This is a genomic window from Acinetobacter sp. DMC2, from assembly GCF_056314305.1.
Map to the genome: position 1 here is coordinate 193944 of NZ_JBQUYP010000005.1, position 115343 is coordinate 309286.

Annotated in this window: 108 protein-coding genes, 4 tRNA genes, 1 pseudogene and 1 riboswitch (1 of these 114 only partly in view); of the genes and pseudogenes, 43 read left to right on the top strand and 70 right to left on the bottom strand. The window is 39.5% G+C overall.

Annotation, left to right across the window (positions count from 1 at the left end; translation table 11 throughout):
- Position 1 precedes the first annotated feature (1 nt).
- From ACT53H_RS12230 to ACT53H_RS12240, 3 genes are all read right to left on the bottom strand, one after another.
- A tRNA-Phe gene (locus tag ACT53H_RS12230) sits at positions 2 to 77 on the bottom strand.
- A gap of 126 nt (positions 78 to 203) precedes the next feature.
- Positions 204 to 279: transfer RNA gene (locus ACT53H_RS12235), tRNA-Phe, on the bottom strand.
- Between the two features lie 105 nt (positions 280 to 384).
- On the bottom strand, positions 385 to 768 hold the full coding sequence (locus ACT53H_RS12240; protein ID WP_004789887.1) for a GNAT family N-acetyltransferase: 384 nt from the start codon (positions 766 to 768) through the stop codon (positions 385 to 387).
- 102 nt (positions 769 to 870) lie between these two features.
- Here ACT53H_RS12240 and hisB point away from each other — a divergent pair, with 102 nt between their 5' ends.
- The 5 genes from hisB to hisA all read left to right on the top strand — a co-directional run bounded on the left by hisB (position 871) and on the right by hisA (position 4334).
- A complete protein-coding gene (hisB, locus tag ACT53H_RS12245) occupies positions 871 to 1464 on the top strand; it encodes an imidazoleglycerol-phosphate dehydratase HisB (protein WP_002116767.1) in 594 nt (197 codons plus the stop codon).
- Complete coding sequence (gene hisH / locus ACT53H_RS12250; RefSeq protein ID WP_322904916.1) at positions 1464 to 2081, top strand: imidazole glycerol phosphate synthase subunit HisH; 618 nt, start codon at positions 1464 to 1466, stop codon at positions 2079 to 2081. The genes hisB and hisH overlap by 1 nt, the downstream gene beginning before the upstream one ends.
- Positions 2082 to 2231: 150 nt before the next feature.
- Positions 2232 to 2780: a DUF805 domain-containing protein gene (locus tag ACT53H_RS12255; RefSeq protein WP_005300877.1), complete on the top strand. Its 549-nt coding sequence runs from the start codon at positions 2232 to 2234 to the stop codon at positions 2778 to 2780.
- Between the two features lie 86 nt (positions 2781 to 2866).
- Positions 2867 to 3508 carry a 3'-5' exonuclease gene (locus ACT53H_RS12260; RefSeq protein ID WP_476009294.1) on the top strand — a complete coding sequence of 214 codons (642 nt, stop codon included), beginning with the start codon at positions 2867 to 2869 and terminating at the stop codon, positions 3506 to 3508.
- A gap of 94 nt (positions 3509 to 3602) precedes the next feature.
- Complete coding sequence (gene hisA, locus ACT53H_RS12265; protein ID WP_057065500.1) at positions 3603 to 4334, top strand: 1-(5-phosphoribosyl)-5-[(5-phosphoribosylamino)methylideneamino]imidazole-4-carboxamide isomerase; 732 nt, start codon at positions 3603 to 3605, stop codon at positions 4332 to 4334.
- A 69-nt stretch (positions 4335 to 4403) separates the two neighbouring features.
- Here the strand turns inward: hisA and ACT53H_RS12270 are convergent, their stop codons facing one another.
- Positions 4404 to 4955: a helix-turn-helix domain-containing protein gene (locus tag ACT53H_RS12270; RefSeq protein WP_476009295.1), complete on the bottom strand. Its 552-nt coding sequence runs from the start codon at positions 4953 to 4955 to the stop codon at positions 4404 to 4406.
- A 98-nt stretch (positions 4956 to 5053) separates the two neighbouring features.
- Between ACT53H_RS12270 and ACT53H_RS12275 the strand changes: the two genes are divergently transcribed.
- Complete coding sequence (locus ACT53H_RS12275) at positions 5054 to 5956, top strand: DMT family transporter (protein WP_476009296.1); 903 nt, start codon at positions 5054 to 5056, stop codon at positions 5954 to 5956.
- 32 nt (positions 5957 to 5988) lie between these two features.
- On the opposite strand, the gene ACT53H_RS12280 is transcribed toward ACT53H_RS12275, so the two are convergent.
- Genes ACT53H_RS12280 through ACT53H_RS12295 form a run of 4 tightly spaced genes read right to left on the bottom strand, consistent with a single transcriptional unit; the run spans position 5989 to position 8319 of the window.
- The gene (locus tag ACT53H_RS12280) at positions 5989 to 6294 is read right to left on the bottom strand and encodes an antibiotic biosynthesis monooxygenase family protein (RefSeq protein WP_476009297.1); all 306 of its coding nucleotides are present in this window, start codon (positions 6292 to 6294) and stop codon (positions 5989 to 5991) included.
- Positions 6295 to 6297: 3 nt separating this feature from the next.
- A complete protein-coding gene (locus ACT53H_RS12285; protein ID WP_174730502.1) occupies positions 6298 to 6690 on the bottom strand; it encodes a DUF4870 family protein in 393 nt (130 codons plus the stop codon).
- Between the two features lie 36 nt (positions 6691 to 6726).
- A complete protein-coding gene (locus tag ACT53H_RS12290) occupies positions 6727 to 7356 on the bottom strand; it encodes a DUF1294 domain-containing protein (RefSeq protein WP_476009298.1) in 630 nt (209 codons plus the stop codon).
- Between the two features lie 12 nt (positions 7357 to 7368).
- The gene (locus ACT53H_RS12295) at positions 7369 to 8319 is read right to left on the bottom strand and encodes a homoserine kinase (protein ID WP_476009299.1); all 951 of its coding nucleotides are present in this window, start codon (positions 8317 to 8319) and stop codon (positions 7369 to 7371) included.
- Between the two features lie 112 nt (positions 8320 to 8431).
- On the opposite strand from ACT53H_RS12295, the gene hisF reads away from it, so the two are divergent.
- The gene (gene hisF / locus ACT53H_RS12300) at positions 8432 to 9190 is read left to right on the top strand and encodes an imidazole glycerol phosphate synthase subunit HisF (protein ID WP_000880078.1); all 759 of its coding nucleotides are present in this window, start codon (positions 8432 to 8434) and stop codon (positions 9188 to 9190) included.
- 41 nt (positions 9191 to 9231) lie between these two features.
- Here the strand turns inward: hisF and ACT53H_RS12305 are convergent, their stop codons facing one another.
- Positions 9232 to 9870, bottom strand: a complete 639-nt coding sequence (locus tag ACT53H_RS12305) for a hypothetical protein (RefSeq protein ID WP_004789908.1) — start codon at positions 9868 to 9870, stop codon at positions 9232 to 9234.
- 108 nt (positions 9871 to 9978) lie between these two features.
- Here ACT53H_RS12305 and ACT53H_RS12310 point away from each other — a divergent pair, with 108 nt between their 5' ends.
- Positions 9979 to 10983: an AraC family transcriptional regulator gene (locus tag ACT53H_RS12310; protein WP_476009300.1), complete on the top strand. Its 1005-nt coding sequence runs from the start codon at positions 9979 to 9981 to the stop codon at positions 10981 to 10983.
- Positions 10984 to 11115: 132 nt separating this feature from the next.
- Entirely contained in the window at positions 11116 to 11805 is a 690-nt protein-coding gene (gene aqpZ, locus ACT53H_RS12315) for an aquaporin Z (RefSeq protein ID WP_174730487.1), read from the top strand.
- 221 nt (positions 11806 to 12026) lie between these two features.
- Here aqpZ and ACT53H_RS12320 read toward each other — a convergent pair whose 3' ends face one another.
- The 3 genes from ACT53H_RS12320 to ACT53H_RS12330 form a co-directional block, all read right to left on the bottom strand.
- The gene (locus ACT53H_RS12320; RefSeq protein ID WP_016139941.1) at positions 12027 to 12269 is read right to left on the bottom strand and encodes a hypothetical protein; all 243 of its coding nucleotides are present in this window, start codon (positions 12267 to 12269) and stop codon (positions 12027 to 12029) included.
- Positions 12270 to 12314: 45 nt separating this feature from the next.
- Positions 12315 to 12914, bottom strand: a complete 600-nt coding sequence (locus tag ACT53H_RS12325; protein ID WP_004789913.1) for a LysE family translocator — start codon at positions 12912 to 12914, stop codon at positions 12315 to 12317.
- 97 nt (positions 12915 to 13011) lie between these two features.
- Positions 13012 to 14091 (bottom strand): DNA/RNA non-specific endonuclease, encoded by a 1080-nt coding sequence (locus tag ACT53H_RS12330; RefSeq protein WP_440203166.1) that lies wholly within the window; start codon positions 14089 to 14091, stop codon positions 13012 to 13014.
- A gap of 255 nt (positions 14092 to 14346) precedes the next feature.
- Between ACT53H_RS12330 and ACT53H_RS12335 the strand changes: the two genes are divergently transcribed.
- Positions 14347 to 14787 (top strand): hypothetical protein, encoded by a 441-nt coding sequence (locus ACT53H_RS12335; protein WP_004789916.1) that lies wholly within the window; start codon positions 14347 to 14349, stop codon positions 14785 to 14787.
- A gap of 56 nt (positions 14788 to 14843) precedes the next feature.
- On the opposite strand, the gene ACT53H_RS12340 is transcribed toward ACT53H_RS12335, so the two are convergent.
- Entirely contained in the window at positions 14844 to 16721 is a 1878-nt protein-coding gene (locus ACT53H_RS12340; RefSeq protein ID WP_004789917.1) for a potassium transporter Kup, read from the bottom strand.
- A gap of 118 nt (positions 16722 to 16839) precedes the next feature.
- Between ACT53H_RS12340 and ACT53H_RS12345 the strand changes: the two genes are divergently transcribed.
- The 3 genes from ACT53H_RS12345 to elbB all read left to right on the top strand — a co-directional run bounded on the left by ACT53H_RS12345 (position 16840) and on the right by elbB (position 18630).
- A tRNA-Ser gene (locus ACT53H_RS12345) sits at positions 16840 to 16929 on the top strand.
- A 136-nt stretch (positions 16930 to 17065) separates the two neighbouring features.
- On the top strand, positions 17066 to 17878 hold the full coding sequence (locus tag ACT53H_RS12350) for a helix-turn-helix domain-containing protein (RefSeq protein WP_476009301.1): 813 nt from the start codon (positions 17066 to 17068) through the stop codon (positions 17876 to 17878).
- An 89-nt stretch (positions 17879 to 17967) separates the two neighbouring features.
- The gene (elbB, locus tag ACT53H_RS12355; RefSeq protein ID WP_476009302.1) at positions 17968 to 18630 is read left to right on the top strand and encodes an isoprenoid biosynthesis glyoxalase ElbB; all 663 of its coding nucleotides are present in this window, start codon (positions 17968 to 17970) and stop codon (positions 18628 to 18630) included.
- 47 nt (positions 18631 to 18677) lie between these two features.
- Here elbB and ACT53H_RS12360 read toward each other — a convergent pair whose 3' ends face one another.
- Positions 18678 to 19019 carry a DHCW motif cupin fold protein gene (locus tag ACT53H_RS12360; protein WP_476009303.1) on the bottom strand — a complete coding sequence of 114 codons (342 nt, stop codon included), beginning with the start codon at positions 19017 to 19019 and terminating at the stop codon, positions 18678 to 18680.
- 151 nt (positions 19020 to 19170) lie between these two features.
- On the bottom strand, positions 19171 to 19728 hold the full coding sequence (locus tag ACT53H_RS12365) for an NAD(P)H-dependent oxidoreductase (protein ID WP_476009304.1): 558 nt from the start codon (positions 19726 to 19728) through the stop codon (positions 19171 to 19173).
- A 115-nt stretch (positions 19729 to 19843) separates the two neighbouring features.
- Here ACT53H_RS12365 and ACT53H_RS12370 point away from each other — a divergent pair, with 115 nt between their 5' ends.
- The 3 genes from ACT53H_RS12370 (at position 19844) to ACT53H_RS12380 (ending at position 21116) form a co-directional block, all read left to right on the top strand.
- Positions 19844 to 20179, top strand: a complete 336-nt coding sequence (locus tag ACT53H_RS12370) for a winged helix-turn-helix transcriptional regulator (RefSeq protein WP_016142830.1) — start codon at positions 19844 to 19846, stop codon at positions 20177 to 20179.
- Between the two features lie 27 nt (positions 20180 to 20206).
- Entirely contained in the window at positions 20207 to 20425 is a 219-nt protein-coding gene (locus ACT53H_RS12375) for a DUF6500 family protein (protein WP_005066974.1), read from the top strand.
- Positions 20426 to 20588: 163 nt separating this feature from the next.
- Positions 20589 to 21116 (top strand): hypothetical protein, encoded by a 528-nt coding sequence (locus tag ACT53H_RS12380; protein WP_476009305.1) that lies wholly within the window; start codon positions 20589 to 20591, stop codon positions 21114 to 21116.
- 69 nt (positions 21117 to 21185) lie between these two features.
- On the opposite strand, the gene ACT53H_RS12385 is transcribed toward ACT53H_RS12380, so the two are convergent.
- Positions 21186 to 21734, bottom strand: a complete 549-nt coding sequence (locus ACT53H_RS12385; RefSeq protein ID WP_476009306.1) for a TetR/AcrR family transcriptional regulator — start codon at positions 21732 to 21734, stop codon at positions 21186 to 21188.
- Between the two features lie 1128 nt (positions 21735 to 22862).
- Here ACT53H_RS12385 and ACT53H_RS12390 point away from each other — a divergent pair.
- Both ACT53H_RS12390 and ACT53H_RS12395 read left to right on the top strand, forming a co-directional pair.
- On the top strand, positions 22863 to 23765 hold the full coding sequence (locus tag ACT53H_RS12390) for a helix-turn-helix domain-containing protein (RefSeq protein ID WP_443270399.1): 903 nt from the start codon (positions 22863 to 22865) through the stop codon (positions 23763 to 23765).
- A 111-nt stretch (positions 23766 to 23876) separates the two neighbouring features.
- Positions 23877 to 24878, top strand: coding sequence for an aldo/keto reductase (locus ACT53H_RS12395; protein ID WP_476009307.1), 1002 nt, complete (start codon positions 23877 to 23879; stop codon positions 24876 to 24878).
- 45 nt (positions 24879 to 24923) lie between these two features.
- Here the strand turns inward: ACT53H_RS12395 and ACT53H_RS12400 are convergent, their stop codons facing one another.
- The 6 genes from ACT53H_RS12400 to ACT53H_RS12425 form a co-directional block, all read right to left on the bottom strand.
- The gene (locus tag ACT53H_RS12400) at positions 24924 to 25316 is read right to left on the bottom strand and encodes a hypothetical protein (RefSeq protein WP_476009308.1); all 393 of its coding nucleotides are present in this window, start codon (positions 25314 to 25316) and stop codon (positions 24924 to 24926) included.
- 19 nt (positions 25317 to 25335) lie between these two features.
- A complete protein-coding gene (locus ACT53H_RS12405; protein ID WP_476009309.1) occupies positions 25336 to 26079 on the bottom strand; it encodes a hypothetical protein in 744 nt (247 codons plus the stop codon).
- A gap of 179 nt (positions 26080 to 26258) precedes the next feature.
- Positions 26259 to 27455 (bottom strand): ATP-grasp domain-containing protein, encoded by a 1197-nt coding sequence (locus tag ACT53H_RS12410; RefSeq protein ID WP_476009310.1) that lies wholly within the window; start codon positions 27453 to 27455, stop codon positions 26259 to 26261.
- Positions 27452 to 28663: an ATP-grasp domain-containing protein gene (locus ACT53H_RS12415; RefSeq protein ID WP_476009311.1), complete on the bottom strand. Its 1212-nt coding sequence runs from the start codon at positions 28661 to 28663 to the stop codon at positions 27452 to 27454. Before ACT53H_RS12415 ends, ACT53H_RS12410 begins: the two co-directional genes overlap by 4 nt.
- Positions 28664 to 28677: 14 nt before the next feature.
- Positions 28678 to 29568: an FAD-binding oxidoreductase gene (locus ACT53H_RS12420; protein ID WP_476009312.1), complete on the bottom strand. Its 891-nt coding sequence runs from the start codon at positions 29566 to 29568 to the stop codon at positions 28678 to 28680.
- Between the two features lie 15 nt (positions 29569 to 29583).
- The gene (locus ACT53H_RS12425) at positions 29584 to 30264 is read right to left on the bottom strand and encodes a hypothetical protein (RefSeq protein ID WP_004789949.1); all 681 of its coding nucleotides are present in this window, start codon (positions 30262 to 30264) and stop codon (positions 29584 to 29586) included.
- Positions 30265 to 30615: 351 nt separating this feature from the next.
- Here ACT53H_RS12425 and ACT53H_RS12430 point away from each other — a divergent pair, with 351 nt between their 5' ends.
- Entirely contained in the window at positions 30616 to 31500 is an 885-nt protein-coding gene (locus ACT53H_RS12430; RefSeq protein ID WP_476009313.1) for a DMT family transporter, read from the top strand.
- Here ACT53H_RS12430 and sxtR read toward each other — a convergent pair.
- Positions 31474 to 32419 (bottom strand): annotated as a pseudogene (gene sxtR / locus ACT53H_RS12435) (multidrug efflux pump transcriptional activator SxtR). The gene ACT53H_RS12430 and the pseudogene sxtR overlap by 27 nt on opposite strands.
- Positions 32420 to 32560: 141 nt before the next feature.
- Between sxtR and sxtP the strand changes: the two are divergent.
- The 4 genes from sxtP (at position 32561) to ACT53H_RS12455 (ending at position 35192) form a co-directional block, all read left to right on the top strand.
- Positions 32561 to 33805 (top strand): multidrug efflux MFS transporter SxtP, encoded by a 1245-nt coding sequence (gene sxtP / locus ACT53H_RS12440; protein ID WP_476009314.1) that lies wholly within the window; start codon positions 32561 to 32563, stop codon positions 33803 to 33805.
- Between the two features lie 23 nt (positions 33806 to 33828).
- Entirely contained in the window at positions 33829 to 34155 is a 327-nt protein-coding gene (locus ACT53H_RS12445) for a gamma-glutamylcyclotransferase family protein (protein ID WP_476009315.1), read from the top strand.
- Positions 34156 to 34266: 111 nt separating this feature from the next.
- A tRNA-Thr gene (locus ACT53H_RS12450) sits at positions 34267 to 34342 on the top strand.
- Positions 34343 to 34808: 466 nt separating this feature from the next.
- Entirely contained in the window at positions 34809 to 35192 is a 384-nt protein-coding gene (locus ACT53H_RS12455; protein ID WP_004789957.1) for a hypothetical protein, read from the top strand.
- A gap of 543 nt (positions 35193 to 35735) precedes the next feature.
- On the opposite strand, the gene ACT53H_RS12460 is transcribed toward ACT53H_RS12455, so the two are convergent.
- The 4 genes from ACT53H_RS12460 to ACT53H_RS12475 form a co-directional block, all read right to left on the bottom strand.
- The gene (locus ACT53H_RS12460) at positions 35736 to 36158 is read right to left on the bottom strand and encodes a GFA family protein (protein WP_004789959.1); all 423 of its coding nucleotides are present in this window, start codon (positions 36156 to 36158) and stop codon (positions 35736 to 35738) included.
- Between the two features lie 8 nt (positions 36159 to 36166).
- Positions 36167 to 36994: an SAM-dependent methyltransferase gene (locus ACT53H_RS12465; RefSeq protein ID WP_476009316.1), complete on the bottom strand. Its 828-nt coding sequence runs from the start codon at positions 36992 to 36994 to the stop codon at positions 36167 to 36169.
- Between the two features lie 4 nt (positions 36995 to 36998).
- Complete coding sequence (locus ACT53H_RS12470; protein ID WP_004789961.1) at positions 36999 to 38297, bottom strand: FAD-dependent oxidoreductase; 1299 nt, start codon at positions 38295 to 38297, stop codon at positions 36999 to 37001.
- Between the two features lie 434 nt (positions 38298 to 38731).
- Positions 38732 to 39604 carry a pirin family protein gene (locus tag ACT53H_RS12475; protein WP_004789962.1) on the bottom strand — a complete coding sequence of 291 codons (873 nt, stop codon included), beginning with the start codon at positions 39602 to 39604 and terminating at the stop codon, positions 38732 to 38734.
- 277 nt (positions 39605 to 39881) lie between these two features.
- Here ACT53H_RS12475 and ycaC point away from each other — a divergent pair, with 277 nt between their 5' ends.
- Both ycaC and ACT53H_RS12485 read left to right on the top strand, forming a co-directional pair.
- Positions 39882 to 40508, top strand: coding sequence for an isochorismate family cysteine hydrolase YcaC (ycaC, locus tag ACT53H_RS12480; protein WP_002052204.1), 627 nt, complete (start codon positions 39882 to 39884; stop codon positions 40506 to 40508).
- Between the two features lie 20 nt (positions 40509 to 40528).
- Positions 40529 to 41503, top strand: a complete 975-nt coding sequence (locus tag ACT53H_RS12485; protein WP_174729772.1) for a LysR substrate-binding domain-containing protein — start codon at positions 40529 to 40531, stop codon at positions 41501 to 41503.
- A 103-nt stretch (positions 41504 to 41606) separates the two neighbouring features.
- Here the strand turns inward: ACT53H_RS12485 and ACT53H_RS12490 are convergent, their stop codons facing one another.
- Entirely contained in the window at positions 41607 to 43055 is a 1449-nt protein-coding gene (locus ACT53H_RS12490) for an NAD-dependent succinate-semialdehyde dehydrogenase (RefSeq protein ID WP_174729775.1), read from the bottom strand.
- Complete coding sequence (gabT, locus tag ACT53H_RS12495) at positions 43052 to 44344, bottom strand: 4-aminobutyrate--2-oxoglutarate transaminase (RefSeq protein ID WP_174729778.1); 1293 nt, start codon at positions 44342 to 44344, stop codon at positions 43052 to 43054. Before gabT ends, ACT53H_RS12490 begins: the two co-directional genes overlap by 4 nt.
- Before the next feature lie 156 nt (positions 44345 to 44500).
- Between gabT and pdxR the strand changes: the two genes are divergently transcribed.
- Positions 44501 to 46000, top strand: a complete 1500-nt coding sequence (gene pdxR / locus ACT53H_RS12500) for a MocR-like pyridoxine biosynthesis transcription factor PdxR (RefSeq protein WP_476009317.1) — start codon at positions 44501 to 44503, stop codon at positions 45998 to 46000.
- A gap of 62 nt (positions 46001 to 46062) precedes the next feature.
- On the opposite strand, the gene ACT53H_RS12505 is transcribed toward pdxR, so the two are convergent.
- Positions 46063 to 47505: an amino acid permease gene (locus ACT53H_RS12505; protein ID WP_476009318.1), complete on the bottom strand. Its 1443-nt coding sequence runs from the start codon at positions 47503 to 47505 to the stop codon at positions 46063 to 46065.
- A 327-nt stretch (positions 47506 to 47832) separates the two neighbouring features.
- Positions 47833 to 48381, bottom strand: coding sequence for a helix-turn-helix domain-containing protein (locus ACT53H_RS12510; protein ID WP_476009319.1), 549 nt, complete (start codon positions 48379 to 48381; stop codon positions 47833 to 47835).
- 68 nt (positions 48382 to 48449) lie between these two features.
- Between ACT53H_RS12510 and ACT53H_RS12515 the strand changes: the two genes are divergently transcribed.
- The gene (locus ACT53H_RS12515) at positions 48450 to 49145 is read left to right on the top strand and encodes an AzlC family ABC transporter permease (protein WP_476009320.1); all 696 of its coding nucleotides are present in this window, start codon (positions 48450 to 48452) and stop codon (positions 49143 to 49145) included.
- Positions 49142 to 49465, top strand: coding sequence for an AzlD domain-containing protein (locus ACT53H_RS12520; RefSeq protein WP_004789977.1), 324 nt, complete (start codon positions 49142 to 49144; stop codon positions 49463 to 49465). The genes ACT53H_RS12515 and ACT53H_RS12520 overlap by 4 nt, the downstream gene beginning before the upstream one ends.
- Positions 49466 to 49506: 41 nt before the next feature.
- Here the strand turns inward: ACT53H_RS12520 and ssb are convergent, their stop codons facing one another.
- The 3 genes from ssb to ACT53H_RS12535 form a co-directional block, all read right to left on the bottom strand.
- Positions 49507 to 50097 carry a single-stranded DNA-binding protein gene (gene ssb / locus ACT53H_RS12525; protein WP_005300710.1) on the bottom strand — a complete coding sequence of 197 codons (591 nt, stop codon included), beginning with the start codon at positions 50095 to 50097 and terminating at the stop codon, positions 49507 to 49509.
- A 51-nt stretch (positions 50098 to 50148) separates the two neighbouring features.
- A complete protein-coding gene (locus ACT53H_RS12530) occupies positions 50149 to 51513 on the bottom strand; it encodes an MFS transporter (protein ID WP_005300707.1) in 1365 nt (454 codons plus the stop codon).
- A 147-nt stretch (positions 51514 to 51660) separates the two neighbouring features.
- Complete coding sequence (locus tag ACT53H_RS12535; protein WP_476009321.1) at positions 51661 to 52743, bottom strand: DUF475 domain-containing protein; 1083 nt, start codon at positions 52741 to 52743, stop codon at positions 51661 to 51663.
- 262 nt (positions 52744 to 53005) lie between these two features.
- Between ACT53H_RS12535 and tenA the strand changes: the two genes are divergently transcribed.
- The 3 genes from tenA to ACT53H_RS12550 all read left to right on the top strand — a co-directional run bounded on the left by tenA (position 53006) and on the right by ACT53H_RS12550 (position 55027).
- On the top strand, positions 53006 to 53680 hold the full coding sequence (tenA, locus tag ACT53H_RS12540) for a thiaminase II (protein WP_476009322.1): 675 nt from the start codon (positions 53006 to 53008) through the stop codon (positions 53678 to 53680).
- Between the two features lie 65 nt (positions 53681 to 53745).
- Positions 53746 to 54117, top strand: coding sequence for a MerR family transcriptional regulator (locus ACT53H_RS12545; RefSeq protein ID WP_476009323.1), 372 nt, complete (start codon positions 53746 to 53748; stop codon positions 54115 to 54117).
- Between the two features lie 103 nt (positions 54118 to 54220).
- Positions 54221 to 55027, top strand: a complete 807-nt coding sequence (locus ACT53H_RS12550) for an SDR family NAD(P)-dependent oxidoreductase (RefSeq protein ID WP_004789989.1) — start codon at positions 54221 to 54223, stop codon at positions 55025 to 55027.
- Between the two features lie 42 nt (positions 55028 to 55069).
- Here ACT53H_RS12550 and ACT53H_RS12555 read toward each other — a convergent pair whose 3' ends face one another.
- From ACT53H_RS12555 to ACT53H_RS12570, 4 genes are all read right to left on the bottom strand, one after another.
- On the bottom strand, positions 55070 to 55411 hold the full coding sequence (locus tag ACT53H_RS12555) for a GlpM family protein (RefSeq protein WP_004789991.1): 342 nt from the start codon (positions 55409 to 55411) through the stop codon (positions 55070 to 55072).
- A 52-nt stretch (positions 55412 to 55463) separates the two neighbouring features.
- Positions 55464 to 55817 (bottom strand): DUF1304 domain-containing protein, encoded by a 354-nt coding sequence (locus ACT53H_RS12560; RefSeq protein WP_476009324.1) that lies wholly within the window; start codon positions 55815 to 55817, stop codon positions 55464 to 55466.
- Positions 55818 to 55883: 66 nt separating this feature from the next.
- A complete protein-coding gene (locus tag ACT53H_RS12565; protein WP_476009325.1) occupies positions 55884 to 56861 on the bottom strand; it encodes a zinc-binding dehydrogenase in 978 nt (325 codons plus the stop codon).
- A gap of 3 nt (positions 56862 to 56864) precedes the next feature.
- Positions 56865 to 57467 carry a TetR/AcrR family transcriptional regulator gene (locus tag ACT53H_RS12570; protein WP_005300697.1) on the bottom strand — a complete coding sequence of 201 codons (603 nt, stop codon included), beginning with the start codon at positions 57465 to 57467 and terminating at the stop codon, positions 56865 to 56867.
- 297 nt (positions 57468 to 57764) lie between these two features.
- Here ACT53H_RS12570 and uvrA point away from each other — a divergent pair, with 297 nt between their 5' ends.
- Positions 57765 to 60596, top strand: coding sequence for an excinuclease ABC subunit UvrA (gene uvrA, locus ACT53H_RS12575; RefSeq protein WP_107880470.1), 2832 nt, complete (start codon positions 57765 to 57767; stop codon positions 60594 to 60596).
- Between the two features lie 30 nt (positions 60597 to 60626).
- Here the strand turns inward: uvrA and ACT53H_RS12580 are convergent, their stop codons facing one another.
- Positions 60627 to 62324 (bottom strand): KAP family P-loop domain protein, encoded by a 1698-nt coding sequence (locus tag ACT53H_RS12580; RefSeq protein WP_476009326.1) that lies wholly within the window; start codon positions 62322 to 62324, stop codon positions 60627 to 60629.
- A gap of 83 nt (positions 62325 to 62407) precedes the next feature.
- Positions 62408 to 64117, bottom strand: coding sequence for a GGDEF domain-containing protein (locus tag ACT53H_RS12585; RefSeq protein ID WP_238612262.1), 1710 nt, complete (start codon positions 64115 to 64117; stop codon positions 62408 to 62410).
- Between the two features lie 1005 nt (positions 64118 to 65122).
- On the opposite strand from ACT53H_RS12585, the gene omp33-36 reads away from it, so the two are divergent.
- The gene (omp33-36, locus tag ACT53H_RS12590; protein ID WP_474771281.1) at positions 65123 to 66022 is read left to right on the top strand and encodes a porin Omp33-36; all 900 of its coding nucleotides are present in this window, start codon (positions 65123 to 65125) and stop codon (positions 66020 to 66022) included.
- A gap of 62 nt (positions 66023 to 66084) precedes the next feature.
- On the opposite strand, the gene ACT53H_RS12595 is transcribed toward omp33-36, so the two are convergent.
- From ACT53H_RS12595 to ACT53H_RS12610, 4 genes are all read right to left on the bottom strand, one after another.
- Positions 66085 to 68052 (bottom strand): BCCT family transporter, encoded by a 1968-nt coding sequence (locus tag ACT53H_RS12595; RefSeq protein WP_474771283.1) that lies wholly within the window; start codon positions 68050 to 68052, stop codon positions 66085 to 66087.
- A 167-nt stretch (positions 68053 to 68219) separates the two neighbouring features.
- Positions 68220 to 68912, bottom strand: coding sequence for an ion channel (locus ACT53H_RS12600; protein ID WP_476009327.1), 693 nt, complete (start codon positions 68910 to 68912; stop codon positions 68220 to 68222).
- A gap of 171 nt (positions 68913 to 69083) precedes the next feature.
- The gene (locus tag ACT53H_RS12605) at positions 69084 to 70799 is read right to left on the bottom strand and encodes a cation acetate symporter (protein ID WP_004790007.1); all 1716 of its coding nucleotides are present in this window, start codon (positions 70797 to 70799) and stop codon (positions 69084 to 69086) included.
- Between the two features lies 1 nt (position 70800).
- Entirely contained in the window at positions 70801 to 71133 is a 333-nt protein-coding gene (locus tag ACT53H_RS12610; protein WP_004790008.1) for a DUF485 domain-containing protein, read from the bottom strand.
- Positions 71134 to 71314: 181 nt separating this feature from the next.
- Here ACT53H_RS12610 and ACT53H_RS12615 point away from each other — a divergent pair, with 181 nt between their 5' ends.
- The gene (locus ACT53H_RS12615; RefSeq protein ID WP_447500806.1) at positions 71315 to 74812 is read left to right on the top strand and encodes a hybrid sensor histidine kinase/response regulator; all 3498 of its coding nucleotides are present in this window, start codon (positions 71315 to 71317) and stop codon (positions 74810 to 74812) included.
- A 388-nt stretch (positions 74813 to 75200) separates the two neighbouring features.
- A complete protein-coding gene (locus tag ACT53H_RS12620; protein WP_476009328.1) occupies positions 75201 to 75968 on the top strand; it encodes a hypothetical protein in 768 nt (255 codons plus the stop codon).
- A 43-nt stretch (positions 75969 to 76011) separates the two neighbouring features.
- On the opposite strand, the gene ACT53H_RS12625 is transcribed toward ACT53H_RS12620, so the two are convergent.
- Positions 76012 to 76662: a response regulator transcription factor gene (locus ACT53H_RS12625; protein ID WP_004790013.1), complete on the bottom strand. Its 651-nt coding sequence runs from the start codon at positions 76660 to 76662 to the stop codon at positions 76012 to 76014.
- Positions 76663 to 77038: 376 nt separating this feature from the next.
- On the opposite strand from ACT53H_RS12625, the gene msuE reads away from it, so the two are divergent.
- Together msuE and sfnG are read left to right on the top strand one after the other, a co-directional pair.
- Complete coding sequence (gene msuE, locus ACT53H_RS12630; protein ID WP_151963779.1) at positions 77039 to 77776, top strand: FMN reductase; 738 nt, start codon at positions 77039 to 77041, stop codon at positions 77774 to 77776.
- Positions 77777 to 77820: 44 nt separating this feature from the next.
- Positions 77821 to 78933: a dimethylsulfone monooxygenase SfnG gene (gene sfnG, locus ACT53H_RS12635; RefSeq protein WP_476009329.1), complete on the top strand. Its 1113-nt coding sequence runs from the start codon at positions 77821 to 77823 to the stop codon at positions 78931 to 78933.
- Positions 78934 to 79025: 92 nt separating this feature from the next.
- Here the strand turns inward: sfnG and ACT53H_RS12640 are convergent, their stop codons facing one another.
- Positions 79026 to 79439, bottom strand: a complete 414-nt coding sequence (locus ACT53H_RS12640) for an Lrp/AsnC family transcriptional regulator (RefSeq protein WP_238612264.1) — start codon at positions 79437 to 79439, stop codon at positions 79026 to 79028.
- Positions 79440 to 79544: 105 nt separating this feature from the next.
- Between ACT53H_RS12640 and ACT53H_RS12645 the strand changes: the two genes are divergently transcribed.
- Entirely contained in the window at positions 79545 to 80087 is a 543-nt protein-coding gene (locus tag ACT53H_RS12645; RefSeq protein ID WP_476009330.1) for a cysteine hydrolase family protein, read from the top strand.
- Positions 80088 to 80128: 41 nt separating this feature from the next.
- Here ACT53H_RS12645 and acs read toward each other — a convergent pair whose 3' ends face one another.
- Entirely contained in the window at positions 80129 to 82078 is a 1950-nt protein-coding gene (gene acs / locus ACT53H_RS12650) for an acetate--CoA ligase (RefSeq protein ID WP_151963776.1), read from the bottom strand.
- Between the two features lie 294 nt (positions 82079 to 82372).
- On the opposite strand from acs, the gene ACT53H_RS12655 reads away from it, so the two are divergent.
- Both ACT53H_RS12655 and ACT53H_RS12660 read left to right on the top strand, forming a co-directional pair.
- Positions 82373 to 82948, top strand: a complete 576-nt coding sequence (locus ACT53H_RS12655) for a DUF805 domain-containing protein (protein ID WP_151963775.1) — start codon at positions 82373 to 82375, stop codon at positions 82946 to 82948.
- A gap of 114 nt (positions 82949 to 83062) precedes the next feature.
- Positions 83063 to 84043: a mechanosensitive ion channel family protein gene (locus ACT53H_RS12660; protein ID WP_004790025.1), complete on the top strand. Its 981-nt coding sequence runs from the start codon at positions 83063 to 83065 to the stop codon at positions 84041 to 84043.
- Here ACT53H_RS12660 and ACT53H_RS12665 read toward each other — a convergent pair.
- The 5 genes from ACT53H_RS12665 to prfB all read right to left on the bottom strand — a co-directional run bounded on the left by ACT53H_RS12665 (position 84023) and on the right by prfB (position 88883).
- Positions 84023 to 84730 carry a 16S rRNA (uracil(1498)-N(3))-methyltransferase gene (locus ACT53H_RS12665; RefSeq protein WP_476009331.1) on the bottom strand — a complete coding sequence of 236 codons (708 nt, stop codon included), beginning with the start codon at positions 84728 to 84730 and terminating at the stop codon, positions 84023 to 84025. The genes ACT53H_RS12660 and ACT53H_RS12665 overlap by 21 nt on opposite strands.
- On the bottom strand, positions 84727 to 86019 hold the full coding sequence (locus ACT53H_RS12670) for a 3-deoxy-D-manno-octulosonic acid transferase (protein WP_476009332.1): 1293 nt from the start codon (positions 86017 to 86019) through the stop codon (positions 84727 to 84729). The genes ACT53H_RS12665 and ACT53H_RS12670 overlap by 4 nt, the downstream gene beginning before the upstream one ends.
- 156 nt (positions 86020 to 86175) lie before the next feature.
- On the bottom strand, positions 86176 to 87234 hold the full coding sequence (locus tag ACT53H_RS12675; RefSeq protein WP_151963772.1) for an alkene reductase: 1059 nt from the start codon (positions 87232 to 87234) through the stop codon (positions 86176 to 86178).
- 28 nt (positions 87235 to 87262) lie between these two features.
- Complete coding sequence (locus ACT53H_RS12680; protein ID WP_002121891.1) at positions 87263 to 87565, bottom strand: ArsR/SmtB family transcription factor; 303 nt, start codon at positions 87563 to 87565, stop codon at positions 87263 to 87265.
- A 222-nt stretch (positions 87566 to 87787) separates the two neighbouring features.
- Positions 87788 to 88883, bottom strand: a protein-coding gene (gene prfB, locus ACT53H_RS12685; protein WP_107880456.1) for a peptide chain release factor 2 whose coding sequence is annotated in 2 segments (ribosomal slippage) — positions 87788 to 88810 and positions 88812 to 88883 — 1095 coding nt in all. Because the reading frame shifts where the segments join, the coding sequence is not laid out codon by codon here.
- Between the two features lie 392 nt (positions 88884 to 89275).
- Between prfB and ACT53H_RS12690 the strand changes: the two genes are divergently transcribed.
- Entirely contained in the window at positions 89276 to 90043 is a 768-nt protein-coding gene (locus ACT53H_RS12690; RefSeq protein ID WP_004790036.1) for a putative porin, read from the top strand.
- Between the two features lie 49 nt (positions 90044 to 90092).
- Here the strand turns inward: ACT53H_RS12690 and recJ are convergent, their stop codons facing one another.
- From recJ to ACT53H_RS12715, 5 genes are all read right to left on the bottom strand, one after another.
- Complete coding sequence (gene recJ / locus ACT53H_RS12695; protein WP_476009333.1) at positions 90093 to 91793, bottom strand: single-stranded-DNA-specific exonuclease RecJ; 1701 nt, start codon at positions 91791 to 91793, stop codon at positions 90093 to 90095.
- Positions 91794 to 92450, bottom strand: coding sequence for a pyridoxamine 5'-phosphate oxidase (gene pdxH, locus ACT53H_RS12700; protein ID WP_004790039.1), 657 nt, complete (start codon positions 92448 to 92450; stop codon positions 91794 to 91796).
- 10 nt (positions 92451 to 92460) lie between these two features.
- Positions 92461 to 93798 (bottom strand): phosphoglucosamine mutase, encoded by a 1338-nt coding sequence (gene glmM / locus ACT53H_RS12705; RefSeq protein WP_004790041.1) that lies wholly within the window; start codon positions 93796 to 93798, stop codon positions 92461 to 92463.
- 148 nt (positions 93799 to 93946) lie between these two features.
- Positions 93947 to 95413: an IMP dehydrogenase gene (gene guaB / locus ACT53H_RS12710; protein WP_004790042.1), complete on the bottom strand. Its 1467-nt coding sequence runs from the start codon at positions 95411 to 95413 to the stop codon at positions 93947 to 93949.
- Between the two features lie 194 nt (positions 95414 to 95607).
- Positions 95608 to 96405, bottom strand: coding sequence for an oxygen-binding di-iron domain-containing protein (locus ACT53H_RS12715; protein ID WP_476009334.1), 798 nt, complete (start codon positions 96403 to 96405; stop codon positions 95608 to 95610).
- Positions 96406 to 96632: 227 nt separating this feature from the next.
- Here ACT53H_RS12715 and ACT53H_RS12720 point away from each other — a divergent pair, with 227 nt between their 5' ends.
- Positions 96633 to 98771, top strand: coding sequence for a TonB-dependent siderophore receptor (locus ACT53H_RS12720; protein ID WP_476009335.1), 2139 nt, complete (start codon positions 96633 to 96635; stop codon positions 98769 to 98771).
- A 60-nt stretch (positions 98772 to 98831) separates the two neighbouring features.
- On the opposite strand, the gene ACT53H_RS12725 is transcribed toward ACT53H_RS12720, so the two are convergent.
- From ACT53H_RS12725 to ACT53H_RS12745, 5 genes are all read right to left on the bottom strand, one after another.
- Positions 98832 to 99407 carry a TMEM165/GDT1 family protein gene (locus ACT53H_RS12725; RefSeq protein WP_003654075.1) on the bottom strand — a complete coding sequence of 192 codons (576 nt, stop codon included), beginning with the start codon at positions 99405 to 99407 and terminating at the stop codon, positions 98832 to 98834.
- 15 nt (positions 99408 to 99422) lie between these two features.
- Positions 99423 to 99608, bottom strand: a riboswitch (yybP-ykoY riboswitch).
- Positions 99609 to 99636: 28 nt separating this feature from the next.
- Positions 99637 to 99915 carry a hypothetical protein gene (locus ACT53H_RS12730; protein ID WP_174729031.1) on the bottom strand — a complete coding sequence of 93 codons (279 nt, stop codon included), beginning with the start codon at positions 99913 to 99915 and terminating at the stop codon, positions 99637 to 99639.
- Between the two features lie 146 nt (positions 99916 to 100061).
- Entirely contained in the window at positions 100062 to 102044 is a 1983-nt protein-coding gene (locus ACT53H_RS12735; RefSeq protein ID WP_476009336.1) for a 2-oxo acid dehydrogenase subunit E2, read from the bottom strand.
- A gap of 2 nt (positions 102045 to 102046) precedes the next feature.
- Positions 102047 to 104764, bottom strand: a complete 2718-nt coding sequence (gene aceE, locus ACT53H_RS12740) for a pyruvate dehydrogenase (acetyl-transferring), homodimeric type (protein WP_174759042.1) — start codon at positions 104762 to 104764, stop codon at positions 102047 to 102049.
- Positions 104765 to 105013: 249 nt separating this feature from the next.
- The gene (locus ACT53H_RS12745; protein ID WP_174729038.1) at positions 105014 to 105706 is read right to left on the bottom strand and encodes a M23 family metallopeptidase; all 693 of its coding nucleotides are present in this window, start codon (positions 105704 to 105706) and stop codon (positions 105014 to 105016) included.
- Between the two features lie 107 nt (positions 105707 to 105813).
- Between ACT53H_RS12745 and ACT53H_RS12750 the strand changes: the two genes are divergently transcribed.
- Positions 105814 to 106254 carry a DciA family protein gene (locus ACT53H_RS12750; protein WP_016142756.1) on the top strand — a complete coding sequence of 147 codons (441 nt, stop codon included), beginning with the start codon at positions 105814 to 105816 and terminating at the stop codon, positions 106252 to 106254.
- 97 nt (positions 106255 to 106351) lie between these two features.
- Here the strand turns inward: ACT53H_RS12750 and lpxC are convergent, their stop codons facing one another.
- From lpxC to gshB, 8 genes are all read right to left on the bottom strand, one after another.
- Positions 106352 to 107254 carry a UDP-3-O-acyl-N-acetylglucosamine deacetylase gene (gene lpxC / locus ACT53H_RS12755; RefSeq protein ID WP_004790060.1) on the bottom strand — a complete coding sequence of 301 codons (903 nt, stop codon included), beginning with the start codon at positions 107252 to 107254 and terminating at the stop codon, positions 106352 to 106354.
- 110 nt (positions 107255 to 107364) lie between these two features.
- On the bottom strand, positions 107365 to 108540 hold the full coding sequence (ftsZ, locus tag ACT53H_RS12760; RefSeq protein WP_016139861.1) for a cell division protein FtsZ: 1176 nt from the start codon (positions 108538 to 108540) through the stop codon (positions 107365 to 107367).
- A 164-nt stretch (positions 108541 to 108704) separates the two neighbouring features.
- Positions 108705 to 109967: a cell division protein FtsA gene (ftsA, locus tag ACT53H_RS12765; RefSeq protein ID WP_004790064.1), complete on the bottom strand. Its 1263-nt coding sequence runs from the start codon at positions 109965 to 109967 to the stop codon at positions 108705 to 108707.
- A 60-nt stretch (positions 109968 to 110027) separates the two neighbouring features.
- Entirely contained in the window at positions 110028 to 110882 is an 855-nt protein-coding gene (locus tag ACT53H_RS12770; RefSeq protein WP_005300619.1) for a cell division protein FtsQ/DivIB, read from the bottom strand.
- Positions 110883 to 110884: 2 nt separating this feature from the next.
- Positions 110885 to 111811, bottom strand: coding sequence for a D-alanine--D-alanine ligase (locus ACT53H_RS12775; RefSeq protein WP_005300616.1), 927 nt, complete (start codon positions 111809 to 111811; stop codon positions 110885 to 110887).
- Positions 111812 to 111847: 36 nt separating this feature from the next.
- Entirely contained in the window at positions 111848 to 113296 is a 1449-nt protein-coding gene (murC, locus tag ACT53H_RS12780; protein ID WP_003654096.1) for a UDP-N-acetylmuramate--L-alanine ligase, read from the bottom strand.
- 11 nt (positions 113297 to 113307) lie between these two features.
- Entirely contained in the window at positions 113308 to 114405 is a 1098-nt protein-coding gene (gene murG, locus ACT53H_RS12785; RefSeq protein WP_005300613.1) for an undecaprenyldiphospho-muramoylpentapeptide beta-N-acetylglucosaminyltransferase, read from the bottom strand.
- A 237-nt stretch (positions 114406 to 114642) separates the two neighbouring features.
- Positions 114643 to 115343, bottom strand: the 3' portion of a protein-coding gene (gene gshB / locus ACT53H_RS12790) for a glutathione synthase (RefSeq protein WP_151767064.1). 244 nt of this gene lie beyond the right edge of the window; the window shows 701 of its 945 coding nt (coding positions 245–945); its start codon lies off the right edge, out of view; it ends in the stop codon at positions 114643 to 114645.

The following is a 115343-nucleotide window of genomic DNA, read 5'->3' on the forward strand; positions in this document are numbered from 1 at the left end:
ATGGTGGCGAGACCCAGGATCGAACTGGGGACACACGGATTTTCAATCCGTTGCTCTACCTACTGAGCTATCACGCCGTTGGCCTGTATTAAGCCGTATCTCAGAACAATAGTCAACAATTATCCTGAGTTTTTGATTTAACTGAGTATTTTTTATACTTAAAAAAAATCCCTGATGGGATCAGGGATTGAAAACACAAATAATGGTGGCGAGACCCAGGATCGAACTGGGGACACACGGATTTTCAATCCGTTGCTCTACCTACTGAGCTATCACGCCGAAGTGGGCGTATTAAACAATGTTTATATGATCACGTCAAGCAACTTCCGTATTTTTTGTAACAAGTGATTATTTTTAAATCACCATCACATACGGACTAGGCTGTTAATGATGTAATTTACCAATATGAGCCAAACAACGATGAATTGCGCCGCAGCCCGGCTCAAAAATTTTAACGCCTTTTGACTCTTCTATACGACAAGCTTCTTCAACTAAACGCTCAGCTACCCCACGACCACGGTTAGCAGGGTGAACAACAATATATTCAAGGACCTTGCTTTCACCTTGTCCTGAAGACCAGATTGCACCTATAATTTTGGTGTTAAATTCAGCAGTGTATAGCGTGGTATACTGTTGTAAATCTTGTTCAAGTTGTTCAATCGCATCGTGCCCGTCACCAAACTCCGGACTTGTATCATACAAACGCTCAAGCTGATCGCGGATCTCTGAATTATCTAGAGAACTATAAGCATGTACGGTAATAGGCATTGATTAACCCTCCTGAGCAAACTATGATGCTGTCACGAATTCGTCACAGCGAAATTGTCGTTAACATCCAATCATTTTTGACGTTTTTTGAGGAACGTGTCCATGACGCAACGTATCAGTGAAGTGGTTAGAAATACCAATGAAACCAAAATTCGAGTTCGATTAAATCTCGACGGTACTGGTCAAGGCACACTAAACACTGGAGTTCCATTTTTAGACCATATGATTGATCAAATCAAGCGACATGGCTTATTTGATATCGATATTCATTGTGACGGAGACCTCGAGATTGATGATCACCACACCGTAGAAGACTGTGGGATCACGCTTGGACAAGCTTTTGCACAAGCTTTAGGCGATAAAAAAGGTTTAAAACGCTACGGTCATTTTTATGCACCATTAGACGAAGCTTTATCTCGTGTTGTTGTAGATTTATCTGGTCGTCCGGGTTTATTCATGGATATTCCATTTACCCGTGCACGCATCGGTACCTTTGATGTCGATTTATTCTCTGAGTTTTTCCAAGGTTTCGTAAACCATGCGCTTATGACCTTACACATTGATAATTTGAAAGGGAAAAATAGTCACCATCAAATTGAAAGTGTGTTCAAAGCGCTAGCTCGTGCTTTACGTATGGCATGTGAAGTTGATCCACGTGCAGAAAACACGATTGCATCGACAAAAGGTAGCCTCTAATGACACGTATCGCGTTACTTGATTATGGCATGGGCAATCTACACTCAGCAGCTAAAGCACTTGAGCATGTGGGCGCTACAGTCGATGTGACCAATGATCCAAAATTAATTGCACAAGCCGACAAAATTGTTTTTCCGGGCGTTGGGGCAATGCGTGACTGTATGCAAGGCATGCGTGAAGCAGGTATTGATGAAGTCGTACGTAAAGCTGCTTTTAATAAGCCAGTCCTTGCGATTTGTGTAGGCATGCAAGCATTACTACAAAGTTCTGAAGAAAATGGCGGTGTAGACGCACTCGGTATTTTTGACGGTGTAGTAAAGCACTTCCCTCAAATGGAAGGTTTAAAAGTACCACATATGGGTTGGAATCAGGTTCACCAACTGGACCCAAGCCATCCAATGTGGAACAACATCGAACAAGATGCTCGTTTTTACTTTGTACATAGCTACTATGTCGAACCTAAAGATGAAAGCGTTGTAGCTGCAACTTGTGAGTATGGCGTGAACTTTTGCACAGCGATTCACAAAGATAATTTATTCGCGACTCAATTCCACCCAGAGAAAAGTCATACTGCTGGTTTGCAGTTACTTAAGAACTTTGTGGAATGGAATATTTAATCTGATTTAAAACTGAAAAAGATCAGGTCTAGATAGCCTGATCTTTTTTTTATTTACAATAACAACTAATCATTTATAGAATGATATTTTATTCAACAAAATATTGAATATTTATACTTTTAAATAAAACCAAATGATCAGGAAAACAAAATGAATTCACCTTTCGAAAATCAGCCACTTCAACAAGATTCCCCCTTTAAAGCTAATGGTCGTTTTGGTCGACTCTCTTATGCTGCTTGGACATTCTTATTTTCACTCGTCATCGGCATCGTTGTTGTTGCCATCGCATTCACTTTTGGATTTACATCTAGTCAGGATCTAACTGGCCTTTCTACAGCAGGCATGATTGTCATCGCCATTCTTTATATTGTTTGCCTCTATGTAAGCTTTGTATTTACAATTCGTCGCTTACATGACCGCAATAATACAGGATGGCTTTCATTGCTAATGCTCATCCCTGTCGTAAACCTCATTTTCATGATTTATCTCTTTGCGGCAAAAGGTACAGAAGGCAATAATGATTACGGCCCACAACGCCCTACCCCTGGTTGGGAACGCGTTTTAGGCTGGATTTATATTATTCTGATTCCGCTTGCTTTTGTTTTTGCTATTGTTGCCACAATCATGGCTCCGACCTATGAAGGTTATGTTGAAAAAAGTGAAAGTGTGGTCATTGGTACACCGTCTCAGTCTCAATAATTTTTAAAGACAATCATAAAGCCTAGTTCTCTAGGCTTTATTCATATATAAAGCTAATAGCTCAATTCTTTTGTACGCTGTTAAATATGTCCGAAGCCTCTCCCCTCCTTGATAAAGCCTCTATTCAGCAGCTACCTCCTTTTGAAAATCTTAACTATCAAAATATTGTGGTCATTGAGAATATTGAGCAATGCAAAACTATTGAAGAAGAATTAAAAAACGCTGTCATTTTGGGATTTGATTCTGAATCTAAACCAACTTTTCGGGTGGGTGAAGTGTCGACAGGTCCTCATTTGATTCAGCTTGCCACAGCAAAAAAAGCCTATTTATTTCATGTCAATTCATCAAATTTAAAATTTTTACAGCCTATTTTGTCTAACCAAAAGCAAATTAAAGTTGGCTTTGGTCTTAAAAATGATAAGCACATTTTTCATAAAAAAGGCATTGAGCTAGAAAGTTGTGTCGACCTAGCCAAAGGCTTTAGTCACTTTGGTTTTACACAGCAAATGGGGCTTCAAAAAGCAATTGCTCTGCTATTTGGGCAATATCTTGCAAAGTCGAAAAAAGTTGGAACTTCAAATTGGGCACGAAAGCCACTTACATCACAACAAATAAGCTACGCTGCCGCTGATGCGTATGCTGCATTATTGGTATTTGAAGAGCTCAGAAAGCAAGAACTATTACCTGCTCACATTTCACAGACGATTCAAACCGCACTTCAAGCGTAAAGTTATAAAAGTCTTTTCTAAGGCTTAGCGATTGATCAATACTTTGCTAAGATGTGCACAATTTCATAATCATGATGAAGCAAGGAGCGGAAGCATGCTAATCATTCCAGCAATTGACCTGAAAGATGGTAAATGTGTGCGTTTAAAACAAGGGCGTATGGAAGACGATACCGTTTTCTCTAACGATCCAGTTGCAACTGCCCAGCATTGGGTAAATGAAGGCGCACGTCGTTTGCATTTGGTTGATTTGAATGGCGCTTTCGCAGGTACCCCAATTCATAAGCCTGTTGTTGAAGCAATTGCTAAAGCTCAGCCAGAATTACCAATTCAAATTGGTGGTGGTATTCGCTCACTAGAGACTATCGAACACTACTTAGAAGCTGGCGTGACTTTTGTCATTATTGGTACTAAAGCAGTTCAAGAGCCTGAATTTGTAGAAGAAGCTTGTAAGCGCTTTGCTGGCCACATCATTGTTGGTATTGATGCCATGAATGGTATGGTTGCAACTGACGGCTGGGCAAACGTTACTGACGTTAAAGCAACTGATTTAGCAAAACGTTTTGCAGATGCAGGCGTGTCTAGCATTGTTTATACAGACATTGCGCGTGACGGTATGATGCAAGGTGTAAATGTTGAGCAAACTGTAAACTTAGCTCAATACTCAGGCTTACCCGTGATTGCTTCTGGTGGCGTAACTAACCTTGATGACGTTCGCAACTTAAAAGGCCAACCGGGCATTTTAGGTGCAATCACAGGCCGTGCAATTTATGAAGGTACTTTAAACCTTCGTGAAGCTCAGCTTCTGTTAGATGAAAACCGTCTTTAATTTTTAAGATGTAAAAAAAGAGCCTGATTAGGCTCTTTTTTATTGCTGATGTGACAAATATATTCTTAATCAATACACCACATTACGAATAAACTTAAGCACTTGGTTACCACTATTGATATAGGTATAAGTCACTGAACTAGCATATATAAATGAAGAACCAGCAACGATAGTTTTTGAACGATCTGCAAATTGTATGGTCAACTCACCTTCTAATACATAAATAAGCTCTTGCCATCCTTCTGGGTCGGCTTCAGCAATATACGACTCCCCTACTGCTAAGGACCATGTCCAAAACTCAACCTGGGAACGAGACGGAACTGAAGCCAAAAAAGTCGCTCTGCTTTCTTCTTTTTCACCTTGCCAAGCCAGTGCATTAACCAAAGCTTGTTCTTTATGCTCAGGTGCACTCACAATCGTTCTAAAGTCTACACCTAACACAGCCGCAATCGCATCGAGTTTGGCCAAGCTTATATTGACCTGTCCTGTTTCCAATGCAGCAATCGTTCGTCTACTTACACCTGCCTGATCTGCCAAGTCCTGTTGGCTTAAATCTCGCTCATCTCTTAAGGAACGGATATTTGTGCCGACATGCTGTAAAACGGTACTGGACTGGCTCATAAAATAACGCAGCAAATAAAATATGAGCAATATATTGCACAAAATAGAAGAATAGCGCAATATGTGCAATATATTGCACAATTCTTTCTATTTTGAATATGTCACCAATTTCTTTGAGTTCAAGCAAAGCCCCACAGTTAGCACTCGTTTTGATTACGATCATTTGGGGTGGAACATTCCTTACCGTGCAATATGCACTAAATTTTTCATCACCTATGTTTTTTGTGGGCTGCCGCTTTGCTGTCGCGGCGCTTACCTTGCTGCTTATTTCTTTCAAGAGTATGAAAGGCGTTACTTTAAAAGATCTAGGTGCTGGCAGCACGATTGGTCTTGTAATTGCGGCAGGTTATGGCACACAGACGATTGGTCTTCAAACCATTCCTAGCAGTGAGTCGGCTTTTTTAACGGCGCTTTATGTTCCACTTGTACCTATTCTAATGTGGCTCATCTTTAGAAAAGTTCCACACATCATGACTTGGGTGGGAGCAGTTCTTGCTTTTGCTGGCCTTATTTTATTGACAGGTAATGGTTTTGAACAAATCTCTTTAAATTTTGGACAGCTTGTCACAGTACTCGGATCACTTGCGATTGCTTTAGAAATTATTTTTATTAGTTACTTTGCTGGAAAAGTAAATTTACGTCGCGTCACTGTCATTCAACTCGGCGTAGCTTCTCTGGTTTCTTTTGCCATTATGCCTGCGGTGGGTGAACATGCTATTCCTGCATTTTCATGGCCACTTATACTCCTTGCTGTTGCATTAGGTTTAGCCAGTGCGCTTATTCAATTTGTGATGAACTGGGCTCAACGTATGGTTGATCCTTCCCATGCTGCAATTATCTATGCAGGAGAACCTGTTTGGGCAGGGATTATTGGTCGAATTGCAGGTGAGCGTTTACCAGTTATTGCTCTTTTGGGTGGTGCGTTAGTGGTATTAGGTGTTTTAGTGAGTGAGTTAAAACTTAAGTTGCCAATTAAAAAAACTAAAAGAATTCGAGAATAAAAAAGAGAGCTTAATGCTCTCTTTTTTAGCTATTATTTTTTCTTCAATGAAATACAAGGCTGATAGTACTCAACCGTTGGCATTGGATCATAAAAGGGATGGAGCAATGCCTTCCATTCCTGATAAGCATCAGACTTTCTAAACCCTTCTGTATGATTTTCAATCTCATCCCAAGAGATCATTAAAATATAATGATGTGGGTCAGTTGAATGTCTAATGAGCTGGACAGCATTGAAGCCCTCCATCGGATAAACAATATGTTTCGCCTGCTCGAAAGCCTCAAGAAATGCTTCACTTTGCCCAGACTTTATACTCAAATGCACATGTTCAATAATCATGATTTATTGATACATCGGACGGTTATCATTTAGCGCAATCAAGCCGCGAATTGCACGATATACAATCCAGATCCATGCAGCACCAATTACACCCACACAAAATACGGTCGATGAGATTGCAACACCTGCAAATAGGTCAGTATTTTCACCTGTAAAGAACAGGAAAATAAACGGCAGAAAAGCAATAATATTCCAAGCCAGATACCACCAGAATGTTCGGATTTGCCATGTAAAATGGCTTTCAAAAATTGAGCCTTGCACATCGGAACGTTTTACATAATTAATAATTAAAGCAATAACCGCAAGTAAGCCGCCTGTAAAAATAGCGACAATATAAAGTACATATAAAATAAGCGTTAAAGTACGATTTGGATCTTGGTCGATAGAACTATTCATTTTTATACCTCTCAAGTTTAATAAAACGATTTACTTTTATGAGCCCCGCAACACATTTAAGGGAGAAATTAGCCACAAAATCAAAAGTAAATGAAGGAATATGGTACAAAAATAAATCTTACGAAAGGGTTGTTTTTGTGTTTTATGTCTCAGTTTTTGTTGTGCCCACCATGCAGCAGGCCAACCTCCTAAAAAGCTAACGATGTGTAATGTTTGCTCAGGCACACGGCGATTACCCAATTGTGCAGCTTCTTTGTCTTGTGAATAAAGCCAATAGCTCATTACATTCATCATTAAAACAAACAATAAGGTATAGGCGGGTAAAATATGGATAAAGCTCATAATGCCCATTAAAACGAAATAAAACACGATCCCCATTTGCATTGCAGACCATGGACTGGCTTGAAAAGAAGATTGTGTTTTTACAGGCTTTGATGCTTTACGAGTTTGAGATGCTTTTAAATAAGTGACCTGCTGAGCACGAAAGCGACCTTGCTCATCGAGAATAATCAGATATTCTAGTGCACAGCCAATAATTGGTCGAGGACCGGGGCGTGCAAAATCTTTAATATGCAAAAAGACTCGCTCTTTTTCAGCATCATCCGGCTGAATAAAGCCGTAACCTTTTTCGTCGAACCATTCGACTAATCGCCCCTGATCTCGCATCTTTATTCCCTTTTATGCTTTTACATGACTTAAACGGTCTTGCATCATTGCTCGCATTTCCTGCGGGTCTTTTTGCAAAATGTCATCGCCGGTACGTCCTTCTTCTTTATTTTTTTGAGCAACTTGCAAGCGCATTGACCAAAAACGGCATGCTGCCATTGCCAAGAATACATCTAAACACTCAAGTTCATCTGAAGTAAGTACACGAACTTTTTGGTATGCCGCTAAGTAAGCCGCCACTTTGTCTGAGTTTAAATGTGCTGCTGGATATTCAGTACAAAAATCATTAATGGTAATCGCAATGTCAAATAGCAATTCATCTTGATTTAGTTCGTAAAAATCTAAAATACCTTGTAATTGCTCACCTTCAAACAAAGTATTGTCACGGAACAAATCTGAGTGAATAAAACCTGTTGGTCGGTTTGAATACTGCGCTGTTTTAGCATTAAAAGCTTGATAGACCTGCTCAAGTAACGTTTGGTCTTCTTGAGTCATGCTTGGTTTAAGCTGTTCTGCAACGCCTGTCCAGTATTGATGATCACGTCGATACTCACGCTCAAGCGGAAAATCTTGTAAAGCCACATGTAGCTTCGCCTGTGCGTCTGCAATTGCGGCAACTTGCGCTACTGTGGTTTGCATGGGATGGTGGCCCATGAGACGTGGTGCAATCTGTGCAGGCTTTTCTGCAATCACGTGAACCGCTTGTCCGCTATGTTTTAACGGTACAGCAACAGGTACATCATGAGTCCCCAATTGTTCAAGAACAGGAATGAGTTCACCTGCCCCTTTGGCATCTAACTCTTCAAACACGGTAAGTACATACTGTTTGCGGTTTACATCAACCAAAAAATAATTGGTGTTTTGAATACCTCCCTGAATTGGGTTCAGCTCCGACACCTCTAATCCATAAGGTGCAGCAAAGGTGCGAACTTCATCTAAACTCAACGGGGTATAAACCGACATGGAAAACCTGCAAAAAACATCTGTGAAGTTTGATAGAATACCTCTTCCCTCCATGAAGGTGTAGCGCCTGTGTAGGAACTTTCACCAACGGCGATTATTTTTGGAAAAAGCTATGCTTGCTAAACGTATTATTCCTTGCCTAGACGTTGATAACGGACGCGTAGTTAAAGGCGTTCAATTCCTCGATATTCGTGATGCTGGCGACCCTGTAGAAGTGGCACGTCGCTATAACGAACAAGGTGCAGACGAAATTACTTTCTTAGACATTACCGCTACACATCATGGACGCGATACCACTTACCGTACTGTTGAACGTATGGCCGAGACTGTATTTGTGCCATTAACTGTCGGTGGTGGTGTACGTAAGGTTGAAGATATTCGTGCGTTATTAAATGCAGGTGCAGACAAAGTGAGTATTAACTCGGCTGCCGTATTTAACCCTGAATTTGTTCAAGAAGCTTCTCAGCACTTTGGCGCGCAATGTATTGTGGTTGCGATTGATGCCAAAAAAACTGGCGACAACAAATGGGAAATCTTTACTCACGGTGGCCGTAAACCAACAGGTATTGATGCGATTGAATGGGCTGTGAAAATGGCTGACTACGGTGCGGGTGAGTTACTTATTACCAGTATGGATGCCGATGGTACTAAAGCGGGTTACGACATTGCTTTAATGCGTGCTATTAATGACCGCGTTACCATTCCAACCATTGCCTCAGGCGGTGTAGGTAACTTACAACACCTTGCAGACGGAATTTTACAAGGTGGTGCCGATGCAGTATTGGCAGCAAGTATTTTCCACTTTGGCCAATATACCATTCCGGAAGCTAAACAATATTTAGCTGAACAAGGCATCGAAATGCGCTTGTAAGCTTATTGATATTTAAAGGGGCGATATGCCCCTTTATTTTTTTATGCAGCACCATCTACTGCATTCACCTCAGTAGTAAGTTCAGGCTTTTCTTTTTTCTCGACCCATTTTGCAGGGAAGATTTTCTCTACTGCTTGAGAAAGTGGTCTAGCAAATGCAGCAGGTAAACGCACACCCAAAGGATTTTGTTCTTTTAAATCTGCCGAAGACACCACACGTGTTCCCATTACATAATCAAACCAAGGTTTGGTTACACACCAATTGGCGTCTTGGTTAGAGTTCATGTGATGGTCGTAATGCCACGGAATTTTGCGCTTTGCCCATTCAGGCTCTAAATGTGCACGGCGATGAATATAATAATAATTACCAGCACTGTACCAAGCTGCAAGTGCCATACCTTTTGAAAATGGATAGAAAATAGCACTTGAAACGGTTGCTACGACTGCCAGTGAAATTAACTCATTTTTAGTTCGCCAGTTTCCAACGCCCTCAACATAACAATCATCATGAAATTGTTGTTTACGGACTTCACGATGGTGTGCCCAATGGGATTCCATGCTTTTTGGCACGGGGCTATAGCGCGGTTTTCCAGCACGGTGTACACCATGCAAAATATATTTATGCGCCACCCATTCAAATGCATTCGCAACCGCAATTCCTGCAATGAACCCTTTTAACATCGCCTAACTCCTTTTTCTTTTATTCAGAATATAAAATTCGCTATGCTAGGTATTGACCAGAATTTATGGTTTCATTGACAAATCACGACAAGAAAGAGGTGGTTAGGGATGCCACAACTAAAAAACTATACAGGTTCTGTCTATGGGGGGCTCGGACATCTATTAAAAGCTTATTGTGAAGCCAATCAGTTAGCTATTCCTGAACAATTAGAACAAGTTCAAAATCTGGAACGCTTTGACTACGTCGTTTGGCGCGATCTATTAGAAGTCATTTATAAACTAGACCCGAAGCCAGGATTAGGCCTAGAAATTGCCAAATATGTACAACCCAAACACTTAGGGATTATTGCCTACCTTGCTCTCTCTTGCGATAACTTAGGTGAAGCTTTAATTCGCTATCATGATTTTCATCGTCTGATTTATGACGGCAGCCCTTTAGTCGTCGAGCTACAAGGAAGATATGGTTCTATTCGCTGGGAAGCGACTGAGTTACACCCTACTCAGCTTACTGATGAAATCGCGATTGCACTGGTCATTCAGTTCTTACGTCTTTTTATGTCTCATGAAGATGTGCATTTACATGAAGTACATTTTTTAAATGCTGCCCCTAAAAATATCAGGGTTTATGAACAATACTTCCAATGTCCTGTTCGTTTTAGCCAGCCGCGTACAGAGTTGCTCATTCCAATTACGGAAATTCATAAGCCGCTTAGCAGCGCCGACCACACCCTACAACAACTATTGGTTCAGCAAGCACAAGCACTTTTAGAACAATTACCAAATTCGACCCAACTTGATCAGCGTTTACAGCATTCAATTTTGACTGGACTGCAAAAAAATCAATATCAAATTGAGCATATTGCTACTCAATTAGGCCTGTCAGTGCGGCAACTCCAAAGACACTTACAACAACAAAACACCACCTTTCAAGAACGCGTTCAGCAAGTACGATTTATGCTGGCAACCGAGTATCTAAAAGACCTGCACTTGAGTTTGCAAGAGATTGCTCTCTTACTCTGTTATTCAGAACAAAGTGCTTTTCAAAGAGCATTTAAACATTGGACTAATCAAACACCACAGCAATGGAGAGATCATTTTTTAGACAAAGAATAACCAACCAAAACTTACAAATCTTTTCTTGATTAAAACAACACTGAAAACAAAAATTTCATATAGTCACATGCTTCAAATTTATGTGACGTAATTCACATTAATTAAAATAGATTAAATAAATGAGTAATCAGAATGAATAAATATTTTGCTGAATTTCTAGGTACGTTTTGGCTAGTCTTTGGTGGTTGTGGTAGCGCAGTTTTAGCCGCAGCTTTCCCTGAACTTGGTATTGGCTTTGCAGGTGTAGCTCTTGCCTTTGGTTTAACCGTACTGACAGGCGCCTATGCTCTAGGGCATATCTCAGGTGGACATTTTAATCCCGCGGTAAGTGTTGGCCTTTGGGTCGGCGGCCGCTTCGATGTTAAAGATTTAATTCCCTATATTGTTGCTCAAGTGGTCGGTGCGACTGCTGCTGCATTTGTTCTCTATATTATTGCTCAAGGCCAAGCGGGCTTTAGCGGTGTTGGTGGTTTTGCTTCAAATGGTTTCGGTGATTTATCACCGAACAAGTTTGGCTTAGGTTCAGCTTTCATTATTGAAGTGGTTCTTACAGCTTTCTTCTTAATCATTATTTTAGGATCAACACATGGTCGTGCGCCTGCTGGCTTCGCTCCTATTGCGATTGGTTTGGGCTTAACACTCATTCACTTAATCAGTATTCCGGTGACGAACACTTCGGTGAACCCTGCACGTAGTACAGGCGTTGCGTTCTTTGCTGAAACTGCTGCTTTAAGTCAGTTGTGGTTGTTCTGGGTAGCACCGATTTTAGGGGCTGTGATTGGGGCGATTATTTATAAGGTAGTTGCTGGGGAGAAGGATTAATTCTTTATATATAGCCTTAATCTACTATCGCGGTGGGTGACATGGATGTCACCTGTTGAGCAGGGGTACACGGAAGTACCCTCTGTTCAACAAAAGACTTTTGCTTACTTTTGGTCTTTCAAAAGTAAGAAATGTCTATACAAACTCAATAAGACCTAACGTGGTATTAAAGACTGTATGGCAGAATGACTATGCTAAACATCACACATAGAATGCATAAATTATAAAAACGGATTATTAATTTCTTGCTCAGCTGGACGTTCAATTTTCTCAGGCAATTCTTCTTTTTCCAAAGCCGCAACCACTTCATTTAAAAAGCTCTGTAAAGCCTTCGCTTGTTCTAATCCGACTTTGTCTTTGGTGATTTGCAAGTTGCCATAAATGCTGACGCAATCGACATCATTTTCTAATGTTAAATCTTCAATTGAAGAAGACTCTGTACCCTTTTCAAATGGTTTAAACATAGGTCTTGTCTCGTTGTTATATCTTCACAGTGTAATACGACCAATTTAAAAAAAATCGATCAAAATTAAAAGAGCCGATAAAATTAAGAATGCTCCCATCAATATATTAAAATATTTCAAACGGTTGCCCTGATTGAGCACCACTGAAAATTTATCACCACAGAACCCCCAAAAGAATAAGCACGCATAACAAGTGAAGAAATAAATAATAATAAAGATCGGCAAAGACTGCGGGTTCTCAATGCTTGTAAACATGGTAATGCCCGACACACAAGCTAACCATGCTTTGGGGTTGAGCCACTGTAGCAAAAAACCATCTTTAAAATTGGGAATAATAATATGCTCTACGGGAGCAGTTGAAATAGAAATATTGGCCGCAGAAAGAATAATTTTTATGCCGATGTAACAAACAAATAGTGTTCCACAAACTGCAAGGATTTTTAAAACAATAGGAAACTGAGTTAATAAACTCTGAAGACCAAATGCCATAAAAATTAAAAGCAAGGTAAAACCAATCGTGGCACCTGAAATATAGGGAAGCGATCTTTTTAAACCATGATTTAAACTGGTCGATAAAATGACAGTATTTACTGGGCCTGGGGTAATAGACATTGCAAATGAAAAAAGAAACATCGAAGCAAACATTGTTATTGTCCTTATTAAAATAGAATCCATAGACAGATCTGTCTATGGATTCTATTTTAAACATTTACGCTTTTGCAATAACAATCAAAAAAGCTACTTATTTCATTATTTGCAAGAAATAGTTCACCAATGCTTCAACCAGTTGCTTCACAATCGCTTGGCGTGTTTCTTCGTCAATCGTTGGAACTTTTGCTTCCATTGCTTCTGATGAACCACTTTTTTGTTTTTTAAACTGGTCTTGTAACGCTTTAATTTGATCAGCGTTTAAGTCCTGCTCACATTGACTCTCGCCATCCCAATGTAAATAGTCCAACTTCTGATTTAGCTTAACCGAGGCTGCCGTTAAAGGGAGACGATAGACATTACGCTTTTGTTGCTCAGTTAACTGTGGGAACAGGTTAACGCCTAAGCGTTCTTCAAGGTAACAAACACTCACCACTTTCACTTGTAGAGAGTTATTGTTTGGTGCGTAGTAAGCCCCAATAGCGCCAGTTTTTGGCATATAAACCGCTTTATAAACGGCGGTTGGAACAATTACACCCTTTCCAATCGTTTTAAGGCGTTTACCCTCAAAAACAGGGCCAGTAACCACATAAACATCTTGTTTTTGCTTAGTGGCAAGGGCGCGTGTAGCTTCTTCAAGTTTACGCCAAACTTCCTGATTATTTTTAGGTGCTTGCGGCACCATATTACTTAACGAGAAGCTATCAGACTGTGAGCTTTTATTTGGCATATCGCCATTCGGTGCCATATGACCACGGTCATAGCCTGAACCACGATAATCACTTAATAATGCTCGATGCTTTTGATCAATACGGGTTTCTTCATGGAAGTTGTCTTCACGCTTAATTTTGACACTCAAACGTTCTGCATTTAAATGCTCAGCCGACCATAACGGCGTTTTAGAAATGCCTGAATACAAGACATTAAAGCCATTAAAACACAGCGGATAACTGTCTTTTTTTAAGCTATCTTTATTTAAAGCAGGGGGAACTTCTCGATAGAACTGATTAAGGCAAGTCGAGTTAGTACTTAAAGGTGAAAACCACTGCGAAATCTTTTCACTACCAAATGCAATCGCAAAGCTTCCCGCAGCAATACAAGCAAGAATAATCTTGCCAAAATGCTCACTTAGAGAGAATGAGTTTGTACCTTTACTGCGTTTTTTACTTGCCATGTTTTTATCAATACCACTGTCCACACGCAGCTTAACAATCCTGCTTTTTTAAGTATATCTCTTATCTTTCAAATGGTTAAAACATGGTCATCTTTTTTGTAACTCAATTTCCCATTACGTAACAATCTGTTGGAATTATGAGATGCTTTGGCTATTGAATTACGCCAATTGCGTATCTTTCGTTGAAAAACACTGATTGCTTATGACATGGTTAGCTCCACAAATTTGGATAAAAATATAATCGGAGTCCACTTAATGATCCATTCAAAGATTATTGGTATTGGCGTAATCACGGGATTATGTAGTATGGCCGCTTTGGCTGAACCAGCAGTCCAGCCAGGAGATACTTTAGAAAGTTTGTCTAAAGTGAAAGTTACGACAACGGTAAATGGCCAACCTGGTTCTATTAGCGATTTAGTCAATAGCGGACAAGTACAACAAGTTTCTGCTGCACCGACAAATGCGGCGCCTACTGGTGCTCCTATTCCAGCGGATGTTCCACCTGCTCCTCCAGCAGGCGGTGAAATGGCTCCTCCGGCTGCACCAATGGATGCAGTACCACCTGCACCGAACCAAGCTCCTCCAGCGCAACAAGATCCGAACACTCCACCGCCTCCAGCAGATCCAACTCAGTCGGCAGACCCGATGGCAAAAGATGGTGGTTTGCCAGCAGATGCACCTATGCAAGCTCAATAATCAAAGCTATAAAAAAACCAAGACATCTGTCTTGGTTTTTTTATTACATCAAATTTTTAGATTTCGATTTGACTACCTAACTCAACTACACGGTTGGTTGGAATCTGATAGAAATCACTCACCGGACTGGTATTACGCTGCATAGAGATAAATAGTTTTTCTCTCCATGGAGACATGCCATCACCCACCGAATGAACAATACGATCGCGGGAAATAAAGAAGCTGATGTGCATCAAGTCATATTCAAGACCTAATTGCTCATAAGCTTGCATAAGTGCTTTTGGTACATTCATTTCATCTTTAAAACCGTAGAAAATTTTAATACGGAAGAAATGCTCAGCTAGGGTTTCTGTTGAAATACGTTCTTCTGGTGCAACAAATGGTACATCTTCAATGATGACTGTTACCAAGATATTGCGCTGATGCAGCACTTTATTATGCTTGATATTATGTAGCATGGCATGCGGCACAACGTTTGGCGTACCCGTCATAAAGACAGCATCACCTGGCACCCAGTGCACACTATTACCAATACTTTTCACAAACAAATCTAGCGATAACGTATCGTGTTCGAGCTTGGCAAAAGTAAGCTCACGACCACGTTTCCACGTCATTAAGATGGTCACAGCAATCGCACCAATCAATAATGGCACCCAACCGCCCGACAAGATTTTAAGTGAAGTTGCTGCGACTAAAACTGACTCTAAAATAAAGAATGGAATAATCAGGAGTAGCACTTTTGGCATGCTCCATTTCCAAGCCGAATAGATGAACACAGCAACCAGAATCGTGTCACACAGCATGGTTAAAGTTACAGCCAGACCATACGCACTTGCCAAGTTTGAGCTGGTTTTGAAAATCAAAATTAAGATAATAATTGCGATTAAAAGCAACCAGTTTAAGAAAGGAACATAAATCTGACCTTCCTCAGACTCAGAGGTATGTTTAATACTTAAACGTGGTAAATAACCTAATTGAATCGCTTGGCGAGCAAGTGAAAACACCCCAGAAATTACGGCTTGAGAAGCAATCACGGTTGCCATGGTCGCCATAATAATCATTGGGTAAAGTGCCCACTGCGGAACCAATAAATAGAACGGGTTTTGAATCGCCGCTGGATCTCTTAATAGTAATGCACCCTGTCCTGCGTAGTTTAAAACCAAACACGGTAACACCACAAAGAACCATGCTAGACGAATTGGAACTGGTCCAAAATGTCCCATATCGGCATACAGTGCTTCACCACCAGTGACTGTTAAAACGACAGCACCCATAACAAAAAAGGTCATTACGGGGTGGTGATAGATAAACTGAATTGCCCAATGTGGACTAAACATGCCCAACACCACAGGAGTCTGAATGACGCTGTGAAGGCCTAATAATCCTAACGATAAGAACCACACCATCGTGATCGGGCCAAAAAACTTTCCGACAAAGGCCGTACCGTGTTTTTGTACCAAAAATAACGCGATGATAATGGTGATCGCAATTGGCATGATGAACGGGTCAAACACATTGGTTGCAATAGACAAACCTTCGACTGCCGAAAGTACCGAAATGGCAGGGGTAATAATACCGTCACCAAAAAACAGCGATGCACCAATAAAGCCAATCGCAATCATGTAGATTTTTTTGTTGTCGGCAATTTTGGCTTTACGCAAGTTCAATGCGAGTAAGGCCATGATTCCGCCTTCGCCATTGTTGTCTGCACGCATGACAATAGCGACATACTTGATGCTGATGATCAGCATTAAGCACCAAAAAATAATGGATAAAATTCCTAATACGTTTTCAGGCTGAATTCCCAACCCATGCGCTGCATGGAAGGACTCTTTTAAGGCGTAGAGTGGACTTGTACCAATATCTCCAAAGACCACCCCAAGAGCTGCCAAAGCCGTGGCAGGCAAGGTTGCTTTTTTGGCCGTATTTTGCATTGTGTAATTAAACCAATATGATTTTTATCGCAATCTTATCACCTCTATTATTTTTTTTCTGTAATGCTCATCTTAAATCTTGGCAGAACTGGTTTTTTTAGTTACTATCGCACGCCTTGGTGAGGTGTCCGAGTGGCTTAAGGAGCACGCCTGGAAAGTGTGTATACGTTTGCGCGTATCGAGGGTTCGAATCCCTCTCTCACCGCCAGAATTGAAATTTAAAGAGGCTTAAACCTAATGGGTTTAGGCTTTTTTATTAGCCAAATATTAAAAAACCTTCTCGAAAAGACCAATAATTTTCTGATCTTATTTAAACCATAGATTAAATCAAACATTTTAACTCAATGAAAAATCTCACTTCTTTATCTAAAAAAGCAATTAACTTAGATAACAATTTAAACTTACCTTTTTCAATTTATTCAGCCTATAAAGAACAAAAAATTAGAAATGTTCCAATTACGAGACCGTTACTCATCGCTATTTTAAGTGGCGTTAAAGAGTTAGGGAGAACTGAAAATATTGTATGTGAAGCGGGTTCTTTTATATTTTTATCGAATAGCGCCAGCATTGATATGCGCAACATTCCAAATCAAGAAGAATATTTTGCGCTCCTCATCGAATTCGATTTTGATGACTTTAAAGACCTCCCAAATACTTCAGGAACTTCTAAAAAATTTGTACAAGGCCAACTCAACACCTTACTAGAAAACGCACTTTCTCAATTTATAGATTTTTCTCTCATTGCCCCGTCTTCTGTTTTTAAATTTAGAAGAAGAGAACTTTTAGAACTTATTTATCATTCTGGTTACACCGACATCTCTAGTTTGAATATGACCACAAGTGTGAGTGAAAAAGTTCAGGCATTAATTTCTGATCACTTATCTACAGAACTCACAGCCGAATTTATCGCATCCCAACTTTTTATGAGTTCATCGACTTTAAGAAGAAAGCTAAAAAGTGAGGGAAATGGCATTCAAGATATTCGTAATAGAGTAAGGCTGGGGCATGGATTACACTTAATTCAAACCACCAACACTAGTATTGGCAATATTGCATTTGAATGTGGCTATCAATCTCAATCAAGATTTACAGAACAGTTTAAAAATTTATTTGGTATTACTCCACGCGCGCTACGCAAAACTAAAATGCTTACTTAAGGCGAAATTATGGCAAATCTGCGTATAAAGAATTTTCAGAAGAAAACTTAATATCTTTTACACATCAAAAAAGGTACTTAAGAAAGCAGATGAAAAAAGTAGCAGTCATTTTATCGGGTTGTGGTTATTTGGATGGTTCTGAAATTAGAGAATCTGTTTTAACACTATTAGCTTTAGATACAGCCAATATTGAATATCAAATTTTTGCACCTGATGAGCCTTTGTTTCATGTCATCGACCACGTGAGTGGCGAAATAAACATGACTGAGCGGAGAAATACTTTACAAGAAGCAGGACGAATTGCCCGAGGTGAAATTTCCTCACTCGATCAACTTAATGAAAATGAATTTGATGGTCTTCTTCTTCCGGGTGGATTCGGAGTCGCAAAAAATTTATCAACTTTTGCCTTTAAAGGAGCAGAAGCAAGAGTACATTCTACAGTTATCTCAATTCTAAAAGCGTTTCATCAAAATAAGAAGCCGATCGGGGCAATATGCATATCCCCTGCACTATTAGCACTTACTTTTGGAGATTTACGCCCAAATATCACTTTGGGTTCTGACATTAACACTGCTAAAGAAATTGAAAAAACTGGTTCAATTCACCATATTTGTCAAACCTCAAGCTGCGTAGTCGATAAACAAAACTTATTTGTTACTACGCCTGCCTATATGGATGACCGAGCTGGTTTAAAAGATGTCTTTTTAGGAATTACAAGTTTAGTTACTGCCATGACAATTTTGGCAAACTAAAATGTTTTATGAGGGATAGAGATTGCTATCCCTCTATTTTTTTGAATCTAATCAACGATAAGTAACTTCGCACCATTCAAACTAAAAGACTGATGTGGCTCTGAACTGTCCCCTACTTGATAACTCATGCCTGAAGTTAAAGTAAATATTCGACCATCCTTCAATCTACTTTCTAGCTCGCCTTCTAGGCAAAATAATATATGCCCTTTTTCGCACCAATGGTCAGCTAAATAGTTTGCTGAGTACTCGACAAGTCTTACTCTAATTTTATTTCCTTCTTCACCAAAAAATTGAGTTTTCCAATAAGCTTTTCCTGTTTCACCACTATATTCAGTGACTTCTATTTCTTCCCAGTTTGTAATTTGAAATGGAAAAGGCGCGATATTCATTTTTTATTCCATAGAATGTGTGGTTGTATTTTCAACTTATAGACAAATCTATCTTTTGCAAATGATTTATTCAGAAATCAAAAAGATATCAAAATTTTTATCCATTCTTTAAAGACCCAAACCTCACATTCAGGCCTTCCTACCTTAAAACTTACTCAGACAACGCTAATAACTTCTGAACGTACTCAATCGCATTATTTTCGATGTCTTGATGCGTCGGAACATCGTCATCTTCTGAAGGGTTGGTGTCTAAACCATAAAATGCATGAAGTGGTTGATAGACTGCCCCAACATAAAGAGCGGTTAATTCAAATGGAATAAAAATCTTGTCTAAAGAAATTTGATATTCGCCACTTTCTGAATAAACCTTTTCTTGAGCACCCGCAGACACCGCCAACATAAACTTTTTATTTTTAAGCTTATCGCCAGTTGAACCATAGGCCCAACCATACGTTAAAACTTCATCAAGCCATTGTTTCAAAAGCGGCGGGCAGTTAAACCAATACACTGGAAATTGAAATACTAAATTTTCGTGTTCTTCAACCAGTGCTTGCTCTTTGGCAATATCAATCACCCCGTCTGGGTAGGCTTCATAAATTTGGTGAACCGTAAATTGGTCTGGGTATTTTTCTAGTTCCTCAACCCATCTTTTATTTACAATAGACTGGTCTATGTGAGGGTGCGTAACGATGACTAATGTCTTTTTCATTATGAAAACACTCTATCGAAAAGTAGATAAATCGATTATAGAAGTGTGCTTTCCTAAATATAAGTACGGTAATTTGTGTTATATACTATACTAAAAGATAGTGTGGATTTTAAAAATGGACGACTGCCTTCCGTCATATACCCCATTAGAAGATACGGGTTTTGGGTACACCCTTTCTTTGATTAATGGCAAATATAAAATGATTATTATGTATTGGCTGTATGGAAAAACCGTCATGCGTTTTAACGAGATGCAACGCTGCATTGGCAATATTTCGTTTAGAACACTCAGCAATACGCTTAAAGAATTGGAAAGAGATGGACTGATTATTCGTAAGGAATATCCTCAAATTCCACCTAAAGTTGAGTATCGCCTTTCTGAAAGAGGACAGTCTTTAATTCCGTTGTTAGATATGATGTGCGAATGGGGCGAGCGCAATAAGCCGTCTTAGTTTTATAGACTTGAAGTGATACTAAATATGAGAAATGAATTAAGAGAAATTTTTATTAAGGGATGCGACGATAAAATTGAAAAAAAGGGAGACAATGTCGGTCTATCTTTTTATGCTTTTTTTAAAAATAAGAATGATAACCCTGAGTTACTGATGGAAGCAGCGCATTGGTGGATTATGGAGCATAAGCTAGATCACTTTGAGAAAGCTGTGAAGATTAAACAATTGGTTTTGAGTGAGCAGTAAAAGTTAGAGAGAAAGACTATTCAGAAAGAGGATAGTCTTTGATTTCTTATAAATCATCTTAGTTTTGATAAAAAATAGAATATCTGAATTAATAACTTAAATATAAAATAATTCAATTATCTCTGATAAACTATAAAATATTAACTTTATGATATTAATAAATATGAAATTTTCAACCTATATATTTTTAATAGTTTTACTTTGTGGGTGTGGTTTTAAGCCTCAATTTAGACCAACTAAGATGTATTCAGGAAATGAAAATAAAAATGAATCTGATTTTTCACTAATTTATATAGATTGGATGGAAACAGCACAAACATATAAAAAAGTAGGACAAACCGAGATTACTGAAATAAACAATATAAAAGTAGCTGAAAGAGTACCAACCTTTGGTAGCAAATATATGCTTCAAGTATTACCAGGAGAACAAAATATCACTACTTCTATATTAATTATTAAAGGTTATATACCAAATATAAATCTCCTTAAAATAGAAGAGATAACCTTTAAATTACCTCAGTTTAATACTGAGCCAAATAAAATTTATGTACTATGCCCTCTAAAAGGTAAGGATATAGGCTTTAACGTAAAAATATATCCATATACTCGCCAAGAAATCTTAAAGAATAAAGGGATGACTGATTTCTTAATACGTCCATGTAGAACAATGGATAAGCTTTCCATTCAATAATCATTTAATTTCAATTTTCAGATGAATCTTTTACTAAAAAAGCCCAACTCACGTCGGGCCTTCCCTCCATCAAACCCGACTTAAAAAATAGTCGAGTAATGTATCCCTTTCATCCGTGTTACTAGTTCCTAAAAGCTGAACCATCGCGCCATCAATCACAAATAAAAACATGTGTGCATCTTCAACTGTAGCAGTCGCTTTTACAGTTAAAAGCAGTTTATGAATTTCTTTAATGAACCAGTTTCGGTAGTCAATCACGATTTTATAGGCCGTTGGATAAAGCTTTTCAATTTCAAAAATCGCTTTAAATGGCAGCCGATAAAAGCCCTCTAAGTTTGCATGTAAAAAGTAAATTTTCTTGAGTTTATCGAAGGCCATAAGTTCACTGTAAGAGTGAATAATTGAAAACACCTCATGTTTTAATGCATCTGTTTGAAAAGTTAAGCTCATCTGAATGAGCCTTTCTTTGGAGTGAAAATAGTTATAAAAAGTGGCTTTGGGGATTTTGGCTTCCTCAACGATTCGATCTATCCCGACATGAAACCCATTTTGATTAAATAAATCTTTTGCTGCGTGGAGCACGCGTAATGCTCTAAATGATGCTTCTAAATTTGGCATTTTTATACCGTTTAAAATAATTTTTTGTTGTATGTAAAAGAGATAGAAATGCCGTCACTCTTAAATTGAGCGCTAAAAACAGGCATGCAAAAGCCGCACAAAAATGGTGTGCTCGCCTATCTCGGGTTTTATTGTTGCTATGATTTTTTAGTCGTAATGACCTATGGCTTAAAACCTAAAGTCGGTTAAACCGTTTTAAAGACCAGTTGGGTATAGACGTAAAGACTTTGGCAAGGACTGCCAATGAGAGAAATGAAATAGTACGCATAACGGCGGACTCCTTTTGATTTAGAAGAGTCTTACCAATTACTGTCAAATAATGGTGGCAAGACTAGAAGGGTTGACAGACTGGTACAAAAGGAAACCAGCGCACGCAAGCGTGCCCCTCCTAGCCTCACCATAAAGGCGTGACTTAAGAGAACGCACAAAAACCAAAACAGCATTGTTGTGCGCCTTTTGTTCCAGCTCTGTCAAAAGCTAACTGGCAATGTAGGCCAGCACGCAAAGGATAATCCGCACATTTTTGAGTGTCAATGTAAGGTTGAATAGAAATTGGTTAAATAATTATTGTTGTTTATTCAATTAGATATTTAAGCTAAAAAGACCTTCAACTTAAATTTAACGATGTCATGATAATAATAAAAATGGTGGCAGAACGAAAAGAGGTTAGCAGACTGGACACACACAACCAGCACACCCGAAGGTGTCCTCTTATCGCTCTACCATAGAATGGTGGCAAAACGAAAAGGGATTAGCAGACTGGTACAAAAGCAACCAGCACACCTGAAGGTGTTCCCTTATCGTTCTACCGTAGAATGGTGGCAGATCGATAAAGGGTTAGCAGACTGGGCACAGTACCAGCACACCCGAAAGTGTCCCCTTATCGCTCTACCCTAAAGTGGTTTGCAGGCAAAGAATAATTCTCAAGATTTTAAGTGTCAATAAACATATATTGTTAATTTATAAAATATTTTTATTTCTATTGGCTCATTTTCCCATTATTAATTTATCATTCATTTTCAAACCTGTTTAAATGAACCGATTGATCGCGCTATAAATAAAAGCTACAGTAAATAAAGTTTGAATTTTATAACTTTAAATAAATTGATAACGCACGCAGGCAAAGACATGGAAACCATACATGATTTTTATCGCCGCTTTTCTTTAACCAGAGATAGCGATTACTCGGTTCCATCGACTTCGTTTGGGCATTTCAACGTGTTCCAACGCGATGCCTGCTCGTTTCTAACGCCTTATAGCCGCCGCGATTATTATAAAATTTCACTGGTTTTAGGCACAGGTGACCTTCACTACGCTAACCGCTGGATAAAAGTAGACCGCCCTGCTTTACTGTTTTCAAACCCAATGGTGCCCTACGCTTGGGAAATTAATTCGCCTGAACAGGCAGGTTGGTTTTGCCTATTTACCGAAGAGTTTGTAAACCAAGAATCTAGACAAAGCTTTTTAAAAGACTCACCGCTATTTAAAGTCGACGGCGACCCGCTATATTTTTTAAACGATCAACAGGTTGAAGAAATTTCATTTATTTTCAAAAAGATGATGACTGAAATAAATTCTGACTATATTCATAAACACAACGTTTTAAGAAACTATTTGCACCTGATTGTGCACGAAGCCATGAAAATGCAACCAACCCAACAGTTTGAAAAACATAGCAATGCTGCGGTTCGGATTTGCCATTTGTTCTTTGAATTATTAGAACGCCAGTTCCCAATTGACTCGCCCCATTTTCAGCTTAAACTCAAAACTGCAAATGACTATGCATATGGTCTGTCGGTGCATGTGAACCATTTAAACCGCGCTGTAAAAGAAGCGACAGGCAAAACCACATCCGAGCATATTAGCTCACGCATTACGCAAGAAGCCAAAGCGCTGCTACAACACACCAGTTGGAATATTTCCGAAATTGCCTATAGCTTAGGCTTTGAATATTCAGCGTATTTCACCAACTTCTTTAAGAAAAATACGGGCTTTTCGCCTAAAAAATTCCGCGAAGACTGTGTAGCCTAAAAACAGATTGTTTGAATTTTATAATTATTGGTTTGAATGTTATACGCCAAATTAGGCCAAAGCATTTTATAGTTTTTCTACTCAAGTGATTTTGCAAAAAGAGTGTGAAAAATGAAATATAGAACTTTAGGACAAACAGGCGAAAAAGTATCAGCACTGGGTTTAGGTTGCATGGGAATGAGCTTTGCCTATGGTGCCTCAGACGACACACAAAGCATTGCCACTCTAGAAAAAGCCTTAGACCTCGGTATTAACTTTTGGGACACCGCCGACATGTACGGCAACGGCGCAAACGAAGTTTTGCTCTCAAAAGTTTTAGAAAAGCATCGTGACAAAGTATTCTTGGCGACTAAATTTGGCTTTCGCTATAAAGAAGATAACCTCAACCCACAAAACTCGTTAGAGTCTTATATTGACGGTTCTCCAGAGTGGATTAAGGTTGCGGTCGAAAACAGTTTAAAACGCTTAAATACAGACGTGATTGATTTGTATTATGCGCACCGCATTGACCCGAACATTCCAGTTGAAGACACTATTGGCGCAATGGCTGACTTGGTGAAACAAGGTAAAGTTCGTTATTTAGGACTCAGTGAAGCATCGGCTGAAACTATTCGTAAAGCGCATGCGATTCACCCGATTGCAGCGGTTCAACATGAATATTCATTGCTTACTCGTGAACTGGAAGATACTCACTTTCAAACCATTCGCGAGTTAGGTATTAGCCTTGTGCCGTATTCACCGCTTTCGCGTGGTTTAATCACCAATACACTTGATGTGGGCAGCCTAGACGAAAGTGATTTCCGTCGTCAGTTACCACGCTATCAAGGCGACAACTGGAAAAATAACCAAAGCTTGGCGCAAGCATTTAGTGACTTTGCCCAAAGCAAAAATGCAACAGCGGCTCAACTGGCTTTGGCTTGGATTTTGGCGCAAGGTGACGACATTATTCCAATTCCGGGTACGCGTAAAATCGAACGTCTTGTGGAAAATGCAGGTGCTGTTGACCTTCATTTAACAGCGGCAGATTTAGCAGAAATTGAAGCGATTATTGCAAGATATCCAAACATGGGCGCACGCTATAACGCTCAGCAACTTGCTGCGGTCAACCACTAAAATATAAGCCATAAAAAAGTCCGACTCAGTGTCGGACTTTTTTATTTAGTCTTTGCTATAAGTGCCTTGCTGGCGTCCACCGTCCCAAATCGCGTCTAAGGACTTGTCAGAAATCGTTAGGCTTTCAGGGAAAATACTTAAATCCTTTTTAAATTTAGCCTCTGGTTTTAAACCAATACAATCTCCATTTTTCCACCATGTACCTTCGGCATATTGGTCTAAAGCACCCACAGCAAGCATCCATTTAAACTTACCGTCTGGCTGAAGTAAAAGTTCTGAACCAACTTCCATCACGCCATTTAAATAATAATGTCCACTCCAAGCTTGGTCAGCTTGCTGAAATTTCACTTCTTTGCATGTGCTGGTTGGTTCTGCATAAACCTGAGCAGAAATCGCAATCGTAGAAATGAGTAGCAACCGTGTAATCATATTTTTCATTATTGTGTTCCTATCGTTTTTATTTTCCAGATTCAACTTTTAAATAAGTTCCATCTGCATATACGTTATGTCCAAAGCCACAACCCGAGTTACCCTCGTTTTGTTTGACCTGAATATAATTTCCTAATTTCGCATTAGATTTAAAATCGAGTTGAATACGGCAGTCTTCGTCTTTATAAACGGTTTGCTTGGCATTGGTCGGCATTTTGGTGTCAAACTCACCCATGTTCGGGCCGTAAATTAAGCTTCTAAGTCCCATATATAAACCAGCATAGCTGATTGCATATTGGCCCTGCTTACGACTTACCGTGATGTGATCCCACTCCCCAAAACCCGAGTAACGAACATATTCACCAGACAAATCATTTGATGTTTTAGGTGTAGGTAACTGTTTAAGGTTAAATTGGCTCGATTTTGATTTTTCATCAAGCATAAACCACGATCTTGCCCAAAGTGGTTGACCCAATTTAGCATAGGCTAAGCCCACGTTATTGTTGGCAACGTCAATATCTCGGTCGGTAAATTTAACTGTGGTTTCATCTTCATTTGCTTTACAAAATGCAGTCCAAGAGGCTTGGTTTTGGAAATTTTCTAGCGCTTTTTTATATTGTTTTTGGTCGTAGTTTTTCTTACCTAAACTCGCGTATTGCTTCACTTTATTACAGCTTTGTTGTAGCTCTTGTTCAAAAGAAAATTCTGCATGTGTAACCGCTAAAGCCGAAAGTGTGAGAACCGCACAACCTGAAATAATAGATTTAATCATTTTTAAAATTCTTTAATAATTAACTAATTATATAATATGAGTAAGTTTTCTAAATCACAATTCTCTGAAACAAAAGTCCATTACAATGCTGGTTAACTTAGCTTTCATCATGCCATATAAAAAGGCTTGAACATTTTAAGTCCAAGCCTTTGGATTTTTAGAATTTAGCCAAAGCTCAACTAAGAAGACTCACTTAGATTCAAGTTAGAATGATGATTTTGACAAATTGCACTTTGCAAAATTTTCATACTATTTTTAATCGCATCTTCCACCTGTATTTGGCTATCTCCCATGAAATGAACTTTTGCAGGAATATTTTCATAACTAAAATTGTTATGGCCGCCACTTTCCTGAATTAATTGATAGGTAATGGTTTCATGATCTAATTCTTTAACCCCATTAAATAAAAAGCCTGAACTATATGGGTTAGGCATCATCAGAAAACCAGTGATTTTCGTATTCACTGATTCTAATGGAAGCTTCATGGACGCCTTAATCCACATTTCATATAAGTCGACTGACTCGTTGCGTAATGTGATGAATGGAATTTCTCCGCCCCCGACTCGCCCACCTACTTCTAAAAAGACCAACTCGCCCTTAGATTCAATAAATTCAAGATGAATCGCTTGATCTTTTAATTTTAAGAATTTACATACGTCTAAAGTAAAACGTTCTACTTTTTGAATAAATTCAGAATTATCAATCGTTACAGAGCCTAATGGCGCACCATTTCTAAAGTCTAAACAGGTATTAATATATTTTGAGACTTTAAAGTAAGGCATTTGATTGTCTGAAATAATCGCATCGACATGATAGATATCCCCTTCAACAAATTCTTCTACTTCATAGCCCGCATATGAAGATAAACGAGGAATATCGGCCAACTCACTAATTTTAATTACCCCTTCAGAAGCCGCGCCTACCTGAGGTTTTAAAATAATCGCTGAGCCAATTTCCAGCAAAAAGTTTTCAATATCTTGGTATGAAGACACTTCCGAATATTTAGGGTAACGCACAGTCGAGTGAGCTAAAGCATCTTTCATTTTTTTCTTGTTACGGCACAACAAATTGTCTTCGACAGTTGCACCCACAATATTCAATTCAGTTCGAATGCGAGCAGCAGCGTCGAGGTCATATTCTGAGATGGCAATAACGTAATCTATAGGTTTTTTCTTATAGATTTTTTTAGCCTGATCGAGAACCTCTTCTTCATTTAACTGCTCTAACCCAGCTATGCAGTAACAGTTTGAAGAAGTGATATAACGCATCGTTTCTGTTAAGGAAATATAAGACACATGTACGGCATTGTGATCTATATATTTATTATAATCAGACAGTTCATCGTCATATCTATTGATGATTAATACATGTTTCATATGACTTTCACCTGCTCATGTATATGTTTGACTAAACTACGAATCTTATCTTCACTTTCAGAACGGAAAATGAAGTAGCCTAATCGTGAGGTCCAATCATGGTTACACGCCAGTTCATCGTTTGTTTCATAGTAGAAGTGATGATGTACACATTCAGGTGCTTTTAACAGTTGATCTAAACCACTAAAACCTTTGAACCGACGGTGATTACCTTGGGGCATAAAGGCAATTGCAGAAACCAGATTTTTTTCTATTGAAGGTGAATATGGTAGGTCTAAGTATTCGCTCAGTACCGCTTGAGCAAGGTCAAAATTAGTCGCCAGTTTAATTAACTCAACAATATTGTCGCCCGGTAAACGTGCTGCTAACTCAATTGCGACTGCTTTTCCTTGAGGTGTAACTCGCAGTTCTAAGTGAAAAGGCCCTATATTTAACGCTAAGGTTCGAATTACTTTTTCGGCATAGTCAAAAACATGTGCAGAAAATTGACTGTCATATTGATTACCCACAATATGTCCAATTTCGACAAAGTAAGGTTCTGGCCCTAATAGTTTTTCTGTTAGCGAAGCAAAGGTTATTTTTCCATCTGTATGGATAATTCCTTCAACACTGTATTCTTTACCTACAATGTATTCTTCAACAATTAAATCACCACTGGCATAGAAACCAATATCGTTGGGCTTAGCTTTCCAGATCGCTTCAACTGTTGTTAAAAGTTCCTCAAAATCTGCAACTTTTTTAACAGACATACTGCCCGCCATATCAACTGGCTTCACGACAGCAGGAAACTTAAAACCTAGAGGTAAGTCAATTTCTTTGCCCGGTGAAATCAAGGCATATTTAATATCGCTTAAACCCGACTTAGTTAGCTTGTCACGAAATTTAAATTTATTTCGAACTGTTTGAGCTGCCATATATTCAAGAGAGTTTTTGGCAAATGAGTTACCGAGTTGTGCTGCCATAGGAACTGCATATTCAACACCGGGTAATATGGCTTTTATGGTCTTTAACTCAACAATTTTAGAGAGTTGACTATGAAAATCACTGGTATCTATTTTTATTATTTCTTTTGCTTTTTGGCGCATTGTTCCATCAATGCTGCACTCTCCTTCATCAGTAGAAAAAACATATAAATCTATCCCTAATTCTTGAGCGGCATTTAAATAAGTGACGCCTGAAGAAATAGGTTCTATAACTACTACTGTCATTGTTACAGTCTCCGTTAGGGACCAAAACTTTCTAACTCACACAGAGGCTGATTTAAAATTTTATTAATTATTGGGGTAGAACCAACACCCACTGTTAACTCGTGAGAGTCCAAATAATTTGAAAAATCAAATCCATTATTCGTCCACGTACAAAACGGGATATTTATAATATTGACCTCAGCGTCAACTTGTTCTCGAAAAACATTGAAGCAATGTTGATGATAATCACTTAAAACTGACCGATTAATCGCATAGATATTTACTTTAGAAATAGGATTTTTTCGGATGAGATCTAATCCACGAGTAAGTGCAGCTCCCATGCCGCTTCCACCGCTTACAATATTGAGCGTAGAAATATCTTTCTCGTATTCAGGTTCTATATGATTATTTAGGTTGTATTCTAATTGATCACCAATCGCTAGCTTTTCAAATAAGTTAGAAAATATTCCATTTGGTCTTAATTTTATGTGCAAAACAAAAAAATCATAATTTTTTACACCCAGTGAAACTACAGAGTAACTTCGAATTAAAGGCTCTGATGGGTGTTTGATATTCACAATTGCTTTAGAGCTAAAGAACGTCCTTTTAATTTTAAATGTGAGCTCAACAATATTTTCAGCAAGAAAACTTCTACTGACAAGTTGAGCCACACTAAAATTATTAACCAATGGCGCGATTTCGACATCGCTCTGAGCATAGCTAATACAAGGTAAGAACTCTTGTCCTACGGCAACCTGATTTCCCGATTCGTATACGACTCCACCTTTTAGCTTACATCGACAAACCCGGCACACACCTTTTAAACAGCCTTTCATCACGGCGCTATCTGGCACCGCATCGATGAGAGGCTGTTCAGAATCAGCAATGTAAATATGCTCTTGAATGCGGATATTTACCATTGGCATATTCTAATTCCATTGCTATGAAAGTGTTTCAGCACGTACAGCCTGAAAATACTCACCCACCATTGGAACAAAGCTATTGATATGCTTGATTGCTAGATCAAAGTCTTCTTGTGTCTTAATTACAGAAGAAAGCATCTCTGTCATCATGCCGCTATGGTCTTCAGCTTCATCAAATGCAACATGCGAAGCTGCACCAGATACAGCCTGATTCCCCATATGAACACCCGCTTTTTGGGTAATAAAATTATTAAATTTGTCGCCATAATATTCGAGGAACCAGTCCCAAACGACTGCTGGTAATGCCCCAAATTTCTCTACACAAAAGTTTAAATACCCCATCAGTTTCCATGTTTCAGGAAATGCATTTTTTGAAACGATCTGATCTGAAGAATAGCCATATTTAGTCAAATCCTGACCGAACATTTCATCGTGACCAAATTCATCATATAAATAATATGAAAGCTGTTTTGCGGCAGAGATATTATTGATTGCTGCAACTCGCACTGCATTTGCATCTAACTCATTATTCATATGAATGCGAATAACACACTCTAAAATATGACGTTTATAATAATTTTCATCGAACCAGTCTTCATTATGAAATTTATGCATAATCTCATCTTTTTTAAACTCGCTATGCATAGCATGATCAACCGCACTTTCTAATTTTTTCAAACTTTCCTGTGAAAAAAACACGAATTATCTCCATTATATTTAAATTATTATCTAAGCATTAAATATTTATTTAGCTAGAATTAAGACTGTTATTAATTAAACTTAAAACAATCAAATATTATGTTTAAATATATTTTTAAAAATGTCAACAAAATATTATTTTTAAGAATTTCTAATTAAAATTAAATACAATAATTTAATTAACAATCAAACAACAAATAATTTTTAATAATTGGGTTAATTCAAATTAATATCCATCACCAACAAAATTTAAATAATTTATACTTCATGGAAAAGAAGGAGTTTGACAGGGCTATATTGCGAAAAATAATGTAGACTCCTTATGGCTAAATATATGGAAGTATTAGAAAAGTGAATAATCTGATTATTGGGACTCTATTTGCGCTCTGTGCTGCTGCACTCAATGCCTCTATTGGTGTGATCAGTAAACTGCTTATGCACAGTGGCTTAAGCCCACAAGACATTGCTTTTTTAAAAACAGTCATCGCGTTCTTCTTTTTAAGTGTGTTTTTATTTAAAGTTCCTGTTAGCCAAAAAATTGCTTTTATTAGCAATACTCCAAGCAAACTGAGTGTCTTTGTCCAAATTGCGATATGTGCTTTTTTAGGGATTTTTTCACTATTCTTTTTCGAAACCATTGCCTACAACCATGGTGCTGCGGCCAATGTAGTTGTGGTACTTATGGCTTCAGCCGCTATTTCAGCTTTATTTTTTGGTAGATTAGTTTTAAAAGAAAGTATTTATATTCATTCTATTGCGGGAACATTATTAGCTGTAGCGGGTATTAGTTTAATTTCATGGAAAGGTGAAAATAGTTTATTAATGCTGATCAATGCCTCTATTGCAGGCACTGGCTATGGTCTATTTTCAGTATTAATTAAAAAATTCAGATTAAATGGTGGTTTATTCCTAACGAAGTATTTATTACTTTTTGGTAGTGTTTATCTTGCTGTTCCCTTTTTAATTAATTTTCATAGTATTAGTTTTAATTCCAATATTATTTTGGGTTTAATTGGCTTGGCAGTTCTGCCGACCATTCTTGGATTTTATTGCACAACCAAAGCATTAACATATTTACCCGCAGCAAAAGTACAAGTGACAGAACTTTCCGAACCCATTTTTGCAGCATTAATGGCTTGGGTTTTCATTCATGAACAACCGACTTTATCGTTTTTATATGGCGCAATTTTCATTATTTCAGGTATCTTTTTAATGAATAAAGCGCCTAAAGAGTAAACCAATTTCATTGATATTCACCCGCATGGTGACAAGCCACTTGCACCACGCTGGCAAAATTAATTGCCATTTGTGAAGGGGCATATTTTTTATAAGCAAGCCCCAAACCCACCGTAGGTACAGGTGCTTTCAAACAACGATAAGCCACACCCTGTATTTGCAATTGTTTAGTCGACTCAGGAACCAAAGACACGCCTAAATTTGCAGATACTAACGATAAAATCGACACAATTTGCGGTGCATTTTGTCCAATTTTGGGTTCAAAGCCACGCTCATGGCAGGCTTGTTTAATCGCATCGAAAAGCCCTGCGCTAATTGAAGGTGGCGAGACAATAAAATCAAGCTCTCGGAGCGTAGTTAAATCAATTTCTGGTGATGAATCGTCTAGATTAAAAGACTCCGAAGGCAAAGCAGCAATGAGTGGCTCTGCTAATAATTCTTGAATAATTAAACTATCTGGAATATTGCGAGGCGAACGAATAATCGCGACATCTAAGCGGTCTTCGAGTAATAAATCGATAAGCAGCAAGGTGTTCGCTTCTTCAAGTTTTAAATTCACTTTCGGATATTGCTGCTGGAAATAACGAACGCATTTAGGAATGAGAGGGTTCAACATTGAAGTACCTGTAAAACCCAATCGTAATTGGCCTACTTCTCCATTTGCTACCTGCTTAACCAAGTTCGCTGCATCTTCTACACGTTGTTGTACAGGCTGAATCGCATTTAAAAAGGCAAGCCCAGCTTCGGTCAACTCAACTCCATGCGGAGAACGGATAAATAAATCTGCACCTAGCTCTTCCTCTAAGTCCCGTATTTGCATGCTTAAAGGCGGCTGACTCATGTTTAAACGATGCGCAGCTCTGGTAAAGTTTTTTTCTTCTGCTACTGCTAAAAAGTAGCGTATATGTCTGAGTTCCATCGCTATATATAAAACATATCATGATCTATTGTTAAATATATTAGAAAAATACCACCTAAATTGCTAATTTTAATTTATCGAATTCTCTCGATGCAGCATGCCCCTCGAAGCACTGCTATTTCTTTCTGTCATGGTCATGATATGAGCTCTTCATCTACACCCAGTACCTTAAGCACTGAGGCAAATTCTCTTCTTTCCCGCGAATGGATTCACAAAGGGACTAAAGCCTACAAACATGCAGGATTTGCTTTATTCCTCGTAGGTTTTGCCAGTTTCTCTCTGATTTATTGTGTACAGCCACTTCTGCCAGCATTCAGCCAAAGCTTCCAAATTAGCCCTGCTAGCAGCTCTTTAGCTTTGTCATTAACGACTGCTTTTTTAGCCATTTCGATTGTGCTATCGAGCGCTTTTTCTCAGGCAATTGGTCGTCGTGGTGTTATCTTCAGCTCAATGCTGTGCGCAGCTATTCTTAATATTGTGGCTATGTTTACACCTAACTGGCACAGTTTGCTCATAGCACGAGCATTAGAAGGTCTATTACTTGGTGGTGTACCCGCAGTGACGATGGCTTGGATTGCAGAAGAAATCGCACCTGAACACTTGGGTAAAACCATGGGTTTGTATATTGCAGGTACGGCTTTTGGTGGAATGATGGGCCGCGTCGGCATGGGTATTTTGATTGAATATTTTTCTTGGCGCACTGCTTTAGGCTTACTTGGTGCAATCTGTTTTATTTGCTCAATTGCTTTTTTGAATTTACTTCCTGCTTCGCGTAATTTTGTACAGAAAAAAGGTTTGAATTTAAATTTTCACATGCAAATGTGGCGTACTCACTTAAGTAATTTAAAGTTACTTCGCCTATTTGCCATTGGTTTCTTGCTCACGAGTGTCTTTGTCACTCTATTTAACTACGCCACTTTCCGTTTAAGCGGAGCGCCCTATTCACTAAGTCAAACTCAAATTAGCCTTATTTTCTTGTCGTATAGCTTTGGCATGGTGTCTTCATCGTTGGCAGGAACGCTAGCCGATCGCTTCGGTAAAAAAACCATGATGATGAGCGGCTTTGCCTTAATGATTGTGGGTAGCCTCATGACATTACTCAGCTCTCTTTTCGGCATTATTATTGGCATCGCCTTTATTACCACGGGCTTTTTTATTACCCACTCACTCACCAGTAGTTCAGTAGGTGCTGAAAGCAAACAAGCCAAAGCCCACGCCAGCTCCCTGTACTTGCTGTTTTACTACATGGGTTCGAGTATTGTTGGCTCAGCAGGTGGCTGGTTCTGGTTACGCGGTGGATGGAGTGCGATTGTAGGCTTAACCGTTGTACTGTCGTTACTTGGAATATTTTTAGTCGTTTATACATCACACGCAAAAGCTCATTAATTTTTAAGTTAAAGGAAAATCACATGTCGAGTTTATTTGTTTATGGCACTTTAGGCCCAGGCCGTCCTAATGCACATATACTTGAAAATATTGGCGGACAATGGGCAGAAGGTTGGGTAACCGGAACCCTGCATAATGAAGGTTGGGGAGCAGATTTAGGCTATCCCGGAATTGTGCTTGGTGAAACTACCAATCAAGTTCAAGGTTTTGTTTTTAGCTCAGAACATTTAGATGCAAACTGGAAATTACTGGATGACTTTGAAGGCGAAGAATACGAAAGAGTACCTGTTCAAGTCACTTTAAATAGTGGCGAACGTGGTGATTCTTTTATTTATGTGTTGAAGTCTTAAGCTATTTCTAAAGTCCAAGCACATAAAGATTTAAAAATTGATAGAAAAAATTTAAGTGGTCATTTTTTGGCTTGTATTTTTTTTAAGAAACTGTAAAATTCATTCCACGTCGCCGACATAGCTCAGTTGGTAGAGCAACTGACTTGTAATCAGTAGGTCCACAGTTCGAATCCGTGTGTCGGCACCATCATTAAACCTCATGAATATTTGATTTATGGGGTTTTTTGTTGCCTGTAGGTTTTGAAATACTTACAGATTTATAATTATTATCAAAAAATTGAGTGCAGACCTATTGATCCACACCCCTCAAATTATTTTTCATATTTCTCTAATTCAATAACTATTTCTTTTGCTGCGGGTATAGTTTTATAGCAAAACATATTAAGAATATTTTTTCGATAAAAAGCTCTTGTCTAAAACTATGTTTTTTTAATTTGATAAATACTTATTATAAATCTAAGCTTAAAAATAATTTTCTAAAACGAATTTATTCTTTTAACAAGTGAAATAGAATGCTGCTAATTTATTAAAAAATATATAATTAAAATAAGAAATATTAAAAAGATACGATTATAATGCGCCCCAAAATAAGGTCATATGAATAAGACCTATTTTATAAACTTTAATTCATTAAGATATCAATACGGAAAAATATGAAACTTCGTTTTATTTTACCTGCTTTATTTCTAACTGTGCCTTTAACAACATATGCTCAAGACACCACGTCTCAAGCTCAAATGCAAACCACTGCAAACCCACCCATTTGCTTAATTGAGGGTACTCCTTCAGCAGAGCACTATAAATCTATTAAACGTATTAAAGCCGCGAAAGGAACCTATGGTGGTTTTGAAGAAGTAAAACCTAAATTAGCGATCATTGCCCGTAAATACGGTGCAGATGTAGTAATTAATTATCATCAAAGCCAAAGATTTGGTTTCTGGCCGTGGCGTATTGTACGTCCAGTACTTACAGGAACTGCCGTGAAATGGAATACGCCAGTTGATTGCACAGCATTAGGTGGCAAACAAATTTATTAATACAAAATGAAAAAAGCCCAACATCCTGTTGGGCTTTTTTCGTATTTCGTTACTAGGTACACTTCCTGTAATACCTCACGTCCTGATGCTTAAACTTATTATTGTTGTTTTACGTTTCGGAACTTCCTGTTCCTGATGATTTCATCATAGGTAATTTATAGAGTTCTAAAAAGACGCCAATTTCCCGAATGTATGTAAGAAAAAGCGTACATAGTGCTTTTAAATTCAAAATTGATTTGCCTATATCTGAAAATAAAAAACGAAAATATGAATTTATGAAGAAGTTCAGTTCATCAATTAAATGAGAAAACGCTATAATGAACCTATTACTTTATTTCTAAAATATATTTAAAAATAACAAGGAACGAGATGTTTACTTTGCCATCAAATATTTTTCAGCCCTTAGTGATCATACTGGCATGCCTTATTTTCATTGTAAGTAAAATGCCGCAGCTAAAATATAGAAAAACTATATTATTTCTCGCTATTGGTAGCCTTACTTTAATGATTGTTTTAGGAATATTTGGCTTCTTTAATTAAGCCTTATTTCTTGCTCTTCTCTATCATTTTTTCAAAGTGTTTAAGATTTGGGTTCAACGTATCCCAAGCGTAGGCTTGGCTCACAAACACCTCTGCTCTAGGCTGATAAAGGCTTGGGTCATCAAGCGTACCTGCACGTATTGAAATCATTTCAGGGGCAATTTCAGGTAAGCCAAAAAGCTGAGAACCACAAGTCGGGCAAAATGCTCTTTTAATAGGTCGGCCAGAAGATCCTAAAGTCTCAAAATATTTAAGTTCACCATTCACTTTCAATTCAGATTGGTGAAAAAAAGCGATGGGTGCATATGCTGAACCTGTTGCCTTCTGGCAATCTCGACAATGGCAATTAAAGCTATAACGTGGTTCTGCTTCGCTTTGATAGCTCACAGCTCCACATAAACACGATCCTTGATATTTGGCTGACATGGCTCATCCTATTTTTTTATTGCTGTGATTTGAATATAACGTACATATCCATTTTGGTAGAGTTGTTGGCATAACTTTGCAGTCATTTGAATTTTAAAATTTGCCAATCCTCGGCTTTGATTTTGTCCTTGCTGATTTTGAATATACCGCGAAAAACCGAGTAATACTTGCTCAGATAAATCTTCAATTTGAATATCGACAAAACCTTGTTGTTCCAAGGTAGTTCTTAGTTTTTTTTCAGTCAGTACAGCATCCCAAGCGACATTTGCTGCTTTGAGTAAATAACGATGCTTTTGTTCTTGTAACACGGTCATGTTTTGACATGAATCGGCACGCATTAGGTAGTGAAAACCTAATCGTCCTTTTGAATTTAAAACTGGAGCGATGGAATCTAGGAATGAATTTAAATTGCTGTGATAAGCGGCATCGATACAGAGCACTACATCGAAGTGTTGTTTAAATTCAAATTGTTTTAAATTTAAAAATGAATCACAAAAAATCTGACTTATTTCAGGAATAAGCCTTTTAACTTTATTAATACACTCGGATTGTAAGTCAACTGCACTGAGGCTTTTGGGTTGGTAGTGCTGTAGCCAGTGCAACAAACTTGCACCCTGTCCGCAGCCTAAATCTAAGAGATGATCTTTTGAATTTAAATTGACAGCTTGTGCCAAATGATCTGCCAATTGGCAACAAGCTTCACGGTAGTTTTGGGTATTTTTCCAAAAACCCAAATTTGTCCAAGCAAGCTCTTCGTTATCTCCCAAACTTGATGCATCAATTGCATATTTATGAGGGATAAGCCTAGAAAGAGCTGCTCGGACTTTTATTTTCACAATTTCAGTAACCGAGCTCAGGAGCAACTTCGACCTGAGGTTTTAAACCTACAAATGGTAAAGGTGCACCTAAAATTTCAGCAATATGCATTGCAGAAGTAACTGCTGACTCTAAAATTGGCAAGCCATCACATGACCATGAACCGCAGTAAAATACTTTACGGTTTAAGTCTAAATGGCGTTGTTGCAACTCTTTATTTAGGGCAACTGTTTGTGAGTCAACGACTGCACGCGTTAAAGTCACTTTTGAAATGATTTTTTTAGGATCAATATCAGTCACTGGGCGCCAAGTCTGGAACACTGGATTTTTACCCACAAGTGATGGTTCAACCGCATTCATCCAAACTGTGAATTGCTGACGGGTAAACTTACGATCCATCATATAGCTCAGCACTGACCAGTCTTTACGACGTGGTGGCATTACTGTTGCATCTGTATGAATAACAAGATCACCTTGCTCAAAACGGAATTGCTTAAGTAAATTCATATCTTCAGCAAATTGTTCAGGGTTCAAAAACTCATCAATTTTAGACGTTGGCGTTGCCACAATCACTCGATCAAATAAGTTCTTTTCACCTTGGCTGTTTTCAACCAGTACTTTCTCACCTTGTAATTCAACGTTCTTAATCGCTGATCCGCTATGAATGTCGATACCTTTAATCAAGCTATCTACAAATGCAGGTGTACCGCCTTTCATACGCAAAAGCATGTCGCCATCGGTCAAATGACGTAAAAACTCAAGTAGGTTTTTTGCCGGCCAGTCGCCAATTGTTTTTGGATTACACGTACAAATTGTATAGAGCACTGGCATAACAACGCCATGCCAGAATACTTCTTCTATATCGTTCTGATTAATAAATTCAGCGAGAGTAATATCTTGATTTTTAGATTTAAAGAACTGATGAATTGCAGTTTTTAATTGCAACATCCCTTTTACAAGACGCCAGCCATATTGCTGAATGCCTTTACGATTATTGATAATCGGGAAATTACCAATACGGCTACGAGATGTGGTTAACCATGTTTCAGTACGATCTTCAAATAACCAGCTACATGACATATAAGTACGTACTGGAAAGGTTTTAATACCTAAATGAGCAGCGAGGCTGAGTGTGTTTTTCCATAAATGAGGATTCATCACACGTAGCGGTGCATCAATAATTCCACCATCGAACTCAATGCTATGGCTATCCATTCCCCGGCCAGGAAGTGCTTCAAATATCGTGATCGTATGCCCTGCATCTTTCAGAATTCTTGCTGCCGCAAGACCTGCCATTCCACTGCCAATAATTGCGATATTCAAAATGATGTCCCATTCTTTGAGAATTTTTTTGATTATCACTCATACCCCAAAAAAACACCGTATTAAAAACTACCAGATTTTTATTTTTTGCATCAACTTATATAGAAAATATTTAGCTTTTTGGCAAAGTCATTTTTTATATTTCCTTACAATCACATGGAAGCTCATAAAACCTTAAATTTTTTGAAAATTTAAAAAAAATCTTTTAAATAAAATAAGATAATTTAACTATATTTATATCATTCGTTTTACAACTATTATTTTTTGCGATATCATGACATCACAATAATGAGAAGCAAATCACATAAAACAATGCCGCAACAACAATGCCAACCATCATAAAAACAGAATCTTTACAGCGAAAAAGCCCGCTATTCACATTTGATAGCGGGCTTTTTATTACTTTAAATGACGAAAAATAAGACTTAAAAGATCTAACCTTCTTGCATGATTGAACCGAATTTTCCACGATTAAAATCATCAATCGCTTCCATAATCTCGGCTTTGCTATTCATCACGAATGGACCATAACCTTCGATTGGTTCGTTAAGTGGTTGGCCAGTCAACACTAGGAATTTAGTGTCTTCTTCAGCATTTAAACTAAACTCAACGCCTTCGCGAGATAAAATCGCAACGGTTTTACCTTCAAGACGGTTGGTATCATTAATGACCACTGCACCATCTAACACAACAACAAGCGTAGTATGTCCTTCAGGCACATAAAGGGTGTGTTTTTGGCCTTTGACCAATTTACCATCCCATACATTTAAAGGACTAAATGTGGTTGCAGCACCTTTTGCATCTGCATATTCACCCGCAATCACACGCAAATGACTACCATGCTCGTCTAACGCAATGTCTGGAATCTCTTTCGCTTCAATTGCTTGGTATTTTCCAGGCGTCATTTTTGAATGAGCAGGTAAATTTACCCATAATTGTACCATCTCAAAAAGACCACCATGCTCTGCAAACTCAGGAGAATGGAACTCTTCATGCAAAACGCCTGCACCCGCAGTCATCCATTGTACGTCACCTGTTTTAATGGTTCCGCCGCCGCCGCTTGAGTCTTTATGAGTCACTTCACCTTGATAAGCGATTGTCACTGTTTCAAAGCCACGGTGTGGATGCGAGCCTACACCTTGCTGTTCGGTCGTTGGTGAGAAGGTATAAGGCGCTGCATAATCGAGTAGCAAAAATGGGCTTAGGGTTTGGCCTAAACGGTCATAAGAGAATAGGTTATATACAGGGAAACCATCACCCACCCAATGCATGTGGTTATTTTGATATGCACCAAGAAATTTCTTCATCTGATCTCTCCTATATATGTAGGATTTTCTTGAACTGAGATTGATTTTACGCCTCAATAATTGCAGTTTATAGATCAGGATTAGCAACACATTATTTCATCTATGAGACAATCATAAAGTTTGAGGTACTCTTTTTAAGATCATCCTATTTTTAAAATTCTTAATCCTATTTTTTAGACTTAATCACCACAACAAACTCATCTAGCATAATTTTAGGCACTGATGACCTACTTAATAATTTTTGATTATTTATTTTGATAACACGAGGACATAAAAAATGGCTCAAGATTACGTACGTTTAGACAAGGATAATGCTGCGGTTCTTTTAGTTGACCACCAAGCAGGTTTACTTTCTTTAGTCCGAGATATCGATCCAGATAAATTTAAAAATAATGTATTAGCACTTGCAGATGCTGCTAAATATTTTAATTTACCGACTATTCTTACCACGAGTTTTGAAAACGGTCCAAACGGTCCTTTAGTTCCAGAGTTAAAAGAACTTTTTCCAGATGCGCCATTTATTCCACGTCCTGGTCAAATCAACGCTTGGGACAATGAAGATTTTGTAAAAGCGGTCAAAGCGACAGGTAAAAAACAACTGATTATTGCTGGTGTGGTCACTGAGGTTTGCGTGGCGTTCCCAGCGCTATCTGCACTCGCTGAAGGCTTTGAAGTGTTTGTGATTACAGATGCTTCTGGTACTTTCAATGAATTAACACGTGATGCTGCTTGGGACCGTATGTCAAAAGCAGGTGCTCAGCTGATGACTTGGTTCGGTATGGCTTGTGAGTTACACCGTGACTGGCGTAATGATGTGGAAGGCCTTGGAGCACTCTTCTCAAATCATATTCCTGATTACCGCAACCTGATGACAAGCTATAGCTTTAATACATCGCAAAAATAAGCTGAATTCCCAAGATTAGAGTGCTTAAGCGCTCTAATCTTAAATTTAAATGGATTGATCTGACATTGATAAGCTCTTTTGATGATTTTTATTATTTCTATTTAGTCGTAAAACACGGCGGCTTTAGTGCGGCCAGTGAAGCTGAAAATATTAGTAAATCTAAGCTCAGCCGACGCATTATTGACCTTGAAAATAAATTTAATGTCAGCCTGATTCAAAGAACAACCCGCCATTTTAAAGTGACAGATTTAGGCCAAGAGTTCTATGAAGAATGCTGCAAAGTTATAGCTCAAGTTGAATGTGCAGAAAACGTTTTGTTAAAGCAAAAAAGTGAGCCTCAAGGGTTAGTAAAAGTAAGCTGCCCACCGCTGATGATGCATTTTCAAATTAGAAAAATTTTAAATCAGTTTCTAAAAACCTACCCTAAAGTTGAAATATCTCTTGAGCTAACCAGCCGTCGAGTAGATATCTTGCATGATGACATCGACCTTGCTATTCGGACCAATTTCGAACCAAATGAAGATTCAAATTTAATTGTTCGTGATGTGATTAAAACAGACCACTGTCTGGTGGCTTCACCTGAATTGCTACAAGGTCGCAATATTGAGCATTATTCCGAATTACAGGACTTTCCAAGTATCAGCTTAGGTACTCAAAAACAAAACCCTATTTGGCATTTATGCAATATTCGTAACGGCGAATCAGTTGATGTGCCTTATCAACCACGAATCAAAAGTAATGACTTGGCAGGTGTTTACTATGCCGTGATGGATGGTTTAGGTATTGCCGATCTTCCCTTTTTAACCGTCGAATCTGAAATTCGTAAAGGTACGCTTATTCATATTCTTCCTGATTGGAAGTCAAATATTGGCATGCTACAACTGGTTTATGTGTCCAGAAAAGGCCAACGCCTTGTGGTCGAAAAACTCATTGAAACCCTGATTGAAGAACTCAGGCGTTTACCCGAAAGCCATGAAGGGTATTTGCCGACTTAAATAAAAAAACCGGTCATGAATGGGCATGACCGGTTTTTGTGAAACATCACATACAGCATAACTGCATGTTTTCGTTCAGAACAAAACGAACTCGCTTTGTTCCTTACTCAGATAAGTCTACGCATAAGTATTTCATTTCGACATATTCTTCGATGCCGAATTTTGAGCCTTCACGGCCTAGACCTGACTGTTTTACGCCACCAAACGGAGCAACTTCATTTGAAATCGCGCCCGTGTTAATGCCGACCATACCGTACTCAAGTGCTTCACCCACTCGCCATTGACGAGCTGTGCTTTGAGTAAATAAATAAGCAGCTAAACCAAACTCGGTATCGTTTGCCATCGCCACTGCTTCATCTTCAGTTTTAAAGCGGAATAGTGGTGCAAGCGGACCAAAAGTTTCTTCTTTAGACACTTTCATATCTTGAGTTACGCCAGTTAAAACTGTTGGCTCAAAGAATGTGCCGCCAAGTGCCGAGCGTTGACCACCAATACGAATTGTTGCGCCTTTCTCAGTTGCATCTGCAATATGAGACTGCACTTTTGCAATCGCATCTTCATCAATTAAAGGCCCTTGAGTTGAACCTTCTTGACGACCGTCACCTACTTTCAATTTAGACACTGCTTCAACTAGACGCTCTGCCAATGCATCGTAAATACCATCTTGAACATAAATACGGTTAGCACAAACACAAGTCTGACCACTGTTGCGATATTTACTTGCCATAATGCCCTGAACTGCTTGTTCAAGGTTGGCGTCGTCAAACACTACAACGGGTGCATTACCACCGAGTTCAAGTGAAAGCTTTTTAATGGTTGGCGCACATTGTTGCATCAAGATACGACCAACTTGCGTTGAACCTGTGAAGCTTAACTTACGAACGATATCGCTTTCGCATAGGGTTTTGCCGACTTCAACCGCATCACCACTAATGTTAATTAAAACATCGGCTGGTAAACCTGCCTGTAACGCCAATACTTCAAGTGCATAAGCGGTTAATGGCGTTTGTTCTGCTGGTTTAACCAACATTGAACAACCTGCAGCAATGGCTGGACCTGCTTTACGCGTAATCATGGCAGCTGGGAAGTTCCATGGCGTAATTGCAGCAGTAACACCAATCGCTTGTTTAATCACGAGCAAACGTTGGTTTGGTAAGGTTGGTGTCAACACTTCACCATCAACACGGCGGGCTTGCTCAGCAAACCAACGGATGAATGATGCTGCATAACCAATTTCACCACGTGCTTCTGCCAATGGCTTACCTTGCTCAGCTGTTAAAATTTGAGCCAGATTTTCTTTGTGCTCAAGCATGAGGTTGTACCATGCCAATAACACATCAGCACGAGCCAAGGCAGTTTGCTTTTTCCAAGCAGCTTGCGCTTTTGCTGAACGATTAATTGCGGCTTCAACTCCTGCACGGTCATAGGTTTTTACCCATGCCAAAGTTTCACCTGTAGCAGCATCATTTACCTCGACATAATCATTTGAAGTAGGTGCTTCTAATGAGATATCAGGATGTTTTAATAAATACTGCAAATTATTTTGAATCATGCAGATTGCTCCATTGCTTTTGCACTACCTGCTTTGAGTGTCGCAAAACCTTGTTTCAGGATATCAAGACCTTGACGGAATTGCTCAGCAGGAATGGTTAATGGATATAAGAAACGAATTACATTACCGTATTTACCACAAGTAAGAAGTAACAACCCGTTTTCCATTGCATAATTTTGTACAACTTTTGCTTGTTCAGCAGTCTCAAGCTCTACTGCAACCATTGAACCTAAAGCACGAATATCAGTTACGACGTCGCCTGTTGCTTGCTGAATATCTTTAAGTGCAACAACCAACTCTGCACCTAATTCATTTGCGCGGTCGCATAGGTTTTCTTCTTCAATCGCATCAATCACTGCGTGCGCAGCAGCAACCGCAATCGGGCTACCTGCGTAAGTACCGCCTAGTCCACCTGGATTTGGTGCATCCATCACTTCTGCACGGCCAACAACACCCGAAATTGGGAAGCCGCCACCCAAGCTTTTCGCCATGGTGATAAGATCTGCTTTAGTCTCGTAATAGTTCATTGCAAACAATTTACCAGTACGGGCAAAACCTGATTGCACTTCGTCAGCAACTAATAAAATGCCGTGCTTATCGCAAATTGAACGTAAACGTTTTAAGAACTCAGCTGGCACTACATTGAAACCGCCCTCACCTTGTACTGGCTCAAGCACAATTGCTGCAACATCATGTGGTGCAATATCTTCACTGAAAATATCTTCAACGCTTTCGATCGCTGCGTCTACTGAAATACCTTTAGCAGGTACAGGGTAACGTGCGTGGAATACACCCGCTGGCATAATACCGAAATCACGTTTGTAAGGTGCAGTTTTACCTGTCATTGCCATGGTCATAAATGAACGACCGTGGAAACCGTTACCAAAAGTGATAATGCCGTGACGACCTGTGTAACAGCGAGCAATCTTTACTGCATTTTCAACAGCTTCTGCACCTGTAGTGAAAAAAGCTGACTTTGCAGGACCAGCAATTGGCGCACGCTCATTAATACGCTCAGCTAAAGCCACATAGCTTTCATATGGCGTTACTTGATAGGCAGTGTGCGTAAATTTAGTGAGTTGTTCTGTCACTGCTGCAATGACTTTAGGGTGGCGATGGCCTGTATTTAAAACCGCGATACCACCAGCAAAGTCGATAAATTGGTTGCCTTCCTTGTCCCAAAGCGTCGCGTTTTCAGCTTTTTCTGCATACCACTGACACATCACGCCTACACCACGTGGAGTTGCTTGCTGTTTACGTGCGTTAAGTGCAGAATGTTGATTATCCATTTGATTCCCTCATATTTTCATCATCAGTTGCAGCTTTGGTTTTTTGCATCCTGTGCTTAATTTTCAGGGTGCTTTACAACGACTGCCTATGCATGTAATTTCGCTCGTCTGGCGGCAACTGACGAGAGCCATTTTTTAACTGTAGGAGAGAGCCAATTGCGTAGTTTACTTGGAGATCATTTATTACAACGGCTCCAACAGGACATCGAAGGTAAACTACATCAACGCCTTTTCCGTTGTCTGCGTGGTGCCATTATTGATGGTGTCATTCAGCCTAAAACTCGCTTGCCCGCTTCCCGTGACTTAGCCAGTGAAATTCATGTTTCGAGAAATACTGTTCTTACTGCCTATGAACAACTACAGGCTGAAGGCTATTTAGAGGCTCGTACAGGTCATGGCACATGGGTTGCCGAAAAACTACCAGAGAGTTTTTTAAATACACAAAATAAGAAAAAAGCAGTTTCAAGTCCGAAAGTTCAAAACTCTTATGCGCTCTCAAATCGTGGCTCAACCTTATTAGGCTATGCCGCAGCGTCGCCACATCAATGGGGAGCTTTCGTGCCGGGAGCACCCGATGTTACCGAGTTTCCACATCATATTTTTAGTCGTATTCAAGCTCGCTTAAGCCGCGAACCCGACATTAACCGTTTAATTTACAGCAATGCTGGTGGCTGTATTGAGCTTCGAAGTGCGTTGGCAGATTACTTACGCGTTGCACGTTCAGTCCAGTGCGATGCTGACCAGATTATTATTACCGAAGGTATTCACCAAGCGATTGACTTAGTTTCGCGTGCGCTTAGTGATATTGGTGATCGCGTCTGGATTGAAGATCCGGGCTATTGGGGAATGCGCAACACTTTACGTATTAATGGCGTAGATATTCAACCCATGCCAGTCGATGTCGAAGGCATTATTCCCGAAGAAAATCCGGTTAAACCACCTAAATTAATTTTTGTCACGCCATCACACCAATATCCACTGGGTTCACATTTAAGCCTAGATCGCCGACGCAAATTGATTGAAATTGCACGCCAACATAATAGCTGGATTGTAGAAGATGATTACGACAGTGAGTTCCGTTTCTCAGGCCAACCGTATCCGTCATTACAAGGTTTAGAAAATGATGCACCTGTGCTGTACATGGGCACGTTTAGTAAAACCATTTATCCATCTTTAAGAATTGGCTATTTGGTGGTACCAAAACCACTCTTTTCACCGCTACGTATTGTGGCAGCCGAGCTTTATCGTGGTGGACATTTGCTTGAGCAAAAAGCCCTAGCAGAATTTATTCGTGAAGGTCATTACGAAGCGCATATTCGTCGTATGCGTTTACTTTATGGAAAGAGACGCGATTATTTAGTCAGTCTGATTAAACGCTATCTTGGCCCCGAATTTATTCATGAATATGACGAAGCAGCAGGATTACACTTAGTTTTAAAACTACCAAACTCTTGCGATGATGTCGCGATTGCAGCCATGGCACTTGAACGTGGTGTCAAAGTTCGCCCCCTTTCACAGTACTACATGCAATCACACGCACACGCTGAGCGTGGACTGCTCATGGGCTTTGCCTGTGTAAATGAAAAAGACATGGTGATGGCTTTCGGTGTGTTGCTCCAGTGCTTACGTGAAGCAGGCGTACCTACGCTGAATTAAAGATTTTTCCATATTAATAAACAAAAAGAGCCTCACAGTGAGGCTCTTTTTTATTTAATAATTTAAACTAATTTTTCTTCATGGCTATGGGTTAAATGGGTTGTTCTACGGTCTTTACCCCACCCCAGTTTTTCCGACAATATTCCAAAAAACACAATAATGCCGAACAATGCTGTGGTGTAAATCACTTCTTTAAAGTATGTGCCTTCAATCAACATGGTAAGAATTGCACCAATAATTGCAAAGATCACTACATAAGTTAAGTAAGGAAACATCCACATTTTAAAGTCAATTTTTACGCCTTCAGCTTCTAACTTTTTACGCATACGAAGCTGAGAATAAGCAATGGTCAGGTACACATACAGTGTTGCCGCACCTGTAGTGAGCATGAAAAAGTCGTAAACATCCATACTCTTAGTTGCAGTTAAAACCACCGCAATCACAGAGAAGAAACATGACACAATCACACCTACCCACGGACTGCTTTTACTGTTCACAGAGCCAAAACTTTTCGGTGCGTCACCACGTTTAGCTAAAGAGAACAGCATACGTGAACACGTATAAAGTGCTGAGTTAAAGCAACTACATACCGACGTGAGAACTACAAAGTTTACGATATGACGTGCCCCCGGAATACCAAGCGCAGACAAAGTCACACTATAGGTTCCCCAAGTTGAATCTTTCAAAAGTTCATTGTTGTGAGGGATCAAACATACCGCAACGAACATTGAGCCTACATAGAATAAAATAATTCGCCAAACCACTGAGTTCGATGCTTTACGAATTTCTTTAGATGGATTTGCCGATTCTGCTGCCGCTACAGTGACAATTTCAGCGCCAATATAAGCAAACATGACCCCAAGTAAGGCGGTAATAACGGATGAACCACCATTAGGCATAAAGCCTTGAGAGGTTAAATTACTAATACCAGAAGCAGCTGGATTGCCCCAAGGCCACAAATGCATGATGGCTAAACTACCAATCACCAAGAAGATAACAATCGCGATGACTTTGATGAGTGCAAACCAGAACTCAAATTCGCCATAGTTCTTCACGTTTTGTAAATTGACTGCGACTAAGGCACCAATCACGACAACCATATAGGCCCAGATCGGTATAAATGGGAACCAATTATTTAAAATTTTACCTGCCACATAGGCTTCCCAACCCATGAGCATTGCGAGCGTACACCAGTACAACCAGCCAATTGAGAAACCTGCCCAACGGCCAATCGCACGGTCAGCATATGTTGAAAAAGAGCCACTATCAGGGTTTAAAACGGCCATCTCGCCTAACATACGCATGATGAACCAAACGAGTAGACCACCTAAAGCGTAAGTTAGAAAAACTACAGGTCCCGTATTATAAATAATACTGCCCGAGCCTACGAATAAAGAGCCACCAATTACCCCTGCAATCGAGATCATCGTTAAGTGGCGTGATTTGAGTCCATGTTTTAAACTTTGGGAGTGATTGGCTTCAGAACCATTTTGATGAGCTGCCATATCATTTTCCTTAATATATGGAGGATATCGGCTAGTCTCGGAAATCCTCCGAAGCCAAAAAATATCCCCTAAAAATTTAGCCGTTCTGCCCAATTCCTAAAACAGAAAAATCACTGAGCTTATCCGGCGCTTCCGTATGCATACTTCCAATGGCTTTAATTTGTCGTTTCGGCAGTCAAGAAACGAGAGCCATTTTTCGAATAAAAGAGAGAGCCAATTGCAAAATTTATACGCAAAATTGGCTCTTTTTGTCTGAAATGCTGGTAAATGGTTTTAAGTTTTTATTCTGAAAATAATTAAGTTTTAGTTTAATAAGATTGGAATTCTTTAGTTTTGTTCAGAGATTAATAACGCTTTTGTACCTGTTTCCAAGGCTCTAAAGATATGTTTCTGGTCGGCAGGGTAACAAATATAGTCTCCGACACCGAGCTCAACAGCTTCATCAATTAAACCCACTAAAGCTTTACCTTCGACCACAATAATGTGCTCCACAGAACCAACAGGATGAGGTTCAGAAAGACGGTCTTCACCTGGCTCAACAATCAATAAATACACATCGCGGCGCGCATGAGGCGAACAAGTCGCGAGCAAAATTGCCTTGTAATTAGCAATCTCCGAGCTCACCGTTGGACCATCGCCACAGCGAATGACTTGCACCTGATTGCTCGGTTCTTCCATCAAACGTGCAAACGGAATATTCAGTGCCACACAAAGTGCCCATAGCGTTTCAATGCTTGGGTTACCTTGGCCAGCCTCTAATTGAGAAAGTGTAGACTTTGCAACGCCTGCACGACGGGCAACCTCTGCCAAAGAAAGCCCTGCTCTTTGACGTTCACGATTTAAACCTTTGGCAATAATTTCAATTGGCTGAGACATTCACCACATCCGTTCTATAAAAAAAACGATCGTTCGTTTTGACAAAACAATCAGACTTATTCATTATAATGGAAAATCGTTCGTTATATCATGTTATGTCCACATACACTCTCATTAAGAAACTTAGTAAAGACACCACCCGCTCGATTTTCTTTGTCTGTCTAGCAACCAGTGTTGTTGGTATGTCTTTAGGTTCACTCGCTGCAAGTTATGGCTTAGCACTCTGGATTCCGCTTTGCCTATCTGTCTTTGTGCTTGCAGGAACTGCTGAATTTATTTTTATTGGATTCTTGGCTGTAGGTGGTAGCCCAATTGCTGCTGCGGTTGCAGGACTACTCGTTAATTTAAGACATTTGCCTTTTGGAATTGCAGTCAATCAATTAATCAGAGGTAATTTCTCTCGATATTTCGGTGCTCATATCATGAACGATGAAAGCGTTTTGTTTGGCATGGCACAGCCCGATTTCGAAACAAAAAAAGCCGCTTACTGGCTATGTGGTATAGGCATCATGCTAACTTGGCCACTTGGTGTCACGGCTGGTTATTTTATTGGAAGCGCTATTCCAGACCCAAAAACATTTGGTCTAGATGCTATTTTCCCTGCCATTTTAATTGCACTTACTTTTAATGCTTTAAAGAAAAAATCTACTCGAAAAGCTGCATTTGCCGGATCAACTTTGGCACTGATTACCACACCTTTTTTGGCCTCAGGACTTCCAATTCTGATTTCACTTTTTGGTTTGATATGGGGTAGAAAAAAATGAATCAACAATTACTCATTATTTTGGGCATAGGCTTGCTAGCACTTGGAACATATGGGATTCGTTTTGCTGGTTTTCACTTAGGCGCCAAGTTTACTTTTTCTGAAAAATACCAAGTTTTACTGTCAAACGGCGCAACTGTTTTACTCTGTGCGATTGCAGTCACGACGACATTTTTTGAAGGCCAAGATTTCGCAGGTTTCGCGCGTATATTCGGTGTTGGGCTAGCACTTCTCTTGGTTTGGAAAAAAGTACCGCTTTTATTGGTAATTTGCTTAGCGGCGGCTGGCACGGCCCTGATACGTTTGCTCGGAATTGAATAATAAAAAAGGCGAGATAAACTCGCCTTTTTTTAAACTTTTTATTAGAACGGTAAATCGTCGTCTAAATCAGCTGGTGCAGACGCAGGTTGTTGTGGCGCTTTAGGAGCGAAACCACCACCTTGTGGGCTGTTACCACCATTACCGAAACCACCTTGGCCACCATAACCACCGCCATTGTTTTGGCCGTAGCCGCCACCTTGGTTGTTATTATTTTGATAACCATTACCACCTTGTTGAGGTGCGTTAAAACGTGGTTGGTTAAAATCATTACCGCCAGCGAAACCTTGTTCACCTTGTTGACGACCATCTAACATTTGCATCTGTTCGCCACGAATTTCTGTTGTATAGCGCTCTTGGCCATTTTGATCAGTCCACTGACGCGTGCGTAATGAACCTTCAATATAAACCTTAGAACCTTTACGTAGGAACTGCTGAGCAATTTCACCTAAACGGTTATGCAAAACAATACGGTGCCATTCAGTTTGTTCTTTACGCTCACCTGAAGTTTTATCGGTCCAAGCTTCACTTGTCGCGATTGAAAATTGAGTCAGCGAACCCCCATTTGGAAAAGTTTTTGTTTCAGGATCACGACCCAAAGTACCAACCAAAATAACCTTATTTACACCACGCATTAGCTGTCTTCATCCTATTCATTTCTATGTTTTACTTTATAAGAGTTATGCTTAAATGGCTACCTCTTTACCGAACAACTGCGTTAAATCACGTCGCGCAGCCTCATCAAGAGTCTGTTTATCGACTTTAATATAAGCAACTTGCTGGTCAGGCATCACCACAACTTCTTCTATACCACGAATTGCCAATAGCTGTGTGGTCCACTCATTCACCTGTTGCACTTGCGGTAATGGCAACACAATCGATGACAAATACCGCGGCTGAGCTAAACCAAAACTAATTAGCAACCATATTATAGCAATCCCTGTTAAGACACTCCATCCAATCGCAGTATTATGTAACATCAATAATTGACCACCTAGCGTGCCACCAAAAAAAGCACCTAAAAACTGACTACTGGCATTTACACCCATAGCAGTTGCTTTTGATTGAATTGGCGCACATTTTGATAACCACGATGGCAATAAAGCTTCCATCACATTAAAGGCAATGAAGAAAATACCTAGGCCTGCGAGCAAGACATATTTAGATTGATAACCAAATATAAGCAGCAACAAACCTGCAATAATGCCTGTAATAGCCGTTAAGAAAATGCCTCGCATTTTGCGATATTTTTCAGCCACGATAATGCTTGGAAATGCAAAAAACAGACTAATTACTAGTAGTGGCAGATACACCAAACCATGACTGGCTAAAGGAATATGGGCAAACTCGATAAGCTGTGAAGGCACATAAATAAACATGGCTGTAAGCAATAAATGCAATGCAAAAACCGAAACGTGTAAACGGTTTAAATCACCCATTTGAATGACTTGCTTAAGCTGCGCTATGTAGCCTTGCTGATAATTACGATGATGACGAGTTACTTTAGGTACAAGTAATAACATCAAAATCGCGATTAAACCCATAATGGTCGTGACAAAGAACAAACCAGAAATGCCGACGAGACTTGTGAGCCAAGGCCCCAGACTAAACGCCACCACAAAAGACAGACCAATACTCATGCCCATAGCGGCCATGGCTTTAGTACGCTGCTCTTCGCGCGTCACATCTGCTAAAAGCGCCATCACGACTGCTGAAACTGCACCCGCACCTGCTATGGCACGGCCAATAATCACGCCATAAATCGTGTCAGATAAACCCGCAATTGCACCGCCAATTGCAAACAGCAATAAGCCAAGCACCACGAGAGGTTTACGGCTAAAACGATCAGCCAGTAAGCTAAAAGGAATTTGTAAAATAGCCTGACTTAAACCATAGACACCCACAGCCAAACCAATGAGTGCTGGAGTTGCATATTGATATGACTGCCCGACTACAGAAAAGACAGGAATAATCATGAACAAACCCAACATGCGTAGCGCAAAAATACTACTTAAGGCAAAAGTTGAGCGACGTTCCAAAGCATTCATCATATCAATACACGTTTATCAAACTAGGCAAATTATAAGCCGATTCGTTTCTAAAAATACGGTACACCTTATTTAAATTAACGATTTCAGCTTAAAAAAATAAAGAGGCATTCAGCCTCTTTATTCTATCGAACTTTACTGAAAATTAGCTTAAGGCGACTGTTGCTCGCGCTTCGAATATTGAATTGAAGCAATAACAGCCCATACAATAAACGCTACACCAATTAAACCTGTGACAACTTCAGGTACATGTACGCCCGTACCACTTGCAATCATAATGAATGCTAAAGCACCAATTGCGTAATGCGCACCATGTTCCAAGAACACGTAAGCATCTAGCGTGCCTTTTTCAACAAGATAAACAGTCATTGAACGAACAAAAATAGCACCGATTGCAAGACCGAGCATAATCACAACAACGTCGCTGGTAATTGCAAAAGCACCAATTACACCGTCAAAACTGAATGATGCATCTAATACTTCAAGATACAAGAAACCACCGATACCCGCTTTCACCACACCAGACGCAGCACCTGAGCCATCTTGTAATACAGCATTACCATTTTCATCAATTTCAGGCTCACCACCTAACAAATGACTTAATACTTCAACGCCAATGTAAACCACAATGCCCCAAATACCGGCCATGGTCACTGCTAAACGTTGGTGGTCATCTACATAACCTGCCATCACAATTAAAGCGATCAAAGCAATAAAAACAGACATTGCAGGTACGCTAGCTAAACTTGAAAGTTTAGATTCAAGCCATCTAAACCAATGCGTTTCTTTTTCATCGTCAAAGAAGAAGTTTAAGAAAACCAATAATAAGAATGTTCCACCAAAAGCTGAAATTTCAGCGTGGTGTGCCATTAAGCGCTCAGAATAAGTTTTTGGATCATTGAGTGCCAATTTTGCCACTTCAATAACACCCATATCAGCGGTTACAGCAACAATCACGACAGGGAAAATCAAACGCATACCAAAAACGGCGATTAAAATACCTACCGTTAAAAAGATCATTTTCCAGAACGGATCCCAATTGCGTAGAACCGATGCATTCACGACAGCATTGTCAAAAGATAAAGAGACCTCCATTACCGCTAAAATCGCTGTAATTGTTAAAGCTTTAAGCATGGTAGACACGCCAGCTTCAGGTCCATGGGTAAAACCCCAATACGCGGATAGTGCTAAACACACCACCGTAAAAAATATCGAAAATCGGAAATGCTTCATGGATCAGACCTATACCAAGAACTAAATTTAATCTTTCTTAAAACCGCGGCTATTATATCGATAATTAACCACAAAACGATGTTGTTTTGTGCCGTTATTCCCGTTACTTTATCTCTCTGTTTAATAAAGAAATTTATAATATTTAATTAACTTATTAATCGTATTAAATATTTTCTTGCGATATATCTATCATTATTATTTTTGTATTTTAAAATTGATTTAAAATCCGGTTCAGCTGTCTTATTTTAAATGGAATGATTTTATGCTTTTTTCTCAAGAACTCTGGCAACGTAATTTAAATTTATATCAAAAAATTCTCAACCTGCCTTTTAATCAGAAACTTGCTAACGGTACTTTAGATAAAGAAGCTTTTTGTCATTATGTGATTCAAGATGCTCAATATTTAGTGGCCTACGGTCGCGTGCTTGCTGTTGCAGCAGCAAAGGCATTTGAGGCTGACGATATTATGCAATTTTCAGATGCCGCTAAAATTGCAATTGTGGTTGAACGCAGCTTGCATGATGATTTCATGAAAAACTTTGGTGTGACTAAAGAAGAATTTCAAAATACGCCCTTAACTTTGGCAGGCCACCATTACACTTCTTTTTTAACAGCAACGGCTTGGTCTGAGAGCTACCCTGTTGTACTTGCAGCACTATTACCTTGCTTCTGGATTTATGCCGAAGTCGGTAAAGATATTGTAAGTAAATCAATTCCTAATAACCCTTACCAAGCATGGATTGATACATATGCAGGTGAAGAGTTTCATATAGCGGTTCGTAATGTGATTGCGACGGTAGACAAGGTTGCCGCACGTTGTGATGCAGACACTTTAGAGAAAATGCATGCCGCGTACACCATGGGTGCAAAACTTGAATGGTTATTTTGGGATAGCGCCTACCACCAAAGACAATGGCCAGGTTTAGACCATCTTTAAAACTTCAAGAGAATCGGTCAGATGGTTCAATACGCTGACCGTTTTTAATAAAATGCGAGATAAATATGTATATCGGCGAATTAGCATCTTTAACAGGGGCCACTCCTAAAGCCATTCGGCATTATGAAAAATTAGGCTTGCTACCAGTCGCAAAAAGAAAAGGCAATTATCGTATTTATGAAGAGATTGATGTTAAATCAGTTAAGATGATCCGCCTTGCACAAGCTGTTGGATTTAGCCTTGCCGAGCTTTATGAGTTGTCCGCTTTAAAATATAAAAATAATCGCTTTCCAGTAGAAATTGCGCAGCAGCTTATTCAAAAAAAGAATCAACAAATTATTGAGCAAAAAAAAGCGTTAAACCGTTTACAAGAAGATTTAAAAGAACTGGAAGATGAGATTATTCAGACTTATATTACCAACAAGATTTCTGCCTAAAACAGCTGGTTAAAATCTGCAAATAGCTTTCAAAATGAGTGCTTGACTCTGCCCTTAGGGACAAGGTTTATCGTAATGACTTCTTTTATTACGGACCAATAAAATGAGTGCTCATCTTTCTTTATTTAAAAATTCAACAGCATTAATTACAGGCGCATCTTCAGGAATAGGCAAAGCCTATGCTCAAGAACTTGCATCTTTAGGAATCCATTTAATTTTAACGGCACGATCTGAGCAGAAACTGCATGATTTAGCCGCTGAACTTGGAAACAAATATAACGTGAATGTTGAGGTGATCGTTTTAGATTTAGCTCAACCCAATTCAGCTCAAACCTTATTTGATGAAGTACAAGCTAGAAAATTATCGGTAGAGATTTTAATTAACAACGCAGGATTTGGAAAATGGACTAAATTTTTAGATCAATCTGTATCGATCTATCAAGAAATGATTACGCTTAATATCAGCAGCGTAACGTCTTTATGTTATCTATTTTTGCCCCACATGCTTGCCAACAAAAAAGGCATCATGATTAATATTTCATCGACAGGTGCGTTCCAGCCGTTACCTTATATTGCCGTCTATGGTGCAACTAAATCGTACGTATTGCAGTTTACTGAAGCGCTTGCAGGGGAATATGCATCTTCGGGTGTTAAATTTCTGGCAGTTTGTCCAGGCAATACCGAAACCAATTTTACTCAGGTGGCAAATGCAGATACGAGTGGCATGAAAAGCTCTACGGTAGATGATGTTGTCTCTGCTACAGTTCGAGCATTAGATAAGAATAAAGCAACGGTTGTGGTGGGATGTAGCAACTATTTGACGTCTCAATTACCTCGAATTCTTTCTCGCCAAAAGATGATTCATTTAGTTGAAGGCATGCTCAAAACCCGTGTTATTGAAACATTATAAAAATGCTTCAATCTAAAAGATTAAGGGATTTCTCTTAATCTTTTAATGCTGAAATAGCTGCCAGCCATAAATTAAACCTGCCGCAGCGACCACCCAACAAAGGGTTGCCAATCCTAGACAAGACCACATCGACATCCGTGTTGCCAGCACATAAACAGCGACTAAATAAATGGCATAGGGAATAAGTGACCATAGACCAAATAGAGCCGTCTTTTGTAAAGCCTCAGCCCCTTTTTGTTGATAGACAATCACGTGAGCAATCAAGGCAAATGTAGGAAACAGTGGAACTAAACCTGCTATATAAAATGCCTTACTTTTCGATAAAATCGAAATGATGAGGACAACCCCAGCCCCCAACATACACTTTAAAAATAGAGCCCACATGCGCTGATCCTATCTGGCCATTTCCGTAGCAAAACGCAGTATTGTGCGCTTTTCAGAGAAAATTAACAGCGACTAAAGCAATTAATGCTGGAACTGCCTGAATATAAATAATCTTTTTACTCGCAGTCAGACCACCATAGATACCTGCAATGAGTACACAGCCTAAAAAGAAATTGGCAATGGATGTCGCAAACGGTGCATCAGCCAATAAAGACCAAAACAAACCCGCTGCTAAAAAACCATTATAAAGGCCTTGGTTTTGTGCCATTACTTTGGTGAGTTTTGCTTTCTCTGCATTATTTCCGAATGCTTTCATGCCATAAGGTTTGTCCCACAAAAACATCTCTAACATTAAAATATAGACATGTAATATGGCAATAAGCGCAATGAATATTTGTCCGATCATATAATTTTCCTTTTTATTTTAAAGATATGAAAAAAAGATCAGTCTCTCGACTGATCTTTTAGTGTTTTATGGCTTTAACAATACTTTGCCTTGGCGAGCACCTTGCGTTGCTCTTTGAGCAGCTGTTTTGATCTCATCAAAACTAAATACGCCTTCTACAGGTAAGATTAATTTTTTCTGAGTTGCTAACGTTAATAGCTCAACAATCAGTTCCTTTTTACGAGCGGCTGGCATTTCTTTGTTGACCACACTTGCCCAGAAACCTTTTACCGTCGCTTGTTTGAAAATCAAATCGCCCGATGAAATTTGCATGGTTTCACCAGTCATACTGCCAAACGAAACCAATAGACTATTTTCACTGAGTAGATTTAGCATTTCACCACTTGCGCTGCCACCAATTGAGTCCACACCAGCAATCAGCGGTTGATCACCGTGAATCTGTTTAACTTGCTCTTTCCAGTTTGGCTGATCAGTCGCAACAACATGTTGAATACCTAATGCTTGCATCTCGGCAATCGCGTCAGTACGACGAACTAAATTAATTACAGGTAAACCACGTGCCTGAGCAATCATCGCAACTGTTTTACCGACTGCACCATTTGCCGTGTTTTGAATGAGCCATTGACCTGGTTGAACATTTACAAAGTCCAATAGCATAAGAGCACTAATTGGCATACCAATCAGTTGTGCTGCTGTTTCATCATCAATTTGATTATTGAGTGGAATAAGTCCTTGTGCTGGTGCAATAAAATATTCAGCCCAACTGCCATGAACAGATGCAACTGCGATACGTTGCCCTACCTGTACATGAGTAACGCCTTCGCCCAACGCATCAATAATACCAACGGCTTCACTACCACCAATCGCAGGTAAAGTTGGCTTGTAGCCATAACTTCCTCGTACTGTCCATACATCATGATTATGAATTGGAGACATGATGGTTTTAATACGCACTTCGCCTGCTTTTGGTTCTGGCTTTGGCATATCCGCCTGCTCTAAAACGTCTACAGGTTCGCCAAAATTACCATGGATAATACTTCGCATTCTTTATTCCTCTATCGGTTTTAAGAGTTGTTGGGTCGTTTCTAAAGCTAAATGTAGATGTGCTTTGTCTTGCGACAATTTTGTGAGTAAAGCGGCACCCAACCACAACTGATACATGACTTGCGCAGTTTTCAAAGGATCAATATGTTTTGGAATTGACCCTTCCTGTTGCCCTTCTTTGAGTAGCAAAGCCAACCGCTGGGTTAATTTGTATACACCGTCATTGAGAATTTGGCGCATATCTTCCGACAAATCAGAAACCTCTGCCGCCAACTTCACAATCAGGCAATTTTCAGCCCAGCTGCCATATACGGGATCATCAATCCACGCCTGCCACAACGCCATTAAACGGGCATGAGCACTTTGTTCACTGTGCTGCCAAAGTTGTTCCATACGAACCTTATAATTGGCCATGTATTGCTCTAGCAAGGCACAACCAAATGCCTCTTTCGAAGCAAAGTAGTGATAGAACGAACCTTTGGGTACGTCACAAGTCTTTAAAATTTCTTGCAAACCAACACCGACAAATCCTTTGTGTAATACCAGCTCAAAGCTCGTATCCAAAATATGTTGTCGCGTGGTTTCGCTTTTATTTAATCGTTTCATGCAAACACCATACTCCACTATTAGACCAGTCGTCTAGTAAAATTATGTTGCTCAATAAAATTTGCTAAGAAGTAGAAATCAAAAGAAAGGAATGTTAAAAATACAACCTGCTTATTTAAACAAATTTTGTCGATTGTCGTTTAACCGTCACAATTTGTCGCTTTAAATCATTTTGTACCACTTGAACAATTTTAAATCGTTATCATATATAGGGTCTGTTGTTTATAAATAGCCACATCTCCCTGTGCTAATCAAAACAACACCTAAATTTTCATTAATACATAATTGAGATGTTTTATGAGCCAAAGTCATATCCGTATTCGAGGTGCACGTACCCATAATTTAAAAAATGTGTCTCTCGATATTCCACGCGATAAGTTTGTGGTAATTACGGGGTTATCAGGTTCAGGAAAATCTTCTCTTGCCTTCGATACCCTGTACGCCGAAGGACAACGCCGTTACGTCGAATCGCTTTCGGCCTATGCTCGCCAGTTTTTATCGCAAATGGAAAAGCCAGAAGTCGACTCGATTGAAGGTTTATCTCCAGCGATTGCCATTGAGCAAAAATCTACCAGTCATAACCCACGTTCAACGGTTGGTACGATTACCGAAATTTATGACTATTTGCGTTTGCTTTATGCACGTGTCGGTACACCTTACTGCCCTGAACACGACTTGCCGATGGTTGCGCAAACTATTTCTGAAATGGTCGATGCGGTAAAAACACTTGAGGAAGGCACGGCACTCATGTTGCTTGCCCCAGTCGTTCGTGAACGTAAAGGTGAATACAGTAACCTGTTCGAACAACTACAAGGCCAAGGTTTTGTTCGTGCCCGTGTTGATGGTGAAATCATTGATATTGATACGCCACCTGAACTCGACAAAAAGAAAAAGCACACCATCGAAGTTGTCGTTGACCGCTTTAAAGTGCGTGAAGACTTAGGTAACCGTATTGCCGAATCATTTGAAACTGCACTGCGTTTAGGTGGCGATATTGCCGTTTTGTCATGGATGAATGGCGAACATCCTGATCGCGTTTTTTCTGCCAAACACTCATGCCCTGAATGTGATCGTGCAGTTGCAGAGCTTGAGCCACGTTTGTTTTCATTCAACAACCCGTTTGGTGCCTGCCCTGTTTGTGATGGCTTAGGTACACGCAGTCATTTTAGTTCTGAAAAGCTCATTCCAAATCCGGATCTTGCAATTAGTGAAGGGGCTATTCGTGGATGGGATCGTCAACGTCCATATTACTATTCGATGCTACAAAAAGTTGCCGATCATTTTGGTTTTCAACTTGATACGCCTTGGAACAAGCTAGATAAAGACACTCAAAAGAAATTCTTACAAGGCACTGGCAAAGAAAAAGTCGATTTAAGCTATATCGACGAGCGTGGCCGCAAACATACTCGTGTACAACCATTTGAAGGGATTTTGCCTCACCTTGAACGTCGTTACCGTGAAACTGAAAGTAACTATGTACGAGATGATTTAGCTCAATATCTTTCTAATGCAGCGTGTGATGCATGTGATGGTTCACGTCTAAATGAAATTTCACGCCATGTTCGCGTTAAAGATAAAACGATTGCCGACATTACCCGCATGTCGATTGGTGATGCTGAAAGTTATTATCAAGATTTAAATCTTGAAGGTGCTAAAGGTGAAATCGCCGATAAAATCTTTAAAGAGATTCGAGAGCGTTTACATTTCTTGGTGAGTGTTGGACTTAACTATTTAAGTTTAGCTCGTTCTGCCGAAACGTTATCGGGTGGTGAAGCACAGCGTATCCGTTTAGCCTCACAAATTGGTGCAGGCTTGATGGGCGTCATGTATGTCCTTGATGAACCATCAATTGGTCTACATCAACGCGATAATGATCGTCTATTACAAACGCTGATTCGCTTACGTGATTTAGGTAATACAGTATTAGTCGTTGAACACGATGAAGATGCTATTCGTGCAGCCGACCATATTATCGATATCGGTCCGGGAGCTGGGATACATGGTGGCGTGATTATTGCCGAAGGAACTTATGATGAATTGGCTAACCATGCTGACTCACTCACAGGTCAATATCTTTCAGGCAAGCTCAAAATTGAAATACCAAAACAACGGACTCAATCACCACGCCCAGATGAATTCATTAAACTTTCTGGTGCAAGTGGTCATAACCTTAAAAATGTCGATTTAAAAATTCCACTCGGCATTATGACTTGTGTGACTGGCGTTTCAGGTTCGGGTAAATCGACACTGATTAACCGTACTTTGCTTCCATTAGCTGCAACACAGCTCAATGGTGCAACTACATTAACAGCCGAGAAGTTTGACTCAATTGATGGTCTACAACATCTAGATAAAGTCGTTGATATTGACCAAAGCCCAATTGGACGCACGCCACGTTCTAACCCTGCAACGTACACAGGACTATTTACGCCAATCCGTGAGTTGTTTGCTCAAACGCCAGAGGCAAAAGCACGTGGTTATAGTGCAGGCCGTTTCTCATTTAACGTGAAAGGCGGACGCTGTGAAGCCTGTGAAGGCGACGGCATGATTAAGGTCGCGATGCACTTCTTACCAGATATGTATGTGCCTTGCGATGCATGTCATGGCAAACGTTATAACCGTGAAACGCTTGAAGTGGGCTATAAAGGCAAAAACATTTCTGATGTTTTAGAAATGACGGTTGAAGATGCTGCTGAGTTCTTTAGTGCAATTCCAGTCATCCACCGCCGCTTAGAAACTTTAACTCAGGTGGGCTTAGGTTATATTCGTTTAGGTCAAGCTGCTACGACCTTATCTGGTGGTGAAGCGCAACGTGTAAAACTAGCGCGTGAGTTAGCAAAACGAGATACGGGTAAAACCTTATATATCTTGGATGAACCGACAACAGGTCTACATTTCCATGATATTGCCAAGTTGCTCGACATTTTGCATGAACTACGCAACAAGGGTAATACCATTGTGGTGATTGAACATAACCTTGATGTGATTAAAACAGCGGACTGGGTTGTGGACTTAGGTCCTGAAGGTGGTTCAGGCGGTGGTATGATCATTGCCGAAGGCACACCTGAACAAGTGGCTGAGGTTGAGATTTCCCATACAGGTCGTTTCTTGAAACCGATGTTGAAGTAATTCTATAGGGCTCATTAAGAGCCCTTTTTTTTAATCTTCTAATCGGGAAATTAAATAATCCATATATTTTTTATAAAAAACTGATTCTTTACCTCTTTCCAGATAAATATCGATAACCATCTGCTTAATTTTAGAATTCATTTCTGGCTTCATATATTGGCTGATCATCTTTTTAATAACTTGGGTGCTATTTATATTTTGGAAGCGCTTATCATGAGGAATTTCTTTAAATAACAATTGTTCCCAGTCAGCCTTTTTGGAATTTTCTAACGCCAAAACATGTTCTGAACTCCAACTCTCGACATAAATATATCGATAAACCACTTCAATTAGTTTTGGCAAATCGTTTAATTTATTTTCTTCTTGATAATTTAATGAAAAATCTAGAAATACTGGATTTATCTCACCGAACATATTCATCTTATCAAAAGTATGTCTATTATCTTTTAACTTTAAGCTCATCCATTTTATTATTTGGTTTTCGAGTAATTTAGAATTTTTTTCATCTCCCAATTGCTCCAAAACTTGTAAAGCAAAACTTAAATTATGTAGTCCTTCTAATCCTATAACCTGCTTTGAAGCATTATATAGTTTCTCTGTGAAGCTCTCATCCACTGATAATCCCCAGAACTCATCAAATAGTTTATGGAAATTATCTTTTTTTCTATTATTCTCATCAGAAATTAATTCTGAGTTAGCTAACTTGCTCAATTCACTAAAGTTAATTTCATCTCTCTGCTCGAACCATTTTTTAAATTCGATAAACCACTCATCCTCACGATTGAATGAGTAAGATATATTTTGTAATTTTTCATAAATTTGTTTCTTTATAGGACTCCAAGCTTCTCTCTCCTTTTCGGTAACATATTTACAATCATCCCAACTATATTCAAAGTTTGGAAAATCTTGAATTAAGTATCCTTGTAAAATCCGAATTAAGATAATTTCTTTTGTTGAATAGGCAATATCTTTTGTTAGCTCAGTAAGAAAGTGGCGAAATAATTTAATCACTTTTTGAAAAAAACGAAAATTATGAATTTCTAATTTTTCAGCAAAATCAATCATTAGGTTAATTAATTTCTCATCGATACCTTTAGTATTCTCCCGAATCAAAGGTGCAACAGAGTTTAAGATTATTGTTTCATCGACTAACTTCTCTTTGTAATCACCATATTTATTCTTATTTTCAGCCTCTGTTTTATCTTCATCTAAGATCAAAATAATCTGACAATTCTTTTCTAACTTTAGATAGTTTGCCAAGCCCATAACATCTTTAACATCTAATTTATTAGACATACGCTCAAAGTCATCAAAGCAAATAATGGCATCTTTCACTTGCGCAAACATTAAACTATCAATCAGCTTAACTGGTGCATTGATTCCCAATTGTGTAATACGAGTATCTTTAAAAATTGAAGGTAGGCTTTTAATCCATTTAGGAATTTCTATTGATGAGTGATAACTTTCTATACTGCTATAAATCTGGGTTCTAAGATCGCTTAAGGATTCCAATCCAAAGAGTGATACATAAGCATATTTCCGATTGAATACATTATCTTTTTTATAGACTCGCTCATCAGATAATTGTTTATCTAAAAAACTTCTCCAGAAGAAAGTTTTACCAATACCCCAAGACCCAGTAATCGCAATGGCCGTACCAATTTTTTCATTTTTGATATTATTTTCTAATAATTCTTTTAATCTTTGTTCTTTATCTAATGTATTCATAATTCACTATATTTCAAACTAATAGATATCTAATAAACCACAGATAATTTGATTTTTCAAAATAAGGTCCATAAGGGTTTGATCTACCCCTCAACTGCATTTCGCCCTCTAGCTTTGGCTCTTAATAAAGAACGGTCAGCTTGCTCTAAAAGCTCTATCCAACTCGCCGCGCCTATGGCAAAACCAATACTCACAGACACATGCAATTTTTCATCGGAACCAGATAAACAAATCTCTTCTAAAGAAATCGCCATTCGAATTTTCTCTGCTAAAAGACGGGCATCTACAAATTGCACCTGTTCTAATAATATTAAAAACTCATCTCCGCCATAACGAACAATTAAATCTGAACTTCGAATATTTTGCTTTAACTGCTCGGCAATACTGACAATGACATGGTCGCCTACAATATGCCCATATTGGTCATTCACCTGTTTAAAACGATCAATATCTATAATCATTAAACACGTTTGCGTAAATTTTTGAGGGTAACTTTCAACAATTTTTAAATATTCAGATAAAGCTAGACGGTTGGACACACCAGTTAATGGATCTGTATTGGCAATATTCTTTAATTGGAATTCAAAAGCATCGCGCTGCTGCAACATACGCTGTAATCGATCAATCGCTTCAAACAGGGAAAGGAATTCACCTTTGGTTGTCATATTCATCTCATCTGTCCAATGATTAGAACTACGCGATAAATCTAAAATTAAAGTTCTTGCTTTTATTAAAGGAGAAAATACCCTTCTTTGTGCATAATTCAGCGTAAGTAACGCTGTGGCTAAAGAAATTAAAGATATTAATAAAGTTAAAAGAAAACCTTTTCGGGCACTTATATTTTCTTGAGTTGCAATTGCTACACTTTCATCAAGAATATAACTTTGTAAATCAACCACGGTGGTAAATTTACCTACGATTGCCTCTGTCAATTGAGTACCATTTAAATCATATGGCTCCCCTTTTTGGCTTTCATCTAATAGGTTTTGTACAATCGGAATACCCTTATCTATAAATTCTGATTTCACTCGGGCATATAACCGACGGTATTCAGGAGTTTTTGCCTGTTCAGGCTGCAAGGTATCGACCAAAATCCATAAATATCTAGATTGATGCTGAGTTTGTAGAGAGCGCGCACGATTATTACTTGGAATTTCTTCATTAAAGCTCACAGGAGCAATAATATTAGACGCCATCCGTCCCGCCTGATCACGCATATCGGTTAGAACTATAATGAGCGTAAAGTAATTAGAAATACGACTATCTTTACTTTTTAGCTGTAACATCAGTTTTTGCAGTATTTCCCTGCAATGATCCCAGACTCCAAACATCCCTAAAATAGCGTTATCCATTTGAACGGAAGTCCTGGCTCCATAAGGAGTTTCACCGTAATAATCAACGACACGTCGGGCTTGTCTAAGATTTTCTTTGAAATTGGTTTGCAGCTCATTTGCTAATGAAACATAGCCTGCTTGTTTTAAGATAAGAATGCTTGTATCAATTTGCGCATCAACAATTAAACGAAACTTTTTTAATTCTTGCTGATTCTTTAATAAATCACTAGGACTGCTCGACATCATCTTATTGGCAGGAGCACGCTCCTTAGAAATTTTATAGGCAATATCTGCTACTGCTCTTAAACTTTTTATTTCGGCTAAGGCTTGTCTAGTTTTTATATAATCCTGATAGCTTCCCACAATAAGTGGTACAGCCATGAATAATAAGGACAAAATAATAACCAGCATAAAAAAGAACAGTCGATTACTAATATGCTCTGAACGTAATCCTGACATTTCTAGCTGGTACTCCGTAAATGTCCTGCCATTTTTAATACGATATAAATTAGGCTTAAATCCATCCTAGCATTTTAATAACTAGAATTTCATCAATAAAACCTTCATTTCTCTTTTAATAATTATAGGGCTTCTAGATTTTAGTAAGCTTAAATAAATAGTATCGAAAAATTAAATGATTTTTATAAAAAAACTCTATTTTACAGATTAAAAATTTTTAGCAATGATAATAAACATATCTAGTTATCCTCTTGGATGCGCTTCTCCCAGCATCCACTACCCAGCTTTAAGCTGGGTTCTTTTTGATCTATTATTTTTCCAATAAAGTTCATATAAATTTTCTTATAATTTTAAGATTTTCTTATAGATAAAAAAAAGCTCAACCTTGGGGAAAGCTGAGCTCGTAAAATCTGATGTGATACACACATCGTATCTGGGAAAGCACTTTAAATCCTAAAAACGTTAGGTAGTGAACTTTGCAATTGAATTATGTGACTTATCTCTACTTTTGTAAAGTCGATTAAATTAATCAGAATTAAAAATTTAATCGATTTTTTAACTTAAAATAGAGATTTCTTTTATTTTATTCACTTATATAATAATTAAAAATAGTTAAATTTTTTAGTTAAACTAATCTAAATATTGTTAACTATTCCTCAAAATAGTATGAATACGATAATAAATTGGTGATTTTTTACTCTACATGTAAGCAACTTTACATTTTACTTAATGTTAAAACCGATTGTATTAATCAGTTTTTCCAATCATATTTGTAATAACTTTTAAACATTTATTTCTAAATTCATTATGAAATATAATTATTAGTCTCTTGTAAATGTTCATTTTTTTATCAGGTTGACAATTTACTTTTCATTTGATTAGTTTTTCACCAATTTTAACATAAGTGTCAAATATCTTTAACATTCCTTTTTTTCATTATTGACTTCATAAATTGTTACAATACAATGACCCCAGCTTTATCTCTTGTTATTGCTGGAAATGATTATGAAAAAACTTGGTTTAGCCACTGCTGTACTATTAGCCATGACCGGTGCTCATGCTTATCAATTTGAAGTTCAAGGTCAATCTGAATATGTTGACACAACTGCAAACGATAAGAACTTCACTGGTGACGTTGCTGGTACATATTATTTAAAAAATGTTGATACCACTAAAGGTCCTTTAGCTGAAGCAGCTTTCTTGAACCAAGCTTCTAACGTATCTGTAGGTTACAGCTACCAACAGTATGACCAAGGCAACGTAAACTACCACGTTGGTACTTACGGCGTTAAAGGTGAGGCATACGTTCCTACTCCTTACTTACCAGTTTATGCTAGCGCAACTTACAACCACACTGATGTTGATGGTAAAAACAACTTCTCTAAAGATGACAACGGTGACCGTTATGCATTAGAAGTTGGTGCTATGTTGTTACCTAACTTCTTGATGACTGTTGGTTATACAAGTGTTGCTAACCAATTCGCTTTAGACAACTTTGGCATCATCAGCAACGGTATCTACTCTGCTGTAAACCAAACTGCTGCGATTCAAGACGACCAAGATGCTGTTACAGCACGTGCTAAATATGTAGGTCCAATCGATGGAACTAACATGGCAATTGGTTTTGAAGCTGCTGGTGCTTTCGGTCAAGAAAACCAATACGGTTTGAAAACTGACCTTTACTTAACTCCTAAGTTAAGCGTTGGCGCATCTTTCGTTGGTAACGATGGTTCAGCTGACATCAAAGGTAATGACCTTGGTGAATTCCGTCAAGCTTGGGGTGGTAACGTAAACTACTTCATTACTCCAGCTGTAGCAGTTGGTGCATCGTACATGAAAGCTGACGTTAAAAAGTCTAGCTACGATACACAAACTATCGGCTTAAATGCTAAATTCCGTTTCTAATTTAATTTAGAAATCGAATTAAAAAAAAGGACTCAATTGAGTCCTTTTTTTATACCTAAATATTAGCTTCGCACAATATTTAAGAAATACAGATGACGTTCATATTGATCAATAATGTCTTGAATTAAATCTTCTTGCGTCCAATCCATCACATCATAATTTTGCCCACCCTCTCTTAAAAAGACCTCAGCTTGGAAATATTGCCCCTCTTCAGCTTCAGTACGCCCAATTAAAAAACTTGGCGGTACTGTTTCACGTGAAACAACTTTATAAATAAAATTAATTTCATTGTGATGGTCCACACGAAGTTGCATTCCATCTTCAAGTTGAGTAATTGAAACTTCTAAGTGACGGCGTCTAAATTCATGTTTGATATTTTCAAATGCACGACTTACTTGCTTTTCAATATATTCTCTTACTTCTTCTTCATTATGAGGATAGTGCATGATTAACCCTAGACGCTGTTGCCAGCTTCGAGGATTATGAATCGCACGTGGTGTAATGCGCGCTTCTTGAATAGCTGTCATTTTGGTGACATCAAGATGCAAGGCCTTTATTAATCCCCAACTCATTAAAAGCATGACCACAGTAAATGGCAATGCACTCATAATGATGGAAGCCTGAAGTGCAGCCAAGCCACCGACTAGCAATAAAATAATTGCGAGCACAGCCATCAGCACCGTCCAGAACAAACGTTGCCAAGTAGGTGAATTGTCTGTTTTTGACGTTAAATAATCCGTTACCAAGGCGCCAGAGTCGGCAGACGTCACAAAGAAAAGAATAACCAAAAGGGTGGCTAAAACATTCATAACACCTGACAACGGCAAGTGGCCTAAAAACTCAAAGAGTGCAACTGAAGAATCTTGCTGAACAGCCTGAATTAATGTTGATTGGTGTTCATGGATAATGCTAAATAAGGCGGCATTTCCTAAGAAACCCATCCAGATAATGGTAAAGCCTGTTGGAATGAGTAAAACCCCAACAATAAATTCTCGAATGGTGCGACCACGTGAAACACGTGCGATAAACATACCCACAAATGGTGACCATGAAATCCACCAAGCCCAATACAAAATTGTCCAACCACCTATCCAGCCATTCGGTTGGTAAGCATAAAGGTTGAAGGTCATTGTAAATAAATTAGCAAAATACTGACCTGTGTTTTGAATTGTCGTTTGAAGCAAATAAATGCTTGGCCCACAAATGAAAACAAACGTTAGCAAAATAACAGCTAAAATCAGATTTAATTCTGATAGGCGTTTTACCCCTTTATCTAGACCTAAAAAGACCGATAAAGAAGCCAAAATACTCACCACGACAATTAAAATAATCTGTATATGAGTGCTTTGTTCTATACCTAAAAGATAATGTAAACCAGAGTTAATCTGAGTGACACCAAACCCGAGAGAAGTCGCTACACCAAATACCGTACCAATGGTCGCGAAAATATCGATGCTATCTCCCAATGGCCCATAAATCTTTTTACCAATGAGCGGATATAGGGCTGAACGGGTCTTTAAAGGTAAATTATGTCGATATGCAAAATAGGCTAGAGATAATCCGACTACGGCATAAATTGCCCAAGCATGTAAGCCCCAATGGAAAAAAGTAACTCTTAATGCTTGCTGTGCAGCATCAATAGTCTGAGCATCCCCACTTGGTGGATTAACATAGTGCATGACAGGTTCGGCAACGCCGAAGAACATCAACCCAATCCCCATCCCTGCTGTAAACAACATGGCGAACCAAGATCCATTATTATATTCAGGCTGACTATGATCTGGTCCTAATTTAATTCGACCTATTGATGAACAGGCGATATAAATCAATAAAATGAGAAAGAAGGCAACAGATAAAACATAGAACCAGCTAAATGAATCAGTAATCCACTGTTTTAATTGCTGTGTTAAAAGTTCAAAAGAACTCGGAGCAATCACAACCACTGCTAAAAATAAAGCAATAATGATGACCGTACCAAAAAATACGTTAGGATTAACGTTTGCAAACCAACCTGGTTGTTTGGAAGGCATAACTCCTCCATGTTATTTTAATGAAAAATGACAGGCATTAAGCCCCTAGAGATATTCACGGAATGAACAAAGTTAAATCTTTCAATAGAGAAAGCCGATAACACTCTAAATAAACTTAAAGAATATTGCAGTTACAAAGGTGTAAATAAATTAAAACACCTCCTCCATTATTTATCTGAATTTTTTTTAGGGAGGTGGGTAATATATTGTAAAGCGATTAAACGTGTGACAATCAAAGCGAGATACATCACGCCACAAAACATTTGTAGCATGGCTAAAACGCGTGCTGGTGGACTAAGCGGCATTAAATCAGATAAACCTGTTGCTGACTGTAAGCTAAAGCTCAGGAACAGTAGATCTAACCAAGTCTGCAAATGATGAACATTGTTTGGATTTTGGAAGCTAGCAGGAATCAATAGCTGACAAATGTTGTAAAGGAATGCAAAGCCCCAAGCAAGCAAAGTAAAAACCGCGGCGGCTGCAAATAATTCATCTCTTGTTAAATATCGATCAGCAAACATATAACGAAATAAACCGTAAGCAGCCGAAAAGTAAGCTAGCGCTTCACAGCTATGGGCAAATAACTGAATATATAAATTGCTATATCCCAACACAATCAGTACTGATGACAGAATTGCACCACTCACAAATGTTAAGCCTAAAAAAGTAAACATCGGGGTCTGGCGAATAACTTTGGCAATCAACAATAAAGCAAGAACACCTAATGACCAGGTTAAAGTCCGGTAAGGCAAACTATCAAATGTCAGCATGGCTAAAATCAATAAAATAAACTGAACCAGTAACAGCCATGCGGAAGGCAGTAAGCGAAAACTTGCCCAAAACTCAATAATAGATCGCATTATTATTTTCCTTGTTTCATTATGCTTTTTTGAGAGTTAACAAATAATACTGTACACAAAATCAGGCAAACAAGTTGTTCTTTATTAATATCTAAACTTTAGATTGGAAATAAAATAAGTATAAAAAAAGCCCCGTAGGGCTTTTTAAAGAATGAGCTGACAATATTAGTCTTAGTGATCCGATGCACCAGATGCACCAATACCTGTCATTGAACGAACATACTGAGCATCGAAAGCAGCACGCTCTTTTTTAGCACGTGCAGAGTTGTCAGTTACCGAGAAGAACCAACAGCAAAGGAATGACAATGGCATAGCAAATAACGCTGGACCATTGAACGGGTTGATTGGTGTATCAGAGATTTTTAAAGTATCTACCCAAACTGCTTTAGAAAGAACAATGAGTACTACTGCTGTTACAAGACCAACAACACCACCAATAACCGCTCCACGAGTCGTTAAGCCTTTCCAGAACATTGAAAGAACAAGAATCGGGAAGTTTGCACAACAAGCTACAGAGAACGCCAAACCAACCATGAATGCTACGTTTTGCTTCTCAAACAAGATACCCAACACCATTGCAAAGATTGCTAAGCCCAATGTTGCAATTTTTGACATACGAAGTTCAGAAGCAGGTGTTGTTTGACCTTTTTTGAATACGTTAGCGTATAAGTCATGAGAGATTGCAGATGCACCTGAAAGTGTTAAACCAGCAACAACAGCAAGAATCGTTGCGAACGCTACTGCTGAAATGAAGCCCATGAATAAGTCACCGCCTAAAGCGTCACTTAAATGCACGGCTGCCATATTGTTACCACCAACAAGCTCAAGTTTGCCTGTTACTGCCATTTTTGCAACATCAAGGAATTGCGGGTTGTTTGATACGAAAAGAATCGCACCGAAACCAATAATGAAAGTTAAAAGATAGAAGTAACCAATAAAACCTGTTGCAACTACAACCGATTTACGTGCTTCTTTTGCATCTTTTACAGTGAAGAAACGCATAAGAATATGTGGAAGACCGGCTGTACCAAACATCAACGCCAAACCTAGAGACAAGGCATCAATTGGGTTTGCCGCAAGTTTACCCGGCCCCATAATTTTTGAAGCATCGGCCAAGCTGATGTCGTGTACTTTACTGAAAACTTCAATTGATTGGCTAAACATGTTGCTGAAGCTGAAACCAACTGCTTTCATCACCATGAATGCCATGAAGGTTGCACCACTGAGTAACATGACTGCTTTAATAATTTGTACCCATGTTGTTGCTAACATGCCACCAAAAATTACGTATGCCATCATCAATAGACCAACGATGACGACTGCAATGTTGTAGTTCAAACCAAACAGTAATTTAATGAGCTGACCCGCACCTACCATTTGGGCAATCAGATAGAATGCCACTACAACAAGTGAACTGACTGCAGCTAAAGTACGTACTGGTTTCTCTTCAAGACGAAATGAAACCACATCTGAAAGGTTATATTTACCTAGGTTACGCAAACGTTCTGCAACCAAGAATAAAACGATTGGCCAACCTACCATGAAACCAAGCGAGTAAAGCAAGCCATCAAAGCCTGAACTAAACACTAGTGCGGAAATACCAAGGAAAGATGCAGCAGACATATAGTCACCCGCAATTGCCAGACCATTCTGGAAACCGCTGATTCCACCACCTGCTGTATAGAAATCTTGTGTTGATTGGGTTTGCTTCGCAGCCCACTTCGTAATGAACAAAGTGAAACCAACAAAAATGACAAACATGATAATGGCATGCCAGTTGGTGGCTTGCTGTTCAGCTTCACCTAAGTCCGGACTTGCCATAGCCACTGTTGAATATAGCGATGCTGCTGCCAATAAAGCTTTCGCTTTTAATGAATTCCATTTCATATTAGTGTAGTCCTTTCTCATGCGTGATGGCTTCAACTTCCTTCAACGCTTCTTCACTCAACTGGTCAAGGGTACTATTCGCGATAAAGGAATACACACCACACAATAGGAAAGATAAAACGATAATTCCTAAACCTAGTGGGATTCCCCATGTCGTTACACCACCACTAAATGAACTCATCAAAAATTCTTTGTTGTAGCCAACAAGCAGCATAAAACCCACATAAAGAACTAACATGATGATTGTAAGCGTCCAACTTAATGTACTTTTTTTCTTGACCATCTTTTGAAACTTTGGATTGCGTAGAATCTGTTCTACTTGGTTCTGATCCATAACCAAACTCCTTGCCCTGTGCCCAGCCTTGGCCACTTTTTAATAATAGTTTCTCAGGATTAAAGTTAGCAAAATTACGTGTAATTCGTAACTTAGACTTTGGTCGTTAAAATTTAATCAATTTATAGCTTTGTTTCTGCTTGGGGTATGATAGACACAAGGTTTTAATCATGTGAGTCATATGAACAGCTGGCTGATTATTGGGGTACTCACCCTTTATATAGCACTCTTATTTATTTGTGCTTTTTTTGGTGAAAAGCATGCCAGCCGTCTGAGTACACGTGGCCGCATGTTCTTGTTCAGCTTAACACTGGGTGTTTACTGTTCATCATGGACATTTTATGGCGCGACTGGTGCAGCTGTTCGAGAAGGCGTCATTTTCTTACCTATTTACTTAGGCCCTCTCTTATTTGTCTGGTTTGGCTATGACATTTGGCGACGTTTAGGTCGGGTACGCCAGCACCACGCAATTTCCTCAATTGCTGACTTTGTTGCGGCGCGTTATGGGAAAAGTGGGGTGTTGGCATCACTGGTTACCATTTTGGCTGTAATCGCAATTATTCCCTATCTAGCCTTACAGTTACGTGCGATTGCTTTAAGTACTTCTGTCATTATGGAACAGAATGCTCATATCCATACAACGACCAATAGTGTTTTGCTTTTAACCAGTGTACTGGCTATTTTGGCCATGATTTTTGGTACAAGGCAAATTGCCAATACCGAGCAGCATGGTGGCCTCATGTTAGCTGTGGCATTTGAATCTTTTGTAAAATTATTCGCGCTGATTTGCGTTGCTTTATTTTTTATTTTTGAAACACCAGCGAACCTTGTCCAAGTCACATCAGATGTGAACCAAACCTTTCAAGAAGTTCAGTTGTTTGGTGTGCCTGAAACTTTCTGGATTCAGACCTTATTGGCAGGTTTAGCAATTATCTGCCTACCTCGCCAGTTTCATGTAGCAGTAGTCGAATTACGAGATGAAAAGCATATTCGCGGTGCACGTAAATGGTTTGCGGTTTATCTGATTTTAACAATTTTAGCTATTATTCCGATCGCAAGCTGGGCATTACATGCAGCACCGAAGTTCTTAACTGTGCCTGATGTTGCAGTACTCTCATTACCTCTGAGTTATAACCAAGAGTGGTTGGCTTTACTGGCCTTTTTAGGTGGGTTCTCTGCATCAACAGGCATGTTGCTGGTTTCATCTGTTGCCTTGTCTATTATGCTCAGTAACGACTTGATTATGCCGGCCTTATGGCGTTTTAAGTTGCTGTCACGTCACGATAAACATTTACCTAAAGTTCTTAAATTCAGCCGTCGTATTAGTATTGTCGCGGTGATGCTACTTGGCTTTTTATTCTTCCATTTCTTTAATGATATTAACCAGCTTTCAGTATTTGGTTTATTGGCATTTAGTGCCGTTGCCCAGTTTGCACCCGCGCTTATTGGAGGCTTGTATTGGCGAGGCGGAAGCCGACAAGGTGTCTATGCTGGCCTCATTATTGGATTTTTGATGTGGAGTTACACATTACTATTTCCAACGATTTTACGTAGCTTGCCAGAGGCCTATCAGGAAACTGCCCAAAGTATTTTGCTTTTTGGCCCTTTTGGAATTAACGCCTTACGACCAGAGTCACTTTTTGGTTTTGAATCATTTGCACCTTTAACCCACGGCGTTATTTGGTCACTCGGTTTAAATATTGTTTTATATATTTGGATTTCTAAACTTTACCGCCCAAGTGTGGCAGAACAAATTCAGGCAGAAAGCTTTTTCTATTATGAAACTAAGCCATTGCCATCACCGCATACCTCTACTGATTTAACTTATTTACCGCACGATGCGGCACGTTTAAAAGTAGGTGACCTATTCGCTCTTGCTAAAAGAATTACAGGTGAGCAACCAACAACACAAGCATTCGAGAACTTTTGCGAGCAAAATCATCTCACGCTCAACCCCAATAGCATCGCCAATGGCATGTGGTGGCGTTTTACCGAGCAATATTTAGCTGGCATTATCGGTGCAGCCTCTGCCCGTACTTTGCTCACTACAGCAATGATCAATAATGGCCTCGCATTAGGGCAAGTCGCTAATATTTTAGACCAAGCCTCACAGTGGCAACGTTTCAATCAAAACTTGCTGATGACCATGATTGACCACATGACCCAAGGGGTAAGTGTTGTTGATAAAAATATGTGTTTGGTCGCTTGGAACAACCAATATTTAAAACTGTTTGGCTACCCGAAAGATTTAGTTTATGTGGGTTGTCCAATTGCCGATTTGATTCGTTATAACGCTGAACGCGGCGAATGCGGCCCTGGTTCAGTCGAAGAACATGTTCGTAAACGTTTACACTGGATGAAAGTCGGAAGTGCACATGAATTTGAACGAATTCGTAAAGATGGACGCGTTATTCAAATGCGCGGTAATCCTATTTCAGGTGGGGGCTTTGTTACAACATTCGCCGACATTACTGCTTTCCGTGCAAATGAGGCAATACTTGAAGCCCGAGTAAAAGACCGAACTCAACAACTTGCAGATGCTTTAACCGAGCAACAGCTTGCACGCGAACAAGCCGATATGGCAAATATGTCAAAAAGCCGATTTATTGCAGCGGCAAGTCATGACTTATTACAACCCATGCATGCGGCTCGTCTCTTTAGTACCGTTCTTGAACAAAGCATTGCAACAGAAGAAGACCGACAAACTTTGCAACAGCTTGACCGTGCTCTATATGGTGCAGAAAGCATGCTCTCTGCCCTACTCGATATTGCGCGTTTGGAAGGCGGTAGCATACAGCCAAAAAGACAGCCTTACCCGTTACATGATTTACTCAGTGATCTTGAACTACAGTTTAAATCGATTGCTGCTCAGCGAAATATTTCACTCAAAGTTCACGATGTATCGTTCTGGATTGACACAGATCCACAGTGGATACGACGTATTATTCAAAACTTTGTGAGTAATGCATTACGTTATACCGCCAAAGGCCGAGTGATTGTCGGTGTATTACGTTCGGCTCAAAAACCTGATCATATTCGTATTGGTGTTTGGGATACAGGCCCCGGAATTGCCGAAGAACAACGTATTAAACTGTTTCAAGAGTTCGAACGCTGTGGGCATTTATCACCTTGGGGTGAGCAAGGCCTAGGCTTAGGTCTCGCAATTGTGCAGCGTATGACAGGTTTGTTGAATTATCCTGTTCATGTCTACTCTCAACTCAATAAAGGCTCCTGCTTTATGATTGAGGTTCCAGTCGTAGAAGCGCCAAAAGTGATAACTCCAACCGTGCAGGCAGTGCCTTTAAAAACTAAAGCCTACCGGATTTTATGTTTAGACAATGATGAAACCATTTTAGAAGGAATGAGTAGCTTATTAGGTCGATGGGGTTATGAGGTTTTTAAAGCCACTGAACCAGAACAAGCACTAGAAATTATTCAAAAAGAGAATATTCAGGTCTGGCTTATCGATCAGCATTTAAATAACAACCAACTCGGTGTCGATTTTATTTTGCAAAATCGACAGCATGACGTTCCGGTTGCTTTAATTACAGCAGACTCTCATCCAGAGTTACCTCAGCAATTGAAAGAACTGAATATCGTTTTACTCAAAAAACCGCTTAAACCGGCCTCTCTAAGAGCATGGCTATCGGGACTTAAAATTGCCAGCGCGGCAGATTAAACATTTTCCTCTCCCAAGCTTTTTATAAGTTTGGGAGGGATTTTTGGCAAAAGTTATAGGTTTAATTTAAGCCAATAGGCAGAACTGCTCAAAAAGTCTACTTTTGATGATTAAATAATTGGCTAAACTTTCCAACAGCCCTTTTTCTATGGCAAAGCCCATCTTTTTTGTAAGTGAACACTTGTATACTTAGTTACAATTTAATAAATATTTGTTTTTAGAAAATATTATCTAGCTAGAACCACCATATACGACTTTAGTCGTATTCTACTTGCATTCTTGATGACACATAACTATTCCAAACGCATTTGATAAATGTATAACCATTTTTTAACCGATTTCTATATTAAGCACCCCTGCTCACGAATTAATGCAAAGGACAATTGCCATGAATATTTCTGATAACAGCCCACAAAACCAACTCTCATCTCAACAGTTTTATCGTCAATACAGTGCCAATGCTTTACTTCCTGAACTAGATTGGCAAAGTATTTTTCCCAACAGCAAACTCAATGAAGCCCATATCAAAGCGTTAAATACGATTTATCAAAGTGCAGTCCCACTCGCACTTAATGTATTTCATGATCTAAATTTTGATGTATTTGCACCTGCGGCTTATCATCCTCAAGGATTAGGCTTATTTGATAAATTGGCACAACAAGAAGAAAACTTCTTAAAAGTGCTTAGCACTGAAAGTGAAAATCTTGATCACGATACACGTCATCAAATTTGGAGCATGCTGCTTCGCGGTGGAGCTGTACTTGTTTTCAAAGCTTGGCTTGGCCATGTCAAACTTGGCGAAAATCAGTTAGATATGACTCAGTTTGATGAGCTTTCTGACTTACTCTTTATTAAAACTCATCCAGATCAACTTGCCGAACGACTACATGTCGATGAAAAAGCAAAACTCGACCATATCTTCTTAATGTATGGCAATGATATTTTCCTTGATCGCTTCAATAGCCTAGAAACAGCTGCACTTTTTGTAGATTTAGGCGTTTATGATGCAGCGTTTTTAAGCTTACGTGATGACCGTGTAGCTGAATATTTAAAAAGTAAAGGCTATGTGACCCAAGAACAGATCGATGATTTGCAATGTGCACTCAATCCTTTGTACTGCGACAGCCTAACACCAAAGCAAGATTGCCTTGCTTAAGTGGCACACATAAAAAAGACCTCAACTGAGGTCTTTTTTATTTTTAGATTTTCTTATCTTCAATATTTAATGCACTAATTGCCAATACGGCTTGTGTACGGTTTTGCACACCTAATTTTCTAAAAATAGCGGTTACATGGGCTTTAATTGTTGCTTCCGAAACATCGAGTTCATAGGCAATCTGTTTATTTAGCAAACCTTCCGCAACCATCATCAAAACACGGAATTGCTGTGGTGTTAAAGATTGAATACGTTCAGCTAAAGCAGTTTCATCTGCCGCTCGCGGATCAAGATTAAGGTTAGGTGGCAAATTAGGCGGTAACCAGATTTCACCTTCTAAGACGTGGCGAATCGCTTCACCAATATGACTTGGATGAGCAGATTTAGGAATATATCCCATCGCGCCATGTGCAATCGCACGCTGAATAATTGAAGTTTCTTCATGTGCAGAAACCACAATAATTGGAATAGCTGGATACTGTGCTCGTACATAGACTAGAGCAGAAAAGCCTGAGGCACCCGGTAAATTTAAATCGAGTAAGACTAGATCAGGTTCTGCCCCATTTTCCAAACGCTCATAAAACTCATCAACCGAAGCTGTTTCATGAATTTGTGCCTGTGGCAGGCTATAACGTACTGCTTGAATTAAAGCATGACGAAACAAAGGATGATCATCAACGATTAAAATATTCATAAGCGATTAAAGTAATCTTGAGCATAAGTATGGCCTATTGTAACCCTACTATTTAGATGAAAGATACGTTCATCTTATCCATTTTTATGCAAAATGTTGATAAATGCAGAACTTAGCTAAAATATTCAGATGTTTTTTAACATTTAATCAAAATTAATCTGTTTTTTTTATAAGCTTACTTTTTATTATAAAAAATATATCACCTATAATTATATAAAATAAAATCAATAACTTAATATAAAAACGAAGTATAAAAATCCTCTATTTATCTTTTATATTTAAAACTGATAAGGTTGACCAATTTCGTTATTTTACAGTTTACCGTCGTTATTGATTAATAAGTCTAATCTCTTGTTTTAGACTTAGGAACCAAATTATGACTGGTATCACATCACCAAAACCTTTAAATATTGTTGCTGTTTCTGGTGGCTTAAATACCCCCTCTAAAACGGAAAGTTTGGTTCAAGCCATTCTTGATGAGTTATCCGAAGCAACCGACATTAAAGTTCACTTTATTAAATTAAGCGAAATTGGGCCCTTATTAGGCGGTGCATTTTATCGCAACCAACTTCCACAGCGCGTACAAGATGATCTTGCAGCGGTTGAAGCAGCTGATGCTTTAATTGTCGGTACACCAGTTTACCGCGCATCTTTTACGGGTCTTTTCAAACATTTCTTCGATTTTGTTGAACAAACTGCATTGGTCGATGTACCTGTGCTTTTAGCAGCATCGGGTGGTAGCGATCGTCATGCACTGGTACTTGAACATCAACTTCGTCCATTGTTCAGTTTCTTCCAAGCACAAACTTTACCAATTGGCGTATATGCAACTGATCGTGACTTTACCCCTGAATATACGGTGAAAAGCGAGCAATTATCAGATCGTATTACGTTAGCAGTAGCGCGCGCATTGCCAATTTTAGAATGGGCACCAGCGAAAGGTAAACGTGCTGAAGTAGTGAAATCTAAGACTCAGCAAGCAAATCAAGAGCTTGGTATTAACAAGCAAATTGAGCAAGAAGAAGTATTACCTTCAGCGGCTGTGCCTGATCTTAATGCAGCAGAGTCTCGCTTGCATCATAAGTCTGGCAAATCATTAACGCATGTTGCCTAAGTGCAATATCGCTAAATAAAAATAACGAATTGGGAGAGCAAACCATGACGCAATTACAACAACCAATTAAATTTGCTTATTGGGTACCAAACGTAAGTGGTGGCCTTGTAGTAAGTAACATCGAACAGCGTACAGACTGGAGTTATGACTACAATGTTCGACTTGCACAGGCTGCCGAAAAAAATGGTTTTGAATATGCGCTCACCCAAATTCGTTTTACGGCGGGCTATGGGGCAGAAAACCAGCATGAATCAGTAAGTTTCAGTCATGCATTATTGGCAAAAACTGAAAAACTTAAAGTCATTGCAGCTATTCTGCCCGGCCCCTGGAAACCGGCACTCGCAGCTAAGCAACTTGCAACAATCGATTATCTAACCGAAGGCCGTATTGCCATTAATGTGGTGAGTGGTTGGTTTAGAGGAGAGTTTGATGCGATTGGTGAAGAGTGGCCAGAACATGATCAGCGCTATGTCCGCTCTGAAGAATTTATTCGTACGTTAAAAGGAATCTGGACCACCGATAACTATAGTTTCGATGGTAAATACTATCAATTCCAAAACTACACACTTAAACCGAAACCTCTGCAAAAGCCTCATATTGAAGTGTTTCAAGGCGGCAGCTCACGGGCTGCACGTGACATGGCTTCACGCGTATCTGACTGGTATTTCACCAACGGTAATACCGTAGAAGAAATTCAAAAACAAGTCGAAGACATTCGCACTAAAGCTAAAGCCAATAATCATCATGTCAAAATTGGGGTAAATGCTTTCATTATTGCCAGAGATACCGAAGAAGAAGCAAAAGTGGTACTTCAAGAAATTATTGATAAAGCCAACACTGAAGCGGTAAATGCATTCGGCGATGCAACACGTGAAGCAGGTGCAGCCTCTCCTGAGCAACAAGGTAACTGGGCAAAATCAAGTTTTGAAGATTTAGTGCAATATAACGATGGCTTTAAAACCAATTTAATTGGTACACCACAGCAAATTGCAGAGCGTATTGTCGCACTTAAAAATGTAGGTGTTGATTTGATTCTTTCTGGATTCTTACATTTCATTGAAGAAGTAGAATATTTTGGGGAAAAAGTTCTACCACTCGTTCGCCAATTAGAACTTCAACAAGAAAAGGAGATAGAAATTCAAGCGAAATCAGCCTAAAAAACTTCATTTAAAGCAGCGCAAGACAATAAAAACAATAAATTAAAAATAAAGACTTATTGGCTCCAAGACTCGGCTTGGAGCCTTTATTTTTAAGTTTTCTCGACTTCTCGAATCACTGTTTCAACCGAATAACGGCACCATTTTGAAAGTTTCTCAATAAATTCATTTAATGCTGCGGGTTCAAAATGGCTGACGATCATATAGCAAGCATTGCCCATCACTTTAAAGCATTCATCGATTTGTTCATATTGCTTGACCAGATTTTCAATTTCCTCAAAAGCGCGTTGTTCATTTAAATGCAAATGAATAAATTGTTTATGCGAATATTGCACAGCAATCGTGTAATTTTTGATGACACCAGCATCCATTAACTGTGCAATTCGAGTGCCCACCGCCTGCCCTGTCCGGTGAACTCGCTGCCCAATTTCTTTATTGGTTAGTCGAGAATCGTGTTTAAGCAATGCAATAATTTTTAGATCAATCGGGTCTAATTCAATATTCATTTTTCATGGTGAAAGAAAACTGGCGGTAATGCTTTCATCTGACTATAGCCGATTTTACTGGCAGAGAATAATCTTGTTTTATCTCATATCAACAAGAGTGATCTCATGAAACAAGCACTATTAATTATCGATGTACAAAATGATTATTTTAAAAATGGCAAAATGGAATTGGTTGGACCAGAGCAAGCACTAGAAAAAATAAAACAACTCGAACAATATTTTAGCGAGAAAAACTTGCCAATCATTTATGTGCAACATATTAACCCGCCACAAGCGAGTTTCTTCCAAGAAAATACAGATGGAGTTTTACTTCACCCTGAACTCAGTACTGGAAGTGATTCATTAATCGTAACAAAGCACTATCCAAACAGTTTTTTAGAAACCAATTTAGAGGAACTTTTAAAAGCACATCAAATTGAGCAACTCGTGATTACAGGCATGATGACTCACATGTGTATTGATTCAGGGACACGCGCAGCCAAAGAACTGGGCTATCAACCAATCTTGATTGCAGATGCAACGGCAACTCGTGATTTAAGCCATAATGGAAAAACTGTAAAAGCTGAAGACGTACAAACAGCTTTTTTAACTGCGCTTAGTACCTTTGCAAATGTACAAAATACTGCTGACTTTTTAGCAAACTCTTAATAAAGCTTAATAAAAAAGCCCCATTTGGGGCTTTTTTAAAATTAGTTTTGCTTATCAGGATAAACCGTTGCAATTAACTGATCTACCACAGCAGGTTCAGCCAAGGTTGAGGTATCACCTAAACTATCCAGCTCATTTGCCGCAATTTTTCTTAAAATACGGCGCATGATTTTACCCGAACGAGTTTTAGGTAATGCTGGTGCCCAATGTAGTGCATCAGGTGAAGCTACTGGCCCAAGCACTTTACGTACCCAATTAATTAACTCTTTACGCAGTTCTTCCGACTCTGGAACACCCGCTTGTAGAGTCACAAAAGTACAAATACCTTGTCCTTTAATATCATGCGGCATACCCACAACAGCAGCCTCTGCCACTGACTCATGTGAAACAAGAGCACTTTCAATTTCAGCCGTACCTAAACGGTGGCCTGAAACGTTCAAGACATCGTCAACTCGACCTGTGATCCAGTAATAGCCATCTTCATCACGACGAGCACCATCACCCGTAAAGTAGGTATTTTTAAAGGTCGAGAAATACGCTTCAATAAAGCGATCAGGATCGCCCCAAATGGTACGCATCTGACCCGGCCATGAATCTTTAATCACAAGATTACCTTCAGCCGCACCTTCTAGCTCATTGCCTTCACCATCTACAATGGCAGGTTGAATACCAAATAACGGACGTGTTGCCGAACCTGGTTTTAAAGCTGTTGCACCCGGCAATGGAGCAATCAAAATACCGCCTGTTTCGGTTTGCCACCATGTATCAACAATTGGACAGCGGCCTTCACCAACAACGTTGTAGTACCAATTCCAAGCTTCAGGGTTAATAGGCTCACCGACCGAACCAAGTAAACGCAGGCTGCTACGGTTACTTTCACGTACAAATGAATCCCCTTCTCGCATCATCGCGCGAATTGCGGTTGGGGCCGTATATAAAATAGAGACTTTGTGCTTATCGACCACATGACCAAGTCGTGCCCATGTTGGATATTGAGGTACACCCTCAAACATTAAGGTTGTAGTTCCATTTGCAAGTGGACCATAGATCAGATAACTATGTCCTGTAATCCAGCCTACATCTGCCGTACACCAATACACATCATCTTGTTTTAAATCAAAGACCTCTTTAAAGGTACTTGTTACATAGACTAAATAACCACCTGTGGTATGCAAAACACCTTTCGGTTTACCTGTCGAGCCCGAGGTATAGAGAATAAATAATGGGTCTTCAGCCTTCATCGGTTCTGGAGGACAGTTGGCATCCACTTCCATAATAATGAGGTGATACCACAAATCACGGCCCGGCTTCATTTCGATCGGGTTCGCATTACGGTAAACCACCACTACATTTTCAACACACTCTGTGCCCGGCAACTCTAGAGCCAAATCGACATTTTCTTTGAGTGGTAATAGTTTTCCGGCACGTAGACTTGAGTCTGCGGTAATCACCAGTTTAGCTTGGCTATCTTCAATACGACTTGCTAAAGAGTCTGGTGAGAACCCACCAAATACCACGCAGTGAACAGCACCAATACGGGCACAGGCCAACATGGCAATTGCAGCCTCAGTGACCATCGGCATATACAACACAACACGGTCACCTTTACCAATACCATATTTCTTTAAAACGTTGGCAAAGCGGCAGACTTCGTCGTGTAATTCTTTATAAGAAACGATTTTATGACGAGAAGGATGGTCACCTTCCCAAATAATTGCTGGTTTATGAGGATGTTCTTTAAGATGCCTGTCTAGGCAATTTGCTGATACGTTCAACTCACCATCAGCAAACCATTCAATTTTGAAATTGTCTTTGTCAAAACTCGTATTTTTAACTTGGGTAAATGGCTTTATCCAATCGACAATTTTAGCTTGCTCTGCCCAGAATTCATCTGGGTTCTCGATAGAGTGTTGATAACGTTTAAAGTAGTCTGCTTCAACAGTACGAGCTGTCTTTTTAAATTCCTCTGGTACTGGATAGATCTCATTCATACGCAACTTCCTTGATCTTGTGCATCCCATCTCGAGACTGTGGCTATTATTTTACTGGATCTTATTTGTATGCCTTTTCAGTATGATGACTGTTTCAAAGCCTAGACAATGCGACTTTGGTCATATATTAAACACTTACTCAAGCACACGAAATTGTGAACATTTTTATAAAATTAAGTTGATTTAAAACATTTGTCTATAGCTTTTACTTTTATAATTTTTTCAAGATTTGATGGTTTTGATCATCAACAAAGATTATTTTGTCTCTCATACGCAACACAGGAATAAAATAATATGTTTGCCCAAACAAGCTCCTCACGCCCACCTCAGCTCCCTTTTAAAGATAGTCCGTTTTCAATTCATGGGCGCTTTAATCGCATGAGCTATTTAGGGGGTTATGGACTGATTTATTTAGTCACCCTCTTGGGCTATTTCATTTTGGCTTCATTTCTTGGAAGTTTTCAGCTTTCAAGCAATTTATTTAATTTTGAATTTTATAGCTCTCTTTCTGGAGCCAGTGCTTTAGTAGTCTGGGCTTTTTCGCTGTTTCTGATTTATTTAAATATTGTACTCGTTGTTCGACGCTTGCACGATCTAAATAAGAGTGGCTGGATGGGACTGCTATTGTTCATTCCAGTTGTTCAGTTCTTTTTTATGATTTATTTACTGCTTGCCTCAGGTACAGCAGGTCCCAACGAATATGGTCCTGTTCGACCAGCAACGTTTATAGAAAAACTGATGGCTTGGCTTATTTTAGTCGCTATTTTAATTAGCCTTATTTCAACAGCAGGAATTTTTTATTATTTCTCAGGGACTGATACCTTAGAAACACCGACACAAATCTTACAAAAAGGAACGGAATACTTTTAATTAAAAAACACTTTATTATTTAGATGAACTCATTATAGTAGGCGCACATTTTATCTCCTACTATGATGAAAGCCGAAAATCGCTTTCATAAATTTTTTTTAATTGAGACTTGCCGTGGCTGATGAACAAAAATCCTTAACGGATGTCGCAAAAAATACAGGCGAACTTTTACAAGAAGCGGGCACTAAAACCACTCAAACGGTTTTAGCCCATACTGAAAAGTATCATGATGCCTATACCACTATCGACAAAATCGTGGATAGCTTCTGGGAACGTGTGCCTTATATATGTATTGCGATTATCGTTTTTATTATTTTTTGGCTACTGACCAAATTATTTAAGTTCTTTGTTCGTAAAACCTTAGAAAACCGTTCTTACACGCGCCAAAACCTAGTTTTGGTCTTAAACCGTGTAGGCAGTACAACAATTTTATTCTTTGGTTTCTTAATTGCTCTCGTCATTATGATTCCAGGGTTTACACCAGGGCAACTCATGAGTGCTCTTGGAATTGGTTCTGTCGCTATTGGTTTTGCATTTAAAGATATCTTTCAAAACTTATTGTCAGGCATCTTAATCTTATTAAGCGAACCATTCCGCATTGGCGATTCCATTGTTGTCAATTCGCTTGAAGGAACTGTTGAAGATATTCAAATTCGTGCAACATTCTTACGCTCGCCAGATGGCCGTCGTATTGTTATTCCAAACGCAACTGTTTATACGAGCGCTTTAACTGTAAATACTGCTTATCAACAACGACGCTGTGAGTTTGTGGTCGGAATTGGATATGACGACGATGAACAAAAAGCCAAGCAGATTATTTTAGATATTCTTAATAATGACCGAAATGTACTCAGTCAGCCAGCCTTCTCGGTTAACGTTACAGCGTTAGCAGATTTCTCAGTTAACCTAACTGTACGCTGGTGGGTTGATACGACTGAAACTGATATTTCATCATCTACGAGCACCATTCAAGCTCAGGTCAAACAAGCTTTTAATGCGAACGGAATTAATATTCCTTACCCAATTCAGGAATTAAAAATGGCGGCAAATCAGCCACTTTTAAACCCTGAAGCATCAACTAAAGAGACGACCTAAAATATAAGAAATAGACGTTTCAGTTCTTAAAATACGGTTGCCTAAGCTCACAGCTTGGCAGCCGTTTTTTGTGAGCAAATCAACTTCATAGGGAATAAAGCCACCTTCGGGACCCACGACTACACTACAAGCATGTGGAATATTAACAGGCATGCTCTGCTCGGCATAAGGGTGAGCCACATAGGCGGGTGTTTCTTTCGAGATTAAACTTGGCAAAACATCTTCAACAAAAGGTTTAAAACGTTTATACATTTGAATTTCAGGAACAATCGTGTCACCTGCTTGCTCAAGCCCTAAAGTCACATAGTTATCGAGTTGTTGCAAAAATGGAGTTTGCCAATAGCTTTTATCTACGCGATAACTATGAATCAAACTAATTCTTTCAACACCTAAAGTCACACTGTCCATGATTAAACGGCGTAAAACTTTGGGTCTTGGTAAAGCTACGATTAAATGAACCGGAATTTTTGCAGGGACAGCTTCTTCACTAATAGGTCGTATACAAACTTCTTGCTCGTTAATCGAAATAATTTCAGTGGTATAACGTGCGCCATTACGAACACCAACTTTTAGATTCTGGCCAACCGTAATATCAAGATGTTCACGTAAATGTTGTAATTGGCGCTTTGAGTGAATTGACCACGTGTCTGACTGAATATCTTCGGGCTCTAGTAAAACGATATTCATGGTTTGTCGGCCAAATACCGGTTAATTACGCCAATATGTTTTTGCAATGAACCTTGGTTACGTTGTAAGACTTTATGTGCTTGTTCCACCACTTGTTGAGCCTGATCAGGCTCAGCTAAACATGCCATCCAGATTGCCACAACTTGCTCAGCGTCTTGGGCAATGAGCACACCATTTTCGTCAATGAATTCATCAACAATGGTTTGGAAATTAAAGTAACGAGGTCCAATGACAGTCGGTACATTCAAAACCATAGGCTCTAAAATATTATGCCCACCACCCGGCTCATTTAAAGAACCACCCACAAAACACACCTGACTTAAGGCATACCATAACCAAAGCTCCCCCATACTATCGGCCAGATAAACCTGTGTACTCGTATGAATACTTTGATTCAAGCTTCTACGGTGAGTAATTAAATCTAGATTTTGGCAGATTTCAAATACTTCATCGAAACGTTCAGGATGTCGAGGTACGACAATACAAACCAACTCTGGATCTGACTTTAAATAAGGCTGAAGTGCTTGCAAAATTTGTTGTTCTTCGGGTGCATGTGTACTGGCAATTGTCAGTACTTTTCGTTGGCCCAAATACCATAGCTGGTGTAACTTTACTGCCTGATTTATAAATGCTTCTGGTGCGTGAATATCAAATTTAATATTTCCAACCACCTGACTTTTTTGTTGATCTAAGCCAAGCTCGACATAGCGTTGGCGAGTAGCATTATCTTGTGCCAACACCCAGTCAATTTGTTTCAGCATTCCTGCTGTTAGACCTGAGACTCGACTATAACCTTTAGCTGATTTTTCTGATAACCGCGCATTTAACAATAAACAAGGAACTTGTTGTAGCTTGGCTTGATCAATTAAATTTGGCCAAAGCTCAGTTTCAACCAATGCTAAAAGTTTTGGCTGATACAACTCAAAAAATTGTTTTAAAAGGTGCTTTTGATCAACAGGCAAATAAACTGCTTGAAATAAATCTAAATACGGCGCTTTTAAAAATAATGATTTGGCGCGCGCCTGCCCAGTTTTAGTCGTATTAGTAACTAGCACAGGTTGACCGAGTTTAAGATAATGCTCGATTAAAGGCTGCGCAGCATTGGTTTCTCCAACCGAAACAGCATGGAACCAAATTGCTCTCACATTTTTTGGAGATTCAAACGGCCCAAATCTTTCAAGACATTCCTGATTATATAATTCCTGGCTTTCTGCACGTTTTTTTATCCGCCAGTGGTAAAAAGGTTTTAATAAATGGAGTGCGGTGTTGTACCAAAAAGGGGTCGCCAAGCGGTTTGCCTCAAATAGTCAAAGTTTAAAACTGGGGAAAATATAACATAGATAGAAAAAATGGCAGAGTTTCGATACCTAAACTCTACCATTACAAGAAAAGCGATTTACTGAACCCATAAATTAAAGAGGTCAGTAAATCATCTGTTCAAAAAATTACGAAGCTTCTAGCGTTGGATAGTCTGTATAACCTTCAGCACCTTTTGCATATAAAGTTGTTGGTTGAAGTTCATTTAAAGGTAAGTCTTGCTCTAAACGCTGTAAAAGATCTGGGTTGGCAATATATGCTTTACCAAAAGATACTGCGTCAGCTTCACCATCACGCAAAATACGTTTTGCTGATTCTGGTGTTAAGTTCTCATTCGCAATCCATACACCATTAAATTTTTCACGCAGTTTAGGGCTAATACTATCAGCAGCTTCATATTCACGAGAGAAGATGAAAGCAACATTACGTTGGCTTAATTGTTCAACCACATAACCAAAAGTTGCTAATGGATTTTCATCACCCATATCGTGTGAATCACCACGTGGTGCAATATGTACACCTACTCGGCCAGCGCCCCACACTTCAATAAATGCATCAACGACTTCTAATAATAAACGTGCACGGTTTTCAACAGGACCACCGTATTCGTCATCACGTTGATTCGTATTACTTTGTAGGAATTGGTCAATTAAGTAACCATTCGCTGCGTGTAATTCAACGCCATCAAAACCAGCTGCTTTAGCTAATTCTGCTGAATGTTTATATTGAGCAACAACCTCTTTCACTTCTTCTAATGAAAGCGCACGTGGTTTTACATACGGACGTTTAGGGCGCAATAAACTCACTTCACCCGCAGGTTGAATTGCACTTGGTGCAACAGGAATATCACCATCTAAAAGTTCAGGATGCGAAATACGACCGACATGCCAAAGTTGAGCTACAATTTTTGAACCTTGAGCATGAACTGCCTCAATAATTTTATTCCAAGCTTGTGCTTGCTCTTGTGACCACAATCCTGGAGTTTCTGCATAACCCACAGTTTTTGAACCAATCACTGTTGCTTCAGTCAAAATAAGACCAGCATTTGCACGCTGTTGATAATATTCAACCATTAAGTCATTAGGTACTCGGCTTTCACCACTACGCGCACGTGTTAATGGAGCCATTACCAATCGATTTTTGATTTCAAAATCACCAACCGTTAAAGGAGTATTGAGTTCAGCCATAGTCGCCTCGACTTACACTTTAATATCGTTAAAGTGTTTGTTTTAAATGTTCGATATATTGCTGAATCAAAGCTTCATTACGTGAAAAATAAGACCATTGACCATATTTTTGGACCTGAATCAGACCCGCCTGCTGTAAAACAGACAAATGATTCGACATTGTAGACTGTGCTACTTTGCCCAATCGTTCAATATGACCTGCGCAAACACCCTTCTCAAAACTACCACCACACTCTTCCACTGGTAAATAATGCGCAGGTTCTTTCAACCATTGCAAAATCTGCCGACGTAGCGGATTGGAAAGGGCTTTGCTAATTGCATCAATATCCATAGGCTCAACACGTCTTTTTAAACGAACAAAGCTTTGTTCAGCATTTCAAAAACATCATATCGCACTTTTTCGATATTCATATCTGTTTTTTTCGATATTCATATCGTATTTTTTCGATCAACATTTAAATACTGAACTGCTTTGCCGTTTTAATCGCTAAAAATCCAAGAGTCCTACATATTCATAGAGGAATTGTATTTAAACTAAAAGTTAAACAGACTCTTATAAACCTTGTTTTAAACTCGCCTCAATAAAGCGATCAAGGTCACCATCAAGAACAGCACCCGTATTAGAGTTTTCAACACCCGTACGTAAATCTTTAATACGCGAATCATCTAATACATATGAACGAATTTGGCTTCCCCAACCAATATCAGACTTCGAGTCTTCTAAAGCTTGAGCCGCTTCATTACGTTTTTGCATTTCCAATTCATACAAACGCGCACGTAATTGTTTCCATGCATGGTCACGGTTAGCATGTTGCGAACGCTGGTTCTGACACGCCACCACAATACCTGTTGGAGTGTGGGTCAAACGCACTGCCGAATCGGTTTTGTTAATATGCTGACCACCTGCACCAGATGCACGGTACGTATCGGTACGAACATCAGAAGGATTAATATCAATTTCAATGTTGTCATCAACTTCTGGTGAAATAAATACCGCAGAGAATGAAGTATGACGGCGGTTACCACTGTCGAATGGTGACTTACGCACTAAACGGTGCACACCAGATTCTGTACGTAACCAACCATAGGCATATTCACCTTCAACACGAATTGTTGCAGATTTAATACCAGCTACGTCACCATCAGATACTTCCATAAGTTCTGCTTTAAAGCCATGACGTTCAATCCAGCGCATATACATACGTAATAGCATAGATGCCCAATCTTGTGCTTCGGTACCGCCTGAACCTGATTGAATCTCGACATAGCAAGGATTCGGGTCCATTGGGTTACTAAACATACGACGGAATTCAAGTTTAGCCAGTTCATCTTCAGCAGCACTAAGCTCTGACTGAACATCTTCAAGCAAGCTTTCATCATCAGCTTCCACAGCCAAATCTAACATCGCTTTTGCATCTTCAAGTTGTGTTGACAACCCATCCAATACATTAATAACGTTTTCTAGTTCGCCTTTTTCTTTCGCCATCGCCTGAGCACGGCTTTGATCATTCCAAATCGCAGGGTCTTCTAACTCACGTAAAACTTCTTCTAAACGCTCTTTTTTCAGATCGTAGTCAAAGATACCCCCGTAGTGTTTGGCTACGATCAGTTAAGTCTTTCAATTGGTTTAGATAAGGATTAATTTCCACGCGAGTGTTCCCATAAGAGCAGATAAACAGTCAATTATTTTAGCATAGCTGCGGTTATCTTCGAACCTGCTTTGTATTTCTCATTATATTTCGCTCATCTAATTTCTAAATTTTCTTCAGTTCATTTTAAGCTTAACCCGTAACATCCTCATACAAAATTGGGTACTTTTACAGCATTTTTTATGATCTACACAAAATATCCTCAATTTTAATAAAATTAAACATTCTATATTTATATTTTAAAATCAAATATTTAAGTTAAACATATTTACAAAAAAAGCACATAGTTACAGTGCGGTTACTTGTGCAAGATTGACGCTACCCGATTTTCCTCTAGACTAAAAGTTGTAACAAAACATTTATAAAATCGCTTTTTAGAGGGGAGAGATTCCATGAAAAAACTAGCAATTGCATCAGCTCTTTTATCTGCACTCGCAGTAAGTGGCGCAGCAAACGCTTACCAAGCTGAAGTTGGTGGTTCTTACAATTATCTTGATCCAGACAACGGTAGCAGCGTAAGTAAATTCGGTGTTGACGGGACTTATTACTTTAATCCTGTTCAAACTCGTAACGCTCCACTTGCAGAAGCAGCATTTTTAAGCCGTGCAAGTAATGTTAACGCACTTATCAACTATGGTGATAACAGCGGTACTAAAGATACTCAGTATGGCGTAGGTGTTGAATACTATGTTCCTAACTCAGATTTCTACCTTAGCGGTGATGTAGGCCGTAATGAGCGTGAAATTGATAACACCAATATTGATAGCAAAGTAACTACTTATGCAGCTGAAGTAGGTTATTTACCAGCTCCAGGTCTATTACTTGCACTAGGTGTTAAAGGTTACGACGAGAAAGACGGTAAAGACGGCGCTGATCCAACAGTTCGTGCTAAATACGTAACTCAAGTAGGTCAACATGACGTAAACCTTGAAGCGTTCGGTGCGTTTGGTGACCTAGACGAATATAAAGTTCGTGGTGACTACTACATCGATAAAACTTTAAGTCTTGGTGTGGATTACTACAATAACGACTTAACTGATAAAGATGAATTTGGTATTAATGCTAAAAAATTCTTGAATCAACAAGTAAGTCTTGAAGGTCGTATTGGTTTCGGTGACAACGATAACACTTATGGTGTTCGTGCAGGCTACCGCTTCTAATCTTACCTAGAAGTTTATAAAAAAATCCGCTCAAATGAGCGGATTTTTTTTATTGGTTTAAATGCACAATACGCAATTGTAAATTTACATTACCCTTAAATACATTACGGTCAATCTCATAGACCAAATGAACTTCATCTTGCATAGGATTAAATTCAAATCGTCCAGCGGCATTAAAAGCAATCGCATCAAAAGTATATTGATCAAGAGCCAATCTAAGTTTTAGATGTGTTTCTTTAAGCCAACGATAATCAACAACTTTAAAATGTCCTTCAAACTGAGGAAATGGGAATTTTTGCCCCCATGGTCCAAGTTGCTCAATCCAATCCAATGTGTCTAGTTGCAAAGCCGAAGCTGGTAATTCCCCATCTGTCCATAAAGTAGCTTGAAACAAAGATTCTTCCATAGCTGCAACACAGGTAGTAAACACTGTTTTAAAAGCATCAAAATTTTCTTTACGTATCGTTAAACCTGCCGCTGCTGCATGTCCACCAAAATGACTCACCAATTCGGGATGTTGTTCAGCAACCTGTTCAATCGTATCTCGAATATGCACCCCATCAATTGAACGCGCAGATCCTTTAATATGGACACCATCTTCATCTGGTGCAAAGACAATAGCTGGTCGATGAAACTGTTCTTTTAAACGCCCTGCCACGATCCCAATCACGCCTTGATGCCAGTTTTCTTCGAAGAGCACCAGAGCTGGGGGAATATCTTCTTTTGAGAGCTGCAAATTATCTAAAGCAGATAAAGCTTGTTGCTTCATCTCTCCTTCAATTTGTCGCCGCTCTATATTCAACTGATTTAATTGTTGAGCAATCGGGTAAGCTGTTTCCATAGAGTCTGCTAATAAACACTCTATACCGATTCGCATGCTCTCCATACGCCCAGCAGCATTAATACGCGGACCTAAAACAAAACCTAGATCTTGTGCACGCAAAGACGACGCCTCTCGGCCAGCAATATCCAACAGTGCCAATATTCCAACTCGACACTGATGTTGCTGAATACGTTTTACTCCCGCATCGACCAATATACGGTTGTTATAGTCTAGAACAGCCACATCTGCATAAGTTCCCAAAGCGACTAAATCTAGATATTGAGTGACTTTACTTGTGCTTTTACCTTGTCTGCTACGTAAACTTGCCAAATTGGCCAGCACATAAAATGCAACACCAACACCAGCAAGCGCCTTACTTGGAAAATCACAGCCTAACTGATTTGGATTCACCACCGCCTCTGCTAGAGGCGTTTCTTTTGTTGTTAAGTGATGATCGGTAATAATAACTTGCATGCCCAGCGCATGGGCTGTATCAACTCCAGCATGGCTGGAAATTCCATTATCAACTGTAATTAATAAATCAGGTTGATAAGTTTGATGTGCAAGCTCTGCAATTGCGGGGGTAAGCCCATATCCATATTTAAATCGGTCTGGAACTAAATAGTCGACTTGTGCTCCCATATCGCGAAGCACCAATACCATTAACGCTGTACTAGTAGCTCCATCCGCATCATAATCACCGACAATCACAATCTTTTTCTGTGCATCAATAGCTTGATCTATTAATGCCACAGCTGTCTCTAGTCCCTTAAGCTGTGGGGCCAATAAATTCTTAAGCTTTAGCTCTAATTCCTGTTCAGATTCTACTCCACGCCTTGCCAAAATTTCGGCAATAAACGGCGGCACGCCCTGAAATTGTTCAGGGCGTGTTAATAAAGGTCTTTGTTTGATTTGTATTTTTGTCATTTAAGGCATCAGTCGGTGCAGCGTCCATTGACCGTCGATTTTTTCATAACTCAAGCGGTCATGTAAACGATTTGGTCGTCCTTGCCAGAATTCATAATAATCTGGTTGTAGACGATAACCGCCCCAGAATTCCGGCTTGTCAAGCACTTCACGGCTTTCAACTTGCTGTTGTAAGTCTTGAAAACGTTGCTGTAACAGCTCTCGGCTTTCAATTTTACCACTTTGGGGGGTACTGATATGCGCTGCAATCTGGCTATCACGTGGTCGTTTAAGGTAGTATTCTGTAGATTCTTGCTCAGCAATTTTAACTACACGACCACCCACTCGCACCTGACGCTCTAGACTTGGCCAGTAAAATAATAATTCGGCATATGGATTTTCTGCCAAATCAATACCTTTTTGACTGTCATAATTCGTATAAAAATCATAACCAGCTTCTGTGGCCCCACGTAACAAAACTGTTCTAACATGAGGTCTGCCCTTTGCACTTGCAGTTGCTAATGACATTGCATAGGGTTCATGCAAATTGGCTGCTAGAGCATGGTTAAACCAACCAAGAAACTGCTGATGAGGGTTAGATTCAACCTGCCCCTCATGCAACTCACCTTGCTCATAACTTAAGCGTAATTCACTTAAATCTTTAATGACATCACTCATGTCATGCACCTTATGCGACTTGTGCTTGTGAACGAACTGAATCAGCTAAATGCTGAGCTAAAGCTTTCACCTCTTGCTCATCATCACCTTCAACCATGACACGAATCACAGGCTCTGTTCCAGACTTACGAATCAGGATACGGCCACGGCCTTTGAGCTGTGCTTCTGCTTTATCAAATTCAGTAACCAATGCCGGAATAGAATACGGATCAAGCATTTGTTCTAAACGTACGTTCAAAAGTACTTGTGGGAATAATTTAAAGTCTTGAACCAATTCATGAAGAGCCTTATTTTGCTCGACCATTACTGTTAATACTTGAAGTGCGGCGATAATGGCATCACCAGTCGTACTCTTGTCTAAAGTTAGAATATGACCAGAAGGTTCACCACCTATCACCCAAGCATTTTCTTCTAAAGCCTGTAATACATAGCGGTCACCGACTTTTGCACGAACAAAGTTAACGTTTGCTTTTTCAAGTGCAACTTCAAGTGCCATATTACTCATGACAGTACCAACAATACCCGCTGGCTTATTTTGAGCTTGAGTCGCCAAAATATATAAAATATGGTCGCCATCAATTAAGTTACCAAACTTATCAACCATCACAACACGGTCAGCATCACCATCAAAGGCAATACCTAAATCTGCTTCGTGCTCAACTACTGCTTTTTGTAAGTGTTCAGGATGTGTTGAACCACAGCTTTCATTAATATTTAAGCCATCTGGTTCATTATATAAAGCAACAACTTTTGCCCCTAACTCACGGAAAACTGAAGGCCCAACGCTATATGCAGCACCATGAGCACAGTCCAACACAATCTTTAAATTATTTAAATCAAAGTGGTAAGGGAAAGTAGATTTACAAAATTCGATGTAGCGGCCATTGGCATCATTTACACGAACACTTTTACCTAAGTTTGCAGTGTCTTCAATAAATAAATCTTTTTCTAATTCCTGATTAATTTCTTCTTGTAATGAATCCGGTAATTTTTTACCTTCGCTTGAGAAGAATTTAATCCCATTATCATAATATGGATTATGCGATGCAGAAATAACAATACCTGCATGTGCATGTAAAGCACGAGTTAGGTGTGCAATTGCTGGTGTTGGTAATGGACCAAGTAGATGAACATATACGCCAGCAGCGTTTAAGCCCGCCTGCAAAGCAGATTCTAAAATGTAACCAGATAAACGAGTGTCTTTTCCTAATACAACGAGTGGTTTATTTTTTGGACTCGTTCGTTTTAATACCTTCCCTGCAGCAAATCCGAGTTTTAAAGCAAACTCTGGAGTAATAGGCATTTGCCCAAATTTTCCACGAATACCATCCGTTCCAAAATAACTCATAGCTTATCTCATTCTTACGCCACTTCAGGGTGGCTCACTTCATATATGGCAATTCCGCCATATTTCTTTTCGTTAGATTTACTTTACACCAAAAACAAAAAGCCGTCAGTGTAATGACGGCTTTCTTCATTGTTTTGGTTACCAAAATCTAACCAACACGATAGTTTGGAGCTTCTTTAGTAATCGTTACATCATGAACATGTGACTCAGACATACCAGCTGAAGTAATTTTCACAAATTTCGCATTTTGGCGAAGATCTTCAATCACAGCAGAACCGGTATAACCCATCGATGAACGTAAACCACCCATCATTTGATGAACGATGTTACCCATTGGGCCTTTATATGGAACACGGCCTTCGATTCCTTCTGGTACTAACTTCTCAGCACCCGCTTTTGAATCTTGGAAATAACGATCAGCAGAACCAGTTGCTCCCGCCATTGCACCTAATGAGCCCATACCACGATATGCTTTGTAGTAACGACCTTGGAAAAACTCAACTTCGCCCGGCGCTTCTTCAGTACCTGCAAGTAATGAACCAACCATGATCGTACTTGCACCCGCACCGATCGCTTTTGCCATATCGCCAGAGAAGCGGATACCACCATCTGCAATTAAAGGAATTTGATCTTTTAGTGCGCTAGCAACGCTGTCAATCGCAGAAATTTGTGGCATACCAATACCTGCCACAATACGTGTTGTACAGATAGAACCAGGACCAATACCTACTTTTACAGCATCTGCACCTGCATCTAATAATGCTAATGCAGCATCACCAGTTGCAATGTTTCCACCAATCACTTGTACTTGAGGGAAGTTTTGTTTCACCCAACGTACACGTTCAATTACACCAGCTGAGTGACCGTGTGCTGTATCAACAACAATTACGTCAACACCAGCTTCAACCAATGCTTCCACACGACTCGGTGTATCAGCACCTGTACCTACCGCAGCACCAACACGTAAACGACCAAGGTCATCTTTACAACTGTTTGGATAGCTTTCAGCTTTGCGGAAGTCAGTCACTGTAATTAAGCCTTTAAGTTCGTTGCTCTCACCAACGACCAAGACTTTTTCAATACGGTGTTTTTGCAATAATGCTTGAATATTTTCTTTAGATTCGCCTTCACGTACAGTGACTAAACGATCTTGACCTGTCATGATGTTGCTAACAGGTTGTTCTAAATTAGTTTCAAAACGCGTATCACGGCCTGTCACAATACCAACAACCTTGCCGTCTTTAACAACAGGTACACCGCTAATGTTATTAGCAGTGGTAATTGCAATCAGTTCACGTACTGTAGTTTCAGGCGTTACAGTGATAGGGTCTTTCACCATACCCGCTTCGAATTTCTTTACACGGCGTACTTCTGCAGCTTGAGCAGCAATATCCATGTTTTTGTGCAAAATCCCGATACCACCATTTTGTGACATCGCAATCGCCATACGTGACTCAGTCACTGTATCCATTGCAGCTGAAACTAATGGGATATTTAAATGAATGCCGCGAGTTAATCGTGTCTTTAAAGAGACATCTTTTGGGAGAACAGTAGAGTAGGCAGGAAGTAATAAGACATCATCGAAGGTTAGCGCTTCTTGAACGATGGTCAGCATAACAATCTCACTGGTAAATTCCGTGAGCTATTATAAACAAATTTCAATGCAATTTTCATATTATCTTTGCCTTTTTCAGCAATAGATGTAGAGCTGCTCTAAATAATTCCCACTTATTATAGTTTTAACGTTATTTTTTAACCCATGTTTTTGCAACCCAGAATTTTATCTGGGTTGATCATTAGACATCATATTTAGGCAGGACAACTAAAAACTTGTTCTGTCATCAAGTCAACACCACAAGGTAAAACTTCAATCCAGTCCAAAAACCGATTAATCATTTCTTTGCCAATAAATGGACTGCCATGCTGTGGAACAATCATTTCAATGTCCATCTGGCGGACCATGTTTACCCATAAACGGATGACCTTATTGGAACACATATAGCGTTGGTGAAAAGCTTTCATTTTCGAAACATGCGTATCGAAATCTGTTAAAGGTTGATTAGCATCCTCAACAATCGAAGCGCCCATATCACCAGAAAATAGAATTTTGGCGACTGGGTCATAAAACTGAAAATTACCAACCGAATGTAGAAAATGTGCAGGAACCACCACAAGCTTTGACTCCCCCAATTGAATCACTTGGCCACGGTCAGGCAATTCAATAAGACGGTCTTCCCAATTCCCTTTCATACGTTCACTCATAAATGAGGAATTTAGGTGCGGTAGAAAACGTGCCCATAATTTTGACGCCACAACTTTAGCATCGGTATAGACCAACCAGCGTGGCATTGAGGTAATAATGTCCGGATCCTGATGCGAAGCCATCACATAGTCCAGATTTTTCAAACGCGTATATTTATTTAATTCCATCGTTAATGGAACATAGGTTAAATCGCCACCCGGATCGATTACAGCAGCACGCTCATGATCAATAATTAAAAATTGATTGGCTTGGATACCTTCCCCTTTGACCAAACTGGTAAAACTAATACATTTATGTACGCCATTATCAAATAATATCTGCGATGTTGTTTTTTCAAACCCCATACAACTCCCCAAAAAAACTTTAAATATTAGATATTTTTATATCCATACTAAAATAAAGGGATTCTATAACTCTTGCAATGAATTGCTTTACTTTTCTCATAATATTTTAAAATAGCTTTTGCTTTTCTTATTTTATAAATGAATCATAATGTTATTTAAAATTAACCCACAATAAATTAAAATAATTCTCATTATCAGTTTTATCTTTTGCGCTGTCTAGGCCTCCCATGAACCAAGCACCTTATTTTTCAAGCTCCAAAACATTGTTAGCAGTTGCTATTTTTAGTTCGATGACAGCAAGTCATGCTGATGAAACAGCAGAACAACAAAATTCAACCAGTGTGCTACCCACAATTTCTATTCAGGCACAAAAAGAACCCACCTCTCCCTATGTCGCAACAAAAGCAGCCTCTGCCTTAAAATCAGATGCCCCCTTATTTAAAACTGCTCAGTCGGTTTCGGTAGTGACCCGCGAACAGCTCGACCAAAAACAAGCAAAGACTCTTGCAGATGCAATTGAAGGTGTTGCAGGTGTGGGTGCGGGAAAACTTGGTCGTCGTGGTTGGGATGATTTCATTATCCGTGGACAAACTTCTTCTGATCAAATTTTTATAGATGGTTTACGCCAAGCTCAGCAAAACACCTTTGTTGCCGCAGAAATATCAGGTATGGATCAGGTCCAAATTTTAAAAGGCCCAGCTTCGGTTAATTTTGGATTAGTACAGCCAGGTGGTATGGTCAACTTAGTGACTAAACGCCCTCAAGCTGAAAGCTTTGCTCGGGCCACTATGACTTATGGCAGTTATAATCTTAAGGAAGGGACATTCGATTTAAACTATAGTCCAAATAATACTGAAAAAGGCGCATTTCGTTTAAATGGTCGTATCTCTGACCAAGATGACCCAACAGATTATGTGTATTTTAAAAATTACTACATCTCCCCCTCTTATAATTTCGACTTAGGAGATAACACTGACCTCTCTGTCATCGCAAGTTATCAGCACCGCGAATATATTCGTCAGCAAGGCTTGCCTGTGATTGGAAGATTAAAAGACAATCCTAATGGAAGTTTGCCTAAAGACTTATTTATTGGTGAACCGAGTTATGGAGCTTATGATGCTGATGTCTTCCGTACAGGTTATAACTTTAGGCACGCTTTTGATAACGGTTGGGAATTTAAGCAAAATTTTGCAATTCAAAAAACAGAAATGATTGGTCCTGCGGTATTTTATAACGGTTGGACCGATAAGAACTATACAACACTTAAACGTCAAGCTCGCTATCAGGATGTTAGTAACCTAAGTTTCTCAATCGATAATAATGTCCAAAAGACTTTTCAGATTGCTGATATGGCACATCAGATAACGATTGGACTAGATAGTCTACAAGACAAAAATGATTATCTAAATAATCGCTGTACTGCCACAAATTTAAATCTCTATTCACCACAATACGGCACTACAGTTACTTGTCCGGAAAAAGCCACAAACCATGATATTAACCGCCTAAAGTATATGGGGTTATATTTACGTGACCGTATTGAGATTAATGACCAACTTGTTTTAAATCTCGCAGGTCGCCAAGATTGGGCTCAGACACAAACTGTAGATTTAGTTAAAAATACCAATACAAAAAAATCAGAAGAGGCTTTCACGGGTAACGCCTCATTGTTATATACAATTAATGATATAGTGGCGCCTTATGTCAGCTATGCCACCTCGTTCTTCCCAACTAGCGGCTCAGACTCTGCCGGAAAGACTTTTGATCCTGAAAAAGGTAAACAAGTTGAAGTTGGAATGAAACTACAAAGTCCTGATCAGCGGATACAAGGTAGCATTGCCTGGTATGATTTAAAACGTCAAAATGTTTTAGTCAACGATCCAACTACTACTAATACTACTTTCAAAATACAGCGCGGTGAACAGTTAACTCGCGGTATTGAGACTGAGTTAAATGCAGATGTATTAGATGGCTTAAAACTTACAGCAACTTATACTTACACCGCAGATGCAAAAATTAGTAAAGATGCGAACTCAAGCAATGTAGGAAAAGCACTCGATAATATTCCTGAGCATGCTTATAGCTTGTCAGCCCGCTATAAATTTGACCCAGCTTCAAAACTTGGCTGGTATGTTGGTGGTGGATTCCGTGGTGAAACATATAAAACTGTCGATGGCTTAGACGTTCACATTCCAGGCTATACAGTCTTTGACACTGAAGCTGGCTATGACGCTGGACATTGGGGCGCTCAACTTGCGATCCGTAATCTATTTGATAAAGATTACTATGCAGGTGCCTTAAATGAAAATATGGTGACTTTAGGTAATCCACGTCAAATTAACTTCACAGTGAAATTTAACTATTAAAATAATTCACAAAAAAACGCACTCAATTCGAGTGCGTTTTTTATGGTAGCTTTAAATGCTTTAGAAGAAATAATGCTGCACTAAAGTAGAGACACCTACAATTAAGAAAATAGCAGCACCAATTTTATGGATAAGTGAGATAGATAAACGTTCAGCTAATTTATTACCAATAAATACAGCTGGTGCATTGGCAATCATCATACCTAAGGTTGTACCTAACATCACCCAGAAAATGCTGTCATAACGTGCAGCTAAAGCAACTGTCGCAATCTGAGTTTTATCACCAATTTCTGCTAAGAAAAACAGGATAAAGGTTGCACCAAAAACACCAAATTTTTGCCATCTATTAATGCTATCTGTTTCATCATCTAGCTTATCTGGAATAAGCATCCAGAACGCCATACCTATAAAACCACCCGCAAGTACCCAAACTAAAATTTCGGGACTCAAAACGGTTGTAATCCACTGCCCAAGCACAGCAGAGATACCATGGTTAATTAAAGTTGCTAAAAGAATCGCAATGAGAATAGGGATTGGCTTACGGAAACGTGCAGACAGTAAAAGGGCCAACAATTGAGTTTTATCACCCATTTCAGCTAGGGCAACAATCGAGGTAGAAATCAGAAATTCTTGCATGTCGTTTCTCTGGCTAGCATAAATGCCCATGACCTACCGCTCCTGCTAGCCAAATATCTGCAGAGTGGTAAATCAAAGGTCTTGCCAACTCGGAAACGATGAGACGTTTAAGCTATGATGACCATGTTCTGTTGAACAATTATGTTGATCATCACCTATTCATTCAGAAATGAATAGCGGCTACTCCCCAATGAAGTATGTGCTCATTATATTCGAGCAGTGCTATTTTTCAAACAAAAAATTTTATCCATGCCCATACTAACAGCCGCCCCAAGCCTAATAGTAAAGCTAAACAGACACTTAAGTTAATAAAACCAAAATTGTTAATGCCAGCTATATGTTGTGATTGAAATTCAAATGGCAAAATAAGCGTTGCCACAAATACTTCCAAACCGATTGCAACGTAGGTCATCCACTCCCAAGGAAAGTGCAAAAAACTGACCCATAATCCCATCAATAAAAATACAACTAACAGAATCGGCAACATGATTTTTAAAAAACCCACCATTTATTATTTCTCCTTTACCTAAAACGAGAAATCTTTCCTCTCTCGATCACTCCCTCTTCATCTTTAGATTAACCTAAAATCAATTAAATTAAATACCAAAATAAAAACCCCGCCGAAGCGAGGTTTTAATGATTCATTTCAAAATATTAGATTAATAAAGTACGAATATCTTTAAGAAGTTTCGTAAGTTTATTGGTAAATCGAGCGGCATCAGCACCATTAATTACACGGTGGTCATAAGACAACGACAACGGCAACATTAAGCGTGGATCAAAGTCTTTACCATTCCAAACCGGTTGCATCGTTGCAGGTGAAATACCCAAAATCGCAACTTGTGGCCAGTTTACAAGTGGTGTAAACGCTGTACCACCAATTGCGCCTAAGCTTGAAATGGTGAAATTCGCACCTTGTAAGTCTTTCGGTGTTAATTTCTTATCACGTGCTTTTTGACCTAACACACCCAATTCAACTGCAATTTGCTTAATTGATTTTTGGTCTGGGTTACGAAGTACTGGCACAGTTAAACCATCAGGTGTTGCTACCGCAATTCCCATATGAATTTCATTGCGCAAGAGCACTGATTTACCATCATCAGATAGATGACCTGCGAACTCACGCTCTTCTTTCAACAAATACGCAACTGCTTTGATTATGAATGCCATAATCGTCAGGCTGATACCTTCTTTTTTGAAGTTGCCTTTCAGCTCATTACGCCAATCTTCTAACTCAGTAATGTCAGCCAAATCAAACTGGGTGACTTGCGGAATAAAGTTGTTCAACGACAATTGCGGAATTGATACTTGCTGCAAACGCGTCAGTACTTTTTCTTCCACGCCACCAAATGCAGTGAAGTCAGGAAGCTTTGGCAAACCCGAAACCGCTGGTGCAGCCGCAGCAACTGGTGCAGCTTGTGGCGCAGTTAAACGAGTCTTCACATAAGCAAAGATATCTTCTTTAACAACACGGCCATGCTCACCAGAAGTTTTAACTTGTGACAAAATTACACCAAGTTCACGAGCAAGCTTACGTACAGCAGGACCTGCATATACTTTAGCGTTTTCGGCTTCTTGCTCTTTAGTTAACTTGTCACTGCCAGACGCTGGAACAGATACAGCCTGAGTCGGAGCAGGAGCTGCCGCTTTAGGTGCTGCTGCCTGTAGAGCTGGAGCTACTTCTGCTTTTGCCGCTGGTGCCGCAGCAGGTGCTTGGCCTTCAGCTTCAATTGTTGCAAGCAATATACCTTGTGAAACCTGTTGGCCTGCTTGCAAGTGAATCGCTTTCACAACACCCGCAACAGTACTTGGAACTTCAACAGTCGCTTTATCTGACTCAACCACAACAAGGCTTTGGTCTACATCAACTTTATCGCCAACTTGTACCAAAATTTCAGCAACAACTGCTTTATCTACACCCAAATCAGGAACGTTAATATCAACTGGTCCAGATTGAGTAGCAGCCGCAGCTACAGTTTCTTGTTGAACTGGTGCAGGCGCTGCCGCTGGAGCTGCTGTAGAAGCAGGAGCTTCAACTGGCGCACTTGATGCAGACGTTGTTTTCACTTTAATGAGCACAACACCTTCTTTAACTGTATCGCCTTCCTTAACTTGAATGCTTTCTACAATACCAGCAACACTGCTTGGTACTTCTACAGTTGCTTTGTCAGATTCAACAACAACGATGCTTTGCTCAACATCGATTTGCTCACCAACTTTTACTAAGATTTCACCAACGAGTGCTTTCTCAACACCAATATCAGGAACTTGGACTTCAACCACTTGGCTAGTGGTTGCCGCTGCTGGTTGTGCAGCAGTTGAAGCCTGTTGTACCGCTGCCGGCGCTGCTGTTTGTTCAGCTGCTGGAGCAGGTTTTGCAACCTCTTCTGTTTGAGCTACAGGTGCAGCCCCTTCAGCTTCAAGTTCAAACAATACCGTACCTTCAGTTACGCTATCACCTTCTTTGATTAAGATACTTTTTACCACACCTGCTGAAGTGCTAGGCACTTCAACAGACGCTTTATCTGACTCAAGCAAAACAAGGCTGTCATTTTCAGCAATGCTGTCACCAACTTTTACCAAAATTTCAGCAACAACTGCTTTATCTACACCAATATCAGGGGTCTTAATTTGCATGCTTAGTTCCCCTCACCTGTTTGCGCTTCATTGTATTCAGCAACTGCCTGAACTTCTGGATGTGCTTGTGGAGCCCATGCCACTGGACGATCAGTGTCTAATTCAAAGTTAGAAATTGCATCTTTAACTAAACGTGCATCGACTTCACCTTCGTCAGCTAATTTTTTCAAAGTAGCAACAACGATATGTGCAGCGTCAACACCAAAGAAACTACGTAAGTTAGCACGTGTATCTGAGCGACCATAGCCATCTGTACCCAACGCAACAAATGGGCGACCATCTGGAAGATAAGCACGGATTTGTTCGCTATACGCACGCATATGGTCTGTTGCTGAAACAACAATACCTTCTGTACCACGTAACTGTTTAGATACCCAAGACTCTTTTACTTCTTCAGTAAGTGGGTGTAAGCGGTTGTATTCTTCACATGCCATACCATCACGCGACAATTCATTGAAGCTTGTTACACTCCAAACGTTTGAATGGATTTGATATTCATCACGTAAGATTTTCGCAGCTTTGATCACTTCACGAAGAATTACACCTGAACCAAGTAATTGAACAGTTGCTTTTTCATCTTTTTCGAACAAGTACATACCACGTTTAATGCCTTCCTCAGCACCTTCAGGCATTGCAGGATGCTCGTAGTTTTCGTTCATTACAGTTAAGTAATAGAACACACGCTCTTGGTTCACATACATACGTTGTAAACCGTCATGAACGATTACAGCTAATTCGTAACCGAAACATGGGTCATAAGATACACAGTTTGGAATCGTATTCGCCAAGATATGTGAATGACCATCTTGGTGCTGTAAACCTTCACCGTTCAATGTGGTACGACCAGCAGTTGCACCCAACAAGAAACCTTGAGCTTGTGCATCGCCCGCAGCCCACGCAATGTCACCAATACGTTGGAAACCAAACATTGAGTAGTACATGTACATTGGAATCATTGGCAAGTTATTCGTTGAATAACTTGTTGCCAACGCAGCCCATGCGCTCATGGCACCAGCTTCGTTAATCCCTTCTTGAAGCATGTGACCGTCACTTGCTTCACGGTAATGCATTAACTGTTCTTGGTCTTCTGGGGTATATTTTTGACCGTGAGCAGCATAAATACCAAGCTGACGGAACATACCTTCTAAACCAAATGTACGTGCTTCATCTGGAACGATTGGCACTACGCGGTCTTTAATTGCTTTTTCTTTAAGTAAAGCAGCAATTAAACGAACCATCACCATAGTGGTAGATTGCTCTTTACCACCTGAACCGTTTAATACTGCATCAAATACAGATAATTCAGGAATCGCTAAAATTTCACTCTCTTTACGACGTGCAGGTAGATAACCACCTAATGCTTCACGACGCGCCTTCATGTACTTCATTTCTGGAGAGTTTTCACTTGGGCGATAGAATGGAAGCTCTTCTAATTTATCATCTGTAAATGGCAGGTTAAAACGGTCACGTACATATTTTAGAGAGTCGATCTGCATTTTTTTGATTTGGTGAGTTTTATTCACCGCTTCAATTTCTTCAGATAAACCATAACCTTTAACAGTTTTCGCAAGAATAACTGTTGGTTGACCTTTGGCTTTCATTGCTTCTGCGTAAGCAGCAAAAACTTTATAAGGGTCATGACCACCACGGTTAAGATTATCGATGTCTTCATCGCTTAAATCTTTTACAAGTTCCGCAGCTTCTGGATACTTGCCAAAGAATTTCTCACGTGTATATGCACCACCTTTCACTTGATAGCGTTGGTATTCACCATCAACAGTTTCTTCCATTACCGCTTTTAAAGCGCCTGTGTTGTCTTTTGCAAGTAGCGGATCCCAATGACGGCCCCATACCACTTTAATGACACGCCAGCCCGCACCACGGAATAAAGATTCCAATTCTTGAATGATTTTACCGTTACCACGTACAGGACCATCTAGACGCTGTAAGTTACAGTTAACAACCCAGATCAAGTTATCAAGTTTTTCACGACCAGCAAGTGAAATTGCACCAGTACTTTCTGGCTCATCCATCTCACCATCGCCAAGATAAGCCCAGACTTTACGATTTTCTTCTTTGATCAAGCCACGGTTCATCAAATACTTTTGAATGTGTGCTTGATAAATTGACATGATTGGACCAAGACCCATTGATACAGTTGGGAATTGCCAATAGTCCGGCATTAAATATGGATGTGGATAGCTTGGTAAACCGTTACCGCCAACTTCACGGCGGAAATTACTTAACTGTTCTTCAGTTAAACGTCCTTCAAGGAATGAACGTGCATAAATACCAGGAGCACAGTGTCCTTGGTAATAAATCATATCTCCGCCAAAGCTATCGCTGTTTGCGCGGAAGAAATGGTTAAAACCTACGTCATATAATGTTGCACTTGATGCGAAACTCGCCAAGTGTCCACCTAAATCATCACCTGTTTTATTCGCACGAAGTACCATTGCTAAGGCATTCCAACGAATCAATGCACGAATACGGCGTTCCATATCTTGGTCGCCTGGCATTGCAGGTTGTTCTTCAACAGAAATTGTATTTAAGTAAGGTGTATTGAGACGTTGAATTGGAACATGCTTAGCAATTGCTTGTTGGTAAAGTTTTTCCAATAAGAATGCTGCGCGCTCAGTTCCCATATGTTGTAAAACTGAATCGAATGCATCTTGCCACTCTTGGGTTTCTTGTGCATCGGAGTCACCGTAAAACGCCATAATTCACCTGTTCCTTGTTCTTTAATCTACTTTGTATTTTTACCACGTTTTACCCCTCTCTAGTTATTGCCACGGGTGAATGTGAGGGGGGCCTATTATTTTCTGAATGAATAGTCATTGACCGAGCATTAAACAAAATAACAAAAAAACGCCAATAATGGCGTTTTTTTATACAATATTTACGTTAAAAAAGGTTTAGGCTAATTTCAGATTCATAAATTTAATAACCTTAACTTTTTAAATATACTTTTAAGGAAGCATCGCCAAGTAAGTAGTTGGATTCTTACGTTGACCATCTTTTACTACTTCGTAGTGCAAATGTGGGCCAGTACAGCGACCAGTACAGCCTACATTGGCAATATGTTCACCAGCAGATACTTGGTCGCCTACACGTACCATTAAACGCGAAGCATGAGCATAACGTGTTAAGTAACCATTACCATGGTTAATTTCAACATATTGACCATAGCCAGTACCCCAGCCAGATTTCGTTACAATACCTGGGCCTGTTGCATAAATTGGCGTGCCACTCGGAGCAGCCATATCTAAACCACCATGATGTTCTGCACGACCGCCCATAGTGCGACCACCGAAGTTTGAAGAAACTCGTACAGTATCAGGAAGAGGATGAGAAACTAACCAAGAGTAAGCATTTGAAGAAGAGGTATTAAAAGAATTCTTTGCGCTCGCATTGCCATATTTTTTTGCGAGCGATTCATTGTTGAGCTCAACCGTTTTTTGGCGTAAGGTCACTGAAACTTTCGCACTTGCCGGAAGATCTAAATCATCAGGATGGGTATATGAACCTTGAGATAACGTTTTTGATAGTTGTTCCAATCGATCTGAATCAGTAGATTGGTTAATTGTTTGATAATCTGCAAAAGCAACTGATGCTGCCGAAGCGGCAAGTGAAAACGCTAATAAAATACGACGCGTGTGCATAAAAACCTCTTGAAACTGTTCTTACTCAAGTTCCTTATGATCTCTTCCTTGATATCAATCGAAATGAACGCTTAAGATGAAGACAAGAATCTATCCGAGAATGATCCATGTCTAAACCCGATAACGTTTTTCAACAAACCGGAAAACACATAAAAACAGGAAACCTTACGTTTCTAACAACGCAAGTCGCGCAATGGCAAAGACTTACGAAAATAATCCAACCCTTATTGCCCCAACCGGAACAATGGCAGGTCGTGTGTTATCAAAATGGTTCTTTAATCATTACTGGTGAAAATCAGGCGATGATTAGTCAACTCAGTTATTTACAGAACCAATATGTATCTAAATTATCTCAACTTGAAGGGCTAAAAGACTTACAAAGAATTCAGGTTCGCTTGAGAAATAAAAATATTCCAAATGCACCCTCATCTGAGCCATCTAAACCCATCCCCCCGGAAACACAAGAAATGTTACGTAGTGCAGCCGACTTTGTGAGCGACCCTAAGCTTAGCCAAGCTTTACTACGTTTGGCAAGCAATAAAAAATGATGAGCTTTCTATTTCTTAATTAGAATCGTTCTTATTATGTGATAATAATCACACTTTTAAACGTTACAATATAACGTAGCCAAGTAAAGACAATGACTTATGTCACACTGACATATGGAATTGGACATTCATTCTCGTCATTAAATGTTACAATTTCATAATTACTCGGATCACTTTGAACATTGCGTAACAACTGATTATTTAAAGCATGTCCCGATTTATAGCCATCAAACTTGGCAATAATTTGATGACCAAGTAAATACAAATCACCTACTGCATCCAAAATCTTATGTCTCACAAATTCGTCAGCGAAACGTAAGCCTTCTTCGTTCACAACACCTGTGTCATCTACACCAATGGCATTATCTAAACTTGCACCCAAGGCTAAGTTATTTGCTTTGAGATAATCGAGATCTTTCATAAAACCAAAAGTACGAGCTTCACTGACTTCATATACAAAAGTTTCAGTAGAAAAGTCGATAGTCGCAGATTGATATTCTTTAGCAAATGCCGGATGGTCAAAATCAATCGTAAAATTTAACTGGAAACCATTATGTGGGCTAAAAATCGCTTTTTTATCATCTATTAATGCTTCAACTGGTTTTAATATTCTTATAAATTTTTTCGGTGCATCTAGCTCACGCAATCCACCTTGCATTAAGAGGTAAATAAACGGGCCGGCGCTTCCATCCATAATCGGAACTTCGGACGCAGATACTTCAACAATAAGGTTATCAATTCCTAAACCTGCAATTGCGCTCATTACATGCTCAATCGTTCCAACTTTTATATCTCCAATCACTAAATTGGAGCACATGAAAGCTTCCTGAATGAGCAAAGCATTTGCATGGATTTCAACGGGCGGGTCTAAATCGATACGACGAAATACAATACCTCCATCCGCGGTATGTGGAATGAAATTGATCATCACTTTTTGACCGCTATGAAGACCTATTCCACTCGCTTTTACCACACGATTGAGAGTACGTTGTTTCACCATGCTTTGTAACTTCTTTTTTAAAACCGCTATACGTTAGCATATTTAGTCATTGATCAAAAACAAAAAAAGGCAGTGTTTAAACACTGCCTTTTTTTAAATTTAATAATTTTTTACTTACGTTGCTGATTTTTCAAGTAATCTTGAATACTCATCGGAGAAGAACGTGGAGAAGAACTTGCGTTGCTACTCACTTCATTGTCTGCATTTTGACGCTTATTAATAGCAGGAACGTCATCTTCATCAACAGATTGAGCCGCTTGAGACGATGCATGACTTACTGTATTACGTTTTCTCGGTTCTGCATCTGCTGCATTACGAGTTAAACCAGTCGCAATCACTGTTACACGTAATTCATCACGCGCATCTGGATCAAATACTGTACCGTAGAAAATTTCACCTTCATCAAGGTCAACAATCTGGTTCACAACATCAGTAATGATTTCAGTTTCGCGTAACGTAATATCATCACCGCCAGTAATGTTAATCAACACACCTTTAGCATTAATAATATTTACGTTATCAAGCAATGGACTACGAATAGCCTGTTCAGCTGCTTGACGTGCACGATCTTCACCACGACCTAAACCAGCACCCATCATTGCGTAACCACGAGTACTCATTGCAGTTTTCAAATCGGCGAAGTCAAGGTTAATGTGACCACGGTTTACAACAAGGTCAAAGATACTACGTACAGCATTTAACAATACATCATCAGCTTTTTTATAAGCATCTTTCATTGAAATATCGCCATATACGCTAAGTAAGCGCTGGTTCGGGATAATAATCAATGAATCAACATGTGCTTCAAGCGCTTCAATACCGCGTTCAGCAGATTTTAAACGGCGACGGCCTTCAAAGTTAAATGGAGTTGTTACAACACCAACGGTCAAAATACCCATTTCTTTGGCAACTTCAGCCACGACAGGTGCCGCGCCCGTACCCGTACCACCACCCATACCAGCGGTAACGAACACCATATCCGTACCTTCAAGATGGTGACGAATAATTTCACGGCTTTCTTCTGCTGCAACTTGCCCAACTTCAGGGTTAGCACCAGCACCTAAACCACGCGTACTTTGCTCGCCTAACTGAATTTTGAAAGGTGCATTCATACAGTCTAGTGCTTGTTTGTCTGTATTGGCACAAACGAATTTAACACCTTGAATATCAGACTGCACCATATGTTGAACGGCATTACCGCCACCACCACCTACACCAAATACAGTGAAACGGGCTTGACCGTTGCCATCGTTTAGTTCATCTTCTATAAATTCAAATGAGGCCATGACCTTTAGGGTTCCTAATACATTATGGCAGTCACTTCAGCCCGTATACTGCCTTGATTTTCAAAAATAACTAATTTTAAGAATGCTGTGCAATACAAACCTTGTCAAGTACAGTGGTTTTCTCTTACAACTTCCTAACAATTCTACCAATAAATCCATACATCCTAAAAAATGGCTTTTAGCTTGCTATTAAATGCATTCCAGCCATTTACCATTCGCTCCCATACCGAACGGTCATTTGCCTCTTCAGGCTCTTCAACAGCTTCTTGCAACTCACTTTGGCTAAACATGAGCAAACCAGCTGCTGTTGCATACATCGAACGACGTAATGCTGCCTGATGTTGATCATCAGCATAAACCTGTAACGGCGGATTACCCAAATGGGCAGATACCCCCAACATACGGCGAGCCAAACTCACCATACCTTCGATTTGACAAGCATCCCCTGTCAACACTACACCATGGTATAAACCATGAATTGCACCGCTGTTTTCGAGTTCATCGCGAATCTGGCTAAAGATCTCTTCATAGCGGGCAATAATAATTTCTGACAACTCAATTCGACTAATAGTTTGAGGGCCATCAATTCCTTCTACCTGAATCATGTGATCTGGCTTAACAGCACTTAAATCGACACAACCATATAGAATTTTAATACGCTCAGCTTCTTCTGTTGTAGTTTGCAATACAGCAGCAATATCACGCGTAACGTGCTCACCACCGCGTTGCAATGTACGTGCCAGAGCCAAACGTCCATCTAAATAAACTGCAAGATTGGTAATGCCTGCGCCAATATCGACTAGACAAACACCATACTCTTTTTCATCTTTAAGCAAGCTTGCCTCAGCGGTTGCCAGACAAGATACCACCATTTTTTCAACCCCGATATTTGCACCTTTCATAGCGCGATCAAGGTTTTGCATAGTCGCAATCGGCATCATCATTAACTGATAATGTCCGGTCATACTATGGGCAGTCATGTTAATTGGATTCTGCACCCATTCAGCAGAATCACCCAATTCAAAGCCTAACGGCACTGCACTTGCTAAATAGTAATCAGAAGTCACATGACTTGCTTTTGCCAATTCTAACGCGCGCACGACTTCATTTGTTGTAATAACATGTGCTGGATTAGCAACTGGTGTGCGGCCAGAGGCATAAAAACTTTGCAACTCGGTACTCGGAATCGATACCCATGCGCTATGAATGCGACATTCGGCCATATTTTCCGCTTCAGCGACAGCATTTTTAATCGCAGCGATAACTTTATCGAGGCTTACGATTTTTCCTTTATTCATGCCACGATTGCGAGCAGTTGCCATACCGATAACTTGAATGTTATCCGGCGCATGAATTTTTCCAATCAAAACTGAAACTTTATGCGTCCCAATGTCAATCGCAACAACTGAGGGAACAGCTTCATTCATCACTCATACCATTTCTTTGTTGTTTAATACCAGGCAAATTGCCTATTTTAAAGCCACGTATTATGGCTTTGCTTTTGTTCCACCTGCAATGCTTGTGTCATCAATCGTTACAACAAACTGACCATTCACAATTTTAGGTGGTGTTGCGTTCTTCCATTGAATAGATAATCCATTACGATATCGCAAATCAATGGCTGAGATTTTCGACCACACCGGTTTTAAGTCAGATTGTGCCAGATGGCTTAAACGTTGCAACTTATTCATTGTTTGATCTTGGTCAACAATAATTCGTAAACCTGAGTCAAACTGCATAAACCAAGTCATTCGCTCCGTCAGATATAACTCTTTTAGACGCAAATTGGCAGGGTGGAATAATTGATTGATTTCATTATAGCGTCGCATCATCATTTTCGACTGGCTTACCGGACCATGGAGTAACGGAAGCTCAGGATGAATAGTCGGCTCTGCCTCACTGAATACATCGCCTCCATCGCTTAACAAGCGACCTGTTCCCCAACGGGCGATGGCATGTCGAGGCATGACACGAACACGAATACCATTGGGCCAAGCACGAGAAACGACAACTCGGTCTACCCACGAAATTTCTAATGTTTTATCTCGAATCTGTTCTAAATCAGATGTGAAATAATTCGCTTTTATAATTGGAGCAACATGCTGCATCACTTGTTGGGTTTCAACTGAAGACGTCGACCCCACAACCTCTAGCTTTGCAACTGTTGCATCTGTAATAACTTTATATAGCCCATAAATTCCGACTGCCAGCACTACAAAAGCAATAACCAACAGCACCCATCCACCAGCATTTGCAAGCTTCTGCTTACGTGTAGGTGGTTTATCATGAATAGAGGTGATGGCCGCACGTTTACGGCGCATGGAAGCCGGAAGTTGTGCCATATTTAAGCCGTACCTTCCAATGTTTGCTCAAGAATGGCAACACACAATTCATCAAAACTATAGCCAACAGCTTTCGCAGCTTTTGGAACTAAAGAGTGGCTGGTCATACCTGGCACAGTGTTTACTTCTAAAAGCCAGAAATTACCCTGCTCATCCTGCATCGCATCAATACGGCCCCAGCTTTCTGCACCAACTGCCTGAAAAGCACGTAAGCACAATGCTTGTAGGTTCTTCTCTTCTGTCTCACTTAGACCGCAAGGAATACCATACTCTACATCATTACGTTGATATTTCGCTTCGTAGTCGTAGAAAGCAACATCTGCTGGTGGCTGTAAACGAATAACCGGTAAAGGCTGACCATTTAGGAATGAGATTGTGAATTCACGACCTGTGATCCACTTTTCTGCCATCACAACAGCATCGTGCTGAGTCGCCTTCTCAATTGCAGCTGCAAAATCTTCTGCTTTCTCAACCTTACTCATGCCGACACTTGAGCCTTCATGTACAGGTTTGATAATGACAGGTAAGCCTAACTCAGCAATCACCGCATCTAAATCTGTTTCTTTAGTAATAATGCGATATGGCGCTGTAGGTAAATCACTACCTTGCCAGATTTGCTTGGTTTTGACTTTATCCATGCCAATCGCAGAACCTTGCACACCAGTTCCTGTATAAGGCAGATTCAACCATTCAAGCACGCCTTGAATCTGGCCATCTTCACCACCACGACCATGCAATACAATAAATGCACGATCATAATTTACAAGTTCAGTCACACTGCGGTCTTGCGGATCAAATGCTTCAGCCTGAACACCTGAACGCAATAAAGCATCCAGAACTGCCTGACCACTATCTAAAGACACAGCACGCTCAGCCGATTTCCCACCAAATAGCACGGCAACTTTGCCGAATTTTGTAGCATTTGACACGTTTAAATCCTTAACCCGATAATTCAATATTTTTGTTTATTTCACATACAAATGGTGTTGTGCAAGTTCTACAGAAATTGCTCCCACGTTACCCGCACCTTGCGTTAATAACAAGTCATTTGGTTGTAACACATTTTGCATGATGTTTTGCAAATTACCTTCAACCGGATCAACCAAAATCGGTTCAACCTGTCCACGTAAACGAATACTACGCGCTAGAGTACGGCTGTCTGCACCTACAATAGGCTTTTCACCGGCAGGATAAACTTCCAATAATAATAATTGATCGACCTGAGAAAGCACTTCAATAAAGTCGTCAAAACAATCGCGGGTACGAGAGTAACGGTGTGGCTGGAACAACATCACCAAACGACGATCTGGATGGCTCTGACGAGCAGCTTTAATAGTTGCTTCTACTTCTTTCGGATGGTGTCCATAGTCATCAACTAACTTAACGTTACCATCGGCAAGTTCGAATTCGCCTTGTACTTGGAAGCGACGACCAACACCACTAAATCCTGCTAAAGCACGGCTAATTGCGTCATCAGAAACACCTTCATCAGTCGCAACACCAATAGCAGCCAAAGCATTCAAAATATTATGCATGCCTGGTTGATTAATTGTTAAACGTAGCGGCTCACGACCTTTACGTAACACGGTGAAGTGTGAACGCATGCCATCTTGTTCAACATCAATTGCGCGAATGTCGTTGTCTTCGTTAAAACCATAGGTAATGACTGGACGGCCTACACGCGGCATAATTTCACGAATGTTAGCGTCATCACCACAAACAACAGCCAAACCATAAAATGGTAAGTTATGAAGGAACTGTACAAACGTATCTTTTAATTTATCAAAACTACCTTCATAGGTGTCCATATGGTCAGCATCGATATTCGTTACAATCGCTGCCATTGGTTGCAAATAAAGGAAAGATGCATCTGATTCATCGGCTTCAGCTACGATGAAACGGCTTTCACCTAATGCAGCATTTACGCCTGTACTATTAAGTAAACCACCAATAACATAAGTTGGATCAAGGTTTTCTTCAGCTAACATAGTCGTTAAAAGACTTGTGGTTGTCGTTTTACCATGTGTACCAGCTACAGCAATACCATGACGGTAACGCATAAGCTCACCTAGCATCTCTGCGCGGCGTACGATTGGAGTACGTTGCTCAATCGCTGCTTTAATTTCCGGATTTTCTGGATCAATCGCTGTTGAAACTACAAGCACATTGGCATTTTTAATATTTTCCGCTTGATGGCCAATATAAACCTTGATGCCATTTTGCTCTAATTGTTCTGTAGTTTTAGATGCTTTAATGTCTGAACCGGAAATTTTATAACCTTGGTTACCCAATACCTCTGCAATGCCACACATCCCAGCACCGCCGATCCCCACAAAATGAATGTGTTTGATACGGCGCATTTCAGGCACTTTAATCAGTTTTTTTGCTTGGTTCGCAGCTGTTGATGGAGACATAGTAAATCCGATTACATTTTTTGGATAAGATCAACCACATGCTGAGTCGCATTTGGTTGGGCATGTTGACGCGCTTTCACTGCCATTTCTGTAAGTAACTGGCGGTTCATCAGCGAAGTGAACAATTCATTTAGAACATCTGGTGTCATAGTCGATTGCTGACAAATTTTTGCAGCACCGAAATCCGCCAGAAATTTGGCATTTGCAGTTTGATGGTCATCAACTGCTATAGGAAGTGGCACAAAAACTGCGGCCACACCTGCTGTTGCAACTTCTGTTACCGTGAGTGCTCCAGCTCGGCAAATAATTAAATCTGCCTCACTATAAGCCTTTGCCATATCTTCAATAAACGGCAAAACGTGTACGGTTAAATTAGCTGGAGCATCTGCATAGAGTGCTTGAGTTGCCTCAACTTGTTGTTGACCGCACTGGTGAAAAATATTAAGTGGAACTTGTAATTGTTTTAATGCTGGAGGTAAGCGTTCATTAAGTGCTTTTGCACCTAAAGAACCACCAACAATTAGAATATTTAGAGGCTGCCCTGCTTGCGCACGCTCATCATAACGCCACTTTGGGCTTAAAATATCTGTGATTTCATGACGAACAGGATTTCCTGTTGTAACGACTTTTCCACCAGCAGGAAATGTATTTGGAAATGCTTCACACACGACTTTAGCAACACGAGACAACTGCGCATTGGTAAAACCAGCAACCGCATTTTGTTCGTGAATAAGTACAGGAATACCTAACAAACGCGCTGCCAAACCACCTGGGCCTGCAACATAACCGCCAAAGCCTGCAACTGCATCAACTTTAAGCTGTTTCATATAACGCATTGCGCTTAAAGTAGCTTTTAAAATTTTAAAAGGTGCGGCAATTTTACGGACTAATCCATTGCCACGAACACCTTGAATATCAATTTGATATATTGGAATATTTTGATCTTTTAATAATCGGTTTTCCATACCTGTTGGCGTGGCTAACCATGAAACCTGACAACCTTGTTGTTGAAGTTTTTTGGCTACGGCGAGGGCTGGAAAAACATGTCCACCTGTACCGGCAGCCATCATCATGACATGTTTAGGTTTGCTTTGCTGTGAATCGGTCACGGTCTAATTCTTCAACTCAAAAAACAATGGAAATTGTCATCTATTTTTGTAGCCGTTTATTTTAATCCTAAAGCTTCATTAACGAAAAGCTAATTTCACTCGTTTATAACAGAAAGATGTGCTTTTTTGAAAATATGCCTACAAAGCTGTGGTGTATTTAGTATTGTTATTTTATTAATTCATATATTTTCAGGTGATTTCCCATAAATACCGCGGAAAACCACCTGAAATAACTAATTAAGCTGAACGACCAGCTTCTAATACATCAAATAGATCATCTGCAATTGATGTACCAAATTGAGCATCAATTTCACGAATACAGGTTGGGCTAGTGACATTAATTTCAGTGACATAATTACCAATTACATCTAAGCCTACAAAAATCAAACCTTTTTCGCGTAAGAAAGGGCCAATTTTAGCTGCAATCAGCTTATCGTTTTCAGTAAGCGGACGCGCTTGGCCTAAACCACCTGCCGCCAAGTTACCGCGCACTTCACCATTTTGTGGAATACGGGCTAGACAGTAAGGAATAGGTTCGCCATTCACCATTAAAATACGCTTATCCCCTTCTACAATTTCAGGAATATAGCGCTGAGCCATAATTGGACGATTGCCTAGCTCTGTCAGCATTTCTAAGGTAGAACCAATGTTTACACCATCTTGGTATAAACGGAAAATCCCCATACCGCCCATACCATCAAGCGGCTTAACAATCACATCACCATGTTCTTTAATAAATTCACGAATTAAACTTTGCTGTGATGTCACAAGTGTAGGTACTTGTAGCTCTGGAAATTGCGTTGCAAAAAGTTTTTCGTTGCAATCACGCAATGATTGAGGCTTATTAATAATCCATGAACCTTCACGCTCAGCTTGCTCAAGCACGTAAGTCGTGTAGACAAAATTCATGTCAAATGGCGGATCTTTACGCATGAGTA

Bases quoted from the DNA above. Each gene is read 5' to 3' on its own strand.
- ACT53H_RS12240 (WP_004789887.1), bottom strand. From the start codon at position 768: ATGCCTATTACCGTACATGCTTATAGTTCTCTAGATAATTCAGAGATC.
- hisB (WP_002116767.1), top strand. From the start codon at position 871: ATGACGCAACGTATCAGTGAAGTGGTTAGAAATACCAATGAAACCAAA.
- hisH (WP_322904916.1), top strand. From the start codon at position 1,464: ATGACACGTATCGCGTTACTTGATTATGGCATGGGCAATCTACACTCA.
- ACT53H_RS12255 (WP_005300877.1), top strand. From the start codon at position 2,232: ATGAATTCACCTTTCGAAAATCAGCCACTTCAACAAGATTCCCCCTTT.
- ACT53H_RS12260 (WP_476009294.1), top strand. From the start codon at position 2,867: ATGTCCGAAGCCTCTCCCCTCCTTGATAAAGCCTCTATTCAGCAGCTA.
- hisA (WP_057065500.1), top strand. From the start codon at position 3,603: ATGCTAATCATTCCAGCAATTGACCTGAAAGATGGTAAATGTGTGCGT.
- ACT53H_RS12270 (WP_476009295.1), bottom strand. From the start codon at position 4,955: ATGAGCCAGTCCAGTACCGTTTTACAGCATGTCGGCACAAATATCCGT.
- ACT53H_RS12275 (WP_476009296.1), top strand. From the start codon at position 5,054: ATGTCACCAATTTCTTTGAGTTCAAGCAAAGCCCCACAGTTAGCACTC.
- ACT53H_RS12280 (WP_476009297.1), bottom strand. From the start codon at position 6,294: ATGATTATTGAACATGTGCATTTGAGTATAAAGTCTGGGCAAAGTGAA.
- ACT53H_RS12285 (WP_174730502.1), bottom strand. From the start codon at position 6,690: ATGAATAGTTCTATCGACCAAGATCCAAATCGTACTTTAACGCTTATT.
- ACT53H_RS12290 (WP_476009298.1), bottom strand. From the start codon at position 7,356: ATGCGAGATCAGGGGCGATTAGTCGAATGGTTCGACGAAAAAGGTTAC.
- ACT53H_RS12295 (WP_476009299.1), bottom strand. From the start codon at position 8,319: ATGTCGGTTTATACCCCGTTGAGTTTAGATGAAGTTCGCACCTTTGCT.
- hisF (WP_000880078.1), top strand. From the start codon at position 8,432: ATGCTTGCTAAACGTATTATTCCTTGCCTAGACGTTGATAACGGACGC.
- ACT53H_RS12305 (WP_004789908.1), bottom strand. From the start codon at position 9,870: ATGTTAAAAGGGTTCATTGCAGGAATTGCGGTTGCGAATGCATTTGAA.
- ACT53H_RS12310 (WP_476009300.1), top strand. From the start codon at position 9,979: ATGCCACAACTAAAAAACTATACAGGTTCTGTCTATGGGGGGCTCGGA.
- aqpZ (WP_174730487.1), top strand. From the start codon at position 11,116: ATGAATAAATATTTTGCTGAATTTCTAGGTACGTTTTGGCTAGTCTTT.
- ACT53H_RS12320 (WP_016139941.1), bottom strand. From the start codon at position 12,269: ATGTTTAAACCATTTGAAAAGGGTACAGAGTCTTCTTCAATTGAAGAT.
- ACT53H_RS12325 (WP_004789913.1), bottom strand. From the start codon at position 12,914: ATGTTTGCTTCGATGTTTCTTTTTTCATTTGCAATGTCTATTACCCCA.
- ACT53H_RS12330 (WP_440203166.1), bottom strand. From the start codon at position 14,091: ATGGCAAGTAAAAAACGCAGTAAAGGTACAAACTCATTCTCTCTAAGT.
- ACT53H_RS12335 (WP_004789916.1), top strand. From the start codon at position 14,347: ATGATCCATTCAAAGATTATTGGTATTGGCGTAATCACGGGATTATGT.
- ACT53H_RS12340 (WP_004789917.1), bottom strand. From the start codon at position 16,721: ATGCAAAATACGGCCAAAAAAGCAACCTTGCCTGCCACGGCTTTGGCA.
- ACT53H_RS12350 (WP_476009301.1), top strand. From the start codon at position 17,066: ATGAAAAATCTCACTTCTTTATCTAAAAAAGCAATTAACTTAGATAAC.
- elbB (WP_476009302.1), top strand. From the start codon at position 17,968: ATGAAAAAAGTAGCAGTCATTTTATCGGGTTGTGGTTATTTGGATGGT.
- ACT53H_RS12360 (WP_476009303.1), bottom strand. From the start codon at position 19,019: ATGAATATCGCGCCTTTTCCATTTCAAATTACAAACTGGGAAGAAATA.
- ACT53H_RS12365 (WP_476009304.1), bottom strand. From the start codon at position 19,728: ATGAAAAAGACATTAGTCATCGTTACGCACCCTCACATAGACCAGTCT.
- ACT53H_RS12370 (WP_016142830.1), top strand. From the start codon at position 19,844: ATGGACGACTGCCTTCCGTCATATACCCCATTAGAAGATACGGGTTTT.
- ACT53H_RS12375 (WP_005066974.1), top strand. From the start codon at position 20,207: ATGAGAAATGAATTAAGAGAAATTTTTATTAAGGGATGCGACGATAAA.
- ACT53H_RS12380 (WP_476009305.1), top strand. From the start codon at position 20,589: ATGAAATTTTCAACCTATATATTTTTAATAGTTTTACTTTGTGGGTGT.
- ACT53H_RS12385 (WP_476009306.1), bottom strand. From the start codon at position 21,734: ATGCCAAATTTAGAAGCATCATTTAGAGCATTACGCGTGCTCCACGCA.
- ACT53H_RS12390 (WP_443270399.1), top strand. From the start codon at position 22,863: ATGGAAACCATACATGATTTTTATCGCCGCTTTTCTTTAACCAGAGAT.
- ACT53H_RS12395 (WP_476009307.1), top strand. From the start codon at position 23,877: ATGAAATATAGAACTTTAGGACAAACAGGCGAAAAAGTATCAGCACTG.
- ACT53H_RS12400 (WP_476009308.1), bottom strand. From the start codon at position 25,316: ATGAAAAATATGATTACACGGTTGCTACTCATTTCTACGATTGCGATT.
- ACT53H_RS12405 (WP_476009309.1), bottom strand. From the start codon at position 26,079: ATGATTAAATCTATTATTTCAGGTTGTGCGGTTCTCACACTTTCGGCT.
- ACT53H_RS12410 (WP_476009310.1), bottom strand. From the start codon at position 27,455: ATGAAACATGTATTAATCATCAATAGATATGACGATGAACTGTCTGAT.
- ACT53H_RS12415 (WP_476009311.1), bottom strand. From the start codon at position 28,663: ATGACAGTAGTAGTTATAGAACCTATTTCTTCAGGCGTCACTTATTTA.
- ACT53H_RS12420 (WP_476009312.1), bottom strand. From the start codon at position 29,568: ATGCCAATGGTAAATATCCGCATTCAAGAGCATATTTACATTGCTGAT.
- sxtP (WP_476009314.1), top strand. From the start codon at position 32,561: ATGAGCTCTTCATCTACACCCAGTACCTTAAGCACTGAGGCAAATTCT.
- ACT53H_RS12445 (WP_476009315.1), top strand. From the start codon at position 33,829: ATGTCGAGTTTATTTGTTTATGGCACTTTAGGCCCAGGCCGTCCTAAT.
- ACT53H_RS12455 (WP_004789957.1), top strand. From the start codon at position 34,809: ATGAAACTTCGTTTTATTTTACCTGCTTTATTTCTAACTGTGCCTTTA.
- ACT53H_RS12460 (WP_004789959.1), bottom strand. From the start codon at position 36,158: ATGTCAGCCAAATATCAAGGATCGTGTTTATGTGGAGCTGTGAGCTAT.
- ACT53H_RS12475 (WP_004789962.1), bottom strand. From the start codon at position 39,604: ATGAAGAAATTTCTTGGTGCATATCAAAATAACCACATGCATTGGGTG.
- ycaC (WP_002052204.1), top strand. From the start codon at position 39,882: ATGGCTCAAGATTACGTACGTTTAGACAAGGATAATGCTGCGGTTCTT.
- ACT53H_RS12490 (WP_174729775.1), bottom strand. From the start codon at position 43,055: ATGATTCAAAATAATTTGCAGTATTTATTAAAACATCCTGATATCTCA.
- gabT (WP_174729778.1), bottom strand. From the start codon at position 44,344: ATGGATAATCAACATTCTGCACTTAACGCACGTAAACAGCAAGCAACT.
- ACT53H_RS12505 (WP_476009318.1), bottom strand. From the start codon at position 47,505: ATGGCAGCTCATCAAAATGGTTCTGAAGCCAATCACTCCCAAAGTTTA.
- ACT53H_RS12510 (WP_476009319.1), bottom strand. From the start codon at position 48,381: ATGTCTCAGCCAATTGAAATTATTGCCAAAGGTTTAAATCGTGAACGT.
- ACT53H_RS12515 (WP_476009320.1), top strand. From the start codon at position 48,450: ATGGAAAATCGTTCGTTATATCATGTTATGTCCACATACACTCTCATT.
- ACT53H_RS12520 (WP_004789977.1), top strand. From the start codon at position 49,142: ATGAATCAACAATTACTCATTATTTTGGGCATAGGCTTGCTAGCACTT.
- ssb (WP_005300710.1), bottom strand. From the start codon at position 50,097: ATGCGTGGTGTAAATAAGGTTATTTTGGTTGGTACTTTGGGTCGTGAT.
- ACT53H_RS12530 (WP_005300707.1), bottom strand. From the start codon at position 51,513: ATGATGAATGCTTTGGAACGTCGCTCAACTTTTGCCTTAAGTAGTATT.
- ACT53H_RS12535 (WP_476009321.1), bottom strand. From the start codon at position 52,743: ATGAAGCATTTCCGATTTTCGATATTTTTTACGGTGGTGTGTTTAGCA.
- tenA (WP_476009322.1), top strand. From the start codon at position 53,006: ATGCTTTTTTCTCAAGAACTCTGGCAACGTAATTTAAATTTATATCAA.
- ACT53H_RS12545 (WP_476009323.1), top strand. From the start codon at position 53,746: ATGTATATCGGCGAATTAGCATCTTTAACAGGGGCCACTCCTAAAGCC.
- ACT53H_RS12550 (WP_004789989.1), top strand. From the start codon at position 54,221: ATGAGTGCTCATCTTTCTTTATTTAAAAATTCAACAGCATTAATTACA.
- ACT53H_RS12555 (WP_004789991.1), bottom strand. From the start codon at position 55,411: ATGTGGGCTCTATTTTTAAAGTGTATGTTGGGGGCTGGGGTTGTCCTC.
- ACT53H_RS12560 (WP_476009324.1), bottom strand. From the start codon at position 55,817: ATGATCGGACAAATATTCATTGCGCTTATTGCCATATTACATGTCTAT.
- ACT53H_RS12565 (WP_476009325.1), bottom strand. From the start codon at position 56,861: ATGCGAAGTATTATCCATGGTAATTTTGGCGAACCTGTAGACGTTTTA.
- ACT53H_RS12570 (WP_005300697.1), bottom strand. From the start codon at position 57,467: ATGAAACGATTAAATAAAAGCGAAACCACGCGACAACATATTTTGGAT.
- uvrA (WP_107880470.1), top strand. From the start codon at position 57,765: ATGAGCCAAAGTCATATCCGTATTCGAGGTGCACGTACCCATAATTTA.
- ACT53H_RS12580 (WP_476009326.1), bottom strand. From the start codon at position 62,324: ATGAATACATTAGATAAAGAACAAAGATTAAAAGAATTATTAGAAAAT.
- ACT53H_RS12585 (WP_238612262.1), bottom strand. From the start codon at position 64,117: ATGTCAGGATTACGTTCAGAGCATATTAGTAATCGACTGTTCTTTTTT.
- omp33-36 (WP_474771281.1), top strand. From the start codon at position 65,123: ATGAAAAAACTTGGTTTAGCCACTGCTGTACTATTAGCCATGACCGGT.
- ACT53H_RS12595 (WP_474771283.1), bottom strand. From the start codon at position 68,052: ATGCCTTCCAAACAACCAGGTTGGTTTGCAAACGTTAATCCTAACGTA.
- ACT53H_RS12600 (WP_476009327.1), bottom strand. From the start codon at position 68,912: ATGCGATCTATTATTGAGTTTTGGGCAAGTTTTCGCTTACTGCCTTCC.
- ACT53H_RS12605 (WP_004790007.1), bottom strand. From the start codon at position 70,799: ATGAAATGGAATTCATTAAAAGCGAAAGCTTTATTGGCAGCAGCATCG.
- ACT53H_RS12610 (WP_004790008.1), bottom strand. From the start codon at position 71,133: ATGGATCAGAACCAAGTAGAACAGATTCTACGCAATCCAAAGTTTCAA.
- ACT53H_RS12615 (WP_447500806.1), top strand. From the start codon at position 71,315: ATGAACAGCTGGCTGATTATTGGGGTACTCACCCTTTATATAGCACTC.
- ACT53H_RS12620 (WP_476009328.1), top strand. From the start codon at position 75,201: ATGAATATTTCTGATAACAGCCCACAAAACCAACTCTCATCTCAACAG.
- ACT53H_RS12625 (WP_004790013.1), bottom strand. From the start codon at position 76,662: ATGAATATTTTAATCGTTGATGATCATCCTTTGTTTCGTCATGCTTTA.
- msuE (WP_151963779.1), top strand. From the start codon at position 77,039: ATGACTGGTATCACATCACCAAAACCTTTAAATATTGTTGCTGTTTCT.
- sfnG (WP_476009329.1), top strand. From the start codon at position 77,821: ATGACGCAATTACAACAACCAATTAAATTTGCTTATTGGGTACCAAAC.
- ACT53H_RS12640 (WP_238612264.1), bottom strand. From the start codon at position 79,439: ATGAATATTGAATTAGACCCGATTGATCTAAAAATTATTGCATTGCTT.
- ACT53H_RS12645 (WP_476009330.1), top strand. From the start codon at position 79,545: ATGAAACAAGCACTATTAATTATCGATGTACAAAATGATTATTTTAAA.
- acs (WP_151963776.1), bottom strand. From the start codon at position 82,078: ATGAATGAGATCTATCCAGTACCAGAGGAATTTAAAAAGACAGCTCGT.
- ACT53H_RS12655 (WP_151963775.1), top strand. From the start codon at position 82,373: ATGTTTGCCCAAACAAGCTCCTCACGCCCACCTCAGCTCCCTTTTAAA.
- ACT53H_RS12665 (WP_476009331.1), bottom strand. From the start codon at position 84,730: ATGAATATCGTTTTACTAGAGCCCGAAGATATTCAGTCAGACACGTGG.
- ACT53H_RS12675 (WP_151963772.1), bottom strand. From the start codon at position 87,234: ATGGCTGAACTCAATACTCCTTTAACGGTTGGTGATTTTGAAATCAAA.
- ACT53H_RS12680 (WP_002121891.1), bottom strand. From the start codon at position 87,565: ATGGATATTGATGCAATTAGCAAAGCCCTTTCCAATCCGCTACGTCGG.
- ACT53H_RS12690 (WP_004790036.1), top strand. From the start codon at position 89,276: ATGAAAAAACTAGCAATTGCATCAGCTCTTTTATCTGCACTCGCAGTA.
- recJ (WP_476009333.1), bottom strand. From the start codon at position 91,793: ATGACAAAAATACAAATCAAACAAAGACCTTTATTAACACGCCCTGAA.
- pdxH (WP_004790039.1), bottom strand. From the start codon at position 92,450: ATGAGTGATGTCATTAAAGATTTAAGTGAATTACGCTTAAGTTATGAG.
- glmM (WP_004790041.1), bottom strand. From the start codon at position 93,798: ATGAGTTATTTTGGAACGGATGGTATTCGTGGAAAATTTGGGCAAATG.
- guaB (WP_004790042.1), bottom strand. From the start codon at position 95,413: ATGCTGACCATCGTTCAAGAAGCGCTAACCTTCGATGATGTCTTATTA.
- ACT53H_RS12715 (WP_476009334.1), bottom strand. From the start codon at position 96,405: ATGGGGTTTGAAAAAACAACATCGCAGATATTATTTGATAATGGCGTA.
- ACT53H_RS12720 (WP_476009335.1), top strand. From the start codon at position 96,633: ATGAACCAAGCACCTTATTTTTCAAGCTCCAAAACATTGTTAGCAGTT.
- ACT53H_RS12725 (WP_003654075.1), bottom strand. From the start codon at position 99,407: ATGCAAGAATTTCTGATTTCTACCTCGATTGTTGCCCTAGCTGAAATG.
- ACT53H_RS12730 (WP_174729031.1), bottom strand. From the start codon at position 99,915: ATGGTGGGTTTTTTAAAAATCATGTTGCCGATTCTGTTAGTTGTATTT.
- ACT53H_RS12735 (WP_476009336.1), bottom strand. From the start codon at position 102,044: ATGCAAATTAAGACCCCTGATATTGGTGTAGATAAAGCAGTTGTTGCT.
- aceE (WP_174759042.1), bottom strand. From the start codon at position 104,764: ATGGCGTTTTACGGTGACTCCGATGCACAAGAAACCCAAGAGTGGCAA.
- ACT53H_RS12745 (WP_174729038.1), bottom strand. From the start codon at position 105,706: ATGCACACGCGTCGTATTTTATTAGCGTTTTCACTTGCCGCTTCGGCA.
- ACT53H_RS12750 (WP_016142756.1), top strand. From the start codon at position 105,814: ATGTCTAAACCCGATAACGTTTTTCAACAAACCGGAAAACACATAAAA.
- lpxC (WP_004790060.1), bottom strand. From the start codon at position 107,254: ATGGTGAAACAACGTACTCTCAATCGTGTGGTAAAAGCGAGTGGAATA.
- ftsZ (WP_016139861.1), bottom strand. From the start codon at position 108,540: ATGGCCTCATTTGAATTTATAGAAGATGAACTAAACGATGGCAACGGT.
- ftsA (WP_004790064.1), bottom strand. From the start codon at position 109,967: ATGAATGAAGCTGTTCCCTCAGTTGTTGCGATTGACATTGGGACGCAT.
- ACT53H_RS12770 (WP_005300619.1), bottom strand. From the start codon at position 110,882: ATGGCACAACTTCCGGCTTCCATGCGCCGTAAACGTGCGGCCATCACC.
- murC (WP_003654096.1), bottom strand. From the start codon at position 113,296: ATGTCTCCATCAACAGCTGCGAACCAAGCAAAAAAACTGATTAAAGTG.